Source organism: Pseudomonas sp. NPDC087358 (assembly GCF_044900785.1).
Classification (GTDB): Bacteria; Pseudomonadota; Gammaproteobacteria; order Pseudomonadales; family Pseudomonadaceae; genus Aquipseudomonas.
Map to the genome: position 1 here is coordinate 481,562 of NZ_JBJDOA010000001.1, position 101,537 is coordinate 583,098.

Sequence of the window (101,537 nt, forward strand, 5' to 3'; positions counted from 1 at the left end):
CTTCGCAGACCTGCATGGCCATGTCCCGCGACTCCAGGACATTCATGCCACCGAACAGAACCATGGGCTTGTCGTTGGCAATGTCGATGGAGCCGACACGGATGATTTTAGCTGCCATGTAATGAATTCCCTATCAGGCGTTTTTCTGGTGCTGAGTGAGCGCTGCCTTGACGAAGCCACTGAACAGCGGGTGACCGTCGCGCGGCGTGGAGGTGAACTCAGGGTGGAACTGGCAAGCCACGAACCACGGATGGTCATTGGACTCGACCACTTCGACCAGTGCGCCGTCACCGGAACGACCGGAGACCTTCAGACCGGCTTCGATCAGTTGCGGCAGCAGGTTGTTGTTCACTTCGTAGCGATGACGATGACGCTCGACGATCACATCCTTGGCGTAGCAGTCGTGCACCAGCGAGCCCGATTCGAGCTGGCACTCCTGAGCGCCCAGGCGCATGGTGCCGCCCAGGTCGGAGGTTTCGGTGCGGGTTTCGACAGCGCCGGTGGCATCTTCCCACTCAGTGATCAGACCGACCACTGGGTGCGGACTGCTGCGGTCGAACTCGGTGGAGTTGGCGTCTTTCCAGCCCAGCACGTTACGTGCGAACTCGATGACCGCCACTTGCATGCCCAGGCAGATACCCAGGTAAGGCACCTTGTTTTCGCGAGCGAACTGCACCGCCGTGATCTTGCCTTCGACGCCGCGCAGACCGAAGCCGCCCGGGACCAGGATCGCGTCCACGCCTTCAAGCAGGCCGGTACCCTGATTCTCGATGTCTTCGGAGTCGATGTAGCGCAGATTGACCTTGGTGCGGTTGGTGATGCCGGCGTGACTCATCGCTTCGATCAGCGATTTGTACGCATCCAGCAGCTCCATGTACTTGCCGACCATGGCAATGGTGACTTCGTGCTCTGGATTGAGCTTGGCATCGACCACCGCCTCCCACTCGGACAGGTCGGCGCCGTTGCATTGCAGACCGAAGCGCTCGACGACGAAATCGTCCAGCCCCTGGGAGTGCAGGATGCCCGGGATCTTGTAGATGGTATCGGCGTCTTCCAGAGCGATCACGGCACGTTCTTCAACGTTGGTGAACTGCGCGATCTTGCGACGCGACGAAAGGTCGATCGGATGATCGGAGCGGCACACCAGCACGTCAGGCTGCAGGCCGATGGAGCGCAGCTCCTTGACCGAGTGCTGGGTTGGCTTGGTCTTGGTTTCACCCGCGGTGGCGATGTACGGGACCAGGGTCAGGTGCATCAGCATCGCGCGCTTGGCGCCGACTTCGAAACGCAACTGACGGATCGCTTCCAGGAAGGGTTGCGATTCGATGTCACCCACGGTGCCGCCGATCTCGACCAGGGCAACATCGGCATCGCCGGCGCCCTTGATGATGCGACGCTTGATCTCGTCGGTGATGTGCGGAATCACCTGAATGGTCGCGCCCAGATAATCACCACGGCGCTCTTTGCGCAGGACGTGTTCGTACACACGGCCAGTGGTGAAGTTGTTGTTCTGGGTCATGGTGGTGCGAATGAAACGCTCGTAGTGACCCAGGTCCAGGTCGGTCTCGGCGCCGTCGTGAGTGACGAACACTTCACCGTGCTGGAACGGGCTCATGGTGCCCGGGTCGACGTTGATGTAGGGGTCCAGCTTGAGCATGGTGACCTTAAGTCCCCTCGCCTCCAGGATGGCCGCCAATGAAGCCGAGGCAATGCCTTTCCCCAATGAAGAAACAACACCGCCCGTGACGAAGATGTAGCGCGTCATGAAAAACCCTAGAAGTCTGCGTTAAAGCGGTCAGAGCCGCCGGGGAAAGCGAAGGAAGGCCGAAGCCCCCGATGACCTGCGAATCTCACGGTGCACTCCTGAAACTGCTGCGTTGAAAGTGACTGGCCAAAACCGCACCTGTCCATTGCTCGCCACATTTTGAGAATCGCCCAGTAAAGACTGGCTGGTAATCGGCAACTTTCATCGTTCCGAAAGGATCGACAGAAGCTGTATCAAGAAGGGAGCGTAGTCTACCGGAAACGGGCTCTCATCTCAAACTGTGGTCATTCGTCGGTGGTTGCCAGTGCAAACGCCAGTCGCCACGGGGGTCGGCGTCCAGTCCGGGGAGGTTGGCGACGGCCAACAGCTGCTCGCCGCGATACAACAGCGGCAATCGGCCGCGCAAAAATACCGGCACACCCTTCTCGTTGAGCAGGCGCTTGAGATCCCGGCGACCGCGATCGGGCACATCGACCACTTCCCCGCCTTGCCGGTAGTGCACGTGCAGGCCGCCGCGGGGAATCTGGCCGAGTATCTCGAGCATGCCGTTGCCCGGCAAATGCAGCGGCTGCGAGGCCATGGACCAATGCTGCGAGCCCGCCACGTCCTTGAGCCAGATGCCCGACAACCACCATATCCGCCCTTCGGCACGGTGCAGTTGACCGTTCGCCAGGCGCCAGATGGGCCGCCCGTCCGGTCCTGCATCGCGCAGCGTATCCCAACCAACCCAGTGATCGCTGTCCGGCAAGCGCGTGAGTGGTCCAAGCCAGTGCCGCAGGGCGTTACGCTGACGGGCAGCAGAGAGTGCATCCAGCGGTGCCAGCGCAAGTGATGGCACGTTCAGCCAGGGCCAGGGACAGGGTGTCTGGGCTTGCGCCAGATCCTGCATCGCCAGCTCGTCGAGCAAGCCTTGCGCTTCGGCCAGATGCGCAGCGCTGCGCGTCATGCTGGCCAGCGCCTGCGGCCAGCGCGCGGTCAGCATCGGCAGCACATTGTTGCGCAGGTAGTTGCGGGAGAAATGCGGGTCCTTGTTGCTCGGGTCCTCGATCCAGCTCAGGCCCTGCTCAAGCGCGTAGGCCTCAAGCAGCGCCCGCGGCTCGTCCAGTAACGGGCGCAGCAGATTGCCCTTGCCCAATGGCCGGTGGCTCGGCATTGCTGCCAGCCCTTTTACCCCGGCGCCGCGAAGCAGGCGGAACATCAGGGTTTCGGCCTGATCATCCCGATGCTGGGCGGTCAGCAGCACTTCACCGGTCTGCAGGACTGCATCAAACGCGGCATATCGCGCATTGCGTGCAGCCTGTTCCAGACTTGCCTCAGCGCGGACCTGAACGTCGATGACCTGAAACGCCACACCCAGGATCTGACACATTTGCCGGCAATGTCCCGGCCACGACGCTGCAACGGCCTGCAAGCCGTGATGGACGTGAACCGCGCTCAGGGGTGGAAGAGGCTGATGCCGGGAAAGCTCGGCCAGCAGGTGCAACAGAACGGTGGAGTCGAGACCACCGGAGAAAGCGATACGCCAACCGGCTGCGTCGCGCCAGGGGGCAAGGCGCGACAGCAGACGCTTGGATAACTCTTTTTTGATGCAGTCCGGCTTGCTCATGCTGATGGACCCTGCTTTACGCTGGCCGGACTGCGAAGAGTCGATGAACGACTGTTCTGAAAAAGCTGCTGCGATTAAACGCCGTAGCTCATCAACCGCTCGTAACGACGAGCCAGCAATTCGTCATTATTGAACGTCTTGAGCATTGCCAACTGGCTGCTCAGCTCTTCGCGAATCGACGCAGCGGCGGTTGCCGGATCGCGGTGTGCGCCACCCAATGGCTCGCCGATGACCTTGTCGACAATGCCCAGACCCTTGAGGCGATCGGCGGTGATGCCCATCGCTTCTGCAGCATCCGGTGCCTTCTCGGCGGTTTTCCACAGAATCGATGCGCAGCCTTCCGGCGAGATCACCGCGTAGGTGGAATATTGCAGCATGTTCAGCTGATCACAGACGCCGATGGCCAATGCACCGCCAGAACCACCTTCACCGATTACGGTGGCGATGATTGGCGTCTTCAGACGCGCCATGACGCGCAGGTTCCAGGCAATCGCTTCGCTCTGGTTGCGCTCTTCGGCGTCGATCCCGGGGTAGGCGCCCGGCGTATCGATAAAGGTCAGGATAGGCATCTTGAAGCGCTCTGCCATTTCCATCAGACGGCATGCCTTGCGGTAGCCCTCAGGACGCGGCATGCCGAAATTGCGCCGAACCTTCTCGCGCACTTCACGGCCTTTCTGATGACCGATCACCATCACCGGTTGGTCGTCCAGACGGGCGATACCGCCAACGATGGCAGCGTCATCGGAAAAATGGCGATCACCATGCAGCTCGTCGAATTCGGTGAAGATGTGTCCGATGTAGTCCAGGGTGTACGGACGACGCGGATGACGCGCCATGCGCGCGATCTGCCAACTGGTCAGGTTGCCGAAAATGCTTTCGGTGAGCGTATTGCTCTTCTCTTGCAGTCGAGAGATTTCATCGCCGATGTTCAGCGAGTTGTCATTGCCTACCAGACGCAGCTCTTCAATCTTGGCTTGCAGGTCAGCAATCGGCTGTTCGAAATCCAGAAAATTCGGGTTCATAGGCATCCGTCTTGGGTCGACGGCCAAGAGGCCGGCCGGTTGATCCGTAAGCGCCATACCTTAAAGGATACGGCGGCTTGGGGTCGAGGTTAAAAATGTCGAGTTTAAAAGTGTCGAGTCTAAAATTCGAGATTCAGCTTTCAACGATACTGGAGGAAGACGTTCTCTCGTCCGAACTGGTCACGCAGCGCCTGAATCAGACTGTCTGCCGGATCAATCCGCCACGCCTCGCCAAACTGCAACAGTGCGCGTGCTTGCTGCCCGGTGTAATCGAGCGTGATCGGACACGCACCGCGATGCTTCTTGCACAGTTCACCCAGCCAGCGTAGACGATCGCCCTTGAGCGCCTCGCTATGCACGGTCAGGCGCAGGCTTTCGGCAAGGCCGGTACGCGCCTCCTCCAGACTCATGACCCGCTTGGCACGCAGGCGCAGTCCACCGGAGAAGTCGTCGGAGCTGACCTCGCCTTCCACCACCACCATCGCGTCGGTCTGCAACAGCGACTGGGCGGCCTGGAACGAATCGGCGAACAACGACGCTTCGATTCGCCCGGAGCGGTCGTCCAGGGTGATGAAGCCCATCTTGTCACCCTTTTTGTTCTTCATGACCCGCAGCGCGATGATCAGGCCGGCGACAGTCTGGGTATCGCGCGCCGGTTTCAGGTCGACGATGCGCTGGCGGGCGAACCTGCGTATCTCGCCTTCGTATTCATCGATCGGGTGACCGGTCAGGTACAGGCCCAGGGTTTCCTTTTCGCCACGCAGTCGCTCCTTGAGCGTGACCTCCTTGGCATTGCGATGGTTGGCATAGACATCGGCATCGGCCTCGATGAACAAACCGCCAAACAGGTCGGCGTGACCGCTGTCATGACTGCGCGCGGTCTGCTCGGCGGCCTGGATGGCGCCTTCCAGGGTGGCCAGCAACACGCCGCGATTGCGGTCGATATTGGCTTGATACTGCTTGGCCTCGTCGAAGAAAAACGGTCCCAGACGATCCAGCGCACCGCTGCGAATCAGTCCATCGAGGGTACGCTTGTTGACACGCTTGAGATCGATCCGCGCGCAGAAGTCGAACAGATCCTTGAACGGGCCTGCCTGACGCGCTTCAGTGATCGCCTCTACCGGGCCTTCACCGACACCCTTGATCGCGCCCAGGCCGTAGACGATACGGCCGTCGTCGTTCACCGTGAACTTGAATTCGGAATTGTTCACGTCCGGCGCATCGAGGCGCAGCTTCATAGTCCGCACTTCTTCGATCAAGGTCACGACCTTGTCGGTGTTGTGCATATCCGCGGACAGAACGGCGGCCATGAACGGCGCCGGGTAATGCTTCTTGAGCCAGGCGGTCTGGTACGACACCAGGCCGTAGGCGGCGGAGTGGGATTTGTTGAAGCCGTAACCGGCGAACTTCTCTACCAGGTCAAAGATGTTACCGGCAAGCTCCGGCTCGATATTGTTGGTCTTGCAGCCGTCGATGAAACCGCCGCGCTGCTTGGCCATTTCCTCGGGTTTTTTCTTGCCCATGGCGCGACGCAGCATGTCCGCCTCGCCGAGGGTGTAGCCGGCCATGACCTGGGCGATCTGCATCACCTGTTCCTGATACAGGATGATGCCGTAGGTCGGCAGCAATACAGGCTTGAGGCCTTCGTACTGGTAATCGACGTGGGGATACGACAGCTCGGCGCGACCGTGCTTACGGTTGATGAAGTCATCCACCATGCCCGATTGCAGCGGGCCCGGACGGAACAGCGCGACCAGTGCGATCAGGTCTTCCAGGCAGTCGGGCTTGAGCTTTTTGATCAGCTCTTTCATGCCGCGCGATTCAAGCTGGAATACCGCAGTGGTTTCAGCTTTTTGCAGCAGGTCGTAGGTGGGCGCGTCGTCCAGCGGGATGAACGCGATGTCCAGCGGCGGCTCGTTGACCTTGGCGCGGTCGCGGTTGATCGTCTTCAGCGCCCAGTCGATGATGGTCAGGGTCCGCAGCCCCAGGAAGTCGAACTTCACCAGACCCGCGGCCTCGACGTCGTCCTTGTCGAACTGGGTTACCAGGCCGCCGCCCTCTTCATCGCAATAGATGGCCGAGAAGTCAGTCAACTTGGTCGGCGCGATGACCACACCACCGGCGTGCTTGCCGACGTTACGCACCACGCCTTCGAGCTTGCGCGCCATCTCCCAGATTTCTGCCGCTTCCTCGTCGACCTTGAGGAAGTCACGCAGGATTTCCTCCTGCTCGTAGGCTTTTTCCAGGGTCATGCCCACTTCGAACGGGATCATCTTCGACAGACGATCGGCCAGGCCGTAGGACTTGCCCTGTACGCGGGCGACGTCACGCACCACGGCCTTGGCGGCCATGGAACCGAAAGTGATGATCTGGCTCACCGCGTTGCGACCGTATTTCTCGGCCACGTACTCGATGACCCGATCGCGACCGTCCATGCAGAAGTCGACGTCGAAGTCGGGCATCGAAACCCGCTCGGGGTTAAGGAAGCGTTCGAACAGCAGATCGTATTCCAGCGGATCCAGGTCCGTGATCTTCTGGACATAAGCCACCAGCGACCCAGCACCCGACCCACGGCCGGGACCTACCGGCACACCGTTGTTCTTGGCCCACTGGATGAAGTCCATGACGATCAGGAAGTAACCGGGGAAGCCCATCTGGATGATGATATCCAGCTCGAAATTCAGGCGATCCACGTACTCCTGACGCTTCTGTTCGTAGTTGGGCGTGGTTTCCCGCGGCCACAACACCGCCAGACGCTCTTCAAGGCCTTCGAAGGAGACCTTGCGGAAATACTCATCGATGGTCATGCCATCGGGAATCGGGAAGTTGGGCAGGAACGCCGTGCCCAGCTTCACTTCGATATTGCAGCGCTTGGCGATCTCGACGGTGTTGGCCAGCGCGTCGGGCAGATCACTGAACAGCTCGGCCATCTGCTCGGCGCTTTTGAGGTACTGCTGGTCACTGTAATTGTGCGAGCGACGCGGGTCGTCCAGTGCCCGGCCTTCACCGATGCAGACGCGGGTTTCGTGGGCCTCGAAGTCTTCCTGCCGGATGAAGCGCACATCGTTGCTCGCCACCAGCGGCGCGCCGTGGCGTTCGGCCAGGGCGACGGCTGCGTGCAGGTGTTCCTCGTCGTTGATGCGACTGGTGCGCTGAACCTCGACGTAGAAACGCTGCGGGAACACCGACATCCATTCCTTGAGCAACTGATCGGCCTCAGCCGGGTTGCCGCCGAGCAGCGCCATGCCGATTTCGCCTTCTTTGGCGGCCGACAGGGCAATCAGGCCTTCGCTGGCCTGCGCCACCCACTCGCGCTCGATCACCACCAGCCCATTGCGCTGACCGTGCATGAAACCACGGGAGATCAACTCAGTGAGGTTCAGGTAGCCCTTGGGGTTCATCACCAGCAGGCTCATGCGGCTCAGCGGCGCATCGCGGTCGCGTCCGGCCAGCCAGATGTCGGCGCCGCAGATCGGCTTGATCCCGGCACCCATCGCGGCCTTATAGAATTTGACCAGCGAACACATGTTGTTCTGGTCAGTCACTGCCACCGCCGGCATGTTCAGGGCGGTCAGCGCCTTGACCAACGGCTTGACCCGGACCAGACCGTCAACCAGCGAATATTCGGTGTGCAGGCGTAGATGAACGAAAGTAGCCGGCATGGGTGATCCTATAACGCACAGAAAACGAAGGCCGGATTGTACCGGCCTCTCATGAAAACATCAGCCCGCGATCAGTTGAACGGCAGCGGTGTGAAGCCGCTGGAAATCATCATGTCACGCGCTTCCCAGGCCGCACGCACCGGGGCGAAGGAGCGCCGGTGAATCGGAGTAGGACCCAGTCGGGCCAGTGCCTCCAGGTGTACCGGCGTCGGATAACCCTTGTGGCCACCGATGCCGTAACCCGGATAGATCAACTCCATGCGCGCCATTTCCCGATCCCGCGAAACCTTGGCCAAGATCGACGCTGCGGCGATGGCGGGCACCTGAGCGTCACCCTGAATGACCGGCGCACTGGGCACCGACAGCTGGGGACAGCGGTTGCCGTCGATCAATGCAAGCCTGGGGGTGATAAGCAGGCCTTCGACCGCACGTTTCATGGCCAGCATGGTGGCGTGGAGGATGTTCAGTTCATCGATCTCTTCGACCTCGGCGCGTGCGATGTGCCAGCACAGGGCTTTTTCGCAGATCTCGTCGAACAGCTTTTCGCGCTTGGCTTCGGTGAGCTTTTTTGAATCGTTAAGGCCCAGGATCGGGCGCTTGGGATCGAGGATGACGGCGGCAGTCACCACCGCGCCGCAGAGCGGGCCACGGCCCACTTCATCGACACCGGCGACCAGATCCTCGACCAGGTTGAAGTCCAGACCCATTTGCATTGATTGCACACTCATCGTGAAGGCGATGCGCCGATCAGGCTCAACACCGCATCGGCGGCCTGATTGGACGCATCGCGGCGCAAGGTTCGGTGAATGGCGTCGAAGCCGGCCGTCTGCTCCGCGCCGTTGTCGAGCAACGGCAGCAGGGTGTCGGCCAGCGCTTGAGCGGTCGCCGCGTCCTGCAGAAGCTCGGGGACCAGCAAACGCTGGGCCAGCAGGTTCGGCAGCGACACATACGGACTCTTCACCATCCGCTTGAGTATCCAGTAGGTCAGTGGCGCCAGACGATAGGCAACCACCATCGGTCGTTTGTACAGCAGCGCTTCGAGGGTCGCAGTGCCGGAGGCGATCAACACCGCGTCACAGGCTGCGAGCGCGACATGGGAGCGCCCATCGAGCAATGTCAGCGGCAGCTTGCGCCCTTCGAGCAGCAGTTCGATCTGCGCCCGACGCTGGGGGCTGGCACAGGGCAACACGAAGCGAACCTCGGGGCGCAGTGCCAGCAGACGCTCTGCAGCATCGAAGAACAACGCGCCGAGACGTCCGACTTCGCCACCGCGACTGCCTGGCATCAACGCCACCACAGGACCCTCGCCCAATCCCAGTTCGGCACGCGCGCCAACGCGGTCGGCATCCAGCGGGATCGTGTCGGCCAGTGGGTGACCAACGAAGCGTACCGGCACGCCCTTCTCTTCATAGAACCGCGCTTCGAAGGGCAACAGGGTCAGCATCAGATCACAACCCTGGCGAATCTTCAGCACACGCTTTTGCCGCCACGCCCAGACGGACGGGCTGACGTAGTGCACGGTCTTGATCCCGGCCTGACGCAGTTTGAGTTCGATGTTCAGGGTGAAGTCCGGCGCATCGATACCGATGAACACGTCGGGCTTCTCGTCGATCAGGGTCTGGATCAACAGCTTGCGCCGCGCCAGCAGTTCCTTCAGACGTCCCAGCACCTCCACCAGCCCCATGACCGACAAGCGCTCCATGGGAAAGTATGACTGCATACCTTCAGCTTCCATGAGCGGACCACCGACACCGATGAACTGTGCGTCAGGATGATGGACCTTGATGGCGCGCATCAGCCCGGAACCCAGTATGTCGCCGGAGGCTTCTCCGGCGACCAGCGCTATACGCAGGACAGTCATGATTAACGGGTGATGCCGCGGGTCGAGTTCTGGATGGACTCAAGGAACAGCGCGACTTCCGGGAACTGCGCGGCGGGCTCGGCAAGCTCGACCACCGCCTGCTCCACTGTCAGGCCCTGACGGTAGACCGTCTTGTAGGCACGACGCAGCGCATGGATCGAGTCCTCAGAAAAGCCGCGACGACGCATGCCTTCGAAGTTCATGCTGCGCGCTTCGGCCGGGTTGCCGAAAACAGTGACGAACGCCGGGACATCCTTGCCGATCGCAGTGCCCATGCCAGAGAAACTGTGGGCGCCGATGTGGCAGTACTGATGCACCAGGGTGAAACCGGACAGGATCGCCCAGTCAGCCACATGCACATGACCGGCCAGGGCGGTATTGTTGACCAGGATGCAATTATTGCCGATGACGCTGTCGTGGCCGATGTGGGCATAGGCCATGATCAGGTTGTGATCGCCAATGGTGGTCTCGGCACGATCCTGGATGGTCCCACGATGAATCGTGACGCCTTCGCGGATGACGTTGTGATCGCCGATCACCAGGCGCGTTGCTTCGCCCTTGTATTTGAGATCAGGCGTATCCTCACCCACCGACGAAAACTGGTAGATGTGATTATGTTTGCCGATTTTGGTAGGGCCTCGCAGGATCACGTGCGGACCGATTACCGAACCCTCGCCAATTTCCACACCGGGTCCGACGATCGACCACGGGCCGACCTCCACATTGTCGGCCAGAACAGCCGTCGGATCGATGATTGCGCGAGGGTCAATCAAACTCATAGTTTACGTTCCGCACAGATGATTTCTGCGGAGCATACCGGCTTGCCGTCAACCGACGCCTGGCATTCGAACTTCCAGATCTGGCGCTTGCAGCTCAGGAACCTGGCTTCAAGAATCAGTTGGTCGCCCGGCAGTACCGGCTGGCGGAAACGCAGCTTGTCGGAGCCCACGAAGTAATACAGAGTGCCGTCGGCAGGCTTCACGTCAAGCATTTTGAAGCCAAGGATGCCGGCAGCCTGAGCCATTGCTTCAATGATCAGCACGCCCGGCATGATTGGATGCTGGGGAAAGTGCCCGTTGAAGAAGGGCTCATTGATGCTGACATTCTTGTAGGCACGAATGCTTTTATTCTCAACATCCAGCTCCACGACCCGGTCCACAAGCAGAAACGGATAACGGTGGGGCAGATATTCGCGAATTTCGTTGATGTCCATCATTTCGAGAGGAAGCCTGTAGTAAAGATTGGGAGTGCGCGACGAATGCGCAGCACTCCTCTAGCAAATCAAGGAGGCAGTTTATCGGCTGTGCACGCTTGATAAGAAAAAGGTATCAGCCATCAGATGATGCTTTACCGCCTGAGGTCACTGCCTCGACAATCTTTTCCAGCTGTTGCAGGCGTCGCGCCATGTCATCGAGCTGACGTATGCGCGCCGCGCTTTTGCGCCATTCCGCGGCCGGCTGCATCGCCGTGCCCGAAGAATAGGAGCCAGGCTCGGTAATCGAACGGGTCACCATGGTCATGCCCGTGATGAAAACGCCGTCGCAAATATCGATGTGCCCAACCAGCCCGACACCGCCTGCGAGCATACAGTGCTTGCCAATCCTGGCGCTGCCGGATATTCCGACACAAGCCGCCATCGCTGTGTGATCGCCCACTTGTACGTTGTGTGCGATCTGAATCTGGTTATCCAGCTTCACACCATTGCCAATACGGGTATCGTCCATCGCACCACGGTCGATGGCAGTGTTCACGCCAATCTCCACGTCGTCGCCGATGGTCACCCCGCCAATCTGCGCGATTTTCTGCCATACGCCTTTCTCGTTGGCGAAGCCGAAGCCCTCGCCACCGAGCACTGCGCCTGACTGAATCACCACACGCTGACCAATGCGCACGTCGTGATACAGCGTCACCCGGGGTGCCAGCCAGCCACCCTCACCGATCACGCTGCGCGCGCCGATAAAACAATGCGCGCCAATGGTCACGCCAGCCGCAATCCGCGCCCCGCTTTCGATCACCGCGAATGCACCGACGCTGGCTGCAGGGTCGACAACCGCATCCTGCGCCACGACCGCGGTCGGGTGGATACCTGCCGCAGCCTTGGGTTTTGGATCGAACAGATGGGAGATACGCGCGTAGGCCAGATACGGATCGGCAATCAACAGTGCATCGCCCGCATAGCCTTCGGCATCCGCCGGCTTCAACAGCACGGCAGCAGCATGAGTGGTCGCGAGGAATTTTCGATACTGCGGATTGGCCAGAAAACTGACCTGATCGTGACTGGCCTCCTGCAAGGTGGCCAGCCCGGTGATTTCCTTGTCCGCAGGGCCACGTAGCGTGGCGCCGAGGAACTCGGCCAACTGGCCGAGTTTGATGGTCGCGGTCATGAAATTACTTCAGTTGGTTCATACGCTCGATGACCTGGCGAGTGACGTCGTACTGTGGCTTGACGTCAATCACGGCACCGCGCTCGAACACCAGGTCAAACCCGCCCTTCTTGATCACTTCTTCGACAGCCTGGTCCAGCTTGGGCTTGAGTTGCTTGAGCATTTCGCGGTCGGCAACGGCTTTGGCCTCATTCAGCTCCTTGGACTGGAACTGGAAGTCACGGGCCTTTTGCTTGAAGTCCAGCTCCAGCTTCTCGCGCTCAGGCTGGGCCATTTTGTCGCCACCGGCGACCAGGCGATCCTGAATGCCCTTGGCGCTGCTTTCCAGAGCCTTGAGTTTGGTCAGCTGAGGACCGAATTTCTTTTCTGCGTCGACGGCGTACTTCTTGGCTGCGTCTGATTCCAGCAGCGCCATTTGGTAGTTCAGTACGGCGATTTTCATGTCAGCAAATGCCGGGCCTGCGATCAGAACCGTTGCCAGCAATGCCAATTGGGTCAACTTACGCACGATGTAACTCCTACAGAATCCGTTGTCGTTATCAGTGATCAGACCCTTAGAAGGTCTGACCGAGAGAGAATTGGAAGATCTGGGTTTCGGTGCTGTTATCCGGTTTTTTGACCGGCATCGCCAGCGCGAAACTCAATGGGCCCAAGGCAGTGATCCAGGTCACGCCAACACCGACGGAGCTGGCGAGACCCGACAGTTCCGGGCCGTTACATTCGACTTTCTCGCCTTCAGTAGTGACTTTCTGAGAACCGCAATTGGTGTTGAATACGTTACCCACATCCCAGAACAGCGAAGTCCGCAGCGAACGCTGATCCTTGATGAACGGCAGCGGGAACAGAATCTCGGCACCACCAGTGATCAACACGTTGCCACCGAACGGCAGCGGATCCTGGTCCGGGTCCGCAAGGGTACCCGTCTTGGTCCCGCTGCTTGGCGTACTACGCGGCCCAAGGGTACTGTCCTTGAAGCCACGAACCGAGTTGAAGCCGCCGGCGTAGTAGTTCTCGTAGAACGGAAGACCGGAGGTCGAACCGTAGCCGTCGCCGTAACCGAGTTCCGAGTGCAGACGCAGCGTCGTGTTGTTAGTGATCGGGTGGAACAACTGACCGCGGTAATCTAGTTTGTAGAACGACAGGTCGCTGCCCGGAATGGTGGTTTCCAGGGTCAGGCTCTGGGAAGAACCACGGGTCGGCAGCGTGCCTTTGTTCAGGGTCGACTCGGACCAGCCGACCGACGCCTTGAAGTTGGTGAAGCTGTCGCCTTCTTTCTCGACGAAGTCAAAGATCTCGTCAACGGTGTAGGTACCGGTGCTCAGCTCGTCGCGCTGTACCGACAGACCGAAGTTCAGACGCGATGTTTCGCTGATCGGGTAGCCCATGTTGATACCGGCACCCAGGCTGTCCACCGAGTAGCTGGCCACGTCAACGTCGAGGTCGTCGTAGTTGGTCTTGCGGTAGAAGGCGCTGTAGCCAAGGCTCACACCGTCCGGGGTGAAGTACGGATCGACGTAGCTGAAGTTGTAGCGAGTCTGGTATTCACTTTTGGTCAAGCCGATGCTGACCTTGTTACCCGTACCCAGGAAGTTGTTCTGGCTGATCGAACCACCAAGGATCAGACCTGCGCTCTGGGCGAAGCCCACGCTTGCGGTGATCGAACCGGACGCCTGTTCTTCCACGGCATAGTTGACGTCGACCTGATCGTCGGTGCCTGGCACCGCAGGTGTTTCGACGTTCACTTCCTTGAAGAAGCCCAGACGATCAAGACGGGTCTTGGACTGGTCGATCAGGTAGGTAGAAGCCCAACCGCCTTCCATCTGACGCATTTCACGACGCAGCACGTCGTCCGCAGTCTTGGTGTTGCCACGGAAGTTGATACGGTTGACGTACGCACGCTTGCCCGGATCGACTGCGAACAGGATATCGACCGTGTGGTCTTCATCGTTCGGGGTCGGCACGCCGTTGACGTTGGCGAAGGTGTAACCCTCGTTACCCAGACGACGGGTGATCAGTTCGGACGTGGTGGTCATGACCTTACGCGAGAACACCTGGCCCGGCTTGACCAGCAGCAGCGACTGGACCTGATCTTCAGGCACCTTCAGGTCGCCGCTCAACTTGACCGACTTGACGCTGTACTTGTCGCCCTCGTGGATGTTGACGGTGATGTACACGCTTTTCTTGTCAGGCGTGATGGAGACCTGGGTCGAAGCGATATCCATGTTGATATAGCCGCGGTCGAGATAGTACGAACGCAGACGTTCCAGGTCGCCGGAGAGTTTTTCCCGGGCGTACTTGTCGTCGTTCTTGAAGAAGGACAGCCAGTTGGTGGTTTTCAGCTCGAACAGGTCAACGAGGTCCTGCTCCGGGAATACCGAGTTGCCGACGACGTTGATGTGCTGGATCGCAGCCACCGCGCCTTCATTGATGTTGATCTTCAGGCCTACACGGTTGCGCGGCTGCGGAACGACTTCGGTGGCGACTTCTGCCGAGTAACGACCCTGGGCCACGTACTGACGCTGCAGCTCGTTACGCACGCCCTCGAGCGTGGCACGCTGGAAGATCTCACCTTCGGCCAGACCGGACTGCTTCAGACCCTTCATCAGGTCTTCAGTGGTGATGGCTTTGTTACCGTCGATTTCGATGCTCGCCACAGACGGGCGCTCGACCACGGTGATGACCAGAACGTTGCCGTCACGGCCCAGCTGGATATCCTGAAAGAAACCGGTTTTGAACAGTGCACGAGTTGCGTCAACAAGACGCGCGTCATCGGCCTGTTCACCCACATTCAACGGCAGCGCACCAAAAACACTGCCCGCGGAAACCCGCTGCAGCCCATTGACACGGATATCGGAGATAGTGAAGGACTCGGCGTGAACTTCGGCGATCATCAGTACGGCAAGAACCGCAGTTAGCAGCAGACGTTTCATGAAGTCCTTTCTTATTCCAACTGGCAATAAACAAACTGCCGCAAAATGCGGCAGATTCACAATTCGGCGTAGCTTTTACAGTCGTCCCAGATCGTTGACCAGTGCGAGCAACATGACTCCGACCACCAGACTGATACCGATCTGAACCCCCCAGCCCTGTACCTTTTCCGACAGCGGACGACCACGCGCCCACTCGATCAGATAAAACAGCAAGTGCCCCCCGTCCAGCACTGGAATGGGCAGCAAATTGAGAACCCCCAGGCTTATGCTCAGATAAGCAAGGAAATTCAGGAAGTCACCTATACCTGACTGGGCCGAAGCGCCCGCCACTTTAGCAATGGTTATCGGTCCGCTCAAGTTTTTTACCGACAGCTCGCCGAACAACATTTTCTTCAGCGAATCGAGGGTCAGTACGCTCATGGTCCAGGTACGCTGCGCGCCCTCTGCCACGGCGGCCAGCGGGCCATAACTGACCTCGCGAAGCATCTCCGGTGGCCAGTCGACAGCTTTCACGCCCGCACCCAGATACCCGGTTGCAGCCTTGCCCTCACCACGAGCGACCAGCGTGACAGGCACGTCGATCCTTCCACCGTCGCGCTCGACCGCCAGGGAAATCCTGGTATCGGGACGGATACGAACCAGATCGACCACTTGTTGCCAGTCGTCAAGCGGCTGCCCATCAAGCGTCAGCAGACGATCACCGGTTTTCAGTCCAGCCGCCTGGGCTGGACCTTTGGGATCGAGCTCTGCCAGAATCGGCAGCAAGGACGGACGCCATGGCCGAATACCCAGGGAGCGGATCGGATCCGGCTCGTCGGCACCCTTGAGCCAGTTGTCCAGCACCAGAGAACGCGGGGTTTCTGCATCAGATCCTTGCTCGCGAACCTTGAGCGCGATGCTGCCGGTCTCGCCCAAGCGACGAACCAGCTGCAGATTGACCGCCGCCCAGCCTGTGGTCGCTTCGCCATCGACCGATACGATTTCCTGGCCAGAAGTCAGACCGGCCTTTTGCGCGATGCTGCCTGTTTCGACGCCGCCGATGACCGGCCGCACCTGCTGGCTGCCCAGCATCGCCAGTACCCAGAAAAATACAATGGCCAGTAGAAAGTTGGCGATCGGCCCGGCAATGACAATGGCGATACGCTGATAGACCGACTTGCGATTGAATGACTGGTCGACCAGCTCGGCAGGGACATCGCCTTCTCGCTCATCGAGCATCTTTACATAGCCGCCCAACGGAATCGCAGCGACTACATATTCGGTACCTTTACGGTCATGCCAGCGTAATAGCGGCATGCCGAACCCGACTGAAAACCGCAAAACCTTGACGCCACAACGCCGGGCCACCCAGAAGTGGCCAAACTCGTGAAAGGTTACCAGCACACCCAGGGCTACCAGGGTGCCGACAATCATATATAGCGCGCTCATTGCTGTTCTCCGGGTACCGGTCCGGCGCTGCGGGTGGACATGCGCCGCATGCTCAGCCGCACCGATGGACCTGTGCCTGATGGTATTTGCCGTTTACCGCCCATTTCGTCCGAGCCACTGCTCAGCCAGCGCACGCGCCTTGGCATCGACTTCGAACACTGTCTCCAGTTCGCTGACCGCGACGACAGGCTCCAGATTCAACACTTCGTCGATCATACTCGCGATTTCCGGATAACGAATGCGCCCATCCAGAAACGCCGCCACCGCTACCTCGTTGGCTGCGTTCAGAACCGCAGGTGCACTGTTGCCGGTTTCGGCAGCTTGCCGTGCCAGGCGCAGACAAGGGAAGCGCAACTCGTCCGGCGCCTGGAAATCCAGACGCGCGATGCTGAACAGATCCAGCGGGGCAACACCTGAATCGATCCGCTCGGGCCACGCCAGGGCATGGGCGATCGGGGTGCGCATGTCGGGGTTACCCAACTGAGCCAGCACCGAACCGTCCACATAGTCCACCATCGAGTGGATAACGCTTTGCGGATGAATGACCACCTCGATTTGCGCAGGCGCCGTATCGAACAGCCAGCAGGCCTCGATCAGCTCAAGCCCCTTGTTCATCATGCTGGCCGAGTCCACGGAAATCTTGCGCCCCATGGACCAGTTCGGATGCGCGCATGCCTGCTCGGGGGAGACGTGCTCGAGTTCCGCCAGCGGCGTCTCACGGAACGGTCCACCGGAGGCGGTCAGCAGTATCCGCCGCACACCCACCGCGCTCAGACCGCTGGCGTAATTGCCCGGCAGGCACTGGAATATCGCGTTGTGCTCGCTATCGAGCGGCAGCAGCACAGTCCCGCTGCGACGCACAGCCTCCATGAACAAGGCGCCCGACATCACCAGGGCTTCCTTGTTGGCCAGCAGAACCTTCTTGCCTGCCTCGACGGCGGCCAATGTAGGCCGCAAGCCCGCCGCACCGACAATGGCCGCGAGCACCGTGTCCACCTGCGGGTGGGCCGACACCTCGCACAGACCACCCTCCCCCATCAGCACCCGGGTATCGAGACCCGCTGCGCGCAGGTCATCCTGCAGCTGGCGGGCCGCAACGGCGGTAGGCACTACGGCAAACTGCGGCGTATGGCGGACACACAGCGCCAGCAACTCGCTCAGGCGAGTGAAGCCTGTAAGGGCGAACACCCGGTAGCGAGCAGGATGGCGGGCGATGACATCGAGGGTACTCAGGCCAACCGAACCGGTCGCTCCCAGCACGGTTATCTGCTGAGGCTTGCTCACATCATGCCCCAGTCTTTGGCAGCCCATAGCAGCAGCGCGAAGACCGGTATCGCTGCGGTCAGGCTGTCGATGCGATCAAGCACACCGCCGTGGCCGGGCAGCAGGTTACTGCTGTCCTTGACCCCCGATTTGCGCTTGAACATGCTTTCGGTGAGATCACCGACCACCGAAATCAGCACCACGATCGCAGCACACAGCAAGGCAAAAATAATCGCCGGAACCGACCAGCCGCGTGAGACGCCGACCACCGCAGTGATCAGCAGGCAGGCGGCGAGTCCGCCGTAGAGCCCTTCCCAGCTCTTACCCGGACTGACCTTGGGTGCAAGCTTGCGCTTGCCGAAAGCCTTGCCGGAAAAGTAGGCGCCAATGTCCGCGCCCCATACCAGGATCATCACCGACAGGATCAGCCAGTTGCCCATCGGCGCCAGCTTTATCAGCACCAGCCCTTGCCAGGCCGGCAACAGAATCAACAGGCCGATGACCAGCTTGCAGATCACGCTGGACCAGTGTTCGCTGGACTCGGGGTAGGTCAGAACCAGCCATGTCGCAACCAGCCACCAGATCAGGGCCGCCACCAGAATCCATGGCGCCAGACCCGGCAGCAGATACAACACGAACAGCAATACCGCCACCAGGGCGGCGTAGAGGACGCGAATCGACTGCGCCTCGAAACCGGCCAGACGCGCCCATTCCCACGCACCCAACGCAACCACCGCGCCGATGAACAGCGCAAAGCTGCCGCCTTCGAGCAAAAAGAAACCGCACAGTGCCAGGGGCGCAAGGATCAACGCTGTAATGATTCGTTGTTTGAGCATTAAGCACGGGCTCCAGCTTCTACCTGCTCGCTGGTTTTCCCGAAGCGGCGTTGGCGCGAAGCGAAATCGGCCAGCGCAGTGCGCATGGCTTCGTGTTTGAAGTCCGGCCAGAACAGGTCGGAGAAGTACAGCTCGGCGTAGGCCAGCTGCCAAAGCAGGAAGTTGCTGATGCGGTGCTCGCCACCGGTGCGGATGCACAGGTCTGGCAGCGGCAGATCGCCCGTCGCCAGGCACGTCTGCAACAGCTGCGGAGTAATGTCCTCCGGCCGCAGATGCCCGGCCTGGACTTCGCGTGCCAGGCGTTGCGCGGCCTGGGCGATATCCCACTGACCACCGTAGTTGGCGGCGATCTGCAGGACAAAGCGACTGTTGCCGGCGGTGCGCGTCTCGGCCTCGCGAATCGCAGCCTGAAGCTCGGGATGGAAGCGCGAACGGTCACCAATGATGCGCAGACTGATGCCGTTCTCGTTCAGGCGCTTGGTCTCGCGACGCAAAGCGGTGAAGAACAGCTCCATCAACGCCCCGACCTCCTCGGCCGGGCGCTGCCAGTTCTCGCTTGAGAAGGCGAACAGCGTCAGCACCTCGACTTTGGCCTCGGCGCACACTTCAATCACCGCCCGGACAGCATCCACGCCAGCCTTGTGACCCGCCACACCCGGCAACAGACGCTTTTTAGCCCAGCGATTGTTCCCATCCATGATGATCGCGACATGACGCGGTACCGTTGACGGCACAGCCAGCTTTGTCTTTTCCATGAAAGCTTCCCGGCCCTTATACGGCCATCAGGTCCGCTTCTTTTTGCTTGGTCGCCGCGTCGATATCCGCCTCGGCCTTGTCGGTCAGTTTCTGGATGTCGGCAGCGGCACGACGTTCTTCGTCTTCGCTGATTTCCTTGTCCTTGACCAGCTTCTTGAGATCACCCAATGCATCGCGACGAATGTTGCGCACGGCAACACGTGCGTCTTCGGCTGCGCTGCGCGCCTGCTTGGTGAAGCCCTTGCGGGTTTCTTCAGTCAAGGCCGGCATGGAGATCAGCAACAGCTCACCGAGGTTGGTCGGGTTGAGGTTCAGACCGGCACTCTGGATAGCCTTGTCGACTGCCGCAAGCATGTTGCGCTCGAAAGCCACGACTTGCAGGGTACGCGAGTCCTTTACCGTGATGTTGGCCACTTGGGTGATGGAGGTGTCTGCGCCGTAGTACGGCACCATCACGCTACCCAGGATGCTGGGGTGTGCCTTGCCGGTACGAATCTGGCCAAATGCATGGTTCAGAGAGTCCAGCGATTTCTGCATGCGCTCTTGAGCGTCTTTCTTGATTTCGTTGATCATTGTTGGCCTTCCTCGATCAGGGTTCCTTCAGCGCCGCCATGCACGATGTTCAGCAGTGCGCCGGGCTTGTTCATATTAAAGACACGCAGTGGCATCTTGTGGTCACGGCACAGGCAGATGGCCGTCAGATCCATTACCCCCAGCTTGCGATCCAGAACTTCATCGTAAGTCAGATGATCGAACTTCTCGGCATGCGGGTCCTTGAATGGATCGGCAGTGTACACACCATCGACCTTGGTTGCCTTCAACACGACATCCGCGTCGATTTCGATGGCACGCAAACAGGCGGCCGAGTCGGTGGTGAAGAACGGGTTGCCGGTACCGGCTGCGAAGATCACTACCTCTTTGGCGTTCAGGTGACGCATGGCCTTGCGACGATCGTAGTGATCGGTCACACCCACCATGGAGATCGCCGACATCACGATGGCCGAGATATTGGCACGCTCCAGGGCGTCGCGCATCGCCAGCGCGTTCATCACAGTGGCCAGCATGCCCATGTGATCACCGGTTACCCGGTCCATGCCGGCGGCACTCAGCGCCGCACCGCGGAACAGGTTGCCACCGCCGATGACCAGGCCGACCTGGACACCAATACCTACCAGCTGACCGACTTCAAGCGCCATGCGGTCCAGCACTTTGGGGTCGATACCGAATTCTTCGGACCCCATCAGGGCCTCGCCGCTAAGCTTGAGTAGAATGCGTTTATAGCGAGCTTGATAACCACTGCCCTGCTGAGCCATTGCGAATCTCTCCTGCGGCGTTTAAAAAAAATCTGACGAATCTGCGAGCACTTTAAGCTGCGCTAACTCTAGGCTACTAACTCAGAGATTTGCAGCCTTGTAAGCTGCGCACCCCGAAAAAACAAATTCCACCTGCCGCTTTGACAAAGAGGCTGCGCGCGTGAGCGGGCAGCCTCTTGGGGTCGACAGTTGGAGTACCGTCTTATTGCTTGCTGGCGGCTACTTGAGCTGCGACTTCTTCAGCGAAGTTGTCGACTGGCTTCTCGATGCCGTCGCCTACTTTGAAGTAGGTGAAGGAAACGATTTCAGCACCGGCTTTCTTGGCCAGCTCGCCGACCTTGATTTCCGGGTTCTTGACGAACGCTTGCTCGACCAGGCTGGCTTCAGCCAGGAACTTGCTGATACGACCGGCAACCATCTTGTCGGCGATTTCGGCAGGCTTGCCTTTGAGCTTGTCTTCGTTCAACTGCATGAAGACATTCTTCTCGCGCTCGATCGCTTCTGGCGAAACGTCCGAAGGCAGCAGGAACTCGGGGTTGGTCGCTGCTACGTGCATGGCGATGTCTTTCGCCAGCTCGGCATTGCCGCCCTTGAGAACGACAACCACGCCGATCTTGTTGCCGTGCAGGTACGAACCCAGCACGTCGCCTTCGATGCGCGCCAGACGACGGATGTTGACGTTCTCGCCAACCTTGCCGACCAGAACCAGACGATCAGCTTCCTGCGCTTCAACCAGAGGCTCAACGGTGGTCAGCTTGTCAGCAAAGGCTTTCTCGACGCTGTTAGCGACGAATGCCTTGAAATCGTCCTGCAGAGCCAGGAAGTCGGTCTGCGAGTTGACTTCGATCAGGACTGCGGCTTTGCCGTCGTCCTTGATTGCGATAGCGCCTTCAGCAGCAACGTTGCCTGCTTTTTTGGCTGCCTTGATTGCGCCCGAGGCACGCATATCGTCGATGGCTTTTTCGATGTCGCCGCCAGCCTTGGTCAAGGCCTTTTTGCAGTCCATCATGCCTTCGCCGGTACGCTCGCGCAGTTCTTTGACCAACGCTGCAGTAATCTCTGCCATTTCAAAATCCTCTTGGACAGGTCTTCAACCATTCCACCCGCCGGGCGGGCGTTCAAATTCTTGAAAAGCCACGGTGACAGCTGCACATGACATCAGATCAGTGGCAACGCCAGGTGGTTTTCGAGGTGGCAAAAAGGGGGCCAAGCCCCCTTTTTGCGTACTGAGTAAACGCTAGGCGTTTGCTACTCAGCCTTCAACAGTTGCCGCTGGAGCTTCTTCGGCGTAAACGTCGGTGCCGCCAGCGTTGTTGTTGCGACCACGGATAACAGCGTCAGCCATCGAACCCATGTACAGCTGGATGGCGCGAATGGCGTCATCGTTGCCTGGGATGATGTAGTCAACGCCTTCCGGGCTGCTGTTGGTATCGACTACGCCGATGACCGGGATGCCCAGCTTGTTGGCTTCGGTGATCGCGATGCGCTCGTGATCAACGTCGATAACGAACAGTGCGTCTGGCAGACCGCCCATGTCCTTGATACCACCCAGGCTACGATCCAGCTTTTCCAGGTCGCGAGTACGCATCAGCGCCTCTTTCTTGGTCAGCTTGGTGAAAGTGCCGTCTTCAGCCTGGATTTCAAGATCACGCAGACGCTTGATGGAAGCGCGAATGGTCTTGAAGTTGGTCAGCATGCCGCCCAACCAGCGGTGGTCGACGTACGGCGAACCGCAACGTGCTGCTTCTTCGGCAACGATCTTGCCAGCGGAACGCTTGGTGCCGACGAACAGAATCTTGTTTTTGCCCTGAGCCAGGCGCTCAACGAAAGTCAGAGCTTCGTTGAACATAGGCAGGGTTTTTTCAAGGTTGATGATGTGGATCTTGTTACGCGCGCCGAAAATGTACTTACCCATTTTCGGGTTCCAGTAACGGGTTTGGTGACCGAAGTGCACACCGGCCTTCAGCATATCGCGCATGTTGACTTGGGACATGATAGTTCCTTGATAAGTCGGGTTAGGCCTCCACGTATCCCAATGACCAACCAGCGGCTTGAGCCGAGGGCACCCAGGTCATCGTGTCGACACGTGTGTGGGTTTGAGCTTTCGGGGCTTACCCCGTAAAGCGGCGCATTTTATATCACAAAAAGTCTGATAACGGAACCTGAAACAAGCGCCTGTTTTCGCGGGGCTTTTTCCCGGGCGGCAGTGCTGCGTCCTGCGCCCGTCGGCACCTATATAAGGAAGCGATGATAACCCGCCCGGCGACGGTCTGGTAGAATCGCGTTTTTCTGTGTTTAGCTGCGGCCCTGCCGCGCCGAGAGAGCCTTGTATGACCGTTACCATCAAAACCCCTGAAGACATCGAAAAGATGCGTATCGCCGGTCGTCTGGCCGCCGACGTCCTGGAAATGATCGCGACGTACGTCAAGCCTGGCGTCACCACCGACGAGCTGGACCGCATCTGCCATGACTACATCGTCAATGAGCAGAAAGCCATCCCCGCTCCGCTGAACTACAAGGGTTTCCCCAAATCCATCTGCACCTCGATCAACCACGTGGTCTGCCACGGCATTCCGAACGAGAAGCCCCTGAAGGAAGGCGACGTGCTGAACATCGACGTGACGGTCATCAAAGACGGTTACCACGGTGATACCAGCAGGATGTTCCACGTCGGCAAGGTCCCCGAATGGGCCGAGCGCCTGTCGAAGATCACCCAGGAATGCATGTACAAAGGCATCGAACTGGTCAAGCCGGGCGCACACCTGGGCGATATCGGCGAAGTGATCCAGAAACACGCCGAGAAGAACGGCTTCTCGGTGGTTAGAGAATACTGCGGCCATGGCATTGGCAAGGTGTTCCACGAAGAGCCACAGGTGCTGCACTACGGCAAGGCCGGCAACGGCATGGAACTCAAGGAAGGCATGACCTTCACCATCGAGCCGATGATCAACCAGGGCAAGGCCGACACCCGCTTGCTGGGCGACGGCTGGACAGCCATCACCAAGGACCGCAAGCTGTCGGCGCAGTGGGAACACACCATTCTGGTTACCGCCACAGGCTACGAGATCTTCACCCTACGCAGCGACGACACCATCGCCCGCACCTCGGCCTGATCACGACGCTGTTACTCCGTACCGGCCGATATAGATAGAAGGAAAGCAGTTCGATGCCGCAGGTGGACCCAGATTTGTTCGATCGCGGCCAGTTTCAGGCCGAACTGGCGCTCAAGGCCAGTCCCATCGCCGCCTTCAAGAAGGCTATCCGTCAGGCCCGCGAGGTGCTGGACGAACGCTTCAAGTCGGGCCGGGACATCCGCCGCCTGATCGAGGATCGGGCCTGGTTCGTCGACAACATCCTGCAACAGGCCTGGGAGCAGTTCGACTGGAGCGAAGACGCCGACATCGCGCTGCTGGCAGTCGGCGGCTACGGTCGCGGCGAACTGCACCCCTATTCGGACATCGACCTGCTGATCCTGCTGGAAAGTGCCGATCACGAAGTGTTCCGTGACTCCATCGAGCGCTTTCTGACGCTGTTGTGGGACATTGGCCTTGAGGTCGGTCAGAGCGTGCGCTCGGTCGATGAATGCGCCAGCGAGGCACGCGCCGACCTGACAGTGATCACCAACCTGATGGAAAGCCGCACCATTGCCGGTCCCGAGCGTCTGCGCCAGCGCATGCTGGAAGTCACCAGCCCCGGCGAGATGTGGCCGAGCAAGGAGTTCTTCCTCGCCAAACGTGCCGAGCAGAAGACCCGCCATCACAAATATTTCGACACCGAGTACAACCTGGAACCCAACGTCAAGGGTTCGCCCGGCGGCCTGCGGGACATCCAGACCATCCTGTGGGTGGCCCGGCGGCAATACGGCACCCTGAACCTGCATGCGCTGGCCGACCAGGGCTTTCTGCTGGAAAGCGAAAACGCCTTGCTGGCCTCCTCCCAGGAGTTTCTCTGGAAGGTGCGCTACGCCCTGCACATGCTCGCCGGCCGCTCGGAGGATCGCCTGCTGTTCGATTACCAGACCAGCATCGCGCGCCTGCTCGGCTATCAGGACAGTGATGCGAAGCTGGCCATCGAACGCTTCATGCAGAAGTACTACCGCGTGGTCATGAGCATCGCCCAGTTGAGCGACCTGATCATCCAGCACTTCGAAGAAGTGATTCTTTCGGACGATCAAAACACCGTCACCGAGTCGATCAATTCACGCTTCCAGCTGCATGACGGCTACATCGAGGCGACCCATCCGAATGTCTTCAAGCGCACGCCGTTCGCGATGCTGGAGATTTTCGTGCTGATGGCCCAGCGGCCGGAAATCAAGGGCGTGCGGGCTGACACCATTCGCCTGCTGCGCGAACACCGGCACCTGATCAACGACGATTTTCGTAACGATATCCGCAACACCAGCCTGTTCATCGAGCTGTTCAAGTGCGAGATCGGCATCCACCGCAACCTGCGCAGGATGAACCGCTACGGCATCCTTGGCCTGTATCTGCCGGAGTTCGGCCACATCGTCGGGCAGATGCAGCACGACCTGTTCCATATCTATACGGTCGATGCCCACACGCTGAACCTGATCAAGCACCTGCGTAAGCTTCAATACACCCAGGTGTCAGATAAATTCCCGCTGGCCAGCAAGCTCATGGGCAAGCTGCCCAAACCGGAACTGATCTACCTGGCGGGCCTGTACCACGACATCGGCAAGGGTCGCGGCGGCGATCACTCCGAGCTGGGCGCGGTCGATGCCGAAGCGTTTGGCATCCGCCATCACCTGCCCGACTGGGACACCCGGCTGATCGTCTGGCTGGTGCAAAATCACCTGGTGATGTCCACCACGGCCCAGCGCAAGGATCTGTCCGACCCGCAGGTGATTCACGATTTCGCCCAGTTCGTGGGCGATGAAGTGCATCTGGACTACCTCTATGTGCTGACCATCGCCGACATCAACGCGACCAATCCGACCCTCTGGAACTCCTGGCGCGCCAGCCTGCTGCGCCAGCTGTACACCGAGACCAAGCGTGCGCTCAAACGCGGGCTGGAGAACCCGGTCGATCGCGAAGAGCAGATCCGTCGCACACAGAGTGCCGCGCTGGATATTCTGGTGCGCAGTGGCACTGATCCGGACGACGTGGAACAGCTGTGGTCGCAATTGGGGGACGATTACTTCCTGCGCCATACCGCAGGCGACGTGGCCTGGCACAGTGATGCCATTCTCCAGCAGCCGGCCGATGGCGGGCCGCTGGTGCTGGTCAAGGAGACCACTCAGCGCGAGTTCGAAGGCGGCACCCAGATCTTCATTTATGCCCCGGATCAGCATGACTTCTTTGCCGTGACGGTTGCGGCAATGGACCAGCTGAACCTGAACATCCATGACGCACGAGTGATCACCTCCACCAGCCAGTTCACCCTCGACACCTACATCGTGCTCGACAATGACGGCGGCTCGATTGGCGATAATCCTGAACGCATCAGGGCCATCCGTGACGGTCTTGCCGAGGCGCTGCGCAACCCGGACGACTACCCGACCATCATCAAACGGCGGGTCCCGCGCCAGCTCAAGCACTTCGCATTCGCGCCCGTAGTGACGATTTCCAATGATGCGCAGCGGCCAGTGACCGTACTCGAGCTCAGCGCCCCGGACCGCCCCGGGCTGCTGGCACGGGTCGGCAAGATCTTCCTGGAATTCGACCTGTCGTTGCAGAATGCAAAGATCGCGACCCTCGGCGAGCGGGTCGAAGACGTGTTCTTCCTCACCGATGAAAACAACCAGCCACTGTCCGACCCGCAACTGTGCAGCCGTCTGCGAGACGCGATTGTTCAGCAGCTGAGCGTCAACCCAGAGCCTGGCAGCGAGTTGCGCATCAGCATCTGACGCCCCTTTATTCGATTCAACGGCGCCCGCCCCTCCCGCTCGCTCGGGACGGGCAGCGCCCCGCTCCTGAGACCGATTGCCATGAATAACGCCCTGCAACAGCTCCAGCCTTATCCCTTCGAGAAGCTTCGCGCCCTGCTCGGCAGTGTCACGCCGAACCCGGACAAACGCCCGATCGCCTTGTCGATCGGCGAGCCCAAGCACAAGTCGCCGGCATTCGTGGCCAAAGCCCTGGCCGACAACCTCGATCAGATGGCGGTTTATCCGACCACCGCCGGCATCCCTGCCCTGCGTGAAGCCATCGCCGCATGGTGCGAACGTCGGTTCAACGTACCCGCAGGCTGGCTGGATGCGAGTAAACACGTGCTGCCGGTCAATGGCACCCGCGAAGCACTGTTCGCCTTCACCCAGACCGTGGTCAACCGCAGCGACGATGGTCTGGTCATCAGCCCCAACCCGTTCTATCAGATCTACGAAGGCGCAGCCTTCCTCGCCGGGGCCAAGCCACATTACTTGCCGTGCCTGATCGAACACGGCTTCAACCCGGACTTCGACGCCGTGCCCGCGGAGATCTGGAAGCGCTGCCAGATTCTTTTCCTGTGCTCGCCAGGCAACCCGACCGGTGCGCTGATTCCGCTGCAAACCCTGAAGAAGCTGATCGCCCTGGCTGACGAGCATGATTTCGTGATCGCGGCCGACGAATGCTACAGCGAGCTATACTTCGACGAAGACGCACCACCTGCGGGGTTACTCAGCGCCTGCGCCGAGCTGGGACGGCAGGATTTCAAACGCTGCGTGGTATTCCACAGCCTGTCCAAGCGTTCGAACCTGCCAGGGCTGCGCTCGGGCTTCGTCGCCGGTGACGCCGACATCCTCAAGGCCTTTCTGCTTTACCGCACCTACCACGGCTGCGCGATGCCGATCCAGACTCAGCTGGCAAGTATCGCCGCCTGGAACGACGAAGAACACGTACAGGCCAACCGCGCGCTGTATCGCGAAAAATTCGACGCGGTGCTGCAAATCCTTTCGCCGGTGATGGACGTGCAGCGCCCTGACGGCGGTTTCTATTTGTGGCCCGACGTAGGCGGCAACGATGCGCGATTCTGTCGCGACCTGTTCGTCGCCGAGCACGTGACCGTGGTGCCGGGGTCGTACCTGTCGCGTGAGGTTGATGGTTTCAATCCGGGCGCAGGCCGGGTGCGCATGGCGCTGGTCGCCCCGCTTGCCGAATGCGTCGAAGCGGCTGAGCGGATTCGCGAGTTCGTGAAGAGTCGTTGAGCCCCCGCGCGATCTGCCAGGAAAAGCAACGGCAACAGCTGGAGCGCAGAAACTCCCGATCTTCACGCAATCGCGTGTAGATCGGGGTCTGGGGGAGAATTGCATGCGGCATCAAAACGCCAGGTGCGCGAGCCCGAGTCAGTCAGGCTGTTGCACCCTTCGCTCTGCCTACCTCACTACCCCCAGATTAGCCTCATTGAGGTCCAGCTCGGCCAGCACCATGCGCAGCACGTCATCGCCGATCTGGTGATGACGGTGCAGGCTGTACAGCTCCAGGCGCTGGGCGCGCAGGGCGTTGATGCGCAGGCGCTTCTCCAGCTGATCCATCTGAAACGCCAGTGCCTGGGCCTCGGCGGTGTCATTGAAGATCTCCAGGCGGTGGCGGTATTCGGACATGATTCGCGACTTCACTTCGGTGGCCAGCACCGCCTGCGCAGCATCGGGCGAGTTGCTGGTGCCCGGCATCTGTTCATTTTCCAAGGTCTGGATCGCGGCTTGGGCCGTGCGCTTCCAGGCATCACGCACTTCGCGTTTCAGGCGCAGGTCCGGCTCACTGACCAGCCCGCGCAACAACAACGGCAAGCAAGTACTGGCCGCCACCAGCGACAGCAGAATCACGCCGGCGGCGATGAAAATCAGCAGATCACGCTCCGGAAAATCCACGCCTTCGGCAATCAGCATGGGCACCGACAGAATACCGGCCAGGGTCACCGCGCCGCGCACGCCGCCGACCGTCAACAGCAATGAAGAACGCGTCGACAACTCCAGCGATCCGTCACCACGCCCGCGCCAGCGCCTGATCCGAATCATCAGGCGCCAGACGCTTTGCACCCAGACGTAGCGCAGCACCGCCAGCACCACGAAAATCGCCAGCACATCCAGGCAACGCCAGAGCAGGGTCGGCCAAAGCGTGATTTCATGGTGGGTCACGGCTGCGACGATGTCAGGCAACTGCAAGCCCAGCAGCAGGAAGATCAGGCCGTTGAAGGCAAACTCCAACAGGGTCCAGACGCTGCGATTGAGCAGCCGGGTACTGGTCTGGCGCGGCAACAGGTCAACCCAGCTCTGCATCATCCCCGCCGCCACCGCCGAGAGGATGCCGGAAACCCCCAGTCTTTCCGCCAGCACGTAGGCGGCAAACGGCAGCAGCAACATGAACACCACATGGGTCGCCGGATCGTCCCAGCCGCGGGTAATCATCCAGCTGCGAAAACGCCCCACCAGCCAGCTCAAGGCAACCCCCACCGCCAGACCACCGCAGGCCACCAGCAGGAAAGTCAGGCTGGCGTCGGTCAGCGAGAACACGCCAGTGATAGCTGCGGCCAAGGCGAATTTGAAGGTGACCAGGCCCGAAGCGTCATTCATCAGGGCCTCGCCCTGCAGCATGCGCATGATCGGTGCGGGCAGACGATCCTGGGCAATCGCCGACACGGCCACCGCGTCTGTAGGAGAAAGGACAGCCGCCAGGGCGAACGCCACCGGCAGAGGCACCGTGGGCAACAGCCAGTGGATGAAGTACCCGGCACCCATGACCGTGAAAATCACCAGCCCTACCGCCATGGTCAGGATGGGTCCGCGATAACGCCAGAAATCGCGCTTGGGCATGCGCCAGCCATCGGAAAACAGCAGCGGAGGCAGAAACAGAAAAAGAAACAGTTCGGGGTCGAGCGCGACATGCAGCCCCAGCGTCGGCCAGGCCAGCAATGCCCCCGCCGCGATCTGCACCAGTGGCAATGGCAGCGGAATCACCCGCGCCAGCAATCGTGAGACACCTACCAGCGTCAACAGGATAAGGACGGTATAGGCTGACTGCATTCCAGTAATCCCCAAGCGAGCCACTTTATAACGACACCCCGAGCAGACCGTGGTGCAGCGTCGAAGTGCCATATTAGCGGTTTAAAGTGATGCCCCGTCGTTGCCACTCCAGTGCAGGCTCGCGCAAAAACATTCACACGCACACACAAAGCATCGCCAGGCCGCGCTCAAGTGGTTTGTACGTGGCATAATCCGTCACCGTTTTTTCAAGCATCTCAAAGGGGGCAAGCTCATGGCTGACAACACGTTGCACCTGTACGGGATCAAAGCCTGCGACACAATGAAGAAAGCTCGCACCTGGCTTGACGAGAAATCGGTGAGCTACGATTTCCACGACTATAAAACCCAGGGCATCGACCGCGAACACCTGAACCAGTGGTGCAACGAGCACGGCTGGCAGACGGTACTCAATCGCGCCGGCACGACCTTTCGCAAGCTGGACGAGGCGCAAAAAGCCGATCTCGACCAAGGAAAGGCGATCGAACTGATGCTTGCCCAGCCGTCGATGATCAAGCGCCCCGTGCTCGATCTGGGCGGCAAGACCCTGATTGGCTTCAAACCCGAACTGTACGCAGCAGCTATCGCCTGATTGAGATAGCCATTTAGAGATCAACGAGGTAATCGCATGTCCACTTCCCTGTTCAGCCTGGCCTTCGGCGTCGGCACTCAAAACCGTCAAGGCACCTGGCTGGAAGTTTTCTACGCCCTGCCATTGCTCAACCCGTCGGCAGAAATCGTCGCCGCTGTCGCGCCGATCCTGGGCTATACCGGTGGCAATCAGGCCATCAGCTTCAATACCGACCTGGCCTCGAAACTGGCCGACGCACTGAAATCAGTCGACGCTGCCCAGGCGGCACTGCTGACCCGCCTGGCCGAGAGCCATAAACCGCTGGTCGCGACCGTGCTGGCCGAAGACGCCGCGCTGACCTCCACGCCTGAGGCGTACCTGAAGCTGCACCTGCTGTCCCATCGTCTGGTCAAGCCGCACGGCCTGAGCCTGGCAGGTGTATTCCCGCTGCTGCCGAATGTGGCATGGACCAGCCAGGGCGCAATCGACCTGGGCGAACTGGCCGAGCGCCAACTGGAAGCGCGCCTCAAAGGCCAGCTGCTGGAAGTGTTCTCGGTGGACAAGTTCCCGAAAATGACCGACTACGTGGTCCCGGCTGGCGTGCGTATCGCTGATACCGCGCGTGTTCGTCTGGGCGCCTACGTCGGCGAAGGCACCACCGTGATGCACGAAGGTTTCGTCAACTTCAACGGCGGTACCGAAGGCCCGGGCATGATCGAAGGCCGCGTATCGGCTGGCGTGTTCGTCGGCAAGGGCTCTGACCTGGGTGGCGGCTGCTCGACCATGGGCACCCTGTCCGGCGGCGGTAACATCATCATCAAGGTCGGCGAAGGCTGCCTGATCGGCGCGAACGCCGGTATCGGCATTCCGTTGGGCGATCGCAACACTGTGGAAGCCGGCCTGTACATCACCGCGGGCACCAAAGTGGCGCTGCTGGACGAGAACAACGAGCTGGTCAAGGTGCTCAAAGCCCGTGATCTGGCCGGTCAACCTGACCTGCTGTTCCGCCGCAATTCGCAAACCGGCGCCGTGGAATGCAAATCCCACAAGTCGGCCATCGAGTTGAACGAAGCGCTGCACGCTCACAACTGATCGACGCTGCGCAAGGGTTCGAGCCTGCTCCAAGGCTCGAACCCTCTTCACTGAGCCTAAATGTCATGCCCCTTATTTCTCCCTGGCGCGCTGACTTTCCAGCCCTCGACGCCCTGCAGCGCCAAGGCCAGACCTATCTGGACAGCGCCGCCACCGCACAAAAGCCTCAAGCCCTGATCGACGCGCTGGCGCACTACTACGCCAATGGCGCCGCCAATGTCCATCGCGCGCAACACCTTCCCGGCGCCATGGCCACCCAGGCCTTCGAGGACACTCGCCACAAGGCCGGCGAATGGCTGAACACCGGCTCATCCGGGCAAATCGTCTTCACCCATGGCGCCACCTCTGCCTTCAACCTGCTGGCCTATGGACTGGAGCACCTGTTCCGAGCCGGTGATGAAGTGGTCATCAGCGCCCTGGAGCACCATGCCAACCTCTTGCCGTGGCAGCAGCTGGCCAAACGGCGTGAGCTGAAACTGGTGGTGCTGCCGCTGACGGCCGAGGGCGTGATTGACCTCGATGCAGCGGCCAGCCTGATCACCTCGCGCACTCGCCTGCTGGCTGTCAGCCAGTTGTCTAACGTGCTCGGCACCTGGCAACCCATCGCCCAGCTGGTAGCACTGGCCAGGGTCCAAGGCGCATTGACAGTGGTCGACGGTGCGCAGGGCGTGGTTCACGGTCGGCACGACGTCCAGGCACTGGGCTGTGACTTCTATGTTTTTTCCAGTCACAAGCTGTATGGCCCTGACGGTGTCGGCGTGCTGTTTGGCCGCCATCAGGCGCTGGCGCAACTGCAACATTGGCAGTTCGGCGGCGAGATGGTCCTGCAGACCGATTATCACCAGGCAAGCTTTCGCCCGGCGCCGCTGGGTTTCGAAGCTGGCACGCCGCCGGTCGCCGGGGTGATTGGCCTGGGCGCTACCCTGGACTACCTGAACGACGTCAATCAGGCCGCTGCCGCCGAACACGAAGCTGGCCTGCATGAGCTGTTGCGCGCCGGGCTGATGCTTCGCGAGGGGGTGCAACTGTTGGGCGAGCCACAGGTTGCCCTGGCCAGCTTCGTCGTCGAGGGGGTGCATAACGCCGATCTGGCGCATCTGCTGACCGAGCAAGGCATCGCGGTGCGCGCCGGCCATCATTGCGCAATCCCGCTGATCAGCACCCTGGGCCTGTCGGGCGCGGTGCGGGTATCGCTGGGTATGTACAACGATGCAGAGGATCTGGAGCGTTTTTTCAACGCGCTGGATCAGGCGCTGGAAGTGTTGCGATGAACCTGCCAGCCGATGCGCTGACTGCGCTGGACACCTTCCATGCCTCGTTGGGCTGGGAACAACGGGCGCGTCTGCTGATGCAGTGGGGCGAGCGTTTGCCAGCGGTGGATGACGAAGAAAAGACCGATGAACACTTGGTCGATGGCTGTGAAAGCAAGGTCTGGTTGCTGGGCGAGGTGCTCGACGGCCACTGGCAGTTTCGTGCCGCAAGCGATGCACGCTTGATTCGCGGGCTGGTGGCGGTACTGCTGGCCCGGGTCAACGGGCTGTCGGCCGAGGATTTACAGCAGGTCGATCTGCCCGGCTGGTTCAACCAGCTGGGCCTGAGCCGCCAGCTGTCGCCGTCACGCAGCAACGGTCTGAATGCGGTGCTGCAGAAGATGCGTCAATTGGCGGGCTGATCAGGCCGTCTGGCGGGAAACGCTTCTGCCCGAAGGGCGTTCAGGACTGAATCGCATCCTTGGCCTTGGCCCGATCCGCCGGCCGCCGCACTCCCGCCACAATCTTGTCCACCGCCTTGGTGGCCGCGACCATGCCGAAGGTAGCCGTCACCATCATCACCGCGCCGAAACCACCGGCGCAGTCGAGTTTCACCCCGTCGCCGACGAAGCTTTTCTGCAGGCAGATGCTGCCATCCGGCTTGGGGTAACGCAGCTGCTCGGTGGAGAACACGCACGGCACGCTGTAGTGGCGAGTGACGGTGCGGGAAAACCCGTAATCGCGGCGCAGCGTTGATCGCACTTTTGAAGCCAGCGGATCGTTATAGGTGCGGTTGAGATCGCAGACCTGGATCAGCGTGGGGTCGATCTGACCGCCAGCACCGCCGGTGGTAATGATCTGGATCTTGCGCCGCTTGCACCAGGCGATCAGGGCTGCCTTGGCGTTGACGCTGTCGATGCAGTCGAGCACGCAATCAATATCGGGGGTGATGTACTCGGCCATGGTTTCGCGAGTGACGAAATCGGCCACCGCATGCACCACGCAGTCGGGGTTGATTTCACGCAGCCGGTCAGCCATGACGTCGACCTTGGCCCGACCGACAGTGCTGGTCAACGCGTGCAGCTGGCGATTGCTGTTGCTGACGCAGACATCGTCCAGGTCGAACAGCGAAATCTCGCCCACGCCGCAGCGGGCCATGGCTTCAGCTGCCCAGGAGCCTACGCCGCCAATACCGACCACCGCCACGTGGGCGGCGCGCAGCCGCTCCAGGCCTTCAATGCCGTACAGGCGGGCGACACCGGCAAACCGCGGATCTTCTGTGCTCATGACCAATACCCCAAAAAACCGGCGCGCATTATAGGCCGTGCTTGAGTTTGGGACAGCAGTTGGTTGAGGGTGTTTGGTCTGAAATTTCACAGGCTACCCGCAAAGTACTGTGGGAGCCGGCTGGCTGGCGAAGGCGCTGGGTCAGGCGGCTGATGGTTATCTGGCACACCGCGATCGCCTGCATGCCGGTCCTACAGTGAGCGCGCGCATGCCCCAGGCGAATCGGAGAAACGGACTACATTTTCAGAGGAATAGAACTTCAATCTTTGTCGGTTGCCAAAGGTCGTGCTGGCTGACGTCTGTCAGCTTTCCCCCTGTTCCCCTCTTGGAACCTGAAGTACCTATGCCATCGCGTAAATTTGGACTCAACCTGGTTGTCGTCGTGGCGATCGCCGCGCTGTTCACCGGTTTCTGGGCGTTGATCAACCGTCCCGTGACCACCCCCAACTGGCCCGAACAAATCTCCGGTTTCTCGTATTCTCCCTTCCGTCTGGGCCAGAACCCACAGAAAGACGCGTATCCGTCCGACGATGAAATGCGTCAGGACCTGGAGCTGATGAGCAAGCAGACGGACAACATCCGCATCTATTCGGTGGATGGCACGCTCAAGGACATCCCCAGGCTGGCCGAAGAGTTCGGCCTGCGCGTGACCCTCGGGATCTGGATCAGCCCGGACCTTGAGCGCAATGAACGGGAAATCAACACCGCTATCGAACTGGCGAACACCACTCGCAGTGTGGTTCGTGTGGTGGTGGGCAACGAGGCGCTGTACCGCGAGGAGATCAAGCCCAAGGATCTGATCGCCATCCTCGACCGCGTGCGGGCAGCGGTGAAGGTGCCGGTGACCACCTCCGAACAGTGGCACATCTGGGAGAAATACCCGGAACTGGGCAAGCATGTCGACCTGATCGCTGCGCACATCCTGCCGTACTGGGAACACATCCCGGTGGACAAGGCCGGGCAGTTCGTTTTCGACAGAGCCCGCGAGCTCAAGCACATGTTCCCGAAAAAACCGCTGCTGCTGTCGGAAGTGGGCTGGCCGAGCAACGGCCACATGCGCGGCGGTGCCGACGCGACCCAGGCGGATCAGGCGATCTACCTGCGCACCCTGGTCAACAAGCTCAACCGCCAGGGTTTCAACTACTTCGTGATCGAAGCGTTCGATCAGCCGTGGAAGGCCAGTGACGAAGGTTCGGTCGGTGCCTACTGGGGTGTGTACAACGCCGCTCGGCAGCAGAAATTCAACTTCGAAGGGCCGGTGGTGGCGATTCCCCAATGGCGGGTGCTGGCCATTGGCTCTGCCGTGCTGGCGATGCTGTCCCTGGCGTTGCTGCTGATCGATGGCTCGGCCCTGCGCCAGCGCGGTCGCACCTTCCTGACCTTCATCGCATTCCTGTGTGGCTCGGTGCTGGTCTGGATCGGCTACGACTACAGTCAGCAATACAGCACCTGGTTCAGCCTGCTCGTGGGCTTTTTACTGGCACTCGGCGCCTTCGGGGTATTCATCGTACTGTTGACCGAGGCGCACGAACTGGCCGAGGCGGTCTGGACCCACAAACGACGTCGTGAATTCCTGCCCGTCGAAACGGACTCGGCCTACAGACCAAAAGTCTCGATACACGTGCCCTGCTACAACGAGCCGCCGGAGATGGTCAAGCAGACCCTCAACGCCCTGGCCGCGCTGGATTACCCCGACTTCGAAGTGCTGCTGATCGACAACAACACCAAGGACCCTGCGGTGTGGGAACCGGTCAAGGCGCACTGCGAGATGCTCGGCGCGCGCTTCAAGTTCTTCCACGTCGCACCGCTGGCCGGTTTCAAGGGCGGCGCCCTGAACTACCTGATCCCGCATACCGCGCCGGATGCTGAAGTCATCGCGGTCATCGACTCGGACTACTGCGTGGACCGCAACTGGCTCAAGCACATGGTCCCGCATTTCGCCGATCCGAAAATCGCCGTGGTGCAATCGCCGCAGGACTATCGCGACCAGCACGAAAGCGCGTTCAAGAAGCTCTGCTATTCAGAGTACAAGGGCTTCTTCTACATCGGCATGGTCACCCGCAACGACCGTGACGCGATCATCCAGCACGGCACCATGACCATGACCCGCCGATCGGTGCTCGAAGAGTTGGGCTGGGCCGACTGGTGCATCTGTGAAGACGCCGAACTGGGCCTGCGCGTGTTCGAGAAGGGCTATTCAGCGGCCTATGCGCACAACAGCTACGGCAAGGGCCTGATGCCCGATACCTTCATCGACTTCAAGAAACAGCGTTTCCGTTGGGCCTATGGCGCGATTCAGATCATCAAGCGGCACGCCGCGAGCCTGTTGCGCGGCAAGGACACCGAGCTGACTCGCGGCCAGCGTTACCACTTCCTCGCCGGCTGGCTGCCATGGGTGGCAGACGGCATGAACATCTTCTTCACGGTCGGTGCCTTGCTCTGGTCGTCGGCGATGATCATCGTGCCGAATCGCGTCGACCCGCCGCTGCTGATCTTCGCGATCCCGCCGCTGGCGCTGTTTTTCTTCAAGGTCGGCAAGATCATCTTCCTCTACCGCCGCGCCGTTGGCGTGAACCTCAAGGATGCGTTCTACGCGGCGCTGGCCGGGCTTGCGCTGTCGCACACCATCGCCAAAGCGGTGCTGTATGGCTTCTTCACCACCAGCATCCCGTTCTTTCGCACCCCGAAAAACGCCGACAGCCATGGCTTGCTGGTGGCGATTTCCGAAGCCCGCGAGGAGCTGTTCATCATGCTGTTGCTGTGGGGCGCGGCGCTGGGCATCTGCCTGGTGCAGGGGCTGCCGAGCAATGACATGCGTTTCTGGGTGACCATGCTGCTGGTCCAGTCGCTGCCGTATCTGGCCGCGCTGATCATGGCCTTTCTGTCGTCGCTGCCCAAACCCAAGGCGGCAACGGAGCCCGCCACGGCCTGAAACAATTGTGCGCTGGACCAAACGGCGGCCTTCGGGTCGCCGTTTTGCATTAGAATGTCCCCCTTTTTTAGCCTTGTAGCTTCCTTCACGGACCTTTCATGACAGCCCCAGCCGACCTCTCGCCCACCTTGCAACTCGCCTGCGACCTGATCCGTCGCCCATCGGTCACGCCGCTCGACGCCGATTGCCAGGCCGTGATGATGAAACGCCTGGGCGACGCCGGTTTCATGCTGGAGCCGATGCGCATCGAGGACGTGGACAATTTCTGGGCGACCCACGGCACTCAGGAAGGTCCGGTGCTGTGCTTTGCCGGTCACACCGACGTAGTCCCCACCGGGCCCGTGAAGGCCTGGCAGAACGATCCGTTCGACGCACTGATCGACGAAGACGGCATGCTCTGCGGGCGTGGCGCGGCTGACATGAAGGGCAGCCTGGCGTCGATGATCATCGCCAGCGAACGCTTCGTCGCCGACTATCCGGATCACAAAGGCAAAGTTGCGTACCTGATCACCAGCGACGAAGAAGGCCCTGCGCACCACGGCACCAAAGCGGTGGTCGAACGTCTGGCCGCACGCCAGGAGCGTCTGGACTGGTGCATCGTCGGCGAGCCATCGAGCACCACGCTGGTGGGGGACGTGGTCAAGAACGGCCGTCGTGGCTCGCTCGGCGCGACGCTGACGGTCAAGGGAAAACAGGGTCACGTCGCGTATCCGCATCTGGCGAAGAACCCTATCCATCTGACGGCGCCCGCACTGGCCGAACTGGCCGCCGAGCATTGGGATGAAGGCAACGCTTTCTTTCCGCCAACCAGCTTCCAGATCTCCAATCTGAATTCCGGCACGGGTGCGACCAATGTGATTCCGGGCGACCTGGTGGCGGTGTTCAACTTCCGCTTCTCCACCGAATCCACGGTTGAAGGCCTCAAGAAGCGCGTGGCTGACATTCTCGACCGGCACGGGCTTGACTGGCACGTGGAGTGGGCGCTGTCCGGCCTGCCGTTCCTGACTGAACCGGGCGCCTTGCTCGATGCGGTGTCGGCCAGTATCAAAAGCGTCACCGGCCGTCAGACCCAGGCCTCGACCAGCGGCGGCACCTCGGACGGTCGTTTCATCGCAACCCTGGGCACCCAGGTGGTTGAAGTCGGTCCGGTCAACGCCACGATCCATCAGGTGAACGAGCGCATTCTGGCCAGTGATCTCGAGGTACTGACCGAGATCTACTACCAGACTCTGGTCAAGTTGCTCGCCTGATGCTCACCTGCCCGATCTGCTCAGCCCCGCTCGACGCAGCGGACAACGGCGTGGTGTGCCCGGTCGGCCACCGCTTCGACCGCGCCCGTCAGGGCTACCTGAACCTGCTGCCGGTGCAGCACAAGAACAGCCGTGACCCTGGCGACAATCAGGCGATGGTGCAAGCGCGCCGCGGTTTCCTCAATGCCGGCCATTACGCCCCGGTGGCAAAGCGCCTGGCTGAGCTGGCCGCCGAACGTGCACCGGCCCACTGGCTGGACATCGGCTGTGGCGAGGGTTACTACACCGCGCAAATCGCCCAGGAGCTGCCTGCCGCCGATGCTTATGCCCTGGATATCTCCCGGGAAGCGGTCAAGCGTGCCTGCAAGCGTGACCCACGGTTGACCTGGTTGATCGCCAGCATGGCCCGCGTGCCGCTGCCGGACGCCAGCATCCAGTTCATTGCCAGCGTATTCAGCCCCCTGGACTGGGACGAAGCCAAGCGCCTGCTGACACCCGGCGGTGGCCTGATGCGCGTAGGACCGACCAGCGAGCACCTGATGGAATTGCGTCAGCGCCTGTACGACGAAGTCCGCGATTATGCCGATGACAAGCATCTGGCGCTGGTCCCGGAAGGCATGAGCCTGCAACACAGTGAAACCCTGCGCTTCAAGCTCACGCTGGCAGACGGCCAGGCCCGCGCCAACCTGCTGGCCATGACCCCCCACGGCTGGCGCGCCAGTGCCGAACGCCGCGCCAGTGTCATCGATCAGGTCGAGCCGTTCGAGGTCACAGTCTCCATGCGCTACGATTACTTCGTTCTGCAGTGAGCGCTTGCGCAAATACGTACACCGAATGAATCCGCGAATGGATTTTCCAGAACACTGACGAGGCATCCATGCGCCAACCCGACATCGAGATTTACCTCAAAGACGCTGACGTCGACCACAAGGCGATCACCACCTGGCTGACAGCAGCCGTTGGCCCGTGCAGCGAATGGGTGCAGAAAGGCCAGACCTGGAAATGCACCGCCGGCAGCATCCCGGTCACCTGGATTCCCAAGGCCGTGGGCAAGTGGAACAGCCTGTGCCTGGACAGCGACCAGACGCCCTGGGAAGACGACATCGCCTGCGCCCGCGCAGCCTTCACCGCGCTGAACGTCGAAGTCCGCTGCGCGCCGGGCACCTGGGTTGAAGAAGAAAGCGAGGAAGACGCCGATCGCTGGATCCGCATCAGCGCCGATGGCGAGGAAGAAATCACCTGGCGTACGGCGTAAGACACCGCCGATCTTGAACAAGCTCACCCTACAGGGAGTAACATCGCCTTTTGGGGAGAGCTGGTTCGCGATGTAACTACCAGACGGTCACCGTCGCTGGTAGGGCGTCCTTCCATTGTCTTGAAGTCTTGGAAGCGGGGAGTCAATCAACCACCCAGCGCAGGTACTCTCCAAAAGCGTTTCCAGGCGTAAGTATGAGTTTGATCGCCATGAAACAGCAGATGATCACCAGCAATGGTTTGATTAACTGCGAGCCGAATCGCACAGCGCAACGCGTGCCCAGTTGCGCCCCTGCAAAGGCAGCAACGGCCATCGCCATCGCGAGCGGAAGAATGATCGTTCCCTGCGTCGAAAACACCGTCAATGCGCCAAGATTGCAAGATGCATTCAGCAGTTTGCTGTTGGCCATGGCTCTAAGAACCCCCTGCCCCATGAGCACGACGAACGCGACCATGAAGAAAGAACCCACCCCAGCCCAAAGACTCCATCATAAAAACCAATGAGCGGTGCCGCCAACAAACAGAAAGCAATGACCGGAATCCTGGCCTCTGTGTCTTGATTCTCCAGGTCAGGGGCAAACGTGAAGTACAACGCTACCAGTATCAACAGCGCAGGAACTATGGTTTCCAGCGCCTCTTTTGGCAGGTAACCCAGCGAGAGGGCGCCACCAGCACCGCCAACAAATGACATGGCCGCCATCGGTAAACCCGAACGCCATTCAATCTTTCCATTCAGGGCAAAAGCGACAGTTGCCGAAACAGTGGCCGAAGCCGCTTGAAGTTTGTTGGTAGCGATCGCCGCAACCGGATTAACGCCTGCTATCAATAACGCCGGCAAGGTTATCAATCCCCCTCCTCCGGCGATAGCATCCAGAAACCCGGCAACAAACGCCACGGCAGTCAGCCCTAACAAGACGGATATTTCAACTTCCATGAATACTCCCAACTTCTTGAAGATGTGTTTTTAAAGCTAGCCTCTAACGAGAAGCGGATCTTCATTCAGTACCACGGGTTGAGCAAATTGCGAGTAGCCAAACAAACGGACCAGAAGCCGGCGGTTATCGCGTATCAACTCCCGGCACTGCTGGGGGCTCAACAGTCCCAGCAGGTTGGTTGCATATTTTCTCGCCATTGCCTGACTTCCCTGTGCTTGAGGCCCGCCTCCGGCTGCCAGCCTCTGGGCATACACCTCAAGTTGCAAAGACTGGTATGCCGTCAACCAAACCTCTGAGATTTCATCAGACTTATTATTATCAAACAAATGAGTATCCATACCGCATCTCCCTTTCCCCTTTTTGATTTTTTATCGAGATTTATTATGTAGAAAAACCTTGATCGGTCAATGCGAGGGACAATCACCAACAACCGAATATCCAAGTTAGAGCCCGAAGCTTGAAAGCCCAAGATAGGAAATATCTACTGATAGCGTAGGATTTGTAATCCTTCAACCATACACACACATTTAGTTGATAATGACAGCCAAAAAAAACATCCCAACATCACTACATTTTTGGTCTTTATATTTATTTATATTGTAGGACCGCTGGTGAGAGATGGGCCGTTGCGCCCAGGCAGCACCACTTTCCTGGCGCCGCGAACTCACGTAGAGCGGTATCCTCAAGCCCCAATCAATATGGCTGCTCGTTGGTTCGAGACGAATCGCCCGCCCTCGCCCAGGATGCGGCGATTCTGCGTTGGCTTCACTTTGCCCATCCCCGCCATATGCGGCAAACTGGCCGCCTCGTGGGCGTTGCCCCTTTGCGCAGAATTCGTATGACCCGCTCCCCGTTTCGCCGTCTTGTGTTCGGCACCGTGCGTCGCTTGCTGTATCTGTGGGTACGCTCGGAGACCATCAATCAATCCTCGTTCACGCTCAATCTGGACCGCAGCCGTCCGGTGTTCTATGCGCTGCAAAACCCCTCCATAAGCGACCTGGCGGTCCTCGATACTGAATGCCGCAAGGCCGGTCTGCCGCGCCCGGTCCTGCCGGTGGCGGTCGGTGACCTGACCGAACCTGCGGCGTTCTTCTACCTGACCCCCGAGCCTGACTGGCTGGGCCGTCAGGACAAGCGCGGCGCGCCACCTACGCTGGAACGACTGGTGGGCTCGGTCGCCCAGAACGCCGCCGAAGACGCACAGATCATTCCGGTGAGTGTGTTCTGGGGGCAGTCGCCGGACAAGGAGGACAGCCCCTGGAAACTGTTGTTCGCTGACAGTTGGGCCGTCACCGGACGCCTGCGACGCCTGGTCACCCTCCTGATTCTGGGTCGCAAGACTCGCGTGCAGTTCTCCGCGCCGATCCATCTGCGCGAGCTGATCGATGAGAACAAAGGCTACGAACGCACCGTGCGCATGGCCCAGCGCCTGCTGCGGGTGCATTTTCGCAACCTCAAGACCGCCACCATCGGCCCGGACCTGTCGCACCGACGCAACCTGGTCAAGGGTCTGGTCGCTGATCCGATGGTCAAGCAAGCCATCCTCGATGAGGCCGCGCGGGAGAAAATCCCCGAGGCCAAGGCCCGGGAAAAGGCCTTGCACTACGGCAACGAAATCGCCTCGGACTACACCTACACGGCGATCCGTTTCCTGGAAGTGGTGCTGAGCTGGTTCTGGAACAAGATCTACGACGGCATCAAGGTCAGCCATCTGGAAGGCGTGCAAAACGTCGCCCAAGGCAACGAGATCATTTATGTGCCCTGCCATCGAAGCCATATCGACTACCTGCTGCTGTCCTACCTGCTGTTTCGCAACGGCCTGACGCCGCCGCACATCGCCGCCGGCATCAACCTCAATATGCCGGTGATCGGCAGTCTGCTGCGCCGTGGCGGCGCGTTCTTCATGCGCCGCACCTTCAAGGGCAATCCGCTGTACACCGCGGTATTCAACGAATACCTGCACACGCTGTTCACAAAGGGTTTCCCGGTGGAGTACTTCGTCGAAGGCGGACGTTCACGCACCGGGCGCATGCTCCAGCCCAAGACCGGCATGCTCGCCATTACCCTGCGCAGCTTCCTGCGCAACTCGCGCACCCCTATCGTCTTCGTGCCCGTGTACATCGGCTATGAGCGCGTGCTCGAAGGCCGTACCTACCTTGGCGAGCTACGTGGCGCGGCGAAGAAAAAAGAATCGATCTTCGACATTTTCAAGGTCATCGGCGCCCTCAAGCAGCGTTTCGGCCAGGTCTCGGTGAACTTCGGCGAACCGATCAGGCTCGCGGAATTTCTCGACCACGAGCAGCCCGACTGGCGCCAGCAGGAACTGGGGCCAGTGTTCAAGCCGGCTTGGCTCAACGGCACCACCCATCGTCTGGGCGAGCGCGTGGCCCGGCACCTGAACGAAGCCGCGGCGATCAACCCGGTGAACCTGGTAGCCCTGGCGCTGCTGTCGACCAACAAGCATGCGCTGGATGATCAGGCCCTGGCCCGGGTGCTCGACCTGTACCTGACCCTGCTGCGCAGCGTGCCCTATTCGCCGCACACCACCCTGCCGGATGGCGATGGCCGCGCGCTGATCGAACACGTCAAGGGCATGGCGCTGTTGTCCGAGCAGAAGGACGCGCTGGGCAAGATCCTCTATCTGGACGAGCAGAACGCCGTCCTGATGACCTACTACCGCAACAACGTACTGCACATCTTCGCGCTGCCGTCGCTGCTGGCGAGTTTCTTCCAGAGTTCGTCGCGCATGAGCCGCGAACAGATCCTGCGCTACGCCCGAGCCCTGTATCCGTACCTGCAATCGGAACTGTTCATTCGCTGGCAGCTGGAGCAGCTCGATGGGGTCGTCGATCAATGGCTGGCGGCGTTCGTCGAGCAGGGTCTGCTGCGTTTCGAGAACGACGTGTACTTGCGCCCGGCGCCGAGTTCGCGGCATTTCGTGTTGCTGACGCTGCTGTCGCGGGCCATCGCCCAGACCCTGCAACGTTTCTACATGGCCATCTCGCTGCTGCTCAACAGCGGCCAGCACACCCTGACCGCCGAAGAACTGGAAGACCTGTGCACGATCATGGCCCAGCGCCTGTCGATTCTGCATGGCCTCAATGCCCCGGAGTTCTTCGACAAAAGCCTGTTTCGCCACTTCATCCAGACCCTGCTCGATCAGGACGTGCTGCGCAAGGACGAGAGCGGCAAGCTGGGTTACCACGAGCTGTTGGGTGAGCTGGCCGAAGGGGCGGCCAAGCGTGTGCTGCCGGCCGAGATTCGTTTATCGATCCGCCAGGTGGCACTGCATCGCAATGAAGAGGTCCTAGAAACAGGCCCGAGCGTCTGACGCTACTTTGTAGGAGTGAGCTTGCTCGCGATGCGTTGTGTCCGACACCGCGATGTGGGCTGATACACGGGATCGCGAGCAAGCTCACTCCTACAGGCATCTGCGGGCATCAATACCACCTAACAAGGAGATCCCACCCGATGAAACACCTTCTGCTGACCCTGATGGCCACCGTGCTGGCTGCCTGCGCCCATGCACCGGATAACATGCCCGGCACCGTCGATGGTGAAGTGTTCTACCTGCAACGCATGGCCCTGCCGCCGACCGCGACCTTGAAAGTCACGCTGCAGGACGTGTCACTGGCCGACGCACCGGCGAAAACCCTCTCCAGCCAGAATGGCCCGATCAAAGGCCAGGTGCCGCTGCCGTTTCACCTGACGTACGATCAAAAGCAAGTCCAGCCCGGTCACACCTATGCCGTCAGCGCGCGGATCGAGGTCGATGGCAAGCTGCTGTTGATCAGCACCGAGCGCTACACTGTGGACCTGACGCTGGAAGAAAAACCGCCTGTGAAGATCCGCCTGAACCCGGCGCAACAGTGACCCCCGCTTCCCCCTACTACTGAAAAGGACGCAATCCATGCTGCTTCGCTCCCTCACGTTCACTGGCCTGTGCGCCGGCCTGCTGCTGTCGGCCAGTGCCTTCGCGCTGTCGCTGGGTGATCTGTCGCAATCGGACGCGACGGGCGGCCTCAAGGACGCGCTGACCCAGGGCGCGCAGATTGCCGTCAAGCAACTGGGCGTGCCCGGCGGCTTCAGCAACAACAAGGATGTGCGCATCGAGCTGCCGGGCAAGCTCGGCAAGGTCGCGAGCAAGATGAAGCAGTTCGGTATGGGGACCCAGGTCGACCAGCTGGAAACCAGCATGAACCAGGCCGCCGAGGCTGCCGTGCCTCAGGCCCAGGCATTGCTGGTCGATGCGGTGAAGAAGATGAGCGTGACCGATGCCAAGGGCATCCTCAGCGGCGGCAAGGATTCGGCCACCGAGTACCTGAACAAGTCCAGCCGCGAGCAGATTCGCGCCAAGTTCCTGCCGATCGTCAAGCAAGCCACTGACAAAGTCGGGCTGGCGCAGAAGTACAATGCTTTCGCAGGTCAAGCGGCAAGCCTGGGTGTTGTCGATGCCAAGGACTCGAACATCGAAGGCTACGTGACCGAAAAAGCCCTCGACGGTCTGTTCGAAATGATCGCCAAGCAAGAAGAAAGCATCCGCGCCAACCCGGCGGGTGCTGCCACCAGTCTGGCGAAAAAGGTCTTCGGCGCGCTGTAACCGCACGGCTTCAGCCAAAACAAAAAGCCCCGACGCCTGCAAGCGTTCGGGGCTTTTTTTCGGCTTCGATCAGAGCTGCAGCCAGGCCATCACACCCAGCACCACACTCAACCCGCCCGCGCCGTAGGACACTTTCTGCAACCACTCCTTGCGGGTCAGCAGCGTGATGGCAGCCATGGAAATAGCCATCTGGATTGCCATCATCGCCTGCGCCCAGCGGTGGTGGGAATGCAGCACGTGTTCTGACTTTTCGTCCCACTCCTGTGCCTGAGCCTCAAGCGCTTCGGCCTTGCTGCGTGCGGCCTCTTTGTCGGCCTTGTAGCGTTGCACTTGGGCGGTGTAGTGCGCGGCGTCCAGACCCGGAATATGGCTGGCCAGATCAGCCAGGTTTTCGCGGCTGGACTTGGCCTGATAGTAGTTCCACTGGTTGGACGCCTCGGTCTTCTTGATGGCCGCGTTGTTCTTGTCCATGGCCGCCTCGCTTTCGGTAGACCCTGCCTGGTAGCTGAGCAGGGCACCGACGGTGGCCATGATGGCCGTCATCACCGCGATCTTTCCGGCAAAACGATCGCCGGTGGTGTGCGCGTGTTCGACATGATGTTCGTGGGGGCTTGGGACTTCGAAGGATTCGGACATGGACTTCTATCGCCTGGGACGACGTTGACTCGGATGGTGCTTGAGCAGCCGGAGCTGGCCGGCGGGACTATAGGAGATATCCCGCAGGGTGAGAAGCGGCACAGTGATTCCGTTCAGGCTGCAGAAAGGCACCAGCCTACTGACATGCGACCCATCGCTTTTGACTCTGGCCGCAGGCCGTGGGAGCAAGCTTGCTCGCGATCTACCGGGGACCGGCAGCAACGTCTGACCGTGCATTTTGTCAGGTACACCACAATCTCGGGACCTGCGGGTGCTGCGCGCCAGGTCGCTGGCAAGCCAACCTCCCACGCCCTCCGGGCAGAGGCAGGATGGCCAACCCCGTTACCTTGATTGACTGCGGGCGCGTTGCTACAGCGCCTCGCCCTTCTTCACCCTGAACCACGCCGCGTACAGCGCAGGCAGGAACAGCAGCGTCAGGGCCGTGGCGACGATCAGGCCGCCCATGATCGCCACGGCCATCGGCCCGAAGAACACGCTGCGTGACAGCGGAATCATCGCCAGCACCGCCGCCAGCGCGGTCAACACGATGGGCCGGAAGCGCCGTACCGTGGCTTCGATGATCGCCTGCCAGCGGTCCAGCCCGGCGGCGATGTCTTGCTCGATCTGATCGACCAGAATCACTGAGTTGCGCATGATCATCCCCGACAGCGCGATGGTGCCCAGCATCGCCACGAAACCGAATGGCTGGCCGAACAACAGCAGGAACAGCGTCACCCCGATCAGACCCAACGGTGCTGTGAGAAACACCATGAAGGTGCGTGAGAAACTGCGCAGCTGAATCATCAGCAACGTCAGCACCACGACGATGAACAACGGTACGCCAGCGTTCACCGAATTCTGCCCGCGGGTCGCATCTTCGACCGTACCGCCGACTTCAAGCAGGTAACCGTCCGGAAGCTGCGCACGCACATCTTCCAGCGTCGGCAGGATCTGGTTGACCAGGGTTGCCGGCTGTTCCTTGCCGTAGATGTCGGCGCGCACGGTCACGTTGGGCAGCCGGTTGCGGTGCCAGATCACGCCTTCTTCAAACCCGTATTCCAGGGTGGCGACCTGAGACAGAGCGACGCTGCTGCCGTTGGCCGTCGGGATCGACAGACTCGACAGCGCGCCCAGTTCGTGTCGCTCCTGTTCGGTGCCGCGCAGGAGGATCTCGATCAGCTCGTCATCCTCGCGGTACTGACTGACGCTGGAGCCGGTCAGCTGGCTCTGCAGGAAACGCGACAGATCAGCAGTGGTCACGCCCAGCGCCCGGGCCCGGTCCTGATCGACGTTCAAATAGACCACCTTGCTGGGCTCCTCCCAATCCAGGTGCACGTTGACCACATGCGGGTTTTCCCGAACCTTGGCGGCGACCTTGCGCGCCAGCGCACGTACCTGATCGATGTGCTCGCCGGTCACCCTGAACTGCACGGGATAGCCTACAGGCGGGCCGTTCTCCAGACGCGTGACACGAGGCCGCAACATCGGAAATTGCTCATCCAGGGTCTGAATCAACCAGATGCGCAGGGCCTCACGGTCCTCGATGGTTTTGGCCAGTACCACAAACTGCGCGAAGCTGGCGGCAGGCAGTTGCTGGTCCAGCGGCAGGTAAAAGCGCGGCGAGCCGGTGCCGACATAGGCGACGTAGTTATCGACGCCCGCGTGGTCCTTGATCATCGCCTCCAGCCGCGCGACCTGCTCGGTGGTATTGCTCAGCGAGGCACCTTCGGCGAGCTTGAGATCGACCATCAGCTCCAGCCTGCCCGAGGCCGGGAAGAACTGCTGAGGCACGAAGCGGAACATGCCAATCGACAGCACGAACAGACTGACCGTCAGCACGATCACCGTCTTGCGCCGACGCACGCACCAGCCGACCAGCGCCCGCACACGCTTGTAGAACGGCGTGCCGTAAGGATCAGGGGCATTGGCGCCGGATCCGTGTCTGGCGGCATGGATTTTCGCCAGATCTGGCAACAGTCGCTCGCCCAGATACGGTACGAACACCACCGCCGCGACCCAGGAGGCCAGCAAGGCGATGGTCACCACCTGGAAGATTGAACGGGTGTATTCGCCGGTACTCGACTGCGCGGTGGCAATAGGCAGGAAACCGGCGGCGGTGATCAGCGTGCCGGTGAGCATCGGAAACGCGGTACTGGTCCAGGCAAAGCTTGCGGCCTTGAAGCGGTCGTAACCCTGTTCCATCTTGATCGCCATCATTTCCACGGCAATGATCGCATCGTCCACCAGCAGGCCCAGCGCCAGCACCAGCGCGCCGAGGGAAATCTTGTGCAGCCCGATGCCCAGGTAATACATGCAGGCAAAGGTCATCGCCAACACCACGGGGATCGTCAGCGCCACGACCATGCCGGTGCGCGCACCCAGCGAGAAGAAGCTCACCAGCAGGACGATGCCCAGCGCCTCGGCGAGCACCTGAACGAATTCCCCTACTCCGGTTTTCACCGCGGCCGGTTGATCGGAGACCTTGCGCAGCTGCATGCCAGCGGGCAGGTTGTTCTGCAGGCGAGCAAACTCACCTTCCAGCGCACGGCCCAGTACCAGAATATCGCCGCCGTCTTTCATCGCCACCGCCAGGCCGATCGCGTCCTGGCCCATGAAGCGCATGCGCGGCGCAGGCGGGTCGTTGAAGCCACGGCGTACGTCAGCCAGATCGCTGATGCGCAACGTGCGGTCGCCGACCCGAATGGGGAAATCGCGAATCTGCTCGACGGTCTGAAAACGCCCGGTCACGCGCAGCTGGATACGCTCGCTGGGGGTCTCGAAAAAGCTCGCCGCAACCACCGCGTTCTGGGCTTCCAGCGCCTGTTGCACAGCCTGTAGCGGCAGGCCGAGGGTGGCGAGTTTGACGTTGGACAGCTCGATCCAGATCTTCTCCTCCTGCAGGCCCAGCAGCTCGACCTTGCCGACGTCCTTGACCCGTTGCAGCTGGATCTGGATGCGGTCGGCATAGTCCTTGAGCACGGCGTAATCGAACCCCTCGCCGGTCAATGCGTAGATATTGCCGAAAGTGGTTCCGAACTCGTCGTTGAAAAAGGGCCCTTGCACGCCTGTCGGCAAGGTCTGGCGAATGTCGCCGATCTTCTTGCGAATCTGGTACCACAGCTCGGGTAACCTGGCCGACACCAGCGAATCACGGGCCACGAAGGTGACCTGCGACTCACCGGGGCGGGAAAACGAGACGATTCGCTCGTAGTCGCCGGTCTCCATCAGCTTTTTTTCAACGCGGTCGGTGACCTGACGCGCCACCTCTTCGGCGCTGGCACCGGGCCAGAGCGTGCGGATCACCATGGCTTTGAAGGTAAAGGGCGGGTCTTCGCTCTGTCCCAACTTGGTGTAGGACAGCGCCCCAACCACAGCCAGCAGAATCATCAGGTACAGGACCATCTGCCGATTGCGCAGGGCCCATTCGGAAAGGTTGAATCGCATCCGTGCTTACTCCTTGGCGGCCAGTTTCACTGCACGATTGCTGCGGTCGACCGGACGCACCTGCTCGCCCTCGTGCAGCACATGAACACCTGCGGCCACCACCCAGTCACTGGGCTGCAGCCCGCTGAGCACCGGCACCGACTCCTGGCCGTAGGCGCCCACTTGAACAGGTGTGCGCTTGAGCGTGTTGTCACTTTGCAGTCGCCAGACGTAGGTGGCGCCGTTTTCGGCAGTCAGCGCAGACAGCGGCACCGACAACGGCACGCTGTGTTCGGACTCGATGAATACGCGAGCACTCTGGCCCAGCTCGGCAGGCACCTTGCCGCCAGCGAAGGCGATGCGCGCAGCGAAGGTCCGCGAGCGTGGATCGGCGGCCGGGGACAGTTCGCGAATACGGCCCGCAAAGCGTTGCTCACGTTGGGTCCAGAGTTCTACGGAGACCGGATCGCCGATCTTGAAGCGGCCATAATTCTGCTCCGGCAGACTGATCGAGACTTCCCGCTCGCCATCGGCTGCAAGGGTGAACACGGTCTGCCCGGCAGCGACTACCTGGCCGACTTCCACCAGGCGTTTGGCAACCACGCCATCCTGAGGCGCACGAAGCACTGCATAGCCGGTCTGATTGTCGGCAACCGTGAACTCAGCCTTGAGCTGGCGCAGGCGAGCATCACCGGCACGGTAGAGATTCTCGGCGTTGTCATACTGGGATTTGCTGACCATCTGCCGATCCATCAGGGTCTTGTAGCGGTCCCGCTCGGAGCGGACCATTTGCAGATTGGCGTCGGCCGCCGCGACTTGCGCGCGGGTGGCGTCCAGTTGCAGGCGCACGTCCTGGGCATCGAGTTCGGCCAGCGGCTGATTGGCCTTGACCCGCTCGCCCTCCTCGACCAGCCGCTTGCGGACCTTGCCAGGAATACGAAACGCAAGATCGGGCTCAAAGCGGGCACGGACCTCACCCGGATAGCTGTCCATCGATTGGGAGGATGGCAGCGGTTGCACTACCATGGCCGGACGCACGGCGGTCGGGGCGGACACTTCCTGACCGCAGCCAGCCAGCATCGAGACAAGGCCGATCGGCACGATAAGGAACAAGGCATCGCGAAACATGGTGTGGCACCTTGGCAAGAGGGAGCTTGGAATAATTGTACTGGCGAGTATATTAAGAATTACCGAACTGAACAGTCCACTAATATATCGATATGCCTGAAGAACCCATGACCGACCCGACATCCTCCACCGGACCTGGCCGTCCCAAGGATCTGGCCAAGCGCCAGGCCATCCTCGAAGCGGCGAAGAATCTGTTCGTGCGCAACGGTTACGCAAGCACCAGCATGGACGCGGTCGCCGCTGAAGCCGGGGTTTCCAAACTCACGGTCTACAGCCATTTCAACGACAAGGAGACGCTGTTTTCCGCTGCCGTCGTGGCCCGTTGCGAAGAGCAGTTGCCGGAGCTCTTCGTGGTGGTGGCCAACAGCGACTCCGTAGAAAAAGTGTTGCTGGGTATTGCCAGAGGCTTTCACACCCTGATCAACAGCCCTGAATCGATTGAACTGCACCGACTGATGATTGCCCTGGGGACCCAGGACTCGAAGCTTTCCGAGGTTTTTTTCGAAGCGGGGCCGCAACGTATCCTGCACGAAATGGAGCGGTTTCTGACGCGGGTGAACGATACCGAGGGTCTGCACTTCGACTCGCCTGCCAGCGCAGCCGGGCACTTTCTGAGCCTGATCAAGGGCGTGTGCAACTTCCGTCTGCTGATCGGCAATGCGGGTTTGCCGGATGAGGCGACCGGTGAGCAGCATGTACAGGAAGTGGTGGCGTTGTTTTTGAAGGCGTATCGCAAGTGAGATGAACGCTCCCCCTGAAGCAGCACGGCTTGCCGGCGGTGGCGTATGTGCAACCACTGCCGCCGGCAAGCCGTATTGCGACAAAGGCAATGTGCGGCTTGAGCGCTACCCCTTCAATGCCTTCTTCGGGTAAATGTCATAGCGACTGGATTTACCGTCCAGCGCATAGCTGGGCTTGGCGCCTTCGATGCACGGCGCCTTGCGCGGGCGCTTGACCACCACCCGGTGGGTTGCCAGCGCCAGCGCGGCTTCGAGCAGGGCCGGCGCATCCATGTCATCGCCCACCAAGGGTCGGAACAGGCGCATCTCTTTCTTGACCAGCGCAGTCTTTTCACGATGGGGGAACATCGGGTCCAGATAAATCACCTGCGGCGGCTCACCTTCCCAACTGCGCATCAGGTCGATCGAATTTCCGGTCAGCAGGCGCATCTGGGCGACGATTGCGCCCACATCCAGATCCTTGATGCCGCGCGCCAGGCCATCTTCGAGCAACGCCGCAATAATCGGTTGGCGTTCGATCAGGCTCATCTCACAGCCAAGGCTGGCCAGCACGAAGGCGTCCTTGCCCAAGCCGGCGGTTGCATCCAGGACCCGCGGCCGTACCCCTGGCTGGATACCCACGGCCTTGGCGATCATCTGCCCGCTGCCACCGCCGAACAGACGCCGATGGGCAGCTTTGCCTTCAACGAAATCCACCCGCACCGGCCCCGGCGCATCCTCGCCCAGTTGCTGCAATTGCAGCCCATCGCCACTCACCTGCAGGGCGAAGTCGGCTTGGCTGTCGTCCAGCGGCAAGCCCAACCGCACGGCCCACTGCGCGGCGCTGTCCTGCCCCTCGGGGATCAGGGTTTCGACCCGAATGCGGTTGCCCGCCTGTTGCTCACTCATTGCTCACACGTACTCGATTTTTCTTAATGATTGGCAAAATCTGCCGATAACGAAAGTATCCGGCATTTTGCCAGACCCACGGCATGTACTGAGCGCTTATGTCAGACATTCAGCAAACATCCTCGATAGGTCACTTGACGTACGCTGGCGACTACAGCGTACGCAATACCGAAACCCTGAGCGGCGTCACGCAGCTCTGGCAGGACGCGTTTGCCCGTGCGATGGCTCAACAGGTCGACGACAACGCTGGCAGCACGCCTGAATACAGCACGGTCGCCGCGACGGACAGCATGACCGGCGAACCGGTCGCCGGCGCGACCACCCTGAGCAAGATTGTCCAGCAGCGCGAATGCCCGGTCGAGGACAAGGAAATCGCCCCGCCGGAGCCGTTGTTCCTGCCGATTGCCGAGTTTGAATGGGATCTGGCTGACAAACCCGCCGTACCCTTCAGTGCCAGCGAATTGATCGCGCAGCAGCGTCACCTTGAATTCGACAGCAGCTGGGTCCGTCCGACCGTGCTCAACCCTTACGACGACAACATCAACCCCGGCCCTGGCCCACAGCCGCGGCCACTGTTCCTGCCAATCGCCGAGTTCGAATGGGACCTGGCCGACAAACCTGCCACGCCTTACAGCAGCGAAGAAATGACTGAACAACAGCGCAGCCTGGAGTTCGACAACGGCTGGGCACGGCCGATTGTCCTGCAGAACCTGCGCATCGCGGCCTGACGCCTGAGACTTTACCCAGGTTCCACGGCGAACATTGTGTAGCAATCCGGCTCGCCAGCGGGGGCGTCCTTCAGATCGCTATCGCCGGCAAGCCTTGCGGCTACAGCGCAGGATTCGCCCCCCTACCGACACACTCGCCAATGGCCCATGTCCACATGAAAATGGTTGTGGTGGGCCGCGTTGTAGTCTGGCCCGAGCACGGTGTTGAACTGTCGGCAGGCGCCATCCCTGACCAACCGCAGAAATCTGCCGTTGTCGCCTTCATCTTTCCAGTCCTTGAGCACCGTAATTGTGCGCCCGTCTGCCAGACGAAAACCTGCGATGTCCAGAGCATTGGCCGATGCATGCTGGCTCAGGCGCCCCTGGCTGCGGTTGTAGACGTTGCGACAGGCAAAGCTGCCGAGGTGGTCGACCTGCGTGACCTTCTGCCCGAACACCGCCAGCGCGGCGGGCTGCAGCGCGTGAATATCAAATAGCGCATAGGCGACCGCCAAGGGGCAGCTCGACAGAAAGCTGCTGCTCAGCGCCACGTCGCCGCCCTGGATGCGTAACGTGTCGGTCAGAGGACATTTGGCATCGGTGGCGCTGTCGGCCTGATGCGCATAACGCAGGGTCGAGGTCTGCAAGGCCTGATCGCACAGGGCCGGATCATCGCGCAGTCGCCACAATTTGAAGGTAGTCAGCAGGTTCGGCTCGTCTTGCACATTCAGCGGCGCCCAGGGATTCCAGCGATCCGCCAGCGGCAGCCAGCCACGCCACACGGAAACGGCGATGCCCGCACAGCTCAGCAGCAACAGAAAAAACAGGGTCGAGCCACGCATGGCCTGGTTCCAGTCAATGGCACAGTGTCCTGCCTATCGACCTCAGAGCAGACCGAGTTGCTCAACCTGCGGGCCTCGGTCCAATTCGGGTAACCCAGGCAAACCCGGCAGCAGCGCCATCAGCCGCTGGTGGAAACGTCTTGCAAGCTCCGGCGCCTGGATATTGTCCGGCGTGTGCAGGAACACGCAGGGCGTGCGCCCTTCCTCGATCCAGCCGGCGACCTTTTGCGCCCACTGATCAAGAAAACTGTCGTTGGCTTCCAACTCAGGGTGGCCGATGAAGCGCACCTGCGGGAATTGAGTCAACGCAGCAGGACGTGGCGGTATTTTCGGTTTTTTCGATTGCGCATGGAGCACCGCCGGGTCACTGGAAATACAGCTGAACAGCGGTCGCGAGTCCAGGCAGATGCGCTCCACGCCCCGATCGAGCAGCAGGCGATTGAGCGTGCGCTCGTGCTCGCCTTTGTTGAAGAACGCCATGTTGCGCACTTCCACCGCCAGCGCCCGGCCCTCCAGCGCTGCGATGAACGCGGCCAATTCGCCCAGACGATTAGGCGTGAAGCTGGCCGGCAGTTGCAGCCACAGCGGCTGCACCCGGGCGCCAAGCGGGGCGAGCAGTTTCAGGAAGTCTTCGGCGGCAGCCAGGTGTTCGCGCAAGTCGCCAGCATGACTGATATCGCCCGGGAACTTGGCGGTGAAACGAAAATGTTCGGGGAGAACCTGCGCCCAGCGCTGCACAGTGGCCACAGTCGGGCGCGCATAGAACGTGGTGTTGCCTTCGACTGCGTTGAACACCTGGGCGTACAACTCAAGGAATTCCGGGGCGCGCGCGTCGGGCGGATACAGCGACTGACGCCAGGCGTTTTCGCTCCAGGACGGACAGCCGATGAAGTAAGGCGGGTTGGCGACGTTCAAACGTGAAGATCGAGCCCGGAGACTTCAAGGTCCCAGTCGACAAAGGTAGAGGTGGTGAGGTAGCTGCTCAACGCATGGGCAACGCGGGTGCTCATGGCGCGGGGAAAGATGATGTCCTGCTGGCGAGCAGGCACATTTGCCGTACCGCCGGTCTGGCGACGAGCCGGTTGGGCAATCACTTCGACGTCGTCGATCACTTCCTCGGAAGCACTGTCAATCGTCGCAGCGCCTTTGCGTGGCTTGCGCTTTATCGGGTACGAACGTTGTGAAGGACCATTGATGCGCATCGATGCTTACTCGGCGTCTTGTAGTGGCAATTTAATCTCACCCATTGGCATCAAGCAAATGAGCGAACGATAACTAGACCACAGTTATTACAAAACGTTTGAGCCCGCCCGGCAGAAAATGCAAATTTGTCGCCGAACGGTAGTCACTGCTGTGACTTGACTCGCAAATTGAGCGTGCAGGCCCTGCGTTTGGCCATCGTCAATCTGGCAGGGTTCGGCGTTGTGCCAGTGGGAAAGGGCTCGCTGGCGCCTACATTCTTCAGTACACAGAGATATCGCCCGGTCTACCGCTTTCGCCAGCAAGCCTGATACCACACGTGCGTGCACAGCTGACAGAACTCAACGCGCCTTGGGCGTTGCCACCTTGTCGCGCAGGTACACCGGCTGGGCATCGTCGGCGACGACCGCTTCGCCGCGTTGCCAGGCAAACTGCGCCAGGTTCAGGATGTCCTGGGCGTGAGGCAGCAGGCTGGCGTCGTGAGCGGTCAACGTGACCGGAATACGATCGGCGTAACCCCACCCGGTGCCGGCGCCGAACCAGTCGCCCGACGCCTGGGCTGGCAAGACTGCGTGCTCAGGCGCCAGCACGGCTTCAGCACCCAGCAGGCGCATTTCACCTGCCGTCTGGTGGTAGCAACCCCAGTACACCTCGTCCATACGCGCATCGATCGCGGCCGCGACTTGGTTCGCGCCCTGTTCGCGATAGGCCCGCTGCGCCAACGCGGCCAGGTTGGACACCGGTAACACCGGACGATCCAGAGCAAACGCCAGGCCCTGCACCACACCGATGGCGATCCGCACGCCGGTAAACGCGCCAGGACCGCGACCGAAGGCAATCGCATCCAGTGCCGACAGCCCGATGCCCGCCTCGGCCAGCAAGTCCTTGATCATCGGCAGGAGCTTCTGCGCATGCAGGCGCGGGATCACCTCATAGTGAGTCAGCACCTTGCCGTCGTGCAGCAAAGCGACTGAGCAGGCTTCAGTGGCGGTGTCCAGGGCCAGCAAGGTGGTCATCGGGGTTTCCATGGTCGGGTGAAAGAAGTGCTGTGCGAAAAAAGTGCCGCATTATAAACAACTACGGCCCGCAAGCGGGCCGTAGTTCACTGCATATGAGCGTCTATCAGCTCAATGCCTGGAGCACTTTGGCGGTGATGGAGTCGACCGAGCCGACACCTTCGATGTGACTGCACTTGGGCGTGCCGTCTTGAGCTTCCAGCTTGGCGTAGAATTCGACCAGAGGCTTGGTCTGCGAGTGGTAGACCGACAGGCGATGACGCACGGTCGCTTCCACGTCGTCCTTGCGCTGAACCAGGTCTTCGCCGGTCACGTCGTCCTTGCCCTCGACTTTCGGCGGGTTATAGACCAGGTGATAGACGCGGCCTGAACCTTCATGCACGCGACGGCCGGAAATACGCTGGACGATCTCCTCGTCGTCGACCTTGATCTCTACCACGTGGTCGATCGCCAGACCGGCGTTCTTCAGGGCTTCAGCCTGAGGGATGGTGCGCGGGAAGCCGTCGAACAGGCAACCGTTGGCGCAGTCAGGCTGCGACAGGCGATCCTTGATCAGGCCGATGATCAGGTCATCGGAGACCAGACCGCCGCTGTCCATGACGCTCTTGGCCTTCAGACCCAGCTCGGTGCCAGCCTTGACCGCTGCGCGCAGCATGTCGCCGGTGGAGATTTGCGGGATACCGAATTTTTCGGTGATGAACTTTGCCTGAGTACCTTTACCGGCCCCGGGAGCTCCCAGCAGAATCACGCGCATTGTTGTGCTCCTCAATTTTTATAGAGATTTCGTCGGATTCGCCTAAATGGGGCCAATCACCTAAAAAGATTTACTGACCCAACGGCCAAAGGCTGATCAAGATACACAGCCGATTCATAGCGCACAAGACGCCAAAAGTCGCAGCAACCCGCGACAAACCAGTAGCTTGCGAACGATCCGTAGATGAGTACGACCCGGTGCAACTTTACAGGGATGCGCCGGTGCCGATCGTCGGCGCACCGCGAGATGAAGGCCTTCGCCCCCATCCGCGTGGGAAACTTCACCTTAACCGGTGTTGCGCAAACCGGCGGCGATGCCTGCGACAGACACCAGTAGAGCCTGTACCAAAGGACTGTCCAGACTGGCCTCCTGACGGCGCGAGCGCGCCAGCAATTCGGCCTGCAATAGATGAAGAGGATCGAGGTAGGTATTGCGCAGGCTGATGAATTCCAGGGTTTCCGGACTATGGGCCAACAGCTGCGACTGCCCGGTCAGCCCCAGCACCACGTTGCACGCCTGCGACAATAGGTCGCGCAAATGTGCACCCAAATGCAGCAGCCGGGGCTCCACAAGACGTTCATCGTAGAGCTGAGCGATGTCACTGTCAGCCTTGGCAAGGACCATTTCCAGCATGTCGATGCGGGTGCGGAAAAACGGCCACTGCTCACGCATCTGCCCCAGAAGCTCACCCTGACCGCGCTCCAGCGCCTTGCCCAAGGCATCTTCCCAGCCCAGCCATGCCGGCAGCATCAACCGCGTCTGGGTCCAGGCGAAGATCCATGGAATGGCCCGCAGGCTCTCTACGCCGCCCTCGCGTCGCTTGGCTGGCCGGCTGCCCAAAGGCAGTCGGCCCAGCTCCTGCTCGGGCGTCGCCTGACGGAAATACTCGACGAACTCAGGGTTCTCGCGAACCACTGCCCGGTAAGCGCTCACGCCATCTGCGGCCAACTGGTCCATCACCTGACGCCACGCAGGTTTAGGCAGCGGCGGCGGCTGCAGGGTGGCCTCGAGCACTGCGGCCAGGTACAGATTGAGGTTCTGCTCGGCGATGTCCGGCAGCCCGAACTTGAAGCGGATCATCTCGCCCTGTTCAGTGGTGCGGAAACGCCCGGCGACCGACCCCGGCGGCTGCGACAGAATCGCCGCATGGGCCGGTCCGCCGCCACGTCCGACCGTACCGCCACGGCCGTGAAACAGCAGCAGCTCGACCTGCTGGGCGCGGCAGATTTCCACCAGTTTTTCCTGAGCCCGGTATTGCGCCCAGGCAGCGGCGGTGGTGCCGGCATCCTTGGCCGAGTCGGAGTAGCCGATCATGACTTCCTGCGGGCCATGCAGGCGCAGGCGATAACCCGGCAGGCTGAGCAGGTGCTCGATCACCGGGCCTGCGTTATCCAGGTCGGCAAGGGTTTCGAACAAGGGCACGACGCGCATCGGCCGTTGCAGTCCGGCTTCCTTGAGCAGCAGTTGCACCGCCAGCACATCGGATGCCGCGCCTGCCATGGAAATAACGTACGAGCCCAAGGAGGCTGCGGGCGCAGCGGCCACCTCACGACAGGTCGCCAGCACTTCGGCGGTATCGGCAGCCGGTTTGAAATGCGCGGGCAACAGCGGCCGCTTGTTATTCAGCTCGCGCAGCAGGAATTCGATGCGCGTCTGCTCGTCCCATTCCTCGTAACGCCCCAGCCCCAGGTAGTCGGTAATTTCGGTCATCGCCGAGCTATGACGGGTCGAGTCCTGACGCACATCGAGCTTGACCAGGAACAGGCCAAAAGTCACCGCACGACGCAGACAGTCGAGCAACGGACCGTCAGCGATCACGCCCATGCCGCACTCATGCAGTGACTGGAAACACAGCTGCAAAGGATCGAGCAAGTCGCGATTGTTGTGCAGCACGCCTTCGGGCGCAGGCTGGGTGACAGTCAACGAGGCATGCGCCCAATTACGCGTCGCTCGCAGCCGTTCGCGGAGTTTTTTCAGCACATATCGATAGGGCTCGGCGTTGTCTCCGGCAACGGCTCTGAGCTCAGCGCTGGCTTGCTGCATCGACAGCTCGGCCGCCAGCTGATCGACATCGCGCAGGTACAGGTCGGCAGCCATCCAGCGTGCCAGCAACAGCACTTCACGGGTCACGGCAGCGGTGACATTCGGATTGCCGTCACGGTCGCCGCCCATCCATGAGGCGAAGCGGATGGGCGCAGCTTCCAGCGGCAGATGCAGACCGGTGGCCGCATGCAAGGCTTGATCGGCCTTGCGTAAATAGCTGGGAATGGCTTGCCAGAGCGAGTTTTCAATGACCGCGAAACCCCACTTTGCCTCATCCACCGGCGTGGGCCGGATGCGACGGATTTCTTCGGTGTGCCACGCTTCGGCGATCAGGCGTTGCAGGCGCTCGGTGATCTGCTCACGCTCCACCGCGTTCAGGTCACGATGATCCAGGGCCGCCAGTTGCGCGGCGATGGCATCGTATTTCTGGATCAAGGTGCGCCGCGTGACTTCGGTCGGGTGCGCGGTGAGTACCAGCTCGATCTCCAGCTTGCCGAGCTGCCGGGCGAGTGCTTCAGATGACTGCCCGGCTAGCTTCAGGCGCTCCAGCAGCTCAGGCAGCACCCGCGACTCGAACGGTTGCGGCTTGCTGTCGTCGCGGCGATGGATCAGCTGATATTGCTCGGCGATGTTGGCCAGATTCAGGAACTGGTTGAAAGCCCGTGCCACTGGCAGCAGCTCGTCTTCGCCGAGGCTTTCAAGGTTTGAGCTCAGTTGCTCGGTGCTCTGCGTCGAGCCGTGACGCCCGGCCTTGGCGCTCTTGCGAATGCGCTCGATCTTCTCGAGAAAATCAGCGCCATGCTGATCACGAATGGTGTTGCCCAACAGCTCGCCCAGCAGGTGGACGTCCTCGCGCAAGCGTGCATCGATATCAGCCATCCAGCGTTCTCCTTCAGCGTTTTTTGTTCTGCCCTGAGTCAGTTCGATGATTCGAAACTGAACGCCCTCGTAAGTTTTGCCTCTATTTGTGTGTATAGAGCGACAAATTCATGCACATAAGCAACCCTTTGCCTCACATCTGCCGGGAGCAAGCTAGTCTCGTCAATGGGTCCCACGAGGGCTCGTAAATCCGCCTGAGCCCGCCACCATGCGGGTCGAAGAAGAGGTTTTCATGAAAATTCGTGAGCTCGCAAAACAGTGGGAACAGACCGCCAAGGGTCGCCTGACCAATTCTGGCTATGCAGTTCACCTGGACATCGAAGCCGCTGCCCGACTCGCCGCGATTGCCCAGATGTACCCCAAACGCTCCCCCGAAGAACTGCTGGGAGAGCTGATTGGCGCAGCCCTTGAAGAGCTGGAAGCCAGCTTTCCGTACATCAAGGGGCAGCATGTCATCGCGACCGACGAGCAAGGGGATCCGCTGTACGAAGACGTCGGCCCAACCCCGCGTTTCCTCGCTTTGTCACGTCGTCATCTGCAAGATTTATCCGATCAGCAGGACAGCTCGCAACACTGATCACGACGTCGCTTTCAGAACTTCCAAGCACCGCGCGCCAGCTCGTAAACACGAGCCTGGCGCGTATTTTTTTGCGCCAGAATTAGAGCGCCAGAATTACAACAGGTAACAAAAGCCGCGGTCTTGATGAGAAAAACGTCTGAACTATTCAAAAAACGCGCAGGTCCGAGCAGTTAGCCATTACAGAAAAAGCCGACAGATGGCAGTGGAACCGAGCCGCATCGCTCGACCGCCCAGGCTCACGACTGAAATGGAAAAACCTTGTTTTCAGGAGTTTCAAAATGGAGTTGAACACCATGAACACCAGCACTGCCAACACCACGTTCAAAAGCCTGCGCGGGCTGAAAATGGCCGCGCTGGCCGTGGGCACCAGCCTCCTGCTTGCCGGTTGCGCAGGCAATCCTCCGAGCGAGCAATACGCGGTGACGCAATCTGCGGTGAACGCTGCCGTCAGCGCAGGCGGTACCGAGTACGCCGCCGTCGAAATGAAGTCGGCTCAGGACAAGTTCAAGCAGGCTGAACTGGCCATGCAGGAAAAGAAATACGACGAAGCTCGCAAATATGCCGAGCAGGCTGAATGGGATGCCCGTGTAGCCGAGCGCAAGGCGCAGGCGGCCAAGGCTCAGAAAGCCGTGCAGGATGCTCGTCAGGGCGTCAATGAACTGCGTGAAGAAGGCATGCGTCAGGTTCAGCCGACCGGCCAATAACGCTTCGCACTTCATGCATTGCCACTGATTTAAAGGACGAAACCATCATGCGTAAACAAGTACTGATCCCTGCCCTGCTGGCCCTGAGCGTTGGTCTGGCTGCCTGCTCCTCGCAACCGAACGTCAATCTGGAACAGGCCCGTACCAATTATTCGGCGCTGCAAAGCAACCCTAAAGCCACCGAGCTTGCGGCTCTGGAAACCAAAGATGCCAGCGAGTGGCTGGACAAGGCGGATGCCGCGTATCGCAACAACGACAACGAGAAGAAGGTCGATCAGCTGGCTTATCTGACCAATCAGCGCGTCGAGCTGGCCAAGCAGACGATCAACCTGAAAACCGCTGAGAACGATCTGAAGAATGCCTCGGCGCAACGTGCCCAGGCACGTCTGGACGCTCGCGATGCGCAAATCAAGGCCTTGCAGAACAGCCTGAATGCCAAGCAGACCGAGCGCGGTACGTTGGTGACCTTCGGCGATGTGCTGTTTGACCTGAACAAGGCCGAGCTTAAGTCCAGCGGTCTGGTCAACGTCAACAAGCTGGCTCAGTTTCTTCAGGAGAACCCAGATCGCAAGGTGATCGTCGAGGGTTACACCGACAGCACAGGTTCGGCGACGTATAACCAGTCGTTGTCCGAGCGGCGCGCCAACTCGGTGCGTATGGCGCTGGTGAAGATGGGTGTGAGCATGGACCGTGTGGTCTCGCAGGGTTATGGCAAGGAATACCCTGTGGCCGATAACGCCAGCGCGTCGGGTCGTGCGATGAATCGTCGCGTGGAAGTGACGATTTCCAACGACAACCAGCCGGTCGCGCCGCGTTCTTCGATGCAGTGATGCGGTTGTAGCAATATCCTGAAAAGCCCCGCCTGTTGACGAGCAGGTGGGGCTTGTTTGTGGGTGGTGGGTGGCCCTTCAACGGGGTGTATCTCCTATATCGAGGGTGGCCCTGATGATGGTTCCGCCCTTACGGCGCAACCGTAATCAGCGCCAACAGACATGACGGATATACACACAAAAACCAGCTCCCCGCGCTTCACTGCACCGTCTGCGGCGTCTCCTGCCCCATGCACCGCACCGCCTGCTGCCGGTCATTGACCAACACCCCGGTCAGCCCCTTCTGCTCGGTATCGAACAACACCATCACCCCATCGATGCACTGCGCGACCTGCGCGGCTGGCTCTGCGGCGACTTTGTAATCCTCGCCCGGAACCGTCTTGACCATGGTGAACTGACTCAACTGCAACGCATCTTCAGGCTTGGCAAAATGCACATAGCCGTAGTACCACAGGACCCCCACCGTGCCGAAAATACAGGCGACCCCGGTCAGGATCTGCGGAATTACATTACGTTCTTCGCTCATTGCGGGGTCTCTGCAGGTTGGCTGTGCGATGGCGCAGCGGGAGTCTTGCTGCTCGCATCGGGGTCGGGATAATTCGGGACTTCAGCCAGACGCCGCAGGCCATTGAAGTGCAGCGGGTCGTCCAGGTACCGAACCATGACCTCACGCCAGGTCGGGTCGGCGAAGGTCTGCACATGCGGACCCCGGGTCAGTTGCAACACCCGGGGCGGCGGCGCCGCCTGGTAAAGGCTGATGCCGTTGTACAGCGGCACCTGACTGTCGTCCAGGCTCTGGAACAGCAACATCGGTGTGCCCTTGAGTTGTGCCATGCCGTTGATGGCGCTGTCGCCGTCTGGAACCACCCACGACAGCGGCCGCTTGAATGGCCAGGTCAGCCACGAGGTGCCCAGCGTGTAGCGAGCGACCTCGCGATAGCTGGCCGGCACGCCATCGAGCACCAGCGCCTTGACCCGCGAGCGCTGCTGCGCATGCCCGGCCAGGTAATGCACAGCCAGCGCACCACCGATGCTCTGGCCCAGAACCACCAAGGGCTTGCCCTGAACTTCAGGCGCCTTGTTCAACCAGTCGAAGGCGGCGTCGATGTCCTGATAGATGGCAGGCAGGCTCGGCTCGCCCTCGGAGCGACCGTAGCCACGGTAGTCCACGAGCAAGACTTGATAGCCCTGCTCCGGCAGCCACCAACTGCCGCCCAGGTGCCAGGCCATGTTGCCGCCGTTGCCATGCAGGTGCAGCACCGTGCCCTTGACCGGCATCCCTTCTTTGGCCGGTAGCCACCAGCCATTGAGTTTTTTGCCATCGGCAGTGACAAGGGTCACGTCACGGTAGGCCAGATGAGCGTTGGCCGGCGTAATCGGCACCTCGCGTTCAGGGTAGAACAGCAGTTCGCTGCAGCCGGTGAGGGAAAGCAGGAAAAGCAGCGAAATGAGCAGCTTCAACGCACGGTCCTTTTTTTGTTCGACTTTTCCAAAACACCACCTGACCTGTAGGAGTGAGCTTGCTCGCGATAGCGATTCGTCAGCCACAGGAGGCCAGCCGGCCAGACCCCATCGCGAGCAAGCTCACTCCTACAGATTGATGCACACCCTGAACCTCACAGAATATTCGAATAATCCGCCTCGATCCGGTCCAGGCTCAAATGGTTGAGGAAGTTGGAGAAGCACATCCAGGCCGAGAGTGCGTTCATGTCGCGAAACTGATCCGGCAAGTATTTGGGCGGCACCACCAGACCTTCATCGACCAACTGCCGCAAGGTTCGCATGTCTTCCAGGGTGGTCTTGCCGCAGAACAGCAAGGGCACCTGCTCCAGCTTGCCCTTCCTCACGGCCAACTGGATGTAGTTGTAAACCATGATGAAACCCTTGAGGTAGGACAGATCCTTGGTGAACGGCAGACCATTGGGCACAGAGCCGCGGAAAACACGACTGGCGTTGCCGTAGCTTTCCGGCATGCCAAAGCCCTGCTCACGGTAGAACTCGAATACCTGCAGGAAATCCGCGCCCTCCTCTGCCATGTGGATGGCGCGGGTACGATTGGTGAGCTTGCGCAGGCGGCTTGGGTAGGAAGCGAAACCGATGATCTCCATCAGGATCGCCAGGCCTTCCTGAGTGACGGTGGACGACGGCGGCCCCTTGGCCAGGAAGGTGCAGATCGGCTGATTCTGACCATTGAGCGTGGTGCCGACGTGCACCAGACCTTCGTGGACTTCCAGCGCCCGCACATCACGTTCATTGAACATCGCGTCGCTGCGAATCTTGATGTAGTCGGCGCCCGCTGCAGCGTCGGCGACGATACCGTCGGACTCAAATACCCGAATGGTTTCCTCGGCCTCGCCAAAGGTGCGGTTCAGGCGGCTTTGCAGCATGGCCACCGCGTCCTTGGCGGTCAGGGTTTTCGGCTCATCCTTGAGGTCACCCCGGCCAGCGATGTTGTTCAGATAGTCGGAGAGCATCAGGCCAAGATCGGCCAGCGTCGGGTCACCGGCATGAAACGCATCGGACGCGGCGCCATACAGCTCCTGGGAGATCAGCCCGAAATCCGGCGTACCGCGCGCTTCGAGCATGCGGATGACCATGCGGTATTCCTTGCACATGCGGCGCATGATCTGGCCGACGGGGTTGAACTGCCCCAGTTGCCGGGTGATGTCGCGCTCGATGTTCTGGAACTCAATCTTCAGCGCACCGGAATCGAAGCCCAGGGGGCGGTTCTCGTAGTAGGCACGATCGACTTCAGGTAGCTGCTTGCCCTTGGCGGCGAGGAAATTCTTGCGGATGCTGTCGTCCCACTTCACCGCATCGAGTACGCGGATCGGCGTCTGCGCCAACACGATACGATCGGACAGCGTGCGAATGGTCTGCTGGTAATCGTCCACCCAATACCCCTTTGATTAAGCCGTGGCGCTATTTGCTCATGCGCTGATACTGAGCCGCCTTGAGGAAAACGTCGGAATTGGCAGTGTCGTCCAGATAGGCGAACACCTTGTCCATGGAGGTGGTGATCAGTACGCCGTCACCCTTCTCGGTTTCCACCGGCTGCCCGTCGAACACCTTCTGCTCGACCAGCTGCTGCATGCGTTCCAGATCCAGGTCGTAGACCACCAGCTCATCGGCGGCATTGTCGTTGTCGACCAGATCGAACCCGCCAATCACATAATTGGCGCCGTACTTCTGCGGCAAGGCGGCTGACAGGTACCAGCGGCTGCCATGACGCGACACCGTGAAGGTGTACTCATCACGGTTCTTGCGGTCGCCCTTGCGGTAGCTGACCGCCTTGTACTGATCGGTACCCGCGCGGCTGATCTCCAGCTCCAGCGGCTCGCCCCAGGCATTCTTGCTGGTCCAGGTGCCGAGCAGCTTGGCCGGCGCTGTGTCGCGCGTCGCAATCGGGTCCTTGAAAGTCACCAGGCATCCGCTTAGCAATGCGAACGACAAGGCGAGCAGGACGCTCCAGACTTTCATCACTTTCTCCTGAAACCGAGCCCTTGAAATCAAGCGTTGTCAGCCAGCCACAGGCTTGGCGGTGCCCAGAACCAGATGCATCTGCCGCGTAAGGATAGCGAGCATTTGCTCGTCTGCGTCGGGGTGCTGCCCCTCCAGCAGGCCCTGATATTCCATCCGGCCGATAATCCCCGTCAACACTTGAGCATCCAGTTGAGGTTGGGTCGAGCCCATGACTTCGAGAAACTGGGCACTTCCCTGCAACAGAATCTGCTGATGGGCGCCGACCAGGGAGGCCAGGCGCGGGTTGATCAATGCCTCGAGACGGAACGCATGCTCGGCGATCAACTGGTCGCGACGGGTCAGCAACTGATGCCGCACGTACTCCATGGTCATGCGGGCGATTTCATCGGCCAGCCGCGCACGGGCCTGGGTGCTGCCATCGTTGCGCGCAACCATTTCCCGCAGCAGGGTCTCGGTGTTGGTCCACAGCTTGGCCATGTAGGCAGCGCTGCGCTCGACATATTGGGCGAAGGCATCGGTGAGCAGGTCGTCGATGTCCTTGAAGTAGTAGGTCGTGGCCGACAGCGGAACCTGCGCCTCGGCGGCGACAGCGCGGTGGCGTACGGCCCGCACACCGTCACGGATGAGGATGCGCATGGCGGCATCGAGAATCTGCTGCCTGCGCTGCTCGCTGCCCTGTCGGCTCGCCTTGCGGCCTTGGTACTGAACACTCTGCGCGACTGCCGTGGCAAGGCCAGCGGCTCCCTTTTGAGCGATCAAACGATTCACGACAGGTTTTCCTTTTTCAGTCTTGGTAATCGGGGCCTATGACGGGTCTTGAGCGCCAGCATCGACGTCATCGCGAGCAAGCTCACTCCTACAGTTGATCGCATGTCCCTGTAGGAGTGAGCTTGCGCGCGATCAGCGTCAGTGGGGACGACTGAACACTCGCTCAACAGACAAAAAAAAGCCGCCCTGCTCAGGCGGCTTGTCTTGACGCTTAGGCTTGCGGCCGCATGTGCGGGAACAGGATGACGTCGCGGATCGATGGGGAGTTGGTCAGCAGCATGACCAGACGGTCGATACCGATGCCTTCACCCGCCGTTGGCGGCATGCCGTATTCCAGGGCGCGGACGAAGTCGGCGTCGTAGTGCATGGCTTCATCGTCGCCCGCATCCTTGTCGGCGACCTGCGCCATGAAACGCTCGGCCTGATCCTGCGCGTCATTCAACTCGGAATAAGCGTTGGCGATTTCACGACCACCGATGAACAGCTCGAAGCGGTCAGTGACGTTCGGGTTCTCATCGTTGCGACGGGCCAGCGGCGAGACTTCGAACGGGTACTGGGTGATGAAGTGCGGCTGCTCCAGCTTGTGCTCGACCAGCTCTTCGAAAATCATCACCTGCAGCTTGCCAAGGCCTTCGAAGCCCAGCACCTTGGCACCGGCCTTCTTGGCAATGGCGCGGGCCTTGTCGATGTCGTTGAGGTCTTCGGCGGTCAGGTCCGGGTTGTACTTGAGGATCGAATCGAACACCGACAGGCGCACGAACGGCTCGCCAAAGTGGAACACCTTGTCGCCGTACGGCACGTCGGTCGAGCCCAGCACCAGCTGAGCCAGTTCACGGAACAGCTCCTCGGTGAGGTCCATGTTGTCTTCGTAGTCAGCGTAGGCCTGGTAGAACTCGAGCATGGTGAACTCGGGGTTGTGCCGGGTCGAAACGCCTTCGTTACGGAAGTTGCGGTTGATCTCGAAGACCTTCTCGAAACCACCCACGACCAGCCGCTTGAGGTACAGCTCCGGCGCGATACGCAGGAACATCCCCATGTCCAGGGCGTTGTGGTGGGTCTCGAACGGCTTGGCCGCCGCGCCGCCGGGAATGGTCTGCAGCATCGGCGTCTCGACTTCCAGGAAGTCGCGTTGCATCAGGAAGCTGCGGATGTGGGCGATGACTTGCGAGCGCACGCGGAAGGTCTCGCGCACTTCGTCGTTGACGATCAGGTCAACGTAGCGCTGACGATAGCGCTGCTCGGTGTCGGTCAGGCCGTGGTGCTTGTCCGGCAACGGACGCAGCGATTTGGTCAGCAGGCGCACGCTGGTCATTTCGACGTACAGGTCGCCCTTGCCGGAACGGGCCAGGGTACCTTCGGTGGCGATGATGTCGCCCAGATCCCAGGTCTTGACCGCAGCCAGGGTGTCTTCGGACAGGGTCTTGCGGTTGACATAGACCTGGATGCGTCCGGTCATGTCCTGGATCACCATGAACGAGCCACGGTTGAGCATGATGCGACCGGCAACCTTGACCGCAATCGCAGCCTCGGCCAGCTCTTCCTTGGTCTTGTCCGCGTACCGTTTCTGCAAATCGTTGCAGTAGCTGTCGCGGCGGAAGTCGTTGGGGAAGGCCTGACCCTTGGCGCGCTCGGCAGCAAGCTTTTCCTTGCGCAGGGCGATCAGGGTGTTTTCTTCCTGTTGCTGGGCTTGCGGGTCGAGTTGTTGGTCGCTCATGTCTTTTGATTTTCCATCACAGGTTCGTTGCCCCTCGCCTGCTCGAATGTGCGGCGAGGGATCGCGGACCGGGCACGCCATCCGGCGTGTCAGGCCCGCAACAGTGGTGTCGCGATTACAGGCCCTGCTTGAGGCTCGCGATCAGGTATTCGTCGAGGTCGCCGTCGAGCACTTTGTCGCAGTCGCTGCGCTCCACGCTGGTACGCAAATCCTTGATGCGCGAGGCATCGAGCACGTACGAGCGGATCTGGTGACCCCAGCCGATGTCGGACTTGGTGTCTTCCAGCGCTTGCGAGGCGGCGTTGCGCTTCTGGACTTCCTGCTCGTACAAGCGCGCCCGCAACATTTTCATCGCGGTGTCTTTGTTCGCATGCTGGGAACGTTCGTTCTGGCAGCTGACCACGGTGTTGGTCGGTACGTGGGTGATACGCACCGCCGAATCAGTGGTGTTTACGTGCTGACCACCGGCACCGGACGAGCGATAGGTATCAATGCGCAGGTCCGAGGGGTTGATGTCGATTTCGATGTTGTCGTCGATTTCCGGCGACACGAAGACCGCCGAGAACGAGGTGTGGCGACGGTTGCCGGAGTCGAACGGGCTCTTGCGCACCAGTCGGTGCACGCCGATCTCGGTACGCAGCCAGCCAAAGGCGTATTCGCCCTTGATGTGTACCGTGGCGCCCTTGATCCCGGCGACTTCACCGGCCGACAGCTCCATGATGGTCGCGTCGAAACCGCGCTTGTCGGCCCAGCGCAGGTACATGCGCAGCAAGATGTTGGCCCAATCCTGAGCCTCGGTGCCGCCGGAGCCGGCCTGGATGTCCAGGTAGGCGTTGTTCTGGTCCATCTCACCGCTGAACATGCGGCGAAACTCCAGTTTTTCCAGGGCTTCACGCAGACGCTCGACTTCCGCGGCGACGTCGTCCACCGCTGCCTGGTCTTCTTCTTCGGCAGACATCAGCAGCAGGTCCTTGGCGTCAGCCAGACCGGAACTCATTTCATCGAGGGTGTCGACGATCTGTGCCAGCAGGGACCGCTCACGGCCCAGTTCCTGGGCGTAGGACGGGTTATTCCAGACGTTCGGATCTTCGAGCTCGCGGTTGACTTCGGTCAGACGATCACTTTTGTGATCGTAGTCAAAGATACCCCCGAATGGTTTCGGAGCGCTCGGACAGGTCCTTGATGCTGTTTAGGATCGGGTTGATTTCCATGGTGGGCAGCACTCGCAGGCGAAAATTACAAAGCCGGCGAGTATACCCCAGCCACTGCGCCGATGGCAGTCCGTTGGGCAGGGTTACTCTCGTCGCCATGGATCTACCTCTGTAGCAGCACGGCTTGCCGGCGGCGAACTCAAGGGTGCCACCGCCGGCAAGCCGTGCTGCTACATGAAGCGGTGAGCAGTCTTACCCCACCACCACCTGGTTGCGCCCGTTGTGCTTGGCGGCGTACAGGCCCTGATCGGCATTCTGGATCAGCTGACGACTGTGGCTGCCCACTTCCGGCACCATGGTCGACAGGCCGATGCTGACCGTCAGGCTGGCGCCGTCGGCCGGGGCGATATGGGGAATGTTCATGCCGGCGATGGACTGGCGCAGTTTCTCGGCCAGCAGGCGGGCGCCGCCGGGCGAGGTATTGGGCAGCACCAGGGCAAACTCTTCGCCGCCATAGCGCGCTGGTAGATCGGAAGGACGACTGCTGCTGGCGCGGATGGCCTTGGCCACCTGGCGTAACGCCTCATCACCTTCAAGATGGCCGAAGTTGTCGTTGTAGGCCTTGAAGTAGTCGACATCGATCATCATCAGCGACAGCTGGGTCTGTTCCCGGGTCGCCCGGCGCCATTCAAGCTCCAGGTACTCGTCGAAGTGCCGACGATTGGACAGCCCGGTCAGGCCGTCGGAGTTCATCAGCCGTTGCAGCACCAGGTTGGTGTCCAGCAATTGCTGCTGACTGACCCGCAGGGCGCGATAGGCCTCGTCGCGCTGCAACAGCGTCATGTAGGAGCGCGAGTGATAGCGGATACGCGCAACCAGCTCGATGTTGTCCGGCAACTTGACCAGATAATCGTTGGCGCCAGCGGCAAAGGCGGCGCTCTTGATCAGCGGGTCTTCCTTGGTCGAAAGCACGATGATCGGAATGTCGCGGGTGGCCGGGTTGTTACGGTATTCGCGCACCAGCGTCAGACCGTCCAAACCCGGCATGACCAGGTCCTGCAGGATCACCGTCGGCTTGATCTGGATCGCCTGAGCGATGGCCTGATGCGGGTCGGCACAAAAATGGAAATCGATGTTTTCCTCGTTGGCCAGCCCGCGCCGGACTGCCTCGCCGATCATGGCCTGATCGTCGACCAGCAGCACCATGGCAGCGTTTTCGTCCGTGGCGCCTACGTTGTCCAGTTGCAAGTCATGCATTCAGGGTCTCCTGGTCACAGCAGTGCTGTGAAATCACCTGGAAATTCATCGGATAAATGCCTCGATCAAGCGAGGCGCAATTGTGTCCAGCGAGCGAATTTCCTTGGCCGCGTCGATGGCTGCTGCCGCTTTGGGCATGCCATATACCGCGCAGCTCTGCTGATCCTGGGCGATGGTAAGAAAGCCGCGCTGACGCATCAGCTTGAGCCCCTGGGCACCATCACGGCCCATGCCAGTCAACAGAACACCCACTGCATCACCGCTCCAATAGCTGGCCACACTCTCGAAAAACACATCGATCGAGGGCCGGTAGATTTCGTTGACCGGCTCTGCGGTATAGGCCAGCGTGCCGTTCTTCAACAGACGAATATGGTGATTGGTACCCGCCAGCAACACGGTTCCGCTCTGAGGCGGCTCGCCCTCGCAAGCCAGCCGCACCTGCAACCCCGAAGAGCTGCTCAACCACTGTGCCATGCCAGCGGCGAACACTTGATCCACGTGCTGCACCAGCACGATAGCCGCCGCAAAGTCCTTGGGCAGCGCCTTGAGCAGCACTTCCAACGCCGCCGGCCCACCGGCAGACGAGCCGATGGCGACCAGCCCCTGACGCTGCGCAGTCTGGCGCAAGGGCTCAGGCGCGGTACGCACGCGGCTGTCACGCTGACCGATGAGCCAGCCTATATTAAGAATCTTGCGTAACAAAGGTGCCGCAGCGTCCCTGGGGTTGCCCGCACCGATCGCCGGAGTGTCCACCACGTCCAGCGCACCATGCCCCATGGCTTCGAAGACCCGGTGCACGTTCTGCTCGCGGTCCACCGTGACGATCACGATGGCGCACGGCGTGGCGGCCATGATACGTCGAGTGGCCTCCACGCCGTCCATCACCGGCATGATCAGGTCCATCAGAATCAGGTCCGGCGTCTGTTCGGCGCAACGCTGCACCGCTTCGGCGCCATTGCTCGCCACCCACACCAACTGGTGCGCCGGCTCGAAAGCCAGCGCGCGACGCAATGCTTCGACAGCCATGGGCATGTCGTTGACGATGGCGATCTTCATCCTTGCGCCTCTCCTATCAGTTCGACGACAGCGTCGAGCAACGCATCGTCATGAAAACTTGCCTTGGCCAGATAATAGTCGGCTCCGGCGTCCAGCCCTCGGCGACGATCTTCCTCGCGATCCTTGTAGGACACCACCATGACCGGCAACGACTGCAGACGACTGTCGCGACGCAGCAGCGTCACCAGCTCGATACCGTCCATGCGCGGCATGTCGATGTCCGTGATCAGCAGGTCGAAGTCTTCGGCCCTGAGGGCGTTCCAGCCGTCCATGCCATCCACCGCAACCGCCACTTCATAACCGCGACCCAGTAGCAACTTACGCTCCAGCTCACGCACCGTCAGCGAGTCATCGACCACCAGTACGCGCTTGCGGACCTGCAGGTCGACCTGCCGATTGCGCCGGTCGATGCGCTCAAGGCGTCCGGTATTGAGCAGCTTTTCGACTGAACGCAGCATGTCTTCGACATCGATGATCAACACCGCCGACCCGTCGTCGAGCAATGCCCCCGCCGAAATATCCTGAACCTTGCCCAGACGCGGATCCAGCGGCAGTACCACCAGCGTACGTTCGCCGATGAAACGCTCGACCGCCACGCCATACACCGAGTCGCGTTCGCGAATCACCACCACCTTGAGCACGTCTTCGGGGTGCTGGCTGGGCGGACGATTGAGCAGCTGACTGGCCGCCACCAGACCGACGTGCCGCTCCTCGTGCCAGAAATGCTGACGCCCTTCGAGCTGCACGATCTGGTCGGCCTGCACATCACGCATGCGTTCGATATGCGCCAGCGGAAAAGCGTAAGCCTCGCCGCCCACTTCCACCACCAGACTGCGCACCACCGACAGGGTCAGCGGCACTTCGATGTGGAACCGGCTACCCTGCCCGGCCTGCTGATCCAGCTCGACGCCGCCACGCAGTTGCCGAACCATGTGCTGCACCGCATCGAGCCCCACGCCGCGACCCGACACTTCGGTGACCTTGTCGCGCATGCTGAAACCGGGCAGGAAGAGAAAGCTCAACAACTCCTCCTCGCTCATCTGCGCGGCGGTTTCTTCTGCCGACAATTTGCGCTGGACGATGCTGCGGCGCAGGCGTCCGAGGTCGACACCGGCGCCGTCGTCGATCAGCTCGACCACCAGCAATCCGGCTTGATGAGAGGCCTTGAGCTTAATCAGCCCTTCGGCCGGTTTGCCGCTGGCCAGGCGCTGCTCCGGGGACTCGATGCCGTGATCGACCGCGTTACGCAACAAATGCGTCAGCGGGGCTTCGAGCTTTTCCAGCACGTCGCGGTCCACCTGGGTTTTTTCGCCGTCGATTTCAAGGCGTACCTGTTTGCCCAGCGAGCGCCCCAGGTCGCGCACCATGCGCGCCTGACCGGCCAGCACGTCGGCGAACGGGCGCATGCGGCAGGCCAGCGCGGTGTCGTAAAGCAACTGCGCGCGTTGCGTCGCCTGCCAGCCGAACTCATCCAGGTCAGAGGTCTGCTGGATGAGCAGATGCTGCGCTTCGCTGAGCAATCGACGCGCTTCTTCCAGTGCCTTTTGCGCATCCGGGTCGACGCTGGCGTCCAGCAGCGCTTCAAGATTATCCAATGCCCGGCTGGCGCCACTCTGGGAACGTTTGACCCGCTGCATGGCCGTCAGATAAGGCTTGAGCCGTTGCGTCTCGACCAGCGATTTGCTCGACAGATCCAGCAGGTTGTTCAAGCGCTCGGCGGTGACCCGCAACACCCGCTCACCGCCCTCAGCGACACGACGCTCAGGTCGGCGCTCGGCTCTGGATGCGGACGGGTCTTCGCTGACAGGCATTTTGGCCAGCGGTTCGGGCACATCGGCCAAGGCAGGTTGTTGCATCTGCGGCGCATCGACCGCTGCCGGTCCAGGCGCAGACTGCACCGACGCCATCAGCAGTTGTGCATTGGCCAGCAGCAAATCGTCCATGGACGGCGCAAGGCCTGTCGTCACACCAGGGTGGCGGGCGCCTGGCTTGACCAGATCGTTCATCAGGGCCACGTAACCGTCGATGTCGCCCTGGCCGACAGTGCTCTCGCCTGGCGAGGCAATGCGCATGAGCAGGTCGGTGCCCATCAGCAGCGCGTCGATATGCTCAGGCTTGAGCAGCAGGCGTCCTTCCTGCGCCTCGACCAGACAGTCCTCCATGACATGGGAGACGCTGACCCCGGCGTTGACCCCGACGATCCGTGCCGCGCCCTTGAGCGAGTGGGCGGCACGCATGCACGCTTCCAGCTGATCGGCCTGGGTCGGATTGCGTTCCAGCGCCAACAGGCCTGCGCTCAACACCTGGGTCTGCGCTTCAGCTTCCAGGGTGAACAGCTCGAACAATGAGGCATCGCGCATTTGATCGGGCGTCATGTCATGCTCCGGGTCACTGCCGACAACAATTGTTCTTCATCGAGCAGGCGCAGGCTGCGGTTTTTCCACTGCACCACACCTCGGGTGAATCGGGCATTGGTGTTCAGCGCCGGCGCCGACGCGGCGTCCAGCAGCCGCGCCTCGATGGCGTGGATGCCATCGACCTCATCCACCGGCACCACCACCGGGCCGCCCTCGGCGGAAACGATCAGCATGCGCGGCATGATCCGGGCGTTACCGGCCCCGCCGACTGTGGCGTCGAGCCCCAGCAACTCGACGAATGACAGGCAAGCGACCAGCGCGCCGCGCACGTTGGCAACGCCGAGCAATGCCCGGGAGCGCTGATGGGGCAACGAGTGAATGGTCTGCACCGGCGACACCTCGACCAGGCAGCGGGTGGGCAAGCCCAGCCATTCTTCGCCCAGCCGGAACACCACAATCGAGCGTGTCTTGACCTCGCTGGCAAGCTCCTCGCTGTGCATCGAGACCCGATGCTCCTGCGCCAGTGCATAACGGTCGAGCAGTCGGGTCGCGGCCGCCGAATACACCGAGCAGTTGCGGCAATGAATGTGTTCAACCAGCAATGGGCAGGAGCGGTCGCCATGGATACCGATGCGGTTCCAGCAATCGTCGATGGCCTGGGCGTCGCTGCTTACCAGTTCAGTGTGTACGCCAGTCATGGATGACGCCCTTGTTTGATCACGCCACGCGCAGCACGCTCTTGCAGGCGACGAGCACCGGCAACGTCGCCCTGTGCCGCCAGTAAGGCCGCCAACTGGGCCAACGCCTGTGGATGCTGCGGCTGAAGGTACAACGCCTTGCGGTAAAAGCCTTGAGCGGCGGGCGCATCGCCGCCGACTTCGCTGAGCAGGCCCAGCCAGTAAAACACTGGGGCGGCCGGCTCGTGGCGTTTGAGATATTGCTCGCACGCGGCCCTGGCCTCGGCGCTCTTGCCCTGGTTGGCCAGTTTCTCGATGCTGTCCAGCAGCTCGGCGGCTTCCCCCGAGACATTCGAACGCGGCATCGCGGCGCCAGCGGTGGACGCCAGCGCTGCGAACGGGCGTGGGGTGTTTCGAACAGGTGAGGCGCAAGGCGCTGCATAGCGGGCGCTGGGCGACGGCTCGACCGGCAACGGCGGCAGCACCGCAGGGGCAACCAGCACCGCCTGCTCGGCGACCGGCTCGAGACGATGGCGAAAGGCAAACGACTGGGCAACGCCAATCGATGCCATGCCCATGCGTCCCAGCAAGCTGCCTTCGGCGGGGCCGATGAACAGCACGCCATCGTCGCGGGTCATGCGCTTGAGGGCATCGAAACCGCGTCTTTGGGTCTCGACGTCAAAATAGATCAGCAGGTTGCGGCAGAACACGAAGTCATAGGCCGACTGCGCGACCGGCAACGCAGGATCGAGCAAATTGCCGGCCTGAAACCCGACCCGTTCGCGAACCCGCTCCTGCACACTGAAGCCTGGTTCGGCCTCGGTGAAATAGCGCTCGCGAAAGCCGGTTTCGCCGCCGCGAAACGAGTTTTTGCCATACACGCCATGGCGCGCGCGTTGCAGCGACAGCGGGCTGATGTCCACCGCCTCGACCTTGAACTGCTGCGCTTGCAGGCCTGCGTCGAACAGAGCCATGGCGATCGAATAAGGCTCTTCACCGGTAGAGCATGGCAGGCTCAGGATACGCAGAGGCCGCGCGCCATCGAGCTGGGCAAGCCGCGCGGTCGCCAGTTTGCCAAGCGTGACAAAGGATTCCGGGTAACGGAAAAACCAGGTCTCGGGAACGATCACCGCTTCGATCAGCGCCTGTTGTTCCTCGGTCGAGGCCAGCAACAGCTGCCAATACGCATCGTGATCCGCCATTTTGGCGCTCGCGCAGCGTTGGCGCACGGCGCGCTCAATGATTGCCTCACCCACGGAGGCCACATCCAGGCCAATGCGGTGCTTGAGAAAGGCGAAGAAGCGCGCATCTTCGCTCATGGCGCCGCCTCGAACCGGTCAAGACTCAAGGGCTGCTGCGGGAACAGCAACTCACGCACTGAATCGTCGAGCAGATCCTGCACGCGTATCCATTGCAGCAACCCCAGCTCATCTTCACGCACCGGCCCCAGATAGGGTGCCTGGCGATTGTCCAGGCCATATTCCTTGAACGCATCGGGCGAACAGCGCAGCGTGTCGGTGGCCTGCTCCAGAATCAGGCCCAGCCACTGCGGGACACGGTCAGCACTGGCCCGATAGTTGACCAGCACCAACCGGGTACTGGTCCGTGATTGCGCAGGCTGGCCAAACGTCAGGGCGCTGAGGTCGATGACCGGCACCACCGCCCCGCGATGCGCGAACACCCCCGCCACCCAATGCGGGGCGTGGGCGATGGGCTTGAGCACCAGCCGAGGCAGCACCTCGGCCACCTCCGTCGCTTCCAGGGCATAACGCTCGGTGCCGATGCGAAACAACAGGAACAGCTTGTTGCTGGGCACCACCACGGCGTTGCGTTTGGCTGAATGCTCGATCATGGCCTGGGCTCAGACCTTGAAACGCGAAACGCCACTGCGAAGCCCCACCGCCACCTGGCTCAGCTCGTCGATGGCAAAGCTGGCCTGACGCAGGGACTCCACGGTCTGGCTGCTGGCATCACCCAATTGCACCAGCGCCTGATTGATCTGTTCGGCGCCGGTCGCCTGCGCCTGCATCCCTTCGTTGACCATCAGCACCCGTGGCGCCAGCGCCTGCACCTGATGAATGATCTGCGAAAGCTGCTCGCCGACCTGCGTCACTTCGAACATGCCGCGACGCACTTCTTCGGAAAACTTGTCCATGCCCATCACGCCCGCCGACACCGCCGACTGGATTTCGCGAACCATCTGTTCGATGTCGTAGGTGGCCACGGCAGTCTGATCGGCCAGGCGGCGCACCTCGGTGGCGACCACGGCAAAGCCACGGCCGTACTCACCGGCTTTTTCAGCTTCGATGGCGGCGTTCAGGGACAGCAGGTTGGTCTGGTCGGCGACCTTGACGATGGTCACCACCACCTGATTGATGTTGCCGGCCTTCTCGTTGAGGATCGCCAGCTTGGAATTGACCAGATCGGCGGCGCCCATCACCGAATGCATGGTGTCTTCCATGCGCGCCAGGCCCTGTTGGCCGGAGCCTGCGAGAATCGAAGCCTGATCGGCGGCTGACGTCACTTCGGTCATGGTCCGGACCAGATCGCGAGAGGTGGCAGCGATCTCCCGCGAGGTGGCGCCGATCTCGGTGGTGGTCGCGGCGGTTTCGGTGGCCGTGGCCTGCTGCTGCTTGGAGGTGGCGGCGATTTCGGTCACCGAGGTGGTGACCTGCACGGAAGAGCGCTGCGCTTGGGAAACCAGCGCGGCAAGGTCGGTGATCATGGCGTTGAAACCGGTTTGCACCGAGCCGAATTCATCGTTGCGGTCCAGCGTGAGACGACTGCTCAGGTCACCGGTGCGCATGGTGTCGAGGATCCGCACGATGCGGTTCATGGGCGCCAGAATGGTGCGCATCAGCAGCAACCCGCAGGCACCGGCCGCCAGGATCGCGACCAGTAGCGAGATGCCCATGCTGACCTTCGCGGCAAAGACCGCCGAAGCAATGTTGCCCGTCGCCTGATCCGCAACGGCCTTGTTGAACACGATCAGGTCGTTGAGCTGTCGGCGCCCCTGCAGCCAGATCGGGTTGACCTGGCCGTAGAACTCGGTGCGCGCAGCCATGTAATCGCCGCCCTGGTAAGCCTTGAGCACTTCATTGAGCAGGCGCGTATAGGTTTCCCGCTGCTTCTCGAACACATTGAAGTTGGCGCGATCGGCGTCGTCGAAGATGGTTTTCTTGTAGCCGTCGATCTGACTTTGCAGACGCGTCTCGAAGTCGATGTACTGATCCTGTTCGGCACGCGTGAGCTCACGTGCCTTGCCTTCGCCGATCAGCTCCAGGGTGCGTATATAACTCTCCCCCCAGGCACTGCGCACCAGCGTGCTGAAGTACACGCCCGGCAACGCATCGTCGCTCACCGCTTCTTCGCTGTTCTGGATCGACAACAGTCGTGTATACGACACGATCACCATCAGCAGCATAATGGCGATGATTACAGCGAAGCTCGCCAAAATGCGTTGACGCAACGTCCAGTTCTTCACAGTCAGCCCTCAAGAGTTCAACACCGGGGAAACCGGGTTCAAGAAGCGGACCGACGGACGGCCCAAAACGAGCGGAGTATAGCCTAGTGCCTTACCAATTAACCGGGCCGATTCCGACATAGATGACGCGATAACGCACAGATATATCAGAAATATCTGACACGTTATCGGCAGCGGACAGCGTTGCATGATGAAGGGGGAAGATTGCTCCTATGCTCCGCGTGGTAGCCGCTCGCTAGACGCTCCGCGTCGCCCGTTGGGTGACGCAGAGCCTCACGGGCTGCATTCCCACGCGGAGCGTGGGAACGATCCCTATCTGATGACCTGCAGGCAGAAGCGATCGGCATGTATCACCGCCTGCTTTGGATTCTGACCAGAGGCGCGTAGGAGCGGGCTTGCCCCGCGAGCTGCCGGGCACCGGCAGTAAAATCCGGCAACTCGGTGTGTCAGGCGCACACCGGTCACAGGGTTTCTGCCGCTTCGCGCCAGATCGCGAGCAAGCTTGCTCCTACGCCCTGCGGGCAGAAGCGATCGATATCTGTCATTGCGCTTGCCGCACCTGACTCTCCAGTTCCGCTTTGAGGCCTGGCTCAAGCTTCAACTGCTTGGCCAGTTCATCCAGGTACGCCCGTTCCATGAAATGCTCCTCATCGACCATCATCACGCTGGCCAGGTACATCTCGGCGGCAATCTCGGGGGTGTGCGCCGCTCGGGCGACATCGGCCGGGTCCAGCGGCTTGTTCAATTCGGCATGCAGCCAGTGCTGTAATTGCTGATCACCGGTCAGACGCGTGAATTCCCCTTCAATCAGCTGCCGCTCATTGTCATCGACATGACCATCGGCTTTGGCGGCCGCCACCAACGCCCGCAGGATCGCCTCGCTGTGCTGCTCGACCTGGGCAGGCGGAACACGGTCTACGGTCTGTGGCGCGGGCTGTTGGGCCAGTCCCTGGTGGCTCTGCCAATTGCCGTAGGCTTTGTAAGCCAGCACACCCAGCGCTGCGAGCCCGCCATAGGTCAGCGCCTTGCCACCGATCTTGCGCGCGCTCTTGTTGCCCAGCAGCAGCCCCATGGCGCCGGCTGCCAGCGCGCCGCCGCCTGCCCCTGAAAGAAAACCACCCAGGTTGCCGGCACCGGCCTTGCCCAGCAGATCGCTCAACCCGCCTTGGCTGGCCTGGCCCGGGGAGCCTGTAGGGGTGGATCCAGCGGTCTTGTTCTGCAGCAGGTCCTGGCCGGATTTCAATAGTTGATCGAGCAAGCCACGGGTATTCATGGGAAACCTCCTGAAACGGATTTGACGATTCGACCCGCAGGGTAAGTCGAAGTCTTCAGCGCCGGTTTTCCGGTGTGCTTCCAGATGTTGCGGCCCAGACGGCAAATGGCCGCAAGCTGATCAGGAAAAACCATCCAGGTATTTGTCGAGCTCTGGATGTGGCACTAGGCTCTGGGGCTAGATTGCTTCGAAACAGGTTGAAGCGATTGCACTCTTGTAGCAGCACAGCCTGCGGGCGGTGACAGATCGAACAACGCCACCGCAGCCATCCGTGCCAGTACAGGTAATCGATAAGCCCAGCCCATAACAGCTTGAAACAAGCACGCAGCACCCGTCACGTTGAAAACTGCCCCGACCATAATTTGAAAAAGAGGGAACCCCATGTCAGTGCAAAAGACTGCGCTCCTGAGCGCTGTGATCACCGCTTTGTTCACCAGCGGCACCTTGCAGGCGGCCGAAATGCTCAAGGCGGTGGGCGACGGCGAAGGCCAGCTGGATATCGTGGCATGGCCGGGTTACATCGAACGCGGCGAAAGCGACAAGGCTTACGACTGGGTGACGGGCTTCGAGCAGCAGACCGGCTGCAAGGTCAACGTCAAGACCGCGGCGACCTCCGACGAGATGGTCAGCCTGATGACCAAGGGCGGCTATGACCTGGTGACCGCATCGGGGGATGCGTCGTTGCGCCTGGTGGCCGGCAAGCGCGTGCAGCCGATCAATACCGATTTGATTCCCGGCTGGAAAACCCTCGATCCACGCCTCAAGGACGGTCCGTGGTACACCGTCAACAAGCAGACCTACGGCACGCCCTATCAATGGGGCCCGAACGTGCTGATGTACAACACCACTGTATTCAAGACCCCGCCGGTGAGCTGGAGCGTGGTGTTCGAGGCGCAGGATCTGCCCGATGGCAAGCCGAACAAGGGTCGTGTGCAGGCCTATGACGGGCCTATCTACATCGCCGATGCGGCGTTGTATCTGAAGACCGCCAAGCCAGAGTTGAAGATCGAAGACCCGTACCAACTGACCGAAACCCAGTACAAGGCTGTGCTCGATCTGCTGCGCGCCCAGCACCCGCTGGTGCATCGCTACTGGCATGACGCGACCGTACAGATGAGCGACGTGAAAAACGAAGGTGTCGCCGCCTCAAGCTCCTGGGGCTACATGGTCAATGGCCTGGTCGCCGACAAACAGCCGGTGGCCTCGACCATCCCCCAGGAAGGCGCCACTGGCTGGGCGGACACCACCATGCTGCATGCCGACGCCAAGCATCCCAACTGCGCCTACAAGTGGATGGACTGGTCGCTGCAGCCCAAGGTGCAGGGTGACGTAGCCGCCTGGTTCGGCTCGCTGCCGGTGGTGCCCCAAGCGTGCAAGTCCAGCGACCTGCTGGGCGCAGAAGGTTGCGCCACCAACGGCTTCGATCTGTTCGACAAGATCGCCTTCTGGAAAACCCCGCAGGCCGAAGGTGGCAAGTACGTGCCATACAGCCGCTGGACCCAGGATTACATCGCGATCATGGGCGGGCGTTAAGCCCCGAATGTGCCGAATGCCCCCGCTCTCCGGCACTCCGCAACACCTGTAGGAGTGAGCTTGCTCGCGATCCGATTGCTCAGGCACTGCAATATCGTCTGACACACTTCAATCGCGAGCAAGCTCACGCCTACAGGGGCTCTGCGTCGCTCTGTCCTGTGGCAGTTTGGCTACGAAACGTATTCCACCCAGCATTTCAGCATTCAGCGACACCCGGCGAACCCGCTGTGACGGCGTCCGCTTTCAAATGAGGTTTCACGCCATGACCCTTGCAGTCCAGTTCACCGACGTTTCCCGGCATTTCGGCGATGTGAAGGCCGTTGACCGGGTGTCCATCGACATCAGGGACGGCGAGTTCTTTTCCATGCTGGGGCCGTCGGGCTCGGGCAAGACCACCTGCCTGCGGTTGATTGCAGGTTTCGAACAACCCACTCAAGGCTCGATCCGTATTCATGGCGAAGAAGCCGCCGGCTTGCCGCCGTATCAGCGTGACGTCAATACGGTGTTTCAGGACTACGCGTTGTTCCCGCACATGAACGTGCGCGACAACGTCGCCTACGGCCTGAAGGTCAAAGGCGTCGGCAAGCGCGAGCGCCTGGCGCGTGCCGAAGACGCCCTGAGCATGGTCGCCCTCGACGGCTATGGAGAACGCAAACCGGTGCAGTTGTCCGGAGGCCAGCGTCAACGGGTGGCTCTGGCTCGGGCCCTGGTCAATCGTCCCCGCGTGTTGCTGCTCGACGAACCCCTGGGCGCGCTGGACCTCAAGCTGCGCGAGCAGATGCAGAGCGAGCTGAAAAAGCTTCAGCGCCAGCTCGGTATCACCTTCATCTTCGTCACCCACGATCAGACCGAGGCGCTGTCGATGTCCGATCGGGTTGCGGTATTCAACAAAGGCCGCATCGAGCAGGTCGATACCCCGCGCAACCTGTATATGAAACCGGCCACGACCTTCGTCGCCGAGTTCGTCGGCACCTCCAACGTGCTGCGCGGCGAACTGGCACGACAGCTGAGCGGCAAGCCGAACGCGTTTTCGATTCGTCCGGAGCACATTCGCTTCGCCGACGGCCCGGTGGCCAGTCATGAAATCGAAGTCAGCGGGCTGCTGCACGACATTCAGTACCAGGGCAGCGCCACGCGCTACGAACTGAAACTGGACAATGGTCAAACCCTCAGCGTCAGCCAGGCCAATACCCAATGGCTGGACACCAGCGCGCAACATCAGGCCGGACAGCGCATGAGCGCACGCTGGGCACGGGAGGCGATGATCCCGCTGCAAGACGCTGCGAATCCGGCCGTGGCCGAGGCCCGTTGAGATGAGCCAGACCCTCGCCCACTCGGCGTCGATGCCAGGGCAATCGCCGCTGCGGCGCGTGTCCAATCTGTTGTACCGACGACCGAACCTGTACCTGTCGCTGTTGTTGATCCCGCCGCTGCTGTGGTTCGGCGCGATCTATCTGGGTTCGCTGCTGGGGCTGCTGTGGCAGGGCTTCTACACCTTCGATGACTTCACCATGGCGGTCACCCCGGACCTGACCCTGGGCAACTTCGGCGCATTGTTCAACCCGGCCAACTTCGATGTGATCCAGCGCACCCTGGGCATGGCCATCGCGGTGTCCATCGCCAGCGCCATCGTCGCCTTTCCGATCGCCTACTACATGGCGCGCTACACCACCGGCAAGACCAAGGCGTTTTTCTATATCGCGGTGATGATGCCGATGTGGGCCAGCTACATCGTCAAGGCCTATGCCTGGACGCTGCTGCTGGCCAAGGGCGGCGTGACCCAGTGGTTCGTCCAGCACTTGGGGCTGGAGCCGGTTTTGCAGTTGATCCTGGGCATTCCCGGTGTTGGCGGCAGCACCTTGTCGACCTCGCATCTGGGGCGCTTCATGGTGTTTGTCTACATCTGGCTGCCGTTCATGATCCTGCCGATCCAGGCCTCGCTGGAGCGACTGCCACCCTCGCTGCTGCAAGCCTCGGCCGACCTTGGGGCCAAACCGCGGCAAACCTTCATGCAGGTGATCCTGCCGCTGTCGGTGCAGGGGATTGCCGCCGGCTCCATCTTCACGTTTTCGCTGACCCTGGGCGATTTCATCGTGCCGCAGCTGATTGGCCCACCGGGCTATTTCATCGGCAGCATGGTCTACGCCCAGCAAGGCGCCATCGGCAACATGCCGATGGCGGCGGCATTTACGCTGGTGCCTATCGTGCTGATCGCCGTCTACCTGTCCATCGTCAAACGACTGGGGGCCTTCGATGCGCTCTAAGCCTTTGGTCAAACAAGGCGATCAGGCCTCCTGGGGACTGAAAATCGCCGCCTGGGGCGGGCTGGTGTTTCTGCATTTCCCGATCCTGATCATCTTCGTCTATGCCTTCAATACCGAAGACGCGGCCTTCAGCTTTCCGCCCCGGGGCTTGACCCTGAAATGGCTGAGCGTGGCGTTCGCGCGGCCTGACGTACTGGAGTCGATCAAGCTCTCGTTGCAGATCGCCTGCGTGGCCACCTTGATCGCGATGGTGCTGGGAACGCTGGCTTCGGCGGCGCTGTACCGGCGGGATTTTTTCGGCAAGGACGGTATTTCGCTGATGCTGATCCTGCCCATCGCCCTGCCCGGCATCATCACCGGCCTTGCGCTGTTGTCGGCATTCAAGACACTGGGCATCGAGCCTGGAATGCTCACCATCATCGTTGGCCACGCGACCTTCTGCGTGGTGATCGTCTACAACAATGTCATCGCCCGCCTGCGCCGCACCTCGCACAGCCTGATCGAGGCGTCGATGGACCTCGGCGCCGACGGCTGGCAGACCTTTCGCTACATCATCATGCCCAACCTGGGCTCGGCGTTGCTGGCCGGCGGCATGCTGGCGTTTGCCCTGTCGTTCGATGAAATCATCGTCACCACTTTCACCGCTGGCCACGAACGCACGCTGCCGATCTGGCTGCTCAACCAGCTCAGCCGGCCACGGGATGTCCCGGTGACCAACGTGGTGGCGATGCTGGTGATGATCGTGACCATGCTGCCGATTCTCGGCGCCTATTACCTGACCCGCGGCGGCGAGAGCGTGGCCGGTAGCGGCGGGAAATGAACATAAAACCCTGTAGGGGTGAGCTTGCTCGCGATTGATTTTTGCCGCACCGCCTACCTCGCCTGAGAAGGCAGCATCGCGAGCAAGCTCACTCCTACAGAAAGCCAAGTGCATCAAGAGGACGAATTCATGCAAACCAAGCTGCTGATCAATGGCCAACTGGTCGCCGGTGACGGTCCTGCGCAACCGATACTCAACCCCGCGCTGGGCAGTGTTTTAGTGCACATCAACGAAGCCAGCGAAGGCCAGGTCGACACCGCCGTGCGCGCCGCCGATGCCGCATTCGCAAGCTGGTCGCAGACCGCGCCGAAAGATCGCTCGCTGCTGTTGTTGAAACTGGCCGATGCCATCGACGCCAACGCCCAAGAACTAGCCAAGCTTGAGTCGGACAACTGCGGCAAGCCCTATCATGCGGCGCTCAACGATGAGCTGCCGGCGATTGCCGACGTGTTTCGCTTCTTCGCCGGCGCCAGCCGCTGCATGGGCGGATCGGCTGCCGGTGAATACCTGCCGGGCCATACTTCGATGATTCGCCGCGACCCGGTGGGCGTCATCGCCTCCATCGCGCCGTGGAACTACCCGCTGATGATGGTTGCCTGGAAGATCGCCCCGGCCCTGGCCGCCGGCAACACCGTGGTACTCAAGCCTTCGGAACAAACCCCGCTGACCGCACTGCGCCTGGTGGAACTGGCCAACGACATCTTCCCCGCTGGCGTGCTGAACCTGGTGTTCGGGCGCGGACAGACCGTCGGCAACCCGCTGGTGACCCATCCGAAGGTGCGCATGGTCTCGCTGACCGGCTCCATCGCCACCGGCTCGCACATCATTTCCAGCACCGCCGACAGCGTCAAACGCATGCACATGGAACTGGGCGGCAAGGCGCCGGTGATTATCTTCGACGACGCCGACATCGACGCCGCGGTGGAAGGCATCCGCACCTTTGGCTTCTACAACGCTGGGCAAGACTGCACCGCGGCCTGCCGCATCTATGCGCAGAAAGGCATCTATGAGCAGTTCGTGCAAAAACTCGGTGAGGCGGTCAGCACCCTCAAGGTCGGCCAGCCAGATGATCCCGAAACCGAGCTGGGGCCGTTGATCACCGCGCAGCACCGTGATCGTGTCACCGGCTTCGTCGAACGCGCCGTCGCGCAGTCACATATGCGCCTGGTCACTGGCGGCAAGGCGATAGAGGGCGAAGGTTTTTTCTTCCAGCCAACGGTCATTGCCGATGCGCAGCAGGACGACGAGATCGTGCGCCGTGAGGTGTTCGGGCCGGTGGTTTCGGTCACCCGGTTCGATGATGAAGCCCAGGTGCTGGACTGGGCCAACGATTCGGACTACGGCCTGGCGTCGTCGGTCTGGACCCGGGATGTCGGCCGCGCCCACCGCCTTTCGGCGCGCCTGCAATACGGCTGCACCTGGGTCAACACGCACTTCATGCTGGTCAGCGAAATGCCCCACGGTGGGCAGAAGCTGTCCGGTTATGGCAAAGACATGTCCCTGTATGGGCTGGAGGATTACACCACCGTGCGGCATGTGATGTTCAAGCACTGAGGACGCTTACCCGGTATGTCAGATACCGGGATGCGTCCGGCGGATGGCTATCGCGAGCAAGCTCACTCCTACAGGGGACCGCATTCTTTCTGCAGAGGGATCGTTTCCACGCGCAGCGCGAGGACGATCATCAATCTGTAGCAGCCCGGCTTGCCGGCGGCAGCAATCTCACCGACGTCACCGCCGGCAAGCCGGACTGCTACAGAGGTAATGCCGCAGACAAAACAGATTGATCGTTCCCACGCTCCGCGTGGGAATGCAGCCATGACGCTCTGCGTCGCACACCAAAGACGCGCAGCGTCCAGGCAGGCGTCACCACGCGCGTGGGAACAATCAAGAGCGCGCATCTTCCTCAAGACCTTTCCCGGCGTCCTGCCGTGTCGCGCCATGCACACTGATTAGAATTTGATATCACTGTGCAACCCCTGTGAGAATCCATGGTCAATCCATTTGACGCTGCTTCGGATTCGCAGGGGGCTTTTGACATTCGTATGAATCTCAATGACCCTTTGTTTCGCTCCGACCACCCTTCAAGCGGATGTGAAAGGTGGGGAATAGCCTCCCGGCGGCGATCACAGTTCTCCCCCCATTGGAGCTTGCCTCGTTGACCAGATACCCCGGCTTTCCCGCAGGCGACAGTGAGGCAGGTCGCACCATCACGCACAAAGACTGGCGCACGACGGCGCTTGGGCCGATGGAGCAGTGGCCAGCCGCGCTGAAAATCCATCTGAACCTGATTCTCAACTCGCCGGAGTCGATGTACTTGCTCTGGGGCCCCGAGCAGCTGTTCTTCCACAATGACGCCTATGCCCCGGTCCTCGGTCCACGCCGCGAGAACGCCATGGGCGCGCCGATCAAGGAGCTGTGGGCGGACGTCTGGGATCAGGTGCAGCCCTATGCCGAAAACGCCATGCGCGGTATTCCCTACGTGGGCCAGGACCTGCCGCTGACCATGGCCCGATACGGGGAAATCGAGCGCACCTGGTGGTCGTTTTCATTCTCGCCATTGATCGACGAGAACAACGCCGTGGTCGGACTGTTCTGCGTGACCAATGAAACGACGAAGCGGGTGATGGACCAGCGCGCACTGCGTGCCAGTGAGCAGCGGCGGCTGGACCTGATCGCCGACCTCGAACGGCAGGTCATCGCCCGTTCCCACGAGCGGGGCCTGACCTGGCAAGTGAGTCCGGACCTGCTGTCGGTCATGGACGCCGGTTACCGGTTCGAGTCCAGTAACCCCGCCTGGCAACAGGTGCTGGGCTGGAGTGCCGAAGAGCTGGCTGCGATGACCTTCCGTCAGCTTGTCCACCCCGACGATGCCGGGCGCAGCGACACCGCCTTCGCCGAACTTGCGAAAAACCATCCCGTGCTGAATTTCGAGAACCGCTATCGATGCAAGGATGGCGACTACCGCTGGCTGTCCTGGGTCGCGGTTCCGGAAGGCGGCAAGATGTATTGCAGCGCCAGAGACATCAGTACCGAAAAACAACAGGCCCAAGCGCTGACCGCACGCACCGCCGAGCTCGATTGCCTGTGGGATATCTCCCCGGATCTGCTGGCGATGGTGGATTACAACGGAGTGTTCTTCCGGGTCAACCCGGCGTGGTCGGCCGTATTGGGTTATCAGCCCGCCGATCTTATCGGCAGGCACGTACTGGACCTGGCGCACCCCGATGACCTGAGCTCCACAGAGGCTGCGCTGGCACACGCCGTCAACGACTCATTGCCCCTGTTCGAAAATCGCTACCGACACAACGATGGCACTTATCGCTGGATTGGCTGGACCGCAGCGGCGAGTGAGGGCGTGATCTTCGCCCTGGGCAAGCACATGACTGCCGAAAAGGAGCGCTCCGAAGCCCTGCGCATCACCGAAGACGCCCTGCGCCAGTCGCAGAAGATGGAGGCCGTCGGCCAGCTCACCGGTGGTCTGGCGCATGACTTCAACAACCTGCTGATGGGCGTCAGCGGCAACATCGAATTGCTGAAAAATCGTGTCACCAAAGGCCGAACCGAGGATCTGGGACGCTACATCAACGCCGCCCTCGAAGGGTCGCGACGTGCCGCCGCCCTGACCCATCGACTGCTGGCGTTCTCCCGTCGACAGACCCTGGACCCCAAACCCACCGACGTCGATCGCCTGATCGACGGCATGGCCGAGTTGATCCGTCGTACCGTCGGCCCGTCCATCGCCATGGATGTGCTGGCCACGCGGGGTCTGTGGCCGACACTGGTGGACCCTCACCAGCTGGAAAACTCTCTGCTCAACCTGTGCCTGAACGCTCGCGACGCCATGCCCGACGGCGGCCAGTTGCTGATCGAAACCAGCAACCAGAACCTCGACGCCAGCCAGGCCAAGGACCTTGAACTTCCCGCCGGTCTGTATGTGGCGCTGCGCGTCAGCGACAACGGCAGCGGCATGAGCAGTGAAGTGGTCAAGCGGGCGTTCGATCCGTTCTTTACCACCAAGCCCATCGGCATGGGCACCGGCCTTGGGCTTTCGATGATTTACGGCTTCGCCCGACAGTCCGGTGGTGGCGTGCAGATCCAGTCAACCCTGGGTCGCGGCTCGCAGGTCTGCATTTACCTGCCCGCGTCTACTGAAACCGCCGAATTGCCGGGCGACGAGCCAAGCCAGCACGACGCCCTCGATCATGTGGCCGGCGGCGAAACGGTGCTGGTGGTCGATGACGAGCCAGCGGTACGGGCGCTGATGGCCGAGGTACTGGCCGATCAGGGTTACCGCGTCCTGGAGGCCGACAGCGGCGCGGTGGCGCTGCAAATCCTGCAAACCCGTCAGCACGTCGATCTTCTGGTGTCGGACGTGGGTCTACCGGGCGGCATGAACGGCCGACAGCTGGCCGACGCCGCCCGCTCGTTGCGACCGGGTCTGAAGGTACTGTTCGTCACCGGCTACGCGGAAAACGCAGCGCTGGGCGGCAGTCGGCTCGACCCTGGCATGCACGTGCTGACCAAGCCGTTCTCCATCCCGGCCCTGGGTGAACGGGTGAAGGCGCTGCTGGAAGGGTGAGTGTCGCGATCGTTCCCACGCTCCGCGTGATAACGCCAACCCGGACGCTGTGCGCCGTCGGCCTTTGATTGTCGCCGCAGGGGGGGATGGGCCTCGGGCTGGTGATTCTGGCCGCAGGGACAGGTGGACCTTGGGCTGGTGATTCTGGCCGCTGGGACGGATGGACTTTGGGCTGGTGATTCTGGCCGCTGGGACGGATGGGCCTCGGGCTTATGATTCTGGCCGCAGGGGCGGATGTGCCTTGGGCTGATGATTCTGGCCGCAGGGACGGATGGGCTTTAGGCTTTTGATTCTGGCCGCAGGCCGTGGGAGCGGGCTTGCCCGCGATCGGCGACGCAGTCGTCGTCAAGGCGTTGGACGCGGGGTGCCAGACAGACCCTAGGCCCAGGTTCTACGACGGGTTCCCCGCCGCTAGCGGGGCAAGCCCGTCCTTCAGACTGGGGTCAGTCGCGCAAGTCCGACTCATGAATCGGTTGATCACGGTGAGTGGCGCGCTGGTATTGCGCCGGCCACACCGCTTGGCGACCACCCAGATCGTCGTCGGCATGCAGTGGCCAGTAAGGGTCGCGCAATAACTCGCGGGCCAGCAGGATCAGGTCAGCCTGACCGGTTCGCAGAATGTGTTCGGCCTGCGCCGGTTCAGTGATCATGCCCACGGTGCCGGTGGCGATACCTGCCTCTTTCTTGACCCGCTCGGCAAAGCGTGTCTGATACCCGGGGCCCACCGGAATCTCCGCATTGGCCGCAGTGCCGCCGGACGATACGTCGATCAGGTCAACGCCCAAGGTCTTCAAGCGCCTGGCCAGCTCGACGGTTTCATCAGGGTTCCAGCCATCCTCCACCCAGTCGGTGGCCGACACGCGCACGAACAGCGGCAGCTCTTCTGGCCAGACCTTGCGCACGGCCTGTACCACTTCCAGGGTCAGGCGAATGCGATTGTCGAACGAGCCGCCGTATTGGTCGCGGCGCTGATTGCTCAACGGCGACAGGAACTGATGCAGCAGATAGCCATGCGCGGCATGAATTTCCACAACTTTGAAACCGGCCGTCAGTGCACGTTTGGCCGCATCGACGAATGCCTGGATCACCTGCTGGATCTGATCGTCCTCCAGAGGGGTAGGTGGCGTGTGTTGCGGATCGAAGGCGATCTTTGACGGTCCCCAAGGCGTCCAGCCGCCCTCATCTGCCGGAATACTCCCATGCTTGCCCAGCCACGGCCGCCATGTGCTGGCCTTGCGTCCGGCATGAGCCAGTTGAATACCGGCGACTGCGCCTTGGGCGGTGATGAAGCGGGTGATGCGTTGCAGCGGCTCGATCTGCTCGTCGTGCCAGATGCCCAGGTCTTGCGGGGTGATCCGGCCATCCCGGGTCACCGCTGCTGCCTCGGTGAAGATCAGTCCGGCGCCGCCCACGGCACGACTGCCCAGGTGGACCAGGTGCCAGTCATTGGCCAGACCGTCGGCGCAGCAGTACTGACACATCGGCGATACCGCGATGCGATTACGCAAGGTCAATTGGCGAAGGGTATAGGGTTCAAGCAGCAGGCTCATGGGCACCTCTGAAGTCGGGTTAAGGTCCTGTTCTCGCGAACCTAGAGCCTAGTCGACAACCCAAGACAAGCGTGGGTTCCTGCTGCGATGCATGTGCCCGGTCAGCGCGGCGAGATGTGCGCCACCATCAGTTGCACGGTTTCATTGCCACGGAACTCGTTCAGATCCAGTTTGTAGGCCAGCTCGACCCAGCGAATGGTGGGATTGGGCCACACATCGCGGTCGACGCTGAAGGCGATGCCGTCGAGCCTGACCGTGCCGCATTCGGTCTTGAGCACCATCTTCAGATGCCGCTCGCCGACAATGCGCTGCTCCACCAGCTGGAAAACCCCATGGAACAAGGGTTCAGGAAAATGCTGACCCCAGGGCCCGGCGTTGCGCAACGCCCGCGCCAGCTCCAGGTGAAACTCTTCCACGGCCAGGGTGCCATCGGACAGCAGGCGTCCGGTGAGGTCTTCTTCATTGAGCTGACGACGGACTTCGGCATCGAAGGCCTGGGCGAACGCCGGGAAGTTCGCTTCCGGCAGCGACAGCCCGGCCGCCATGGCGTGGCCGCCGAACTTGCTGATCAAGTCGGGATTCTGTGCGGCGACTGCGTCTAGCGCATCCCGAATATGAAAGCCGGGCACCGAACGCGCCGACCCTTTCAGCACGCCTTCTCCAGCACTGGCGAAAGCGATGGTTGGCCGGTGATAGCGCTCTTTGAGCCGCGAGGCGAGGATGCCGATCACACCCTGATGCCATTCGGCTTCGAACAGGCACAGACCGAACGGCATCGACTCCAGCGGCAGGTCCTTGAGCTGAGCCAGGGCTTCACGCTGCATGCCTTGCTCGATGGATTTGCGGTCCTGATTGAGCTCGTCCAGCTGCACGGCCATTTCGCGTGCCAGCGTCTCGTCTTCACAGAGCAGGCATTCGATGCCCAGGCTCATGTCGTCCAGACGCCCCGCTGCATTGAGCCGCGGCCCGAGGATGAAGCCAAGATCGGTGGAAGTGATGCGCGACGGCTCACGCCGGGCGACTTCCAGGATCGCGCGCAGCCCGGGCCGCGCACGACCTGCGCGGATACGCATCAGGCCCTGGTGCACCAGGATGCGGTTGTTGGCGTCCAGCGGCACGACGTCGGCGACGCTGCCCAGCGCCACCAGGTCGAGCAACTCACCCAGATTGGGCTGCACCCGGCCGTTGGCCTGGAACCAGCCTATTTCACGCAAACGCGCACGCAGGGCCATCAGCACGTAGAACATCACGCCAACCCCGGCCAACGCCTTGCTGGGGAAGGTGCAGCCGGGCTGGTTGGGGTTGACGATGGCATCGGCGGCGGGCAACTCATGGCCCGGCAAGTGGTGATCGGTGACCAGCACTTGCAAGCCGGCGGCCTTGGCGGCTGCCACGCCCTCAACACTGGAGATGCCGTTATCCACCGTCATCAGCAGATCGGGCTGGCGCTCCAGGGCGACCTGGACGATTTCCGGGGTCAGACCGTAGCCGTACTCGAAGCGGTTGGGCACCAGATAATCGACATGCGCAGCGCCGAGCAGGCGCAGGCCCAATACGCCGACGGTACTCGCGGTGGCGCCGTCGGCATCGAAATCGCCGACGATGAGAATGCGCTGGCGTTGCTGCAGCGCGGTCACCAGCAAATCCACCGCAGCGTCGATGCCCTTGAGCTGTTGATAGGGAATCAGGCGCGCCAGCCCCTTGTCCAGTTCGTCCTGCGACACCACACCGCGAGCGGCATAGAGGCGGGTCAGCAAAGGCGGCAGATCGCCCAGAAAAGGCAGGGTGTCGGGCAACTGGCGTGGTTCGATGCGCATGCGGGTTCCGCTGTGGTTCTTCTATGGAGCTGGATCGGTTTAGTGCGGCAAGCGATCGGCGATCAGCCGCGCTCACCCGCCAGCCACTGCAGTTGCACTTCGTGCTGGCCGCGATCATCGGTGACGAAGATGGTGCCTTCGCTGATCATGACGTCCCATTTGATGACCCGCGGCATGTCCTTGGCCAGGGTTTCCAGCACTTCCTGGGGCACGGCGGCGATGTTGACGTTTTTCAGGGTTTTCACCGCGGGCACCACCTTGCCTTCCCACACCCGCAGACTGCCGTAGGCCAGCAGGCTGGTGCGTTCGGTTCGGCGCGAACACCAGGTCAGTCGATCGGCATCCGGCTGGCCGACTTCGATCCAGTGCAACACGCGGTCATCCAGACTTTTTTCCCACAATGCCGGCTCGTCGACGTCCGACAGGCCACGGCCGAACGACAGGTGCTCGCTGTACCAGAACGCATAGGCCAGCAGGCGCACGGTCATGCGTTCTTCGGTCTCCGACGGGTGTCGGGCGATGGTCTGTTTGACGCTCTCGTACACCGAGCGGTCAAGGTCGGTGAGATTGAGTTCGAATTTGTAGGTCGTGGACGGCTGGGCCATGAACGGGCTTCTAAAGACAGGAAAGGCGCCAAGTCTAACCGATGCAAGTGCCCGGAACGACGAATCTCGATGACCGATGGGCCAACGGTGCAAATTGCTGTGCCGGACAATCGCCGTGCTGCTTTACTCATCCAAAGGTGACGAGTGTTAAACAAATGATCCACAACGCCGATACCTTACTGCGAGACCCTCTACATGAAGTACACAGAGCGGCCCGTTGTCCAGTCAGACCACAGTGGTCCTGGCCGGGTCGATTTCGGCCCCAGTCAGTCTTCTCGGGATACATATCGACGGATGGTCAATCGTTACACGCGTCTGCGCAAAGCCGCCCTTGCGGCCCTGCTGCTCACATCGGCATGGGGCATCACGCCCGTAAGCGCGCAAGACAGGGAAACCCTGACCTGGGTACTGCGTGATTTTCCACCGCTGACGATTTTCGCCGGTCCGCAAACCGGTCAGGGGGCCATCGACAAGCTGATGCCCGAACTGATTGCGCGCATGCCGGAATACGACCACCAGATCATGCACGTCAACCGCGCCCGTGGAACACAGATCCTCCAGGACCCGGACGGCTTTGCCTGCGACCCGACCCTGTTGTGGACTGCCGAGCGTGACAAGACGATTCTGTTCTCGATTCCCACCTATGCCACGCCGGGCAACGGCGTCACCATCGAGCGCAGCAACCATGGGTTGTTTGAGCCCTTTGTGACCGGCGACGGCCATCTGGACCTGACCGCGCTGCTGGCCAGCGACACGGTCAAGGTCGGCATCGTTGGCGAGCGCAGTTATGGGCCGGTGATCGACAAGATCATCCGGCAGACGAGCCGGCCGCAGAACCTGGTCCTGCATTACGGCAATGCCGCGGTGGGCAGCATGTTGCAGATGGAACGGCTGGACCGCTTTCAGGCGATCGTCAGCTACTGGCCGGAGGCGCGGTTTCACGCGCAGCAGCAAGGCATCCCGCTCAATGAACTGGAGTTCTTCCCGGTCAAGGACGCCCCCAAGTATCAGTTCGCCCATATCGGCTGCTCGAAAAACGACAAGGGCCGCGCCGCCATGGACATCATCAATCGCGAAATGCGCGTGCTGCGCGTCACCCGACTGATCGGTTTCTATGCAGAGTGGATGGTCAAGAAAGAGGAATACCTGCATGACGCGCAGACATTTTTCGACGAACCCGAGCATTGAGAAACGCCAGGCAAAAAGAAACCCCGAGCAGCGGGGAGACTACTCGGGGTCAACCGTGGCCCATCTTGGACCCGTACGGCAGGCAACATAAACACCGGAGCACAATGCCTGCGCCTGCCGTACTGCATAGGAGCCTAAATCATCAATAAGGTTCCCCGGCGATCAGACAAAAGCCCGACCGGTGGTGTACGTGCCGGCTTGTGAAGCATTGCGCATGGCGGCGATGACGCAGGGCTCGATACGCCCCTCGGCGACCATCAAATCACGGTGAAGCCCGTCAACCACATCGGTCAACTGGCGCTTGTCACACAACTGGGCAGCGGAATAGACACGTTCGATCACGATCGCACCGGCTGCATTTTTCAGCGTCACCAGACGCTCGCCATTCACCCCGGCAGCTCCCAGGCTCGCCTGATACGGTGCCAGTGCTTCGCTTAGCAGTAAGCTGATATTTTCCATCTGGTTCACCACTCAACAGTTTGAATGCAAAGGTGCTTATCAATGACCATCGAGGTAGCCGGAAAGTTCTTTTTCCACGTCGATGGCATGACCGCGCCGACCTGATGACTGGAGCATGCCTGCTGATTGTGACAGGGGGAATTTCAGTCGTCTGACCGCAGGTGGCCTCAGGGCGTGGTTGGCGTCGATGATTGCAAGGCCCCCGACTCGATCCCCGCCAGATCCAGATTCTCGCCGACCAGATCGACCAGCTCGCGGGCCGCGCGATGGGCCGCCTCAAGCCCTTCGGACGGCACCTCACCGCGCTGCACGGCGCGCTCACGTTCCAGTTGCAGCAGGCCGATAATGACCCCCATCGGCGTGCAAATGTCTTGACTCATGGTCGCCAGAAACCGGCTCTTGGCCTGGTGTGCCTGCTCCGCTTGCTGGCGGGCCAGCGTCAACTCGCGCTCCAGGTGCTTGCGCTCGGTGATATCGATCCAGCCCCCCAACAATCCCTGGAGAACACCGTCGGCGCGATAGAAAGGAACGGTCCATTGCCAGGCATCGATGTGCCGGCCAGCGAGCATCATGCTGCGATCGGCGAATACCGGCTTCTGCGTCTGCAGCAGTGTCATGTAGTCCGTGTGCATCTGCTCGGCGATGTCGTGGGGAATCAGGTCGACGTCGATCAGTCGCCGGCCGTTCATCTGCTCGTAACTGATGCCGAAGCTTTCCTCATAGCTGCGGTTGCAGGAGATCAGCCGCCCCTTGAGGTCACGCACATAGATGGGGATGGGGATGCCGTCGAGCAGTGCGCGCTTGAACGCCAACTGATCACTGAGCTGCTGTTCTGCACGCTGGCGCTGGCGGATTTGGTGGTTCAGCCGGCTGTTCCAGCTCAGGGACACCAGCCCCAGCAGCAGCGCCACCGCAACCATCCAGTAAATCCAGGACGGAATACGCTGCCACAGAGAGGGTTGCGAAATGACCGCCCCCAGCCATTTCATGCGGATGGCGCGCATTTCCGCCACGGGGAATTCATCGAGCGCCTTGTTCAGAATGCTCAGTAACTGGGGCTCGGTCTTGATCACTGAAAAACGGTCTGGCGACCATTTGCCCTCTACGCTGCGACCGACCTTCAGTCGTCCCGGCGGATACAACCAGGCGCCTGCCTCGTTCTGGATGGTGGCGTCGGCCTGACCGTTTTCCACCAGCGCACGGGCATCGTCGTAGGTGGGCACCAGACGTAGCTGGACCTCTGGATAGTGGGTCTTGATGAATTCCAGCAGCGCATGCCGCGCGGGCAGCGCCAGAACCTTGCCGGCCATTTGCGCCAGACTGATGTCTGACGAGCGGTCCGAGCGCACCACGTACACCCAGTTATTGCCGCCGAAAGCATAGGTGAAATCCAGCAGGGCCTTGCGCTCCGGACTCTCGGCCAGGGTGGTGTTCATATCGGCCGAGCCTGCGCTCAACGCCTCCAACGCCGCTTGCGTAGAAGGCATGACCTGATGCACGAAGGTCAGTCCGGTCATGCGCGAAATGCGGTTGAGCACATCGACAGTGAGCCCTACCCAGCGATCGCTGGCGTCCTTGTAGATGTAGGGCGGATGCTGGGTGGACGCCACAACCACCTGCGAATGCCGGCGAACCCACAGTTTCTCGGCTGCAGTGAGGTGGATCCGCTGGCCTGCGACATCGACCCCCAGGCCCATCGTCCAACGCCCCTGGATTTCCCGGCTGAGCGACTCATCGAAATCGCCCAGCGAGCGCTCGAACAGTGCCAGCAGGCGGGTGTCGGCTTTGCGCAAGGCGAACGAGAAGCCTGTCGGCGGCAGCAGGCTGTCGAATTTGATCTGTAATCTCAGGAAAGGCCGCAGGGCATTGTAGGAACGAACGATGACCTCGTTGCCGATGAAAGCGTCGACATCGCCTTGTGCCAGCGCTTCCATCGCGCTGAACAGCGTGGGCGCCAGGATGATCTCGCTGTCTGGATACAGCCGATGCACCACCTGGGCGTCGGCATAACCATCGAGCAACGCCACCCGTTTGCCTGTCAGCGCGGTCGACAGACTGGCGTCATCGGCCCGTCCGACCACTGCGGCGCGGTCCGGCAGGTAATCGCGGGTAAAGGCCAGACCCGGCACGCCTCGCTCATAACCATTGGCGCTGGTCAGCAAGTCGATGTCCCCCGCCAGCAAGGCAGCGACAGCCTGTTCGCGCTCGGCAAAGGCGGAAACCCGCACCGGCGTCGACAGCTTTGCACTGATCAGGCTCAGGTAATCGGCGCTCAGGCCCTGATAGCGATTGCGGTCGCTGGTGATGTCGATGGGCTCGTAATCGGCGATGGCAATGCCGACCCGTAGCACCTGGCGCTGGTCCAGCCACTGGCGATCGGCAGCGTCGAGAACCAGGGCTTGCTGGCTTATGAAGGGAGGCCCGAGGCCAAACGGCAGGCTTTGCGCCGCATGACCGTACTGGCTGCACAGACACGCCAGCAACAACGATGCACAGAGCGCATATCTGAAAATTCTGAGGTTGATGAGCACAGGTTCAGCGCTCATCTTCAAGGGTTGTACAGCCACTGGTTTATCCGCGAAATTGAAAAAATACTTCGCAAGTGTGGCATGCAGAAACCAGAAGGCCCGCTGGGGAGCGGGCCTTAAGTTGTTACATGGCGATACTGTTAAAGCGGCTTGCCACGATTGCCGTGCTGGCTGACGAAGGCCTGCATGGCTTTGAGGTCGTTTGGCAAAACGGTGCAGCGTTCGTCACGCTCGAACAAATCAGACAAATGTGCAGGCAGCTCAAGCGCTTTTCCTACACCGGCTTTCTGCACGGCTTCCGGAAACTTGACCGGATGCGCGGTACCCAGAATCACCATCGGTGTGTCCAGGTTGCGGCGGCAGTCACGCGCCGCCTTGACGCCGATGGCCGTGTGCGGATCGAGCAATTCACCGGTGCTGGCGAACACCTGTGCGATGGTTTCGCAGGTTTGCTCATCACTGACCGCCAACGAGTCGAACAGCTTGCGGGTTTCGGTCCAGCGCTCTTCGTCGACGCTGAAGCCGCCGCCCTGCTTGAAGTTGTCCATCAGGGCAGCGATCGCGCCGCCGTTGCGACCATGCATGTCGAACAACAGACGCTCGAAGTTCGACGAGACCATGATGTCCATGGACGGCGACAGCGTGGCGTGCAGGGTTTCCTTGACGTACTGATTGCCGCTCATGAAGCGGTGCAGGATGTCGTTGCGGTTGGTTGCCACGATCAGCTGGCTGATCGGCAGGCCCATGTTGCGGGCCAGGTAACCGGCAAAGATGTCGCCGAAGTTGCCGGTCGGCACCGAGAACGCGACGGAGCGCGCAGGACCGCCCAGCTGCAGCGCTGCGTGGAAGTAGTAGACGATCTGGGCCATGATCCGCGCCCAGTTGATCGAGTTCACCGCCACCAGACGCGTGCCCTTGAGGAAAGCCTGGTCAGCGAAGCTGTTCTTGACCATTTCCTGGCAGTCGTCGAAGTTGCCTTCGATGGCGATGTTGTGGATGTTGTCGCCGAAGATGGTGGTCATCTGCCGGCGCTGAACGTCCGATACGCGGTTGTTCGGGTGCAGGATGAAGATGTCGACGTTGTCGCAACGACGGCAGCCTTCAATAGCCGCCGAACCGGTATCGCCGGACGTGGCGCCGATGATCACCACGCGTTCGCCGCGCTTTTCCAGCACGTAATCGAGCAGACGACCGAGCAGTTGCAGGGCGAAATCCTTGAACGCCAGGGTCGGGCCGTGGAACAGCTCCATGACCCATTCGTTGCCGTTCAACTGACGCAGCGGGGCAACGGCACTGTGGGCGAAAACGCCGTATGTCTCTTCGAGAATCTTCTTGAAATCCGCGTCCGGAATGCTGCCGGTGACGAACGGGCGCATGACCCGGAACGCCAGCTCGTGATAGGGCAGGCCCGCCCAGGAAGCGATTTCTTCCTGGGTGAAACGCGGCAGGTTTTCCGGAACGTACAGACCGCCATCGCTGGCGAGGCCGGTCAGCAGCACGTCTTCGAAATTCAGGGCCGGTGCCTGGCCACGGGTACTGATATAGCGCATTTTTCAAACCTTCGGTTTGGCCGCAAGCTTCAAGTGACAAGCTGCAAGTCAAAGCGGTTCGCCTTTACCTGCAACTCGCGGCCCGAAGCTCACCGCGATGTGATTTTGCTCTTACTTGCAGCTTGCAGCTTGCCGCTTGAGGCTGTGGCTGCTGTCAGTTCAGATGCTCGACGCGAATGCGGACAACCGGTCCGGCCACATCCTGCAGCGCTTCCAGCGCCCGGATGGCGTCATTCATGCGCTGCTCGACCACGCGATGGGTCAGCAGAATCATCGGCACCAGACCGTCATGCTCCTCGACTTCCTTCTGCATGATCGATTCGATGTTGATCCCGCGTTCTGAGAGGATGCTGGCAACCTGCGCCAGCACACCGGGGTGGTCCTTGGCCTGAATGCGCAGGTAATAGGCGCTCTCACAGGCCTCGATCGGCAGGATCGGATGGGCCGACAGCGAGTCCGGCTGGAAGGCCAGGTGCGGTACGCGGTTTTCCGGGTCGGTGGTCAAGGCACGCACGACATCAACCAGGTCGGCAACCACCGACGATGCGGTCGGCTCCATGCCTGCGCCCGCGCCATAGAAAAGCGTCGAGCCGGCTGCGTCGCCATTGACCATCACAGCGTTCATCACACCGTTGACGTTGGCGATCAGACGATCGGCAGGGATCAGCGTCGGGTGCACGCGCAACTCGATGCCGGCTGCGGTGCTGCGCGCAACGCCCAGATGCTTGATGCGATAACCCAGCGCTTCGGCATAGTTGACGTCAGCGGTGGTCAGCTTGGTGATGCCTTCGGTGTAGGCCTTGTCGAACTGCAGGGGAATGCCAAACGCGATGGAGGCCAGAATGGTCAGCTTGTGCGCCGCATCGATGCCCTCGACGTCGAAGGTCGGATCGGCTTCGGCGTAACCCAGTGCCTGGGCCTCGGCCAGCACGTCGGGGAAGGTGCGGCCCTTTTCGCGCATCTCGGTCAGGATGAAGTTGCCGGTCCCGTTGATGATGCCCGCGACCCAGTTGATGCGGTTGGCCGAGAGGCCTTCGCGAATCGCCTTGATCACCGGAATACCCCCGGCCACCGCAGCTTCGAAGGCCACAATGACCCCCTTCTCACGAGCCTTGGCGAAGATTTCGTTGCCGTGAACCGCGATCAGCGCCTTGTTGGCCGTGACCACATGCTTGCCGTTTTCGATGGCCTTGAGCACCAGTTCGCGAGCGATGGTGTAGCCGCCGATCAGCTCGATGACGATGTCGATCTCGGGGTTACTGGCCACGTCGAAAACGTCGGTCGTGGTCGGGGTACCGGTAATCTGGCAATTGGGGTTTGGCGTGCGCACGGCAATTTGCGCGACTTCGATTCCACGCCCGGCACGGCGGGCAATTTCCTCGGCGTTACGCTTTAGCACATTGAAGGTACCGCCACCGACAGTACCCAGCCCACAGATGCCTACTTTGACCGGTTTCACTATGAACTCCCCATAAAACGGCCGACGCGAGGCCGGCCGTGGAAACAACCGCAGTGAATTGCGGCTCGCATTGATGAAGCATCGGCAGATTCCGAGGCTTCAATGGGGGTCGCAGCGCAGGCTGCTACCCACAGGATTACTTGGCGCTGAGTGCCAGTTTGGCGACTTGCGGCGCAGGCTGATAGCCCGGAATCAGCTGACCGTCGGCCAGAACGATGGCCGGCGTGCCGTTCACGCCAATCGACTGACCGATCTCGAATTGCCGAGTGACCGGGTTGTCGCACTTTGGCGCCTTGATGTTCTTGCCGTCGACCATGCGGTCCATGGCGTCACGGCGGTCCTTGGAGCACCAGACTGCCTGCAGCTGTTCGTCACCCGGCGAGCCCAGGCCCTGACGCGGGAACGCCACATAACGCACTTCGATGCCGCGCTTGTTCAGCTCAGGCACTTCCTCGTGCAGCTTGTGGCAGTACGGACAGGTCGTGTCGGTGAAGACGGTGATATGGGATTTGGTCTCGCCGATGGCGGGATAGACGACCATCTCGGCCGTCGGAATGCCGTTGATGGTTTTCGAGATTGCCAGGCGTTCGACTTTCTCGGTCAGGTTGACCGGCTTGCCGCCCTGGATCTGATACAGGTTGCCCTGCATGACGAATTGACCATCGGCGCTGGCATAGAGCACACGGCCGCCTTTGAGATTGACCTCGTACAAACCATTGAGCGGGCTGCTGGAGATGCTTTCGACCGGGATTTCCAGGTTGAGCGTTTCCAGGGTCTTGCGAATGGCCTTGTCGGACGCTTCATCAGCGTGGGCAAACAGGCTGAAGGTACTTGCCAGGGCTACAACGGCAGCACCGATAAAACGAGTCACGCGCATGAATACTCCTCGGGCGGTGGGCAGTCGGGCGGAAATGAAAACGGCGGACGCGGGCGTACCGGGAAGTTTTCTGGGCTCCGATCTGCGAAACCGGCAAAGCCTATCACATAAGGCTCCCAAGGCCGACGCCGACTGATGTAAGACACGTCGTAAATTGCTGCCCGCCCTCACCCTCGCGGATGGTGCCTGGCGTGCAGGTCCTGCAGGCGAGCCCTGGCGACGTGGGTGTAGATCTGTGTGGTGGACAAGTCGCTATGCCCCAGCAGCATCTGCACCACTCGAAGATCGGCGCCATGATTGAGCAAATGGGTGGCGAAGGCATGGCGCAAGGTGTGTGGCGACAGCGATTTGCCAATGCCTGCGACCCTGGCCTGAAGCTTGATGCGGTGCCAGAAGGTCTGCCGGGTCATTTGCTCGCCGCGCAGACTGGGAAACAGTACATCGCTGGGACGGCCGCTCAATATCTCCTGGCGGGCATCGCGCATGTAACGCTCCACCCAGACGATGGCCTCCTCGCCCATCGGCACCAGCCGCTCCTTGCTGCCTTTGCCCATGACGCGCAACACGCCTTGACGCAGATTGACCTGCTCCAGCGTCAGACTCACCAGCTCGGTCACACGCAGGCCGCAGGCGTAAAGCACTTCCAGCATTGCGCGATCGCGTTGGCCAATCGCCTCGCTCAGATCGGGAGCTGCGAGCAATGCCTCGACGTCGGCCTCGGACAGGGACTTGGGCAACGGCTTGCCCAGCTGCGGCATGTCCACCTGCAAGGTCGGATCAACCGATATCAGTTTTTCGCGCAGCAGATAACGATAAAAACCACGCACACCGGACAACAGCCGCGCGGTCGACCGCGCTTTATAGCCGTTATCTACGCGCCAGGCCAGATGATCGAAAATGACTTCCCGGCCAATGGTCATCAGGTCAATGCCCCGCTCCTGCAGCCAGCCGTTGAACAGCGTCAGGTCACTGCGGTACGACTCGCGGGTGTTGTCCGACAGGCCTTTTTCCAGCCACAGGGCATCGAGGAAGCGGTCGATCATCGGGTGGTCTATGGCGGGCATGTAGAACTGATTTCCTTAGCTGTCTGAGGGCTGCACGCATCTTACATTCGATACCGATTTTCTGTGCAGGGCCCCATCACCCACAAATCGCAGGCAACAAAAAAGCAGCCCGAGGGCTGCTTTTTTTGCATCGGAAGACTGGGATTAAACCAGTTTTTCCTTGATGCGAGCTGCTTTACCGGACAGGTCACGCAGGTAGTACAGCTTGGCTTTGCGAACGTCACCGCGACGTTTCACAGCCATGCTGTCGATTTGCGGGCTGTAGGTCTGGAAAGTACGCTCAACGCCAACACCGTTGGAGATTTTACGAACAGTGAAAGCACTGTTCACACCACGGTTACGCTTGGCAATTACGACGCCTTCGAACGCTTGCAGACGCGAACGGTCGCCTTCCTTCACTTTCACCTGAACGACAATGGTGTCGCCCGGGGCAAAGGGAGGGATCTCTTTGGTCATCTGCTCTGCTTCGAGTGCAAGAATGATTTTGTTGGTCATGCTGTGCTCCTAAGGTAAATCGATCGGATTTACCATCGATACGTTAACTATCGTCCCGCTCGCGGAGGTATTCCGCCAGCAGCTTCTTCTCTTCTCCAGAAAGCGAGCGGCTTTCCAGAAGATCGACGCGTCGTTCATAGGTCCGCCCAAGGGACTGCTGTAAACGCCAACGCCGGATGTGTGCGTGATTGCCACTTAGCAAT

83 protein-coding genes and 5 pseudogenes (1 of these 88 cut by a window edge) are annotated in these 101,537 nt (G+C 60.9%); 26 read left to right on the forward strand and 62 right to left on the reverse strand.

Annotated features, from left to right (window positions below; all coding sequences use genetic code 11):
* The 20 genes from kdsA to rpsB all read right to left on the reverse strand — a co-directional run.
* A protein-coding gene (kdsA, locus tag ACI2KS_RS02145; protein ID WP_404616742.1) for a 3-deoxy-8-phosphooctulonate synthase crosses the window boundary here: on the reverse strand, positions 1-118 show its start. The gene continues 728 nt to the left of window position 1, outside the view; only the first 118 of its 846 coding nucleotides appear in the window; its start codon is at positions 116-118; its stop codon lies beyond the left edge, outside the window.
* Positions 119-133: 15 nt separating this feature from the next.
* The gene (locus ACI2KS_RS02150) at positions 134-1,765 is read right to left on the reverse strand and encodes a CTP synthase (protein ID WP_404616743.1); all 1,632 of its coding nucleotides are present in this window, start codon (positions 1,763-1,765) and stop codon (positions 134-136) included.
* Between the two features lie 268 nt (positions 1,766-2,033).
* Positions 2,034-3,371: a tRNA lysidine(34) synthetase TilS gene (tilS, locus tag ACI2KS_RS02155; protein ID WP_404616744.1), complete on the reverse strand. Its 1,338-nt coding sequence runs from the start codon at positions 3,369-3,371 to the stop codon at positions 2,034-2,036.
* 74 nt (positions 3,372-3,445) lie between these two features.
* Positions 3,446-4,393, reverse strand: coding sequence for an acetyl-CoA carboxylase carboxyl transferase subunit alpha (accA, locus tag ACI2KS_RS02160; RefSeq protein WP_404616745.1), 948 nt, complete (start codon positions 4,391-4,393; stop codon positions 3,446-3,448).
* A gap of 140 nt (positions 4,394-4,533) precedes the next feature.
* Entirely contained in the window at positions 4,534-8,055 is a 3,522-nt protein-coding gene (gene dnaE / locus ACI2KS_RS02165; RefSeq protein WP_404616746.1) for a DNA polymerase III subunit alpha, read from the reverse strand.
* A 71-nt stretch (positions 8,056-8,126) separates the two neighbouring features.
* A complete protein-coding gene (rnhB, locus tag ACI2KS_RS02170; RefSeq protein ID WP_404616747.1) occupies positions 8,127-8,768 on the reverse strand; it encodes a ribonuclease HII in 642 nt (213 codons plus the stop codon).
* 11 nt (positions 8,769-8,779) lie between these two features.
* Positions 8,780-9,916 (reverse strand): lipid-A-disaccharide synthase, encoded by a 1,137-nt coding sequence (lpxB, locus tag ACI2KS_RS02175; protein ID WP_404616748.1) that lies wholly within the window; start codon positions 9,914-9,916, stop codon positions 8,780-8,782.
* Positions 9,917-9,918: 2 nt separating this feature from the next.
* Positions 9,919-10,695: an acyl-ACP--UDP-N-acetylglucosamine O-acyltransferase gene (lpxA, locus tag ACI2KS_RS02180; RefSeq protein WP_404616750.1), complete on the reverse strand. Its 777-nt coding sequence runs from the start codon at positions 10,693-10,695 to the stop codon at positions 9,919-9,921.
* The gene (gene fabZ, locus ACI2KS_RS02185; protein WP_404616752.1) at positions 10,692-11,132 is read right to left on the reverse strand and encodes a 3-hydroxyacyl-ACP dehydratase FabZ; all 441 of its coding nucleotides are present in this window, start codon (positions 11,130-11,132) and stop codon (positions 10,692-10,694) included. The genes lpxA and fabZ overlap by 4 nt, the downstream gene beginning before the upstream one ends.
* 112 nt (positions 11,133-11,244) lie before the next feature.
* The gene (gene lpxD, locus ACI2KS_RS02190; protein WP_404616754.1) at positions 11,245-12,300 is read right to left on the reverse strand and encodes a UDP-3-O-(3-hydroxymyristoyl)glucosamine N-acyltransferase; all 1,056 of its coding nucleotides are present in this window, start codon (positions 12,298-12,300) and stop codon (positions 11,245-11,247) included.
* A 4-nt stretch (positions 12,301-12,304) separates the two neighbouring features.
* A complete protein-coding gene (locus ACI2KS_RS02195; protein WP_296261936.1) occupies positions 12,305-12,808 on the reverse strand; it encodes an OmpH family outer membrane protein in 504 nt (167 codons plus the stop codon).
* Between the two features lie 46 nt (positions 12,809-12,854).
* A complete protein-coding gene (gene bamA / locus ACI2KS_RS02200; RefSeq protein ID WP_404616756.1) occupies positions 12,855-15,230 on the reverse strand; it encodes an outer membrane protein assembly factor BamA in 2,376 nt (791 codons plus the stop codon).
* Positions 15,231-15,305: 75 nt separating this feature from the next.
* Entirely contained in the window at positions 15,306-16,658 is a 1,353-nt protein-coding gene (gene rseP / locus ACI2KS_RS02205) for a sigma E protease regulator RseP (protein WP_404616758.1), read from the reverse strand.
* A gap of 93 nt (positions 16,659-16,751) precedes the next feature.
* A complete protein-coding gene (gene ispC, locus ACI2KS_RS02210; protein WP_404616760.1) occupies positions 16,752-17,942 on the reverse strand; it encodes a 1-deoxy-D-xylulose-5-phosphate reductoisomerase in 1,191 nt (396 codons plus the stop codon).
* Positions 17,939-18,757: a phosphatidate cytidylyltransferase gene (locus tag ACI2KS_RS02215; protein WP_404616762.1), complete on the reverse strand. Its 819-nt coding sequence runs from the start codon at positions 18,755-18,757 to the stop codon at positions 17,939-17,941. Before ACI2KS_RS02215 ends, ispC begins: the two co-directional genes overlap by 4 nt.
* A complete protein-coding gene (gene uppS / locus ACI2KS_RS02220; protein ID WP_404616764.1) occupies positions 18,757-19,512 on the reverse strand; it encodes a polyprenyl diphosphate synthase in 756 nt (251 codons plus the stop codon). The genes ACI2KS_RS02215 and uppS overlap by 1 nt, the downstream gene beginning before the upstream one ends.
* A gap of 16 nt (positions 19,513-19,528) precedes the next feature.
* Positions 19,529-20,086, reverse strand: a complete 558-nt coding sequence (gene frr / locus ACI2KS_RS02225) for a ribosome recycling factor (RefSeq protein WP_131059158.1) — start codon at positions 20,084-20,086, stop codon at positions 19,529-19,531.
* A complete protein-coding gene (gene pyrH, locus ACI2KS_RS02230) occupies positions 20,083-20,826 on the reverse strand; it encodes a UMP kinase (RefSeq protein WP_003172271.1) in 744 nt (247 codons plus the stop codon). Before pyrH ends, frr begins: the two co-directional genes overlap by 4 nt.
* A gap of 202 nt (positions 20,827-21,028) precedes the next feature.
* Positions 21,029-21,892: a translation elongation factor Ts gene (gene tsf, locus ACI2KS_RS02235; protein ID WP_404616767.1), complete on the reverse strand. Its 864-nt coding sequence runs from the start codon at positions 21,890-21,892 to the stop codon at positions 21,029-21,031.
* A gap of 186 nt (positions 21,893-22,078) precedes the next feature.
* A complete protein-coding gene (gene rpsB, locus ACI2KS_RS02240; RefSeq protein ID WP_037014262.1) occupies positions 22,079-22,819 on the reverse strand; it encodes a 30S ribosomal protein S2 in 741 nt (246 codons plus the stop codon).
* Positions 22,820-23,156: 337 nt separating this feature from the next.
* On the opposite strand from rpsB, the gene map reads away from it, so the two are divergent.
* From map to dapC, 3 genes are all read left to right on the forward strand, one after another.
* Positions 23,157-23,939 carry a type I methionyl aminopeptidase gene (gene map, locus ACI2KS_RS02245; protein ID WP_404616769.1) on the forward strand — a complete coding sequence of 261 codons (783 nt, stop codon included), beginning with the start codon at positions 23,157-23,159 and terminating at the stop codon, positions 23,937-23,939.
* A 53-nt stretch (positions 23,940-23,992) separates the two neighbouring features.
* Positions 23,993-26,692 (forward strand): [protein-PII] uridylyltransferase, encoded by a 2,700-nt coding sequence (locus tag ACI2KS_RS02250; RefSeq protein ID WP_404616771.1) that lies wholly within the window; start codon positions 23,993-23,995, stop codon positions 26,690-26,692.
* A gap of 81 nt (positions 26,693-26,773) precedes the next feature.
* Positions 26,774-27,970 (forward strand): succinyldiaminopimelate transaminase, encoded by a 1,197-nt coding sequence (dapC, locus tag ACI2KS_RS02255; protein ID WP_404616773.1) that lies wholly within the window; start codon positions 26,774-26,776, stop codon positions 27,968-27,970.
* A gap of 168 nt (positions 27,971-28,138) precedes the next feature.
* Here the strand turns inward: dapC and ACI2KS_RS02260 are convergent, their stop codons facing one another.
* On the reverse strand, positions 28,139-29,785 hold the full coding sequence (locus tag ACI2KS_RS02260) for a Na+/H+ antiporter (protein WP_404616775.1): 1,647 nt from the start codon (positions 29,783-29,785) through the stop codon (positions 28,139-28,141).
* A 232-nt stretch (positions 29,786-30,017) separates the two neighbouring features.
* Here ACI2KS_RS02260 and ACI2KS_RS02265 point away from each other — a divergent pair, with 232 nt between their 5' ends.
* From ACI2KS_RS02265 to ACI2KS_RS02280, 4 genes are all read left to right on the forward strand, one after another.
* Complete coding sequence (locus ACI2KS_RS02265; RefSeq protein ID WP_404616777.1) at positions 30,018-30,374, forward strand: ArsC family reductase; 357 nt, start codon at positions 30,018-30,020, stop codon at positions 30,372-30,374.
* 36 nt (positions 30,375-30,410) lie between these two features.
* Positions 30,411-31,445: a 2,3,4,5-tetrahydropyridine-2,6-dicarboxylate N-succinyltransferase gene (gene dapD / locus ACI2KS_RS02270; protein ID WP_404616779.1), complete on the forward strand. Its 1,035-nt coding sequence runs from the start codon at positions 30,411-30,413 to the stop codon at positions 31,443-31,445.
* 65 nt (positions 31,446-31,510) lie between these two features.
* On the forward strand, positions 31,511-32,716 hold the full coding sequence (locus ACI2KS_RS02275) for an aminotransferase class V-fold PLP-dependent enzyme (protein ID WP_404616781.1): 1,206 nt from the start codon (positions 31,511-31,513) through the stop codon (positions 32,714-32,716).
* Positions 32,713-33,117 carry a SufE family protein gene (locus tag ACI2KS_RS02280; RefSeq protein ID WP_404616782.1) on the forward strand — a complete coding sequence of 135 codons (405 nt, stop codon included), beginning with the start codon at positions 32,713-32,715 and terminating at the stop codon, positions 33,115-33,117. Before ACI2KS_RS02275 ends, ACI2KS_RS02280 begins: the two co-directional genes overlap by 4 nt.
* A 40-nt stretch (positions 33,118-33,157) precedes the next feature.
* Here ACI2KS_RS02280 and tcdA read toward each other — a convergent pair whose 3' ends face one another.
* A complete protein-coding gene (gene tcdA, locus ACI2KS_RS02285; protein ID WP_404616784.1) occupies positions 33,158-33,982 on the reverse strand; it encodes a tRNA cyclic N6-threonylcarbamoyladenosine(37) synthase TcdA in 825 nt (274 codons plus the stop codon).
* A 343-nt stretch (positions 33,983-34,325) separates the two neighbouring features.
* Here tcdA and ACI2KS_RS02290 point away from each other — a divergent pair, with 343 nt between their 5' ends.
* From ACI2KS_RS02290 to ACI2KS_RS02305, 4 genes are all read left to right on the forward strand, one after another.
* On the forward strand, positions 34,326-36,914 hold the full coding sequence (locus tag ACI2KS_RS02290; protein WP_404616786.1) for a glycosyltransferase family 2 protein: 2,589 nt from the start codon (positions 34,326-34,328) through the stop codon (positions 36,912-36,914).
* 98 nt (positions 36,915-37,012) lie between these two features.
* Entirely contained in the window at positions 37,013-38,164 is a 1,152-nt protein-coding gene (gene dapE, locus ACI2KS_RS02295; RefSeq protein ID WP_404616788.1) for a succinyl-diaminopimelate desuccinylase, read from the forward strand.
* Positions 38,164-38,973: a putative RNA methyltransferase gene (locus ACI2KS_RS02300; RefSeq protein WP_404616790.1), complete on the forward strand. Its 810-nt coding sequence runs from the start codon at positions 38,164-38,166 to the stop codon at positions 38,971-38,973. Before dapE ends, ACI2KS_RS02300 begins: the two co-directional genes overlap by 1 nt.
* Positions 38,974-39,041: 68 nt before the next feature.
* On the forward strand, positions 39,042-39,419 hold the full coding sequence (locus ACI2KS_RS02305; RefSeq protein ID WP_404616792.1) for a hypothetical protein: 378 nt from the start codon (positions 39,042-39,044) through the stop codon (positions 39,417-39,419).
* A 142-nt stretch (positions 39,420-39,561) separates the two neighbouring features.
* Here the strand turns inward: ACI2KS_RS02305 and ACI2KS_RS02310 are convergent.
* A pseudogene (locus tag ACI2KS_RS02310) lies at positions 39,562-40,352 on the reverse strand (TSUP family transporter).
* A gap of 36 nt (positions 40,353-40,388) precedes the next feature.
* A complete protein-coding gene (locus tag ACI2KS_RS02315) occupies positions 40,389-40,691 on the reverse strand; it encodes a hypothetical protein (protein ID WP_404617277.1) in 303 nt (100 codons plus the stop codon).
* 500 nt (positions 40,692-41,191) lie between these two features.
* Here ACI2KS_RS02315 and plsB point away from each other — a divergent pair, with 500 nt between their 5' ends.
* The 3 genes from plsB (at position 41,192) to ACI2KS_RS02330 (ending at position 44,953) form a co-directional block, all read left to right on the forward strand.
* Positions 41,192-43,684 carry a glycerol-3-phosphate 1-O-acyltransferase PlsB gene (plsB, locus tag ACI2KS_RS02320; RefSeq protein ID WP_404616794.1) on the forward strand — a complete coding sequence of 831 codons (2,493 nt, stop codon included), beginning with the start codon at positions 41,192-41,194 and terminating at the stop codon, positions 43,682-43,684.
* 140 nt (positions 43,685-43,824) lie between these two features.
* A complete protein-coding gene (locus ACI2KS_RS02325; RefSeq protein ID WP_404616796.1) occupies positions 43,825-44,226 on the forward strand; it encodes a YbaY family lipoprotein in 402 nt (133 codons plus the stop codon).
* A 37-nt stretch (positions 44,227-44,263) separates the two neighbouring features.
* Positions 44,264-44,953 (forward strand): DUF4197 domain-containing protein, encoded by a 690-nt coding sequence (locus ACI2KS_RS02330; RefSeq protein ID WP_404616797.1) that lies wholly within the window; start codon positions 44,264-44,266, stop codon positions 44,951-44,953.
* A gap of 69 nt (positions 44,954-45,022) precedes the next feature.
* Here ACI2KS_RS02330 and ACI2KS_RS02335 read toward each other — a convergent pair whose 3' ends face one another.
* From ACI2KS_RS02335 to ACI2KS_RS02345, 3 genes are all read right to left on the reverse strand, one after another.
* Complete coding sequence (locus ACI2KS_RS02335) at positions 45,023-45,589, reverse strand: DUF4337 domain-containing protein (protein WP_404616799.1); 567 nt, start codon at positions 45,587-45,589, stop codon at positions 45,023-45,025.
* A gap of 369 nt (positions 45,590-45,958) precedes the next feature.
* Entirely contained in the window at positions 45,959-49,033 is a 3,075-nt protein-coding gene (locus ACI2KS_RS02340) for an efflux RND transporter permease subunit (RefSeq protein WP_404616801.1), read from the reverse strand.
* Positions 49,034-49,039: 6 nt separating this feature from the next.
* A complete protein-coding gene (locus ACI2KS_RS02345) occupies positions 49,040-50,140 on the reverse strand; it encodes an efflux RND transporter periplasmic adaptor subunit (protein ID WP_404616803.1) in 1,101 nt (366 codons plus the stop codon).
* 107 nt (positions 50,141-50,247) lie between these two features.
* On the opposite strand from ACI2KS_RS02345, the gene ACI2KS_RS02350 reads away from it, so the two are divergent.
* Positions 50,248-50,880 carry a TetR/AcrR family transcriptional regulator gene (locus ACI2KS_RS02350; RefSeq protein WP_404616805.1) on the forward strand — a complete coding sequence of 211 codons (633 nt, stop codon included), beginning with the start codon at positions 50,248-50,250 and terminating at the stop codon, positions 50,878-50,880.
* A 105-nt stretch (positions 50,881-50,985) separates the two neighbouring features.
* Here ACI2KS_RS02350 and ACI2KS_RS02355 read toward each other — a convergent pair whose 3' ends face one another.
* On the reverse strand, positions 50,986-51,768 hold the full coding sequence (locus tag ACI2KS_RS02355) for a class I SAM-dependent methyltransferase (protein ID WP_404616807.1): 783 nt from the start codon (positions 51,766-51,768) through the stop codon (positions 50,986-50,988).
* 98 nt (positions 51,769-51,866) lie between these two features.
* Here ACI2KS_RS02355 and ACI2KS_RS02360 point away from each other — a divergent pair, with 98 nt between their 5' ends.
* Positions 51,867-52,496 (forward strand): energy transducer TonB, encoded by a 630-nt coding sequence (locus ACI2KS_RS02360; protein ID WP_404616808.1) that lies wholly within the window; start codon positions 51,867-51,869, stop codon positions 52,494-52,496.
* A 122-nt stretch (positions 52,497-52,618) separates the two neighbouring features.
* On the opposite strand, the gene ACI2KS_RS02365 is transcribed toward ACI2KS_RS02360, so the two are convergent.
* From ACI2KS_RS02365 to ppc, 6 genes are all read right to left on the reverse strand, one after another.
* Positions 52,619-53,317 carry an extensin family protein gene (locus ACI2KS_RS02365; protein WP_404616810.1) on the reverse strand — a complete coding sequence of 233 codons (699 nt, stop codon included), beginning with the start codon at positions 53,315-53,317 and terminating at the stop codon, positions 52,619-52,621.
* Positions 53,318-53,359: 42 nt separating this feature from the next.
* Entirely contained in the window at positions 53,360-54,232 is an 873-nt protein-coding gene (locus tag ACI2KS_RS02370; RefSeq protein WP_404616812.1) for a DUF72 domain-containing protein, read from the reverse strand.
* Positions 54,229-54,519: a hypothetical protein gene (locus ACI2KS_RS02375; protein WP_404616814.1), complete on the reverse strand. Its 291-nt coding sequence runs from the start codon at positions 54,517-54,519 to the stop codon at positions 54,229-54,231. Before ACI2KS_RS02375 ends, ACI2KS_RS02370 begins: the two co-directional genes overlap by 4 nt.
* Before the next feature lie 339 nt (positions 54,520-54,858).
* Positions 54,859-55,533, reverse strand: coding sequence for a tRNA (adenosine(37)-N6)-threonylcarbamoyltransferase complex dimerization subunit type 1 TsaB (gene tsaB, locus ACI2KS_RS02380; protein WP_404616816.1), 675 nt, complete (start codon positions 55,531-55,533; stop codon positions 54,859-54,861).
* Between the two features lie 106 nt (positions 55,534-55,639).
* Positions 55,640-56,287, reverse strand: a complete 648-nt coding sequence (gene adk, locus ACI2KS_RS02385; protein WP_404616818.1) for an adenylate kinase — start codon at positions 56,285-56,287, stop codon at positions 55,640-55,642.
* Between the two features lie 285 nt (positions 56,288-56,572).
* Positions 56,573-59,209, reverse strand: a complete 2,637-nt coding sequence (ppc, locus tag ACI2KS_RS02390) for a phosphoenolpyruvate carboxylase (RefSeq protein WP_404616820.1) — start codon at positions 59,207-59,209, stop codon at positions 56,573-56,575.
* A 232-nt stretch (positions 59,210-59,441) separates the two neighbouring features.
* Between ppc and ACI2KS_RS02395 the strand changes: the two genes are divergently transcribed.
* The 3 genes from ACI2KS_RS02395 (at position 59,442) to ACI2KS_RS02405 (ending at position 61,323) form a co-directional block, all read left to right on the forward strand.
* On the forward strand, positions 59,442-59,786 hold the full coding sequence (locus tag ACI2KS_RS02395; protein WP_404616822.1) for a pilin assembly protein: 345 nt from the start codon (positions 59,442-59,444) through the stop codon (positions 59,784-59,786).
* A 281-nt stretch (positions 59,787-60,067) separates the two neighbouring features.
* On the forward strand, positions 60,068-60,493 hold the full coding sequence (locus ACI2KS_RS02400) for a DUF4398 domain-containing protein (RefSeq protein ID WP_404616824.1): 426 nt from the start codon (positions 60,068-60,070) through the stop codon (positions 60,491-60,493).
* A gap of 47 nt (positions 60,494-60,540) precedes the next feature.
* Entirely contained in the window at positions 60,541-61,323 is a 783-nt protein-coding gene (locus tag ACI2KS_RS02405) for an OmpA family protein (protein ID WP_404616826.1), read from the forward strand.
* A gap of 199 nt (positions 61,324-61,522) precedes the next feature.
* Here the strand turns inward: ACI2KS_RS02405 and ACI2KS_RS02410 are convergent, their stop codons facing one another.
* The 17 genes and pseudogenes from ACI2KS_RS02410 to ACI2KS_RS02490 all read right to left on the reverse strand — a co-directional run bounded on the left by ACI2KS_RS02410 (position 61,523) and on the right by ACI2KS_RS02490 (position 78,543).
* The gene (locus ACI2KS_RS02410; RefSeq protein ID WP_404616828.1) at positions 61,523-61,849 is read right to left on the reverse strand and encodes a hypothetical protein; all 327 of its coding nucleotides are present in this window, start codon (positions 61,847-61,849) and stop codon (positions 61,523-61,525) included.
* Positions 61,846-62,784: an alpha/beta hydrolase gene (locus ACI2KS_RS02415; protein ID WP_404616830.1), complete on the reverse strand. Its 939-nt coding sequence runs from the start codon at positions 62,782-62,784 to the stop codon at positions 61,846-61,848. Before ACI2KS_RS02415 ends, ACI2KS_RS02410 begins: the two co-directional genes overlap by 4 nt.
* Before the next feature lie 155 nt (positions 62,785-62,939).
* A complete protein-coding gene (locus ACI2KS_RS02420; RefSeq protein ID WP_404616832.1) occupies positions 62,940-64,217 on the reverse strand; it encodes a flavohemoglobin expression-modulating QEGLA motif protein in 1,278 nt (425 codons plus the stop codon).
* A 28-nt stretch (positions 64,218-64,245) separates the two neighbouring features.
* Positions 64,246-64,803, reverse strand: coding sequence for a hypothetical protein (locus ACI2KS_RS02425; protein ID WP_404616834.1), 558 nt, complete (start codon positions 64,801-64,803; stop codon positions 64,246-64,248).
* Between the two features lie 39 nt (positions 64,804-64,842).
* Entirely contained in the window at positions 64,843-65,574 is a 732-nt protein-coding gene (locus ACI2KS_RS02430) for a TetR/AcrR family transcriptional regulator (protein ID WP_404616835.1), read from the reverse strand.
* A gap of 211 nt (positions 65,575-65,785) precedes the next feature.
* The gene (gene lysS / locus ACI2KS_RS02435) at positions 65,786-67,288 is read right to left on the reverse strand and encodes a lysine--tRNA ligase (RefSeq protein ID WP_404616837.1); all 1,503 of its coding nucleotides are present in this window, start codon (positions 67,286-67,288) and stop codon (positions 65,786-65,788) included.
* A gap of 115 nt (positions 67,289-67,403) precedes the next feature.
* Positions 67,404-68,499, reverse strand: a protein-coding gene (prfB, locus tag ACI2KS_RS02440) for a peptide chain release factor 2 (RefSeq protein ID WP_404617247.1) whose coding sequence is annotated in 2 segments (ribosomal slippage) — positions 67,404-68,426 and positions 68,428-68,499 — 1,095 coding nt in all. Because the reading frame shifts where the segments join, the coding sequence is not laid out codon by codon here.
* The gene (locus ACI2KS_RS02445) at positions 68,425-68,598 is read right to left on the reverse strand and encodes a hypothetical protein (protein WP_404617279.1); all 174 of its coding nucleotides are present in this window, start codon (positions 68,596-68,598) and stop codon (positions 68,425-68,427) included. The genes prfB and ACI2KS_RS02445 overlap by 75 nt, the downstream gene beginning before the upstream one ends.
* A gap of 93 nt (positions 68,599-68,691) precedes the next feature.
* Positions 68,692-69,696, reverse strand: coding sequence for a diguanylate cyclase domain-containing protein (locus ACI2KS_RS02450; protein ID WP_404616839.1), 1,005 nt, complete (start codon positions 69,694-69,696; stop codon positions 68,692-68,694).
* A gap of 45 nt (positions 69,697-69,741) precedes the next feature.
* A complete protein-coding gene (locus tag ACI2KS_RS02455; RefSeq protein WP_404616841.1) occupies positions 69,742-70,752 on the reverse strand; it encodes a chemotaxis response regulator protein-glutamate methylesterase in 1,011 nt (336 codons plus the stop codon).
* Positions 70,749-72,515 (reverse strand): annotated as a pseudogene (locus tag ACI2KS_RS02460) (hybrid sensor histidine kinase/response regulator); the annotation flags it as partial. The pseudogene ACI2KS_RS02460 and the gene ACI2KS_RS02455, both read right to left, overlap by 4 nt.
* 152 nt (positions 72,516-72,667) lie before the next feature.
* A pseudogene (locus tag ACI2KS_RS02465) lies at positions 72,668-73,127 on the reverse strand (Hpt domain-containing protein); the annotation flags it as partial.
* Complete coding sequence (locus ACI2KS_RS02470) at positions 73,124-73,807, reverse strand: chemotaxis protein CheW (protein WP_404616843.1); 684 nt, start codon at positions 73,805-73,807, stop codon at positions 73,124-73,126. The gene ACI2KS_RS02470 and the pseudogene ACI2KS_RS02465, both read right to left, overlap by 4 nt.
* On the reverse strand, positions 73,804-75,105 hold the full coding sequence (locus ACI2KS_RS02475; protein ID WP_404616845.1) for a CheR family methyltransferase: 1,302 nt from the start codon (positions 75,103-75,105) through the stop codon (positions 73,804-73,806). Before ACI2KS_RS02475 ends, ACI2KS_RS02470 begins: the two co-directional genes overlap by 4 nt.
* Complete coding sequence (locus tag ACI2KS_RS02480; RefSeq protein WP_404616847.1) at positions 75,102-75,638, reverse strand: chemotaxis protein CheW; 537 nt, start codon at positions 75,636-75,638, stop codon at positions 75,102-75,104. Before ACI2KS_RS02480 ends, ACI2KS_RS02475 begins: the two co-directional genes overlap by 4 nt.
* A 9-nt stretch (positions 75,639-75,647) precedes the next feature.
* Entirely contained in the window at positions 75,648-77,270 is a 1,623-nt protein-coding gene (locus tag ACI2KS_RS02485) for a methyl-accepting chemotaxis protein (protein ID WP_404616849.1), read from the reverse strand.
* A gap of 541 nt (positions 77,271-77,811) precedes the next feature.
* Positions 77,812-78,543, reverse strand: coding sequence for a tellurite resistance TerB family protein (locus ACI2KS_RS02490; protein WP_404616851.1), 732 nt, complete (start codon positions 78,541-78,543; stop codon positions 77,812-77,814).
* A gap of 381 nt (positions 78,544-78,924) precedes the next feature.
* On the opposite strand from ACI2KS_RS02490, the gene ydcS reads away from it, so the two are divergent.
* From ydcS to ACI2KS_RS02520, 6 genes are all read left to right on the forward strand, one after another.
* Positions 78,925-80,076 (forward strand): putative ABC transporter substrate-binding protein YdcS, encoded by a 1,152-nt coding sequence (gene ydcS / locus ACI2KS_RS02495; protein WP_404616853.1) that lies wholly within the window; start codon positions 78,925-78,927, stop codon positions 80,074-80,076.
* Positions 80,077-80,338: 262 nt separating this feature from the next.
* Positions 80,339-81,388, forward strand: a complete 1,050-nt coding sequence (locus ACI2KS_RS02500) for an ABC transporter ATP-binding protein (RefSeq protein ID WP_404616855.1) — start codon at positions 80,339-80,341, stop codon at positions 81,386-81,388.
* A gap of 31 nt (positions 81,389-81,419) precedes the next feature.
* The gene (locus ACI2KS_RS02505; protein ID WP_404617248.1) at positions 81,420-82,340 is read left to right on the forward strand and encodes an ABC transporter permease; all 921 of its coding nucleotides are present in this window, start codon (positions 81,420-81,422) and stop codon (positions 82,338-82,340) included.
* Positions 82,330-83,160, forward strand: coding sequence for an ABC transporter permease (locus tag ACI2KS_RS02510; protein WP_404616857.1), 831 nt, complete (start codon positions 82,330-82,332; stop codon positions 83,158-83,160). The genes ACI2KS_RS02505 and ACI2KS_RS02510 overlap by 11 nt, the downstream gene beginning before the upstream one ends.
* A 129-nt stretch (positions 83,161-83,289) precedes the next feature.
* Positions 83,290-84,714, forward strand: coding sequence for a gamma-aminobutyraldehyde dehydrogenase (locus ACI2KS_RS02515; protein ID WP_404616859.1), 1,425 nt, complete (start codon positions 83,290-83,292; stop codon positions 84,712-84,714).
* A 952-nt stretch (positions 84,715-85,666) separates the two neighbouring features.
* Positions 85,667-87,742, forward strand: coding sequence for a PAS domain-containing protein (locus tag ACI2KS_RS02520; protein ID WP_404617250.1), 2,076 nt, complete (start codon positions 85,667-85,669; stop codon positions 87,740-87,742).
* Between the two features lie 443 nt (positions 87,743-88,185).
* Here the strand turns inward: ACI2KS_RS02520 and ACI2KS_RS02525 are convergent, their stop codons facing one another.
* The 3 genes from ACI2KS_RS02525 to ACI2KS_RS02535 all read right to left on the reverse strand — a co-directional run bounded on the left by ACI2KS_RS02525 (position 88,186) and on the right by ACI2KS_RS02535 (position 91,714).
* Positions 88,186-89,292, reverse strand: coding sequence for an NADH:flavin oxidoreductase/NADH oxidase (locus ACI2KS_RS02525; protein WP_404616861.1), 1,107 nt, complete (start codon positions 89,290-89,292; stop codon positions 88,186-88,188).
* Positions 89,293-89,393: 101 nt separating this feature from the next.
* On the reverse strand, positions 89,394-91,109 hold the full coding sequence (gene recJ, locus ACI2KS_RS02530; protein ID WP_404616863.1) for a single-stranded-DNA-specific exonuclease RecJ: 1,716 nt from the start codon (positions 91,107-91,109) through the stop codon (positions 89,394-89,396).
* Between the two features lie 62 nt (positions 91,110-91,171).
* On the reverse strand, positions 91,172-91,714 hold the full coding sequence (locus ACI2KS_RS02535) for a YaeQ family protein (RefSeq protein WP_404616865.1): 543 nt from the start codon (positions 91,712-91,714) through the stop codon (positions 91,172-91,174).
* A gap of 294 nt (positions 91,715-92,008) precedes the next feature.
* On the opposite strand from ACI2KS_RS02535, the gene ACI2KS_RS02540 reads away from it, so the two are divergent.
* Positions 92,009-92,902 carry a TIGR02285 family protein gene (locus ACI2KS_RS02540; RefSeq protein WP_404616867.1) on the forward strand — a complete coding sequence of 298 codons (894 nt, stop codon included), beginning with the start codon at positions 92,009-92,011 and terminating at the stop codon, positions 92,900-92,902.
* A 162-nt stretch (positions 92,903-93,064) separates the two neighbouring features.
* Here the strand turns inward: ACI2KS_RS02540 and ACI2KS_RS02545 are convergent, their stop codons facing one another.
* The 8 genes and pseudogenes from ACI2KS_RS02545 to ACI2KS_RS02580 form a co-directional block, all read right to left on the reverse strand.
* Positions 93,065-93,361, reverse strand: a complete 297-nt coding sequence (locus tag ACI2KS_RS02545) for a DUF3509 domain-containing protein (RefSeq protein ID WP_404617252.1) — start codon at positions 93,359-93,361, stop codon at positions 93,065-93,067.
* Between the two features lie 170 nt (positions 93,362-93,531).
* Positions 93,532-95,907, reverse strand: a pseudogene (locus tag ACI2KS_RS02550) (transporter substrate-binding domain-containing protein); the annotation flags it as partial.
* A gap of 122 nt (positions 95,908-96,029) precedes the next feature.
* Entirely contained in the window at positions 96,030-97,439 is a 1,410-nt protein-coding gene (thrC, locus tag ACI2KS_RS02555; protein ID WP_404616869.1) for a threonine synthase, read from the reverse strand.
* Positions 97,440-97,593: 154 nt separating this feature from the next.
* Positions 97,594-98,898, reverse strand: a complete 1,305-nt coding sequence (locus ACI2KS_RS02560; protein ID WP_404616871.1) for a homoserine dehydrogenase — start codon at positions 98,896-98,898, stop codon at positions 97,594-97,596.
* Positions 98,899-99,034: 136 nt separating this feature from the next.
* On the reverse strand, positions 99,035-99,775 hold the full coding sequence (dsbC, locus tag ACI2KS_RS02565) for a bifunctional protein-disulfide isomerase/oxidoreductase DsbC (protein WP_404616873.1): 741 nt from the start codon (positions 99,773-99,775) through the stop codon (positions 99,035-99,037).
* A 167-nt stretch (positions 99,776-99,942) separates the two neighbouring features.
* Positions 99,943-100,839: a site-specific tyrosine recombinase XerD gene (gene xerD, locus ACI2KS_RS02570; RefSeq protein ID WP_404616875.1), complete on the reverse strand. Its 897-nt coding sequence runs from the start codon at positions 100,837-100,839 to the stop codon at positions 99,943-99,945.
* A 144-nt stretch (positions 100,840-100,983) separates the two neighbouring features.
* Positions 100,984-101,334: a 50S ribosomal protein L19 gene (gene rplS / locus ACI2KS_RS02575; RefSeq protein WP_008018567.1), complete on the reverse strand. Its 351-nt coding sequence runs from the start codon at positions 101,332-101,334 to the stop codon at positions 100,984-100,986.
* A gap of 43 nt (positions 101,335-101,377) precedes the next feature.
* Positions 101,378-101,537: pseudogene (locus ACI2KS_RS02580) on the reverse strand (tRNA (guanosine(37)-N1)-methyltransferase TrmD); the annotation flags it as partial.

Coding starts and splice junctions, on each gene's coding strand:
- ACI2KS_RS02510 (WP_404616857.1), top strand. CDS start 82,330: ATGCGCTCTAAGCCTTTGGTCAAACAAGGCGATCAGGCCTCCTGGGGA.
- ACI2KS_RS02455 (WP_404616841.1), bottom strand. CDS start 70,752: ATGAAGATCGCCATCGTCAACGACATGCCCATGGCTGTCGAAGCATTG.
- ACI2KS_RS02535 (WP_404616865.1), bottom strand. CDS start 91,714: ATGGCCCAGCCGTCCACGACCTACAAATTCGAACTCAATCTCACCGAC.
- ACI2KS_RS02335 (WP_404616799.1), bottom strand. CDS start 45,589: ATGTCCGAATCCTTCGAAGTCCCAAGCCCCCACGAACATCATGTCGAA.
- ACI2KS_RS02395 (WP_404616822.1), top strand. CDS start 59,442: ATGAAAATTCGTGAGCTCGCAAAACAGTGGGAACAGACCGCCAAGGGT.
- rseP (WP_404616758.1), bottom strand. CDS start 16,658: ATGAGCGCGCTATATATGATTGTCGGCACCCTGGTAGCCCTGGGTGTG.
- bamA (WP_404616756.1), bottom strand. CDS start 15,230: ATGAAACGTCTGCTGCTAACTGCGGTTCTTGCCGTACTGATGATCGCC.
- ACI2KS_RS02480 (WP_404616847.1), bottom strand. CDS start 75,638: ATGATCGAGCATTCAGCCAAACGCAACGCCGTGGTGGTGCCCAGCAAC.
- ACI2KS_RS02290 (WP_404616786.1), top strand. CDS start 34,326: ATGCCATCGCGTAAATTTGGACTCAACCTGGTTGTCGTCGTGGCGATC.
- map (WP_404616769.1), top strand. CDS start 23,157: ATGACCGTTACCATCAAAACCCCTGAAGACATCGAAAAGATGCGTATC.
- ACI2KS_RS02360 (WP_404616808.1), top strand. CDS start 51,867: ATGTCAGACATTCAGCAAACATCCTCGATAGGTCACTTGACGTACGCT.
- tcdA (WP_404616784.1), bottom strand. CDS start 33,982: ATGAGCACAGAAGATCCGCGGTTTGCCGGTGTCGCCCGCCTGTACGGC.
- recJ (WP_404616863.1), bottom strand. CDS start 91,109: ATGCGCATCGAACCACGCCAGTTGCCCGACACCCTGCCTTTTCTGGGC.
- thrC (WP_404616869.1), bottom strand. CDS start 97,439: ATGCGCTATATCAGTACCCGTGGCCAGGCACCGGCCCTGAATTTCGAA.
- tilS (WP_404616744.1), bottom strand. CDS start 3,371: ATGAGCAAGCCGGACTGCATCAAAAAAGAGTTATCCAAGCGTCTGCTG.
- ACI2KS_RS02280 (WP_404616782.1), top strand. CDS start 32,713: ATGAACCTGCCAGCCGATGCGCTGACTGCGCTGGACACCTTCCATGCC.
- ACI2KS_RS02330 (WP_404616797.1), top strand. CDS start 44,264: ATGCTGCTTCGCTCCCTCACGTTCACTGGCCTGTGCGCCGGCCTGCTG.
- ACI2KS_RS02505 (WP_404617248.1), top strand. CDS start 81,420: ATGCCAGGGCAATCGCCGCTGCGGCGCGTGTCCAATCTGTTGTACCGA.
- ACI2KS_RS02410 (WP_404616828.1), bottom strand. CDS start 61,849: ATGAGCGAAGAACGTAATGTAATTCCGCAGATCCTGACCGGGGTCGCC.
- ACI2KS_RS02405 (WP_404616826.1), top strand. CDS start 60,541: ATGCGTAAACAAGTACTGATCCCTGCCCTGCTGGCCCTGAGCGTTGGT.
- ACI2KS_RS02470 (WP_404616843.1), bottom strand. CDS start 73,807: ATGACTGGCGTACACACTGAACTGGTAAGCAGCGACGCCCAGGCCATC.
- lysS (WP_404616837.1), bottom strand. CDS start 67,288: ATGAGCGACCAACAACTCGACCCGCAAGCCCAGCAACAGGAAGAAAAC.
- frr (WP_131059158.1), bottom strand. CDS start 20,086: ATGATCAACGAAATCAAGAAAGACGCTCAAGAGCGCATGCAGAAATCG.
- accA (WP_404616745.1), bottom strand. CDS start 4,393: ATGAACCCGAATTTTCTGGATTTCGAACAGCCGATTGCTGACCTGCAA.
- ACI2KS_RS02425 (WP_404616834.1), bottom strand. CDS start 64,803: ATGAAAGTCTGGAGCGTCCTGCTCGCCTTGTCGTTCGCATTGCTAAGC.
- ACI2KS_RS02345 (WP_404616803.1), bottom strand. CDS start 50,140: ATGTTTCGCGATGCCTTGTTCCTTATCGTGCCGATCGGCCTTGTCTCG.
- lpxD (WP_404616754.1), bottom strand. CDS start 12,300: ATGACCGCGACCATCAAACTCGGCCAGTTGGCCGAGTTCCTCGGCGCC.
- pyrH (WP_003172271.1), bottom strand. CDS start 20,826: ATGGCTCAGCAGGGCAGTGGTTATCAAGCTCGCTATAAACGCATTCTA.
- ydcS (WP_404616853.1), top strand. CDS start 78,925: ATGTCAGTGCAAAAGACTGCGCTCCTGAGCGCTGTGATCACCGCTTTG.
- dapD (WP_404616779.1), top strand. CDS start 30,411: ATGTCCACTTCCCTGTTCAGCCTGGCCTTCGGCGTCGGCACTCAAAAC.
- ACI2KS_RS02275 (WP_404616781.1), top strand. CDS start 31,511: ATGCCCCTTATTTCTCCCTGGCGCGCTGACTTTCCAGCCCTCGACGCC.
- dsbC (WP_404616873.1), bottom strand. CDS start 99,775: ATGCGCGTGACTCGTTTTATCGGTGCTGCCGTTGTAGCCCTGGCAAGT.
- ACI2KS_RS02500 (WP_404616855.1), top strand. CDS start 80,339: ATGACCCTTGCAGTCCAGTTCACCGACGTTTCCCGGCATTTCGGCGAT.
- ppc (WP_404616820.1), bottom strand. CDS start 59,209: ATGGCTGATATCGATGCACGCTTGCGCGAGGACGTCCACCTGCTGGGC.
- ACI2KS_RS02250 (WP_404616771.1), top strand. CDS start 23,993: ATGCCGCAGGTGGACCCAGATTTGTTCGATCGCGGCCAGTTTCAGGCC.
- ACI2KS_RS02355 (WP_404616807.1), bottom strand. CDS start 51,768: ATGAGTGAGCAACAGGCGGGCAACCGCATTCGGGTCGAAACCCTGATC.
- ACI2KS_RS02525 (WP_404616861.1), bottom strand. CDS start 89,292: ATGAGCCTGCTGCTTGAACCCTATACCCTTCGCCAATTGACCTTGCGT.
- ACI2KS_RS02475 (WP_404616845.1), bottom strand. CDS start 75,105: ATGAGCGAAGATGCGCGCTTCTTCGCCTTTCTCAAGCACCGCATTGGC.
- ACI2KS_RS02515 (WP_404616859.1), top strand. CDS start 83,290: ATGCAAACCAAGCTGCTGATCAATGGCCAACTGGTCGCCGGTGACGGT.
- ACI2KS_RS02540 (WP_404616867.1), top strand. CDS start 92,009: ATGGTCAATCGTTACACGCGTCTGCGCAAAGCCGCCCTTGCGGCCCTG.
- plsB (WP_404616794.1), top strand. CDS start 41,192: ATGACCCGCTCCCCGTTTCGCCGTCTTGTGTTCGGCACCGTGCGTCGC.
- lpxA (WP_404616750.1), bottom strand. CDS start 10,695: ATGAGTTTGATTGACCCTCGCGCAATCATCGATCCGACGGCTGTTCTG.
- ACI2KS_RS02315 (WP_404617277.1), bottom strand. CDS start 40,691: ATGGATACTCATTTGTTTGATAATAATAAGTCTGATGAAATCTCAGAG.
- ACI2KS_RS02400 (WP_404616824.1), top strand. CDS start 60,068: ATGGAGTTGAACACCATGAACACCAGCACTGCCAACACCACGTTCAAA.
- dnaE (WP_404616746.1), bottom strand. CDS start 8,055: ATGCCGGCTACTTTCGTTCATCTACGCCTGCACACCGAATATTCGCTG.
- xerD (WP_404616875.1), bottom strand. CDS start 100,839: ATGCCCGCCATAGACCACCCGATGATCGACCGCTTCCTCGATGCCCTG.
- ACI2KS_RS02520 (WP_404617250.1), top strand. CDS start 85,667: ATGGCCCGATACGGGGAAATCGAGCGCACCTGGTGGTCGTTTTCATTC.
- ACI2KS_RS02300 (WP_404616790.1), top strand. CDS start 38,164: ATGCTCACCTGCCCGATCTGCTCAGCCCCGCTCGACGCAGCGGACAAC.
- ACI2KS_RS02305 (WP_404616792.1), top strand. CDS start 39,042: ATGCGCCAACCCGACATCGAGATTTACCTCAAAGACGCTGACGTCGAC.
- dapE (WP_404616788.1), top strand. CDS start 37,013: ATGACAGCCCCAGCCGACCTCTCGCCCACCTTGCAACTCGCCTGCGAC.
- rplS (WP_008018567.1), bottom strand. CDS start 101,334: ATGACCAACAAAATCATTCTTGCACTCGAAGCAGAGCAGATGACCAAA.
- ACI2KS_RS02445 (WP_404617279.1), bottom strand. CDS start 68,598: ATGGCGACGAGAGTAACCCTGCCCAACGGACTGCCATCGGCGCAGTGG.
- ACI2KS_RS02450 (WP_404616839.1), bottom strand. CDS start 69,696: ATGCATGACTTGCAACTGGACAACGTAGGCGCCACGGACGAAAACGCT.
- ACI2KS_RS02375 (WP_404616814.1), bottom strand. CDS start 54,519: ATGCGCATCAATGGTCCTTCACAACGTTCGTACCCGATAAAGCGCAAG.
- ACI2KS_RS02150 (WP_404616743.1), bottom strand. CDS start 1,765: ATGACGCGCTACATCTTCGTCACGGGCGGTGTTGTTTCTTCATTGGGG.
- adk (WP_404616818.1), bottom strand. CDS start 56,287: ATGCGCGTGATTCTGCTGGGAGCTCCCGGGGCCGGTAAAGGTACTCAG.
- lpxB (WP_404616748.1), bottom strand. CDS start 9,916: ATGACTGTCCTGCGTATAGCGCTGGTCGCCGGAGAAGCCTCCGGCGAC.
- dapC (WP_404616773.1), top strand. CDS start 26,774: ATGAATAACGCCCTGCAACAGCTCCAGCCTTATCCCTTCGAGAAGCTT.
- fabZ (WP_404616752.1), bottom strand. CDS start 11,132: ATGATGGACATCAACGAAATTCGCGAATATCTGCCCCACCGTTATCCG.
- rnhB (WP_404616747.1), bottom strand. CDS start 8,768: ATGCAAATGGGTCTGGACTTCAACCTGGTCGAGGATCTGGTCGCCGGT.
- ACI2KS_RS02260 (WP_404616775.1), bottom strand. CDS start 29,785: ATGCAGTCAGCCTATACCGTCCTTATCCTGTTGACGCTGGTAGGTGTC.
- ACI2KS_RS02340 (WP_404616801.1), bottom strand. CDS start 49,033: ATGCGATTCAACCTTTCCGAATGGGCCCTGCGCAATCGGCAGATGGTC.
- ACI2KS_RS02325 (WP_404616796.1), top strand. CDS start 43,825: ATGAAACACCTTCTGCTGACCCTGATGGCCACCGTGCTGGCTGCCTGC.
- ACI2KS_RS02350 (WP_404616805.1), top strand. CDS start 50,248: ATGACCGACCCGACATCCTCCACCGGACCTGGCCGTCCCAAGGATCTG.
- rpsB (WP_037014262.1), bottom strand. CDS start 22,819: ATGTCCCAAGTCAACATGCGCGATATGCTGAAGGCCGGTGTGCACTTC.
- ACI2KS_RS02365 (WP_404616810.1), bottom strand. CDS start 53,317: ATGCGTGGCTCGACCCTGTTTTTTCTGTTGCTGCTGAGCTGTGCGGGC.
- tsf (WP_404616767.1), bottom strand. CDS start 21,892: ATGGCAGAGATTACTGCAGCGTTGGTCAAAGAACTGCGCGAGCGTACC.
- ACI2KS_RS02545 (WP_404617252.1), bottom strand. CDS start 93,361: ATGGAAAATATCAGCTTACTGCTAAGCGAAGCACTGGCACCGTATCAG.
- uppS (WP_404616764.1), bottom strand. CDS start 19,512: ATGGAAAAGACAAAGCTGGCTGTGCCGTCAACGGTACCGCGTCATGTC.
- ACI2KS_RS02265 (WP_404616777.1), top strand. CDS start 30,018: ATGGCTGACAACACGTTGCACCTGTACGGGATCAAAGCCTGCGACACA.
- ACI2KS_RS02490 (WP_404616851.1), bottom strand. CDS start 78,543: ATGAATACCCGTGGCTTGCTCGATCAACTATTGAAATCCGGCCAGGAC.
- ACI2KS_RS02215 (WP_404616762.1), bottom strand. CDS start 18,757: ATGCTCAAACAACGAATCATTACAGCGTTGATCCTTGCGCCCCTGGCA.
- tsaB (WP_404616816.1), bottom strand. CDS start 55,533: ATGACCACCTTGCTGGCCCTGGACACCGCCACTGAAGCCTGCTCAGTC.